This window comes from Rhodococcus sp. MurmanLake-1 (assembly GCF_056945715.1).
Genome location: NZ_JBWZNF010000014.1, coordinates 1 through 113,640 on the forward strand (window position 1 = coordinate 1; position 113,640 = coordinate 113,640).

Annotated in this window: 104 protein-coding genes (1 of these 104 only partly in view); 55 read left to right on the forward strand and 49 right to left on the reverse strand. The window is 62.7% G+C overall.

The genetic code is table 11. The features are described from left to right. Window positions 1-1,380: DUF7927 domain-containing protein (locus tag AC2ETI_RS27310; RefSeq protein ID WP_483634673.1), on the forward strand; the 1,380-nt coding region annotated here is incomplete at its 5' end. Between the two features lie 79 nt (window positions 1,381-1,459). Here the strand turns inward: AC2ETI_RS27310 and AC2ETI_RS27315 are convergent. Further along, entirely contained in the window at window positions 1,460-3,541 is a 2,082-nt protein-coding gene (locus AC2ETI_RS27315; RefSeq protein ID WP_092765776.1) for a PhoX family protein, read from the reverse strand. A 234-nt stretch (window positions 3,542-3,775) separates the two neighbouring features. Between AC2ETI_RS27315 and AC2ETI_RS27320 the strand changes: the two genes are divergently transcribed. The 7 genes from AC2ETI_RS27320 to AC2ETI_RS27350 all read left to right on the forward strand — a co-directional run bounded on the left by AC2ETI_RS27320 (window position 3,776) and on the right by AC2ETI_RS27350 (window position 9,261). Beyond that, window positions 3,776-4,012, forward strand: a complete 237-nt coding sequence (locus tag AC2ETI_RS27320; protein WP_019746144.1) for a hypothetical protein — start codon at window positions 3,776-3,778, stop codon at window positions 4,010-4,012. Further along, window positions 4,009-4,947: an ABC transporter ATP-binding protein gene (locus AC2ETI_RS27325; protein ID WP_019746143.1), complete on the forward strand. Its 939-nt coding sequence runs from the start codon at window positions 4,009-4,011 to the stop codon at window positions 4,945-4,947. The genes AC2ETI_RS27320 and AC2ETI_RS27325 overlap by 4 nt, the downstream gene beginning before the upstream one ends. After that, the gene (locus AC2ETI_RS27330; RefSeq protein WP_070797551.1) at window positions 4,944-5,735 is read left to right on the forward strand and encodes an ABC transporter permease; all 792 of its coding nucleotides are present in this window, start codon (window positions 4,944-4,946) and stop codon (window positions 5,733-5,735) included. Before AC2ETI_RS27325 ends, AC2ETI_RS27330 begins: the two co-directional genes overlap by 4 nt. Window positions 5,736-5,756: 21 nt before the next feature. Next, window positions 5,757-6,899: a sensor histidine kinase gene (locus AC2ETI_RS27335; RefSeq protein ID WP_483634674.1), complete on the forward strand. Its 1,143-nt coding sequence runs from the start codon at window positions 5,757-5,759 to the stop codon at window positions 6,897-6,899. Next, the gene (locus tag AC2ETI_RS27340; RefSeq protein ID WP_019746140.1) at window positions 6,896-7,510 is read left to right on the forward strand and encodes a response regulator transcription factor; all 615 of its coding nucleotides are present in this window, start codon (window positions 6,896-6,898) and stop codon (window positions 7,508-7,510) included. Before AC2ETI_RS27335 ends, AC2ETI_RS27340 begins: the two co-directional genes overlap by 4 nt. 153 nt (window positions 7,511-7,663) lie before the next feature. Beyond that, window positions 7,664-8,071 (forward strand): YciI family protein, encoded by a 408-nt coding sequence (locus AC2ETI_RS27345; RefSeq protein WP_021346141.1) that lies wholly within the window; start codon window positions 7,664-7,666, stop codon window positions 8,069-8,071. A gap of 8 nt (window positions 8,072-8,079) precedes the next feature. After that, complete coding sequence (locus tag AC2ETI_RS27350) at window positions 8,080-9,261, forward strand: RNA polymerase sigma factor (protein WP_477847756.1); 1,182 nt, start codon at window positions 8,080-8,082, stop codon at window positions 9,259-9,261. Here AC2ETI_RS27350 and AC2ETI_RS27355 read toward each other — a convergent pair. The 11 genes from AC2ETI_RS27355 to AC2ETI_RS27405 all read right to left on the reverse strand — a co-directional run bounded on the left by AC2ETI_RS27355 (window position 9,247) and on the right by AC2ETI_RS27405 (window position 21,462). Beyond that, window positions 9,247-9,993, reverse strand: a complete 747-nt coding sequence (locus AC2ETI_RS27355; RefSeq protein ID WP_046379686.1) for an amino acid ABC transporter ATP-binding protein — start codon at window positions 9,991-9,993, stop codon at window positions 9,247-9,249. The two genes, AC2ETI_RS27350 and AC2ETI_RS27355, sit on opposite strands and share 15 nt — an antisense overlap. A 4-nt stretch (window positions 9,994-9,997) precedes the next feature. After that, a complete protein-coding gene (locus tag AC2ETI_RS27360) occupies window positions 9,998-11,815 on the reverse strand; it encodes an ABC transporter substrate-binding protein/permease (RefSeq protein ID WP_021346139.1) in 1,818 nt (605 codons plus the stop codon). A 151-nt stretch (window positions 11,816-11,966) separates the two neighbouring features. After that, window positions 11,967-12,908: an SMP-30/gluconolactonase/LRE family protein gene (locus tag AC2ETI_RS27365; protein WP_317559038.1), complete on the reverse strand. Its 942-nt coding sequence runs from the start codon at window positions 12,906-12,908 to the stop codon at window positions 11,967-11,969. A 31-nt stretch (window positions 12,909-12,939) separates the two neighbouring features. After that, window positions 12,940-14,139, reverse strand: coding sequence for a zinc metallochaperone GTPase ZigA (gene zigA / locus AC2ETI_RS27370; protein WP_279163304.1), 1,200 nt, complete (start codon window positions 14,137-14,139; stop codon window positions 12,940-12,942). 98 nt (window positions 14,140-14,237) lie between these two features. Further along, window positions 14,238-14,876 carry a nitrile hydratase subunit beta gene (gene nthB, locus AC2ETI_RS27375; RefSeq protein WP_019746133.1) on the reverse strand — a complete coding sequence of 213 codons (639 nt, stop codon included), beginning with the start codon at window positions 14,874-14,876 and terminating at the stop codon, window positions 14,238-14,240. A 26-nt stretch (window positions 14,877-14,902) separates the two neighbouring features. Then, complete coding sequence (gene nthA / locus AC2ETI_RS27380) at window positions 14,903-15,526, reverse strand: nitrile hydratase subunit alpha (protein ID WP_042953455.1); 624 nt, start codon at window positions 15,524-15,526, stop codon at window positions 14,903-14,905. A 73-nt stretch (window positions 15,527-15,599) separates the two neighbouring features. Continuing rightward, window positions 15,600-17,165 carry an amidase gene (locus tag AC2ETI_RS27385; protein ID WP_483634675.1) on the reverse strand — a complete coding sequence of 522 codons (1,566 nt, stop codon included), beginning with the start codon at window positions 17,163-17,165 and terminating at the stop codon, window positions 15,600-15,602. A 114-nt stretch (window positions 17,166-17,279) separates the two neighbouring features. After that, window positions 17,280-18,686: a substrate-binding protein gene (locus AC2ETI_RS27390; protein WP_047889983.1), complete on the reverse strand. Its 1,407-nt coding sequence runs from the start codon at window positions 18,684-18,686 to the stop codon at window positions 17,280-17,282. A 45-nt stretch (window positions 18,687-18,731) separates the two neighbouring features. Further along, a complete protein-coding gene (locus tag AC2ETI_RS27395) occupies window positions 18,732-19,100 on the reverse strand; it encodes an ArsR/SmtB family transcription factor (protein ID WP_020909773.1) in 369 nt (122 codons plus the stop codon). Window positions 19,101-19,215: 115 nt separating this feature from the next. Then, the gene (gene oxdA / locus AC2ETI_RS27400; RefSeq protein ID WP_047889984.1) at window positions 19,216-20,277 is read right to left on the reverse strand and encodes an aliphatic aldoxime dehydratase; all 1,062 of its coding nucleotides are present in this window, start codon (window positions 20,275-20,277) and stop codon (window positions 19,216-19,218) included. A gap of 204 nt (window positions 20,278-20,481) precedes the next feature. Beyond that, complete coding sequence (locus tag AC2ETI_RS27405) at window positions 20,482-21,462, reverse strand: helix-turn-helix domain-containing protein (protein WP_020909771.1); 981 nt, start codon at window positions 21,460-21,462, stop codon at window positions 20,482-20,484. Between the two features lie 175 nt (window positions 21,463-21,637). On the opposite strand from AC2ETI_RS27405, the gene AC2ETI_RS27410 reads away from it, so the two are divergent. The 3 genes from AC2ETI_RS27410 to AC2ETI_RS27420 are packed head-to-tail and all read left to right on the forward strand — an operon-like array spanning window position 21,638 to window position 25,517. Beyond that, window positions 21,638-22,273: a TetR/AcrR family transcriptional regulator C-terminal domain-containing protein gene (locus AC2ETI_RS27410; RefSeq protein ID WP_315873369.1), complete on the forward strand. Its 636-nt coding sequence runs from the start codon at window positions 21,638-21,640 to the stop codon at window positions 22,271-22,273. A 36-nt stretch (window positions 22,274-22,309) separates the two neighbouring features. Then, a complete protein-coding gene (locus tag AC2ETI_RS27415) occupies window positions 22,310-23,815 on the forward strand; it encodes a class I adenylate-forming enzyme family protein (protein WP_020971425.1) in 1,506 nt (501 codons plus the stop codon). Between the two features lie 10 nt (window positions 23,816-23,825). After that, complete coding sequence (locus AC2ETI_RS27420; protein ID WP_084325707.1) at window positions 23,826-25,517, forward strand: acyl-CoA dehydrogenase family protein; 1,692 nt, start codon at window positions 23,826-23,828, stop codon at window positions 25,515-25,517. Here AC2ETI_RS27420 and AC2ETI_RS27425 read toward each other — a convergent pair. Continuing rightward, a complete protein-coding gene (locus tag AC2ETI_RS27425) occupies window positions 25,514-26,392 on the reverse strand; it encodes a LysR family transcriptional regulator (RefSeq protein WP_134998701.1) in 879 nt (292 codons plus the stop codon). The two genes, AC2ETI_RS27420 and AC2ETI_RS27425, sit on opposite strands and share 4 nt — an antisense overlap. Window positions 26,393-26,538: 146 nt before the next feature. Here AC2ETI_RS27425 and AC2ETI_RS27430 point away from each other — a divergent pair, with 146 nt between their 5' ends. Genes AC2ETI_RS27430 through AC2ETI_RS27440 form a run of 3 tightly spaced genes read left to right on the forward strand, consistent with a single transcriptional unit; the run spans window position 26,539 to window position 30,850 of the window. Further along, a complete protein-coding gene (locus tag AC2ETI_RS27430) occupies window positions 26,539-27,909 on the forward strand; it encodes an MFS transporter (protein WP_483634676.1) in 1,371 nt (456 codons plus the stop codon). Continuing rightward, window positions 27,909-29,624, forward strand: a complete 1,716-nt coding sequence (locus tag AC2ETI_RS27435) for an acyl-CoA dehydrogenase family protein (protein WP_483634677.1) — start codon at window positions 27,909-27,911, stop codon at window positions 29,622-29,624. The genes AC2ETI_RS27430 and AC2ETI_RS27435 overlap by 1 nt, the downstream gene beginning before the upstream one ends. Then, window positions 29,621-30,850: a CaiB/BaiF CoA transferase family protein gene (locus AC2ETI_RS27440; RefSeq protein ID WP_092765787.1), complete on the forward strand. Its 1,230-nt coding sequence runs from the start codon at window positions 29,621-29,623 to the stop codon at window positions 30,848-30,850. The genes AC2ETI_RS27435 and AC2ETI_RS27440 overlap by 4 nt, the downstream gene beginning before the upstream one ends. Here the strand turns inward: AC2ETI_RS27440 and AC2ETI_RS27445 are convergent. Next, window positions 30,772-31,566, reverse strand: coding sequence for an LLM class F420-dependent oxidoreductase (locus AC2ETI_RS27445; RefSeq protein ID WP_483634678.1), 795 nt, complete (start codon window positions 31,564-31,566; stop codon window positions 30,772-30,774). The genes AC2ETI_RS27440 and AC2ETI_RS27445 overlap by 79 nt on opposite strands. A gap of 325 nt (window positions 31,567-31,891) precedes the next feature. On the opposite strand from AC2ETI_RS27445, the gene AC2ETI_RS27450 reads away from it, so the two are divergent. Beyond that, complete coding sequence (locus AC2ETI_RS27450; RefSeq protein WP_020909763.1) at window positions 31,892-32,500, forward strand: ClpP family protease; 609 nt, start codon at window positions 31,892-31,894, stop codon at window positions 32,498-32,500. Window positions 32,501-32,504: 4 nt separating this feature from the next. Beyond that, on the forward strand, window positions 32,505-33,092 hold the full coding sequence (locus AC2ETI_RS27455; protein WP_003945993.1) for an ATP-dependent Clp protease proteolytic subunit: 588 nt from the start codon (window positions 32,505-32,507) through the stop codon (window positions 33,090-33,092). On the opposite strand, the gene AC2ETI_RS27460 is transcribed toward AC2ETI_RS27455, so the two are convergent. Genes AC2ETI_RS27460 through AC2ETI_RS27470 form a run of 3 tightly spaced genes read right to left on the reverse strand, consistent with a single transcriptional unit; the run spans window position 33,093 to window position 34,838 of the window. Then, window positions 33,093-33,461: a helix-turn-helix domain-containing protein gene (locus AC2ETI_RS27460; RefSeq protein ID WP_003946041.1), complete on the reverse strand. Its 369-nt coding sequence runs from the start codon at window positions 33,459-33,461 to the stop codon at window positions 33,093-33,095. Window positions 33,462-33,519: 58 nt separating this feature from the next. Then, window positions 33,520-34,017, reverse strand: a complete 498-nt coding sequence (locus AC2ETI_RS27465; RefSeq protein WP_047889992.1) for a TIGR04338 family metallohydrolase — start codon at window positions 34,015-34,017, stop codon at window positions 33,520-33,522. Then, on the reverse strand, window positions 34,014-34,838 hold the full coding sequence (locus tag AC2ETI_RS27470; protein WP_021346121.1) for a DUF2786 domain-containing protein: 825 nt from the start codon (window positions 34,836-34,838) through the stop codon (window positions 34,014-34,016). Before AC2ETI_RS27470 ends, AC2ETI_RS27465 begins: the two co-directional genes overlap by 4 nt. A 114-nt stretch (window positions 34,839-34,952) precedes the next feature. On the opposite strand from AC2ETI_RS27470, the gene AC2ETI_RS27475 reads away from it, so the two are divergent. The 6 genes from AC2ETI_RS27475 (at window position 34,953) to AC2ETI_RS27500 (ending at window position 42,052) form a co-directional block, all read left to right on the forward strand. Then, window positions 34,953-36,026 carry an ABC transporter ATP-binding protein gene (locus tag AC2ETI_RS27475; protein WP_019746115.1) on the forward strand — a complete coding sequence of 358 codons (1,074 nt, stop codon included), beginning with the start codon at window positions 34,953-34,955 and terminating at the stop codon, window positions 36,024-36,026. A 170-nt stretch (window positions 36,027-36,196) separates the two neighbouring features. Continuing rightward, complete coding sequence (locus AC2ETI_RS27480; RefSeq protein WP_003946022.1) at window positions 36,197-37,486, forward strand: ABC transporter substrate-binding protein; 1,290 nt, start codon at window positions 36,197-36,199, stop codon at window positions 37,484-37,486. A 20-nt stretch (window positions 37,487-37,506) separates the two neighbouring features. After that, window positions 37,507-38,682 (forward strand): carbohydrate ABC transporter permease, encoded by a 1,176-nt coding sequence (locus tag AC2ETI_RS27485; protein ID WP_078377577.1) that lies wholly within the window; start codon window positions 37,507-37,509, stop codon window positions 38,680-38,682. Beyond that, a complete protein-coding gene (locus AC2ETI_RS27490; protein WP_019746113.1) occupies window positions 38,679-39,515 on the forward strand; it encodes a carbohydrate ABC transporter permease in 837 nt (278 codons plus the stop codon). Before AC2ETI_RS27485 ends, AC2ETI_RS27490 begins: the two co-directional genes overlap by 4 nt. Window positions 39,516-39,540: 25 nt before the next feature. Continuing rightward, on the forward strand, window positions 39,541-39,750 hold the full coding sequence (locus AC2ETI_RS27495; protein ID WP_019746112.1) for a hypothetical protein: 210 nt from the start codon (window positions 39,541-39,543) through the stop codon (window positions 39,748-39,750). 112 nt (window positions 39,751-39,862) lie between these two features. Further along, window positions 39,863-42,052, forward strand: coding sequence for a transglycosylase domain-containing protein (locus tag AC2ETI_RS27500; RefSeq protein ID WP_041815441.1), 2,190 nt, complete (start codon window positions 39,863-39,865; stop codon window positions 42,050-42,052). Between the two features lie 24 nt (window positions 42,053-42,076). Here the strand turns inward: AC2ETI_RS27500 and AC2ETI_RS27505 are convergent, their stop codons facing one another. Together AC2ETI_RS27505 and AC2ETI_RS27510 are read right to left on the reverse strand one after the other, a co-directional pair. After that, entirely contained in the window at window positions 42,077-43,375 is a 1,299-nt protein-coding gene (locus tag AC2ETI_RS27505) for a T3SS (YopN, CesT) and YbjN peptide-binding chaperone 1 (RefSeq protein ID WP_414210198.1), read from the reverse strand. A gap of 142 nt (window positions 43,376-43,517) precedes the next feature. After that, on the reverse strand, window positions 43,518-44,576 hold the full coding sequence (locus AC2ETI_RS27510) for an SDR family oxidoreductase (RefSeq protein WP_019746109.1): 1,059 nt from the start codon (window positions 44,574-44,576) through the stop codon (window positions 43,518-43,520). A 91-nt stretch (window positions 44,577-44,667) separates the two neighbouring features. Between AC2ETI_RS27510 and AC2ETI_RS27515 the strand changes: the two genes are divergently transcribed. After that, on the forward strand, window positions 44,668-44,979 hold the full coding sequence (locus tag AC2ETI_RS27515; protein ID WP_007735219.1) for an ArsR/SmtB family transcription factor: 312 nt from the start codon (window positions 44,668-44,670) through the stop codon (window positions 44,977-44,979). Between the two features lie 150 nt (window positions 44,980-45,129). After that, window positions 45,130-46,521, forward strand: a complete 1,392-nt coding sequence (locus AC2ETI_RS27520) for an amidase (protein WP_483634679.1) — start codon at window positions 45,130-45,132, stop codon at window positions 46,519-46,521. Here AC2ETI_RS27520 and AC2ETI_RS27525 read toward each other — a convergent pair. After that, complete coding sequence (locus AC2ETI_RS27525; RefSeq protein WP_020909757.1) at window positions 46,513-47,244, reverse strand: oxygen-binding di-iron domain-containing protein; 732 nt, start codon at window positions 47,242-47,244, stop codon at window positions 46,513-46,515. The two genes, AC2ETI_RS27520 and AC2ETI_RS27525, sit on opposite strands and share 9 nt — an antisense overlap. A gap of 97 nt (window positions 47,245-47,341) precedes the next feature. On the opposite strand from AC2ETI_RS27525, the gene AC2ETI_RS27530 reads away from it, so the two are divergent. Further along, window positions 47,342-47,887, forward strand: a complete 546-nt coding sequence (locus AC2ETI_RS27530; protein ID WP_230091044.1) for an ATP-binding protein — start codon at window positions 47,342-47,344, stop codon at window positions 47,885-47,887. Here the strand turns inward: AC2ETI_RS27530 and AC2ETI_RS27535 are convergent. The 3 genes from AC2ETI_RS27535 to AC2ETI_RS27545 are packed head-to-tail and all read right to left on the reverse strand — an operon-like array spanning window position 47,855 to window position 50,401. Beyond that, window positions 47,855-48,514 carry an enoyl-CoA hydratase-related protein gene (locus AC2ETI_RS27535; protein WP_020971410.1) on the reverse strand — a complete coding sequence of 220 codons (660 nt, stop codon included), beginning with the start codon at window positions 48,512-48,514 and terminating at the stop codon, window positions 47,855-47,857. The two genes, AC2ETI_RS27530 and AC2ETI_RS27535, sit on opposite strands and share 33 nt — an antisense overlap. After that, window positions 48,511-49,170 (reverse strand): TetR/AcrR family transcriptional regulator, encoded by a 660-nt coding sequence (locus AC2ETI_RS27540; RefSeq protein ID WP_483634680.1) that lies wholly within the window; start codon window positions 49,168-49,170, stop codon window positions 48,511-48,513. Before AC2ETI_RS27540 ends, AC2ETI_RS27535 begins: the two co-directional genes overlap by 4 nt. 43 nt (window positions 49,171-49,213) lie before the next feature. Then, window positions 49,214-50,401, reverse strand: a complete 1,188-nt coding sequence (locus AC2ETI_RS27545; protein ID WP_483634681.1) for a CaiB/BaiF CoA transferase family protein — start codon at window positions 50,399-50,401, stop codon at window positions 49,214-49,216. A 282-nt stretch (window positions 50,402-50,683) separates the two neighbouring features. Here AC2ETI_RS27545 and AC2ETI_RS27550 point away from each other — a divergent pair, with 282 nt between their 5' ends. From AC2ETI_RS27550 to AC2ETI_RS27560, 3 genes are all read left to right on the forward strand, one after another. Then, on the forward strand, window positions 50,684-51,799 hold the full coding sequence (locus tag AC2ETI_RS27550) for an XdhC family protein (RefSeq protein ID WP_264613653.1): 1,116 nt from the start codon (window positions 50,684-50,686) through the stop codon (window positions 51,797-51,799). A gap of 102 nt (window positions 51,800-51,901) precedes the next feature. Then, on the forward strand, window positions 51,902-53,545 hold the full coding sequence (locus AC2ETI_RS27555) for a PucR family transcriptional regulator (RefSeq protein WP_483634682.1): 1,644 nt from the start codon (window positions 51,902-51,904) through the stop codon (window positions 53,543-53,545). Window positions 53,546-53,693: 148 nt separating this feature from the next. Beyond that, window positions 53,694-55,127, forward strand: coding sequence for a uracil-xanthine permease family protein (locus AC2ETI_RS27560; protein WP_264613652.1), 1,434 nt, complete (start codon window positions 53,694-53,696; stop codon window positions 55,125-55,127). A gap of 96 nt (window positions 55,128-55,223) precedes the next feature. On the opposite strand, the gene AC2ETI_RS27565 is transcribed toward AC2ETI_RS27560, so the two are convergent. The 4 genes from AC2ETI_RS27565 to upp form a co-directional block, all read right to left on the reverse strand. After that, entirely contained in the window at window positions 55,224-56,735 is a 1,512-nt protein-coding gene (locus AC2ETI_RS27565) for a carboxyl transferase domain-containing protein (RefSeq protein WP_269576617.1), read from the reverse strand. Continuing rightward, window positions 56,732-57,958: a CaiB/BaiF CoA transferase family protein gene (locus tag AC2ETI_RS27570; RefSeq protein WP_020909750.1), complete on the reverse strand. Its 1,227-nt coding sequence runs from the start codon at window positions 57,956-57,958 to the stop codon at window positions 56,732-56,734. The genes AC2ETI_RS27565 and AC2ETI_RS27570 overlap by 4 nt, the downstream gene beginning before the upstream one ends. A 289-nt stretch (window positions 57,959-58,247) precedes the next feature. Further along, window positions 58,248-59,945 (reverse strand): PucR family transcriptional regulator, encoded by a 1,698-nt coding sequence (locus AC2ETI_RS27575; protein ID WP_003946020.1) that lies wholly within the window; start codon window positions 59,943-59,945, stop codon window positions 58,248-58,250. 92 nt (window positions 59,946-60,037) lie between these two features. Further along, window positions 60,038-60,661, reverse strand: a complete 624-nt coding sequence (gene upp, locus AC2ETI_RS27580; protein ID WP_182261712.1) for a uracil phosphoribosyltransferase — start codon at window positions 60,659-60,661, stop codon at window positions 60,038-60,040. Between the two features lie 223 nt (window positions 60,662-60,884). Here upp and bar point away from each other — a divergent pair, with 223 nt between their 5' ends. The 11 genes from bar (at window position 60,885) to AC2ETI_RS27635 (ending at window position 76,601) form a co-directional block, all read left to right on the forward strand. Then, window positions 60,885-61,994, forward strand: coding sequence for a barbiturase (gene bar, locus AC2ETI_RS27585; RefSeq protein WP_003946033.1), 1,110 nt, complete (start codon window positions 60,885-60,887; stop codon window positions 61,992-61,994). Between the two features lie 137 nt (window positions 61,995-62,131). After that, entirely contained in the window at window positions 62,132-63,610 is a 1,479-nt protein-coding gene (locus tag AC2ETI_RS27590; protein WP_019746094.1) for an amidase, read from the forward strand. Window positions 63,611-63,651: 41 nt separating this feature from the next. Then, complete coding sequence (locus tag AC2ETI_RS27595; protein WP_031333307.1) at window positions 63,652-64,875, forward strand: aminotransferase family protein; 1,224 nt, start codon at window positions 63,652-63,654, stop codon at window positions 64,873-64,875. Between the two features lie 291 nt (window positions 64,876-65,166). Continuing rightward, window positions 65,167-66,606, forward strand: coding sequence for a uracil-xanthine permease family protein (locus AC2ETI_RS27600; protein WP_020909747.1), 1,440 nt, complete (start codon window positions 65,167-65,169; stop codon window positions 66,604-66,606). Window positions 66,607-66,695: 89 nt separating this feature from the next. Then, window positions 66,696-67,598 carry an FAD binding domain-containing protein gene (locus tag AC2ETI_RS27605; protein ID WP_019746091.1) on the forward strand — a complete coding sequence of 301 codons (903 nt, stop codon included), beginning with the start codon at window positions 66,696-66,698 and terminating at the stop codon, window positions 67,596-67,598. Window positions 67,599-67,600: 2 nt separating this feature from the next. Then, on the forward strand, window positions 67,601-68,245 hold the full coding sequence (locus AC2ETI_RS27610; protein ID WP_029256750.1) for a (2Fe-2S)-binding protein: 645 nt from the start codon (window positions 67,601-67,603) through the stop codon (window positions 68,243-68,245). After that, the gene (gene cutA, locus AC2ETI_RS27615; RefSeq protein ID WP_060939376.1) at window positions 68,242-70,764 is read left to right on the forward strand and encodes an aerobic carbon-monoxide dehydrogenase large subunit; all 2,523 of its coding nucleotides are present in this window, start codon (window positions 68,242-68,244) and stop codon (window positions 70,762-70,764) included. The genes AC2ETI_RS27610 and cutA overlap by 4 nt, the downstream gene beginning before the upstream one ends. Then, a complete protein-coding gene (locus tag AC2ETI_RS27620) occupies window positions 70,761-71,432 on the forward strand; it encodes an SRPBCC family protein (RefSeq protein WP_020971403.1) in 672 nt (223 codons plus the stop codon). The genes cutA and AC2ETI_RS27620 overlap by 4 nt, the downstream gene beginning before the upstream one ends. A 281-nt stretch (window positions 71,433-71,713) precedes the next feature. Next, window positions 71,714-73,813, forward strand: a complete 2,100-nt coding sequence (locus tag AC2ETI_RS27625) for a hydantoinase/oxoprolinase family protein (RefSeq protein WP_019746087.1) — start codon at window positions 71,714-71,716, stop codon at window positions 73,811-73,813. Further along, window positions 73,813-75,753 carry a hydantoinase B/oxoprolinase family protein gene (locus tag AC2ETI_RS27630; protein WP_134999329.1) on the forward strand — a complete coding sequence of 647 codons (1,941 nt, stop codon included), beginning with the start codon at window positions 73,813-73,815 and terminating at the stop codon, window positions 75,751-75,753. Before AC2ETI_RS27625 ends, AC2ETI_RS27630 begins: the two co-directional genes overlap by 1 nt. A 14-nt stretch (window positions 75,754-75,767) precedes the next feature. Next, a complete protein-coding gene (locus tag AC2ETI_RS27635; RefSeq protein ID WP_483634683.1) occupies window positions 75,768-76,601 on the forward strand; it encodes an NmrA family NAD(P)-binding protein in 834 nt (277 codons plus the stop codon). Between the two features lie 6 nt (window positions 76,602-76,607). On the opposite strand, the gene AC2ETI_RS27640 is transcribed toward AC2ETI_RS27635, so the two are convergent. Genes AC2ETI_RS27640 through AC2ETI_RS27660 form a run of 5 tightly spaced genes read right to left on the reverse strand, consistent with a single transcriptional unit; the run spans window position 76,608 to window position 81,032 of the window. Continuing rightward, the gene (locus tag AC2ETI_RS27640) at window positions 76,608-77,618 is read right to left on the reverse strand and encodes a YdcF family protein (protein ID WP_019746084.1); all 1,011 of its coding nucleotides are present in this window, start codon (window positions 77,616-77,618) and stop codon (window positions 76,608-76,610) included. 25 nt (window positions 77,619-77,643) lie between these two features. Beyond that, window positions 77,644-78,450: an ABC transporter ATP-binding protein gene (locus AC2ETI_RS27645; RefSeq protein WP_021334430.1), complete on the reverse strand. Its 807-nt coding sequence runs from the start codon at window positions 78,448-78,450 to the stop codon at window positions 77,644-77,646. Continuing rightward, the gene (locus tag AC2ETI_RS27650) at window positions 78,450-79,232 is read right to left on the reverse strand and encodes an ABC transporter permease (RefSeq protein WP_259349381.1); all 783 of its coding nucleotides are present in this window, start codon (window positions 79,230-79,232) and stop codon (window positions 78,450-78,452) included. Before AC2ETI_RS27650 ends, AC2ETI_RS27645 begins: the two co-directional genes overlap by 1 nt. 2 nt (window positions 79,233-79,234) lie before the next feature. Then, window positions 79,235-80,017 (reverse strand): ABC transporter permease, encoded by a 783-nt coding sequence (locus tag AC2ETI_RS27655; RefSeq protein ID WP_483634684.1) that lies wholly within the window; start codon window positions 80,015-80,017, stop codon window positions 79,235-79,237. 10 nt (window positions 80,018-80,027) lie between these two features. Further along, window positions 80,028-81,032 (reverse strand): ABC transporter substrate-binding protein, encoded by a 1,005-nt coding sequence (locus tag AC2ETI_RS27660; protein ID WP_029256745.1) that lies wholly within the window; start codon window positions 81,030-81,032, stop codon window positions 80,028-80,030. A gap of 195 nt (window positions 81,033-81,227) precedes the next feature. Between AC2ETI_RS27660 and AC2ETI_RS27665 the strand changes: the two genes are divergently transcribed. Genes AC2ETI_RS27665 through AC2ETI_RS27675 form a run of 3 tightly spaced genes read left to right on the forward strand, consistent with a single transcriptional unit; the run spans window position 81,228 to window position 83,248 of the window. Further along, window positions 81,228-82,010: an IclR family transcriptional regulator gene (locus AC2ETI_RS27665; RefSeq protein ID WP_019746079.1), complete on the forward strand. Its 783-nt coding sequence runs from the start codon at window positions 81,228-81,230 to the stop codon at window positions 82,008-82,010. Further along, window positions 82,007-82,819, forward strand: a complete 813-nt coding sequence (locus AC2ETI_RS27670) for an alpha/beta fold hydrolase (RefSeq protein ID WP_483634685.1) — start codon at window positions 82,007-82,009, stop codon at window positions 82,817-82,819. The genes AC2ETI_RS27665 and AC2ETI_RS27670 overlap by 4 nt, the downstream gene beginning before the upstream one ends. Before the next feature lie 42 nt (window positions 82,820-82,861). Continuing rightward, the gene (locus AC2ETI_RS27675; protein ID WP_003946047.1) at window positions 82,862-83,248 is read left to right on the forward strand and encodes a RidA family protein; all 387 of its coding nucleotides are present in this window, start codon (window positions 82,862-82,864) and stop codon (window positions 83,246-83,248) included. A gap of 13 nt (window positions 83,249-83,261) precedes the next feature. Here the strand turns inward: AC2ETI_RS27675 and AC2ETI_RS27680 are convergent, their stop codons facing one another. The 9 genes from AC2ETI_RS27680 to AC2ETI_RS27720 form a co-directional block, all read right to left on the reverse strand. Further along, window positions 83,262-84,512 (reverse strand): reverse transcriptase family protein, encoded by a 1,251-nt coding sequence (locus tag AC2ETI_RS27680; RefSeq protein WP_483634686.1) that lies wholly within the window; start codon window positions 84,510-84,512, stop codon window positions 83,262-83,264. Between the two features lie 240 nt (window positions 84,513-84,752). Then, a complete protein-coding gene (locus AC2ETI_RS27685; RefSeq protein WP_020971394.1) occupies window positions 84,753-85,694 on the reverse strand; it encodes an ABC transporter substrate-binding protein in 942 nt (313 codons plus the stop codon). 41 nt (window positions 85,695-85,735) lie between these two features. Then, the gene (locus AC2ETI_RS27690) at window positions 85,736-86,443 is read right to left on the reverse strand and encodes a class II aldolase/adducin family protein (protein WP_483634687.1); all 708 of its coding nucleotides are present in this window, start codon (window positions 86,441-86,443) and stop codon (window positions 85,736-85,738) included. After that, window positions 86,440-87,594, reverse strand: coding sequence for an LLM class flavin-dependent oxidoreductase (locus tag AC2ETI_RS27695; protein WP_483634688.1), 1,155 nt, complete (start codon window positions 87,592-87,594; stop codon window positions 86,440-86,442). Before AC2ETI_RS27695 ends, AC2ETI_RS27690 begins: the two co-directional genes overlap by 4 nt. Then, on the reverse strand, window positions 87,591-88,700 hold the full coding sequence (locus AC2ETI_RS27700; protein ID WP_211918906.1) for an LLM class flavin-dependent oxidoreductase: 1,110 nt from the start codon (window positions 88,698-88,700) through the stop codon (window positions 87,591-87,593). Before AC2ETI_RS27700 ends, AC2ETI_RS27695 begins: the two co-directional genes overlap by 4 nt. After that, window positions 88,697-89,740 carry an ABC transporter substrate-binding protein gene (locus AC2ETI_RS27705; protein ID WP_483634689.1) on the reverse strand — a complete coding sequence of 348 codons (1,044 nt, stop codon included), beginning with the start codon at window positions 89,738-89,740 and terminating at the stop codon, window positions 88,697-88,699. The genes AC2ETI_RS27700 and AC2ETI_RS27705 overlap by 4 nt, the downstream gene beginning before the upstream one ends. Then, window positions 89,724-90,566 (reverse strand): ABC transporter ATP-binding protein, encoded by an 843-nt coding sequence (locus tag AC2ETI_RS27710; protein WP_317559058.1) that lies wholly within the window; start codon window positions 90,564-90,566, stop codon window positions 89,724-89,726. Before AC2ETI_RS27710 ends, AC2ETI_RS27705 begins: the two co-directional genes overlap by 17 nt. Continuing rightward, the gene (locus AC2ETI_RS27715) at window positions 90,563-91,420 is read right to left on the reverse strand and encodes an ABC transporter permease (RefSeq protein ID WP_003946011.1); all 858 of its coding nucleotides are present in this window, start codon (window positions 91,418-91,420) and stop codon (window positions 90,563-90,565) included. Before AC2ETI_RS27715 ends, AC2ETI_RS27710 begins: the two co-directional genes overlap by 4 nt. A 4-nt stretch (window positions 91,421-91,424) precedes the next feature. Then, window positions 91,425-92,477 (reverse strand): NrtA/SsuA/CpmA family ABC transporter substrate-binding protein, encoded by a 1,053-nt coding sequence (locus AC2ETI_RS27720; RefSeq protein WP_019746070.1) that lies wholly within the window; start codon window positions 92,475-92,477, stop codon window positions 91,425-91,427. 247 nt (window positions 92,478-92,724) lie between these two features. Here AC2ETI_RS27720 and AC2ETI_RS27725 point away from each other — a divergent pair, with 247 nt between their 5' ends. The 4 genes from AC2ETI_RS27725 to AC2ETI_RS27740 all read left to right on the forward strand — a co-directional run bounded on the left by AC2ETI_RS27725 (window position 92,725) and on the right by AC2ETI_RS27740 (window position 96,173). Further along, window positions 92,725-93,474: an IclR family transcriptional regulator gene (locus AC2ETI_RS27725; protein WP_020971387.1), complete on the forward strand. Its 750-nt coding sequence runs from the start codon at window positions 92,725-92,727 to the stop codon at window positions 93,472-93,474. 117 nt (window positions 93,475-93,591) lie between these two features. Further along, the gene (locus AC2ETI_RS27730) at window positions 93,592-94,062 is read left to right on the forward strand and encodes an NfeD family protein (protein ID WP_336503955.1); all 471 of its coding nucleotides are present in this window, start codon (window positions 93,592-93,594) and stop codon (window positions 94,060-94,062) included. Further along, window positions 94,059-94,874 (forward strand): slipin family protein, encoded by an 816-nt coding sequence (locus AC2ETI_RS27735; protein ID WP_283307768.1) that lies wholly within the window; start codon window positions 94,059-94,061, stop codon window positions 94,872-94,874. Before AC2ETI_RS27730 ends, AC2ETI_RS27735 begins: the two co-directional genes overlap by 4 nt. 60 nt (window positions 94,875-94,934) lie before the next feature. After that, window positions 94,935-96,173: an HNH endonuclease signature motif containing protein gene (locus AC2ETI_RS27740; protein ID WP_483634690.1), complete on the forward strand. Its 1,239-nt coding sequence runs from the start codon at window positions 94,935-94,937 to the stop codon at window positions 96,171-96,173. 63 nt (window positions 96,174-96,236) lie between these two features. Here AC2ETI_RS27740 and AC2ETI_RS27745 read toward each other — a convergent pair whose 3' ends face one another. Next, entirely contained in the window at window positions 96,237-96,944 is a 708-nt protein-coding gene (locus tag AC2ETI_RS27745; RefSeq protein ID WP_259117986.1) for a pyridoxamine 5'-phosphate oxidase family protein, read from the reverse strand. A gap of 96 nt (window positions 96,945-97,040) precedes the next feature. On the opposite strand from AC2ETI_RS27745, the gene pdxR reads away from it, so the two are divergent. Both pdxR and AC2ETI_RS27755 read left to right on the forward strand, forming a co-directional pair. Next, window positions 97,041-98,426, forward strand: a complete 1,386-nt coding sequence (pdxR, locus tag AC2ETI_RS27750) for a MocR-like pyridoxine biosynthesis transcription factor PdxR (RefSeq protein WP_483634691.1) — start codon at window positions 97,041-97,043, stop codon at window positions 98,424-98,426. A gap of 59 nt (window positions 98,427-98,485) precedes the next feature. Next, entirely contained in the window at window positions 98,486-100,603 is a 2,118-nt protein-coding gene (locus AC2ETI_RS27755; protein WP_483634692.1) for an oxidoreductase, read from the forward strand. Between the two features lie 8 nt (window positions 100,604-100,611). Here the strand turns inward: AC2ETI_RS27755 and AC2ETI_RS27760 are convergent, their stop codons facing one another. The 4 genes from AC2ETI_RS27760 to AC2ETI_RS27775 form a co-directional block, all read right to left on the reverse strand. Then, window positions 100,612-101,670 carry an isopenicillin N synthase family dioxygenase gene (locus AC2ETI_RS27760; protein WP_483634693.1) on the reverse strand — a complete coding sequence of 353 codons (1,059 nt, stop codon included), beginning with the start codon at window positions 101,668-101,670 and terminating at the stop codon, window positions 100,612-100,614. Window positions 101,671-101,814: 144 nt separating this feature from the next. Beyond that, on the reverse strand, window positions 101,815-102,918 hold the full coding sequence (locus AC2ETI_RS27765) for an inositol-3-phosphate synthase (protein WP_003945979.1): 1,104 nt from the start codon (window positions 102,916-102,918) through the stop codon (window positions 101,815-101,817). Then, window positions 102,911-103,474 carry a PadR family transcriptional regulator gene (locus tag AC2ETI_RS27770; protein WP_003946014.1) on the reverse strand — a complete coding sequence of 188 codons (564 nt, stop codon included), beginning with the start codon at window positions 103,472-103,474 and terminating at the stop codon, window positions 102,911-102,913. Before AC2ETI_RS27770 ends, AC2ETI_RS27765 begins: the two co-directional genes overlap by 8 nt. A gap of 149 nt (window positions 103,475-103,623) precedes the next feature. Continuing rightward, entirely contained in the window at window positions 103,624-105,015 is a 1,392-nt protein-coding gene (locus AC2ETI_RS27775) for an L-serine ammonia-lyase (protein ID WP_483634694.1), read from the reverse strand. Window positions 105,016-105,188: 173 nt separating this feature from the next. Here AC2ETI_RS27775 and AC2ETI_RS27780 point away from each other — a divergent pair, with 173 nt between their 5' ends. From AC2ETI_RS27780 to AC2ETI_RS27800, 5 genes are read left to right on the forward strand one after another with little or no spacing between them, the layout of a single operon-like run. Then, window positions 105,189-106,583: a purine-cytosine permease family protein gene (locus AC2ETI_RS27780; protein WP_020971379.1), complete on the forward strand. Its 1,395-nt coding sequence runs from the start codon at window positions 105,189-105,191 to the stop codon at window positions 106,581-106,583. 25 nt (window positions 106,584-106,608) lie between these two features. After that, a complete protein-coding gene (locus AC2ETI_RS27785; RefSeq protein ID WP_020971378.1) occupies window positions 106,609-107,061 on the forward strand; it encodes a RidA family protein in 453 nt (150 codons plus the stop codon). A 17-nt stretch (window positions 107,062-107,078) separates the two neighbouring features. Next, window positions 107,079-108,569 carry a 4-hydroxyphenylacetate 3-hydroxylase N-terminal domain-containing protein gene (locus AC2ETI_RS27790; protein WP_279219176.1) on the forward strand — a complete coding sequence of 497 codons (1,491 nt, stop codon included), beginning with the start codon at window positions 107,079-107,081 and terminating at the stop codon, window positions 108,567-108,569. Continuing rightward, complete coding sequence (locus tag AC2ETI_RS27795) at window positions 108,569-109,150, forward strand: flavin reductase family protein (RefSeq protein ID WP_020971376.1); 582 nt, start codon at window positions 108,569-108,571, stop codon at window positions 109,148-109,150. Before AC2ETI_RS27790 ends, AC2ETI_RS27795 begins: the two co-directional genes overlap by 1 nt. Beyond that, on the forward strand, window positions 109,147-109,956 hold the full coding sequence (locus AC2ETI_RS27800; protein WP_081377613.1) for a cyclase family protein: 810 nt from the start codon (window positions 109,147-109,149) through the stop codon (window positions 109,954-109,956). The genes AC2ETI_RS27795 and AC2ETI_RS27800 overlap by 4 nt, the downstream gene beginning before the upstream one ends. A gap of 21 nt (window positions 109,957-109,977) precedes the next feature. On the opposite strand, the gene AC2ETI_RS27805 is transcribed toward AC2ETI_RS27800, so the two are convergent. Further along, window positions 109,978-110,832, reverse strand: a complete 855-nt coding sequence (locus AC2ETI_RS27805) for a MerR family transcriptional regulator (RefSeq protein ID WP_020971374.1) — start codon at window positions 110,830-110,832, stop codon at window positions 109,978-109,980. A gap of 41 nt (window positions 110,833-110,873) precedes the next feature. On the opposite strand from AC2ETI_RS27805, the gene AC2ETI_RS27810 reads away from it, so the two are divergent. After that, complete coding sequence (locus tag AC2ETI_RS27810; protein ID WP_178377362.1) at window positions 110,874-111,455, forward strand: VOC family protein; 582 nt, start codon at window positions 110,874-110,876, stop codon at window positions 111,453-111,455. After that, entirely contained in the window at window positions 111,452-112,636 is a 1,185-nt protein-coding gene (locus AC2ETI_RS27815) for a M20 metallopeptidase family protein (protein ID WP_020971372.1), read from the forward strand. Before AC2ETI_RS27810 ends, AC2ETI_RS27815 begins: the two co-directional genes overlap by 4 nt. Here the strand turns inward: AC2ETI_RS27815 and AC2ETI_RS27820 are convergent. Together AC2ETI_RS27820 and AC2ETI_RS27825 are read right to left on the reverse strand one after the other, a co-directional pair. Beyond that, window positions 112,618-113,418, reverse strand: coding sequence for a DUF1707 SHOCT-like domain-containing protein (locus AC2ETI_RS27820; RefSeq protein ID WP_020971371.1), 801 nt, complete (start codon window positions 113,416-113,418; stop codon window positions 112,618-112,620). The two genes, AC2ETI_RS27815 and AC2ETI_RS27820, sit on opposite strands and share 19 nt — an antisense overlap. Window positions 113,419-113,428: 10 nt before the next feature. Continuing rightward, window positions 113,429-113,640, reverse strand: the 3' portion of a protein-coding gene (locus AC2ETI_RS27825) for a DUF1707 SHOCT-like domain-containing protein (protein WP_483634695.1). Its footprint extends 601 nt past the window's final position; 212 of the gene's 813 nt are visible here — the last part of the coding sequence; the start codon falls outside the window, past its right edge; the stop codon is at window positions 113,429-113,431.

The following is a 113,640-nucleotide window of genomic DNA, read 5'->3' on the forward strand; positions in this document are numbered from 1 at the left end:
CTTGATCCGGTGGTGTTGACCGATGATCTGTCGAAGGTTCTCGACAACGCGGCGTTGGTGGACGGTTCGCTCAAGGCAACGGTCGACGGTGTCGACGCGACTGCTCCGACCCTCGAGGGCACCACGCTCTCGTGGACGGGTGCACTCGAGGCCGGTAAGTCGGTTGTTCTGACCTACCAGGTGAAGATCAACGACGGTGTTGCCGGCGGGGTTCTGATCAACAACAAGGTCACCGGTACTGCGAAGCCGCCGACCGGTCCGGAGATCACTCCTCCGCCGGTCACGACCGAACACCCGGTTGATGGCACTCCCGCAATCGAGGTACTGAAGTCCTCTGACCCGTCCACCACGAACCGTGTGGTTGGCGGCCAGGAGATCACGTACACGCTCACGTTCAAGAATGTGGGCACCGCGGATGGTGAGATCACCTTCTACGACGATCTGACCGATGTTCTCGACGATGCAGTAATGACGAAGAATCCGGCTACTACTTCCACGCTGGTTGTTTCGGGTGTCGACGACAACGTCTTCACGGTCACCGGAAAGCTGGCCAAGGGTGAGAGCGCGACGGTGACGTACACCGTCAAGGTCAATCCTGAGATCGGAACGTTGTCAGGTCCCGGATTCACTCCGGGCGTCCTGAACAACTACTTGGTGGTTGGTGGCGAGAACCCGCCGGTGGACTGTGTCCCGGGCGACGCTCTCTGCACCGAACACCCGGTGGACCCGCCGGAGACCACCACCACGGTGCCTCCGACGACCACCACGACGCCGCCGGTCACGACGGAGCCCTGTGTTCCTCCGACGACGACCACGCGGATGGTTCCGACCACAACGGTTGCGACGACGACGGCTAGCGCGACCACTGCCGGTTACGCTGATGTGACCGGTACGGAGGAATCCACCACCACGGAGGAGACCACCACAGAGGAGACCACGACAGAAGAAGTTGTCGCGGAGGAGATTGTGGATCCGTGTGGCGTGACGACAACGACGCCGCCGACGACAACGCCGCCGGTCACGACAGTTCCGCCGACCACGACGGTTCCGAACACGACGGTGCCGGTTACACCGACGATCATCATTCCCCCGATCGTCGTTGTGCCTCCGATCGTCGTACCGCCGACGGTTCCGGGTCAGCCGGTTCCGAGCACGGTTCCGGGACAGCCGAAGCCGCCGACAGCAAACCCGGGTCAGCCGGGTCAGCCGAAGCCGCCGACGTCTGCTCCTCAGGGTGGAACGATCAACTCGGGTGGTGGCGCTGGTGAGAGTGGCGTGAACACCGGGTTGCTCGCGGCAGGCGGTTTGGTTCTGCTGCTGGCGCTGGGAACGGGTGTTGTTCTCCTGACGCGTAAGCGTCGCGAGGATGGTGACAACTGATTCTCTTGAGAATCTGAGGTAAACGACGTGGGGCAGATCGCAGAGTATGCGATCTGCCCCACAGTCGTTTTCGTGTGTGTTACGAGCCGAGCCGAGATCCGTCCTTCTTCCAGGCTGCAACTACCGACGGGCGAGGCTGGGCGGAACCACCGTCGGGCCAATGGGATGCGGGGCTTTCGATGCTGGCGTCGTCGGTCTCGCCGGGGTGCTGGACGCAGACGATGACGCGCTTCTCGTCCACGATGGGGCCGCAGGTTTCGGCGCCGACGGGAACGGTGAGGAACTGCTTTGTCTCACCGCGGTTTTCGCCTTCGAGGACAACGCTGAACAGTCCGTCGTTGGACTTGAGTGCGTTGCCGTCGGTGGAGATCCACAGATTGCCGTGCGGGTCGAAGGCAAGGTTGTCCGGGCATGAGATGGGGCTGACCTTGCTCTTGTCGAACCCGCCGAAGTAAGTATCGGCTGTGGCCGGATCTCCGCAGACGAGAAGAAGATTCCAGCCGAAGGTGGTGCCGGCGTGGTCATCGGTGATTTCGAGGACCTGGCCGTTCTTGTTGTTGTTCCTAGGGTTCGCCTCGTCGGCCACGGCGCCACCGTCGACTCCGCGCTTGGTGTTGTTGGTCAGTGCGACGTAAACCTTGCCGCTCTTCGGGTTTGCCTCGAAGTCCTCGGGGCGGTCCATCTTCGTTGCCCCGACCTTGTCACCGGCCTGGCGGGTGAAGACGGCGACCTCTTCGGCGCTCATACCGTCTACCAGCGATTCGCCCTTGCCGTCTTCGCCGGTGCGCAGGATGGCTACCCACTCGCCGGTTCCGTCGAACTTGCCGTCCGACGGGAGTTTGCCGGTTCCGTCGATCTCGCCGGCGGAGTTTCCGCTGAGCTTTGCAACGTACAGTGTTCCGGCGTCGAGCAGAGTCATGTTGTGGCGCATGGCTGCCTGACTCTTGCCGTCCTGCATCTTTCGGCTCGAGACGAACTTGTACATGTAGTCGAAGCGCTCGTCGTCACCGCTGTATGCAACGACGGTGCCGTCCGACGTGATGTAAATGGTGGCGGCTTCGTGCTTGAAACGTCCGAGCGCTGTGTGCTTGATCGGAGTCGACGACGGATCCCAGGGATCGATCTCGACGACGTATCCGAATCGGTTGACCTCGTTGGGTTCTGCGACCAGATCGAACCGCTTGTCGAAGCGTTCCCACTTTCGCTCGGAAGCGGCTCCGGCCAGACCGTAGCGCTTCAGCCGGGCTGCCACCGTGGGATCGGTGACACCCTCGGCGTTCGCGAAGTACTGGTTGAAGTTCTCTTCGCCGGAAAGCACTGTGCCCCAAGGTGTGACGCCGCCAGCGCAATTGTTGAGGGTGCCGAGCACTTTGGTTCCCGTGGGATCGGCACTCGTCTTGAGGAAGTCGCTACCTGCAGCGGGGCCGGTCACGACAAACTCCGTGGTTCCGGTGATGCGGCGGTTGTTCGATCCGATCTCCGGTACCAGCTTGCCGTTGTCGGATTCGCCCTTGACCTGGACGACCGACAGTCCGTGGCTGGCCAGGCCGATCTTGAACTGCTCCTCGGTCGGGTTCTCCGCATCGTAGCCGCGGAACATCGCCGGCTCGGTGGAGTATTCGTGATTGACCACGAGGAGGTAGGTGTTGGGCTGCCCGTCGACCGGGAGCAATCCGGCGAAGTCGTTGTTGAATCCGAACTGCAGTTCCTGTGCAGCCGCAGTCTGCTTGTCGAAGTCGAATGCCGGGGCTCCGGCGAGAACGGCGTCACCCCAACGGATGACGACGGCCTGATCGTATCCGTCAGGGACGGTGACCTTGTCTTCCTTGTTGGGCGCGACGGCGTCGAAGTTCGTCCCCGCTGGTGTGGTTCCGCCGCTGCTGCCGCTCGTCGAACCGGTTCCCGGTTCGGCACTTGCGGATTCGTCCGAACATGCGACGAGGGCGCTGCCCGCTCCCACCGCGAGCACTGCCATGCCGCTGCCCCGGAGCATGCCGCGACGAGTCAGTGCCGTGCGTGCGATATCGCGGAAGTATTCGCCGCCCGAGGTGTTGGGGACCTCATGAGAGCACGCGTTTCCGCACTTGTACTGGCAGGTGATCGACGCGCGTGCAGACACGCCGTCGTGTTTGACGAACAAGGCCAAAGGCTTGATAGCCACCGTGAACTCCCGAGATTCGATGTACGGACTTCGGGAACCGTAGAAGCTCTAAGCGAGGGTAAAGGAACGTAAAAATGAACGGCAAAACAACGAGGCGACCCTTACCTGCAATTTACGACGCGTCCCCGCGGGGACGTCGCATGACATTTGTCATCGCCGATCCATGACGGTGTCACCGCAGGTGATGACGCGGTGCACTGTTTTCGTCGCGGACTTCCCGCGAGGCTTGGAGGCATGAGAGAACCACATGAGGGAAGCCTCCTGACGGACCTGATGGACATCGGACCCGCACCCACGATGGGCCGCGAACTTGTTGTGATCGTGGTGAACATCGCGATCATCGGAGGGGTATTCGCGATCATCGGCTCCAATCCGGTGTCCTGGATTCTTGTTGCCGCTCTCGCGGTCTACGCGGGCATTCGATTCACGATCGGACTGCGCAGCTGGAACCGAGAGGAGGCGCAGCGATGAAGGGCGATCCCGTGATCGACGTAGTCGGAATGTCGCGGCGCTATGGCTCCGGCAAGGAGGCGTTCGATGCTGTTCGCAATCTGGATCTGAGTGTTCAGGAAGGCGAGCTGTTCGGCCTCCTCGGAACAAACGGTGCCGGCAAGACATCCACTCTCGAAGTGATTCAGGGCCTTTCACGAGCCAGCGCCGGTACGGTGCGCGTTCTGGGAATGGATCCGGTGCGCAACCGCAAGCAGATTCGACCGTCGCTTGGCATCATGCTCCAGAAGGGTGGGCTTCCCCAAGACCTGACTGCTCGTGAGAGTTTGGCGATGTGGGCCGGAACGTGCTCGAATCCGCTTCCCGTCGACGAGGTGCTCGAGCGCGTGGACATGCGTGACCGTGGCGATACCCGCGTGAAGTTCCTCTCGGGCGGTGAAGCGCGCCGACTGGATCTGGCGTGCGCGATCATCGGCCGGCCACTCGTACTGTTCCTCGACGAACCGACTACTGGTTTGGATCCCGAAAGTCGTCGTAACACTTGGCAATTGATCGCTGACTTGAAAGCGTCGGGCGTCACCATCATGTTGACGACGCACTATCTCGACGAAGCTGAATCCTTGTGCGACCAATTGGCGATCATGCACCGTGGATCGGTCGTGCGCAGCGGAACCGTGGCGGACGTCGTCGCAGATCATCCCGCCCAGATCAAACTGCACCGCCCAGGCCTTCCGCTCCCAGCGCTGGCCGGCGCCGAGGTGCGCGTCGAAAACGATCTGGTGCTGATCACCACTCGCACCGTCCAGGAGACGCTGACGGAACTGCTGCTGTGGGCGCAGCACAATGATGTCTTGCTGACCGGCTTGGATGCCCGAGCGGCGTCCCTGGAGACAGTATTCCTCTCCATTGCAGACCAATTCGATCATCACGCAACTCTCGAAGGAGCGTCGGCATGAACCGCATCGCAACCCTGTCTCGTTCGGAGTTCACGCTCCTGGGACGAAATCGACTGTTGCTCTTCAATGCAATCGTCCTCCCGCTGATCTTTCCCGTGGGAATGCTGTACCTGTCGCGAGACGGCGGGCTGTCGGACAAGTCGGTGTCGGCAGGCCTCGAGGTATTTGCGCTGTTCCTTCTCGTCTTCGTGGTCTTCTACAACTTGCTGTCGGTGTACGCGACGCGTCGTGACGAGTTGGTTCTCAAGCGACTACGGACCGGGGAATGCAGCGACGCCGAGATCCTGGCGGGCCCGGCAGTGCCGTCGTGGGTTCTCACCGCGCTGTTGACGGTGGTCATCGGAATCGCTGTGATGGTTCTGGGCGGCAGTGCCCCGGTCAATCCGGTGCTGGTGCTGGTCGCGGTGATCGGCGGCGCCGCGCTCTTCACGGCGCTGGCGTTGATCACTTCGGCTGTCACGCGAAATGCAGAGGCGGCGCAGATCACCTGCATGCCGATTCTGATTCTGGCGACGGCAGGTATGTCTTCGATCAGGAATGTCGTGCCGGACAACATTGCTCGCATTCTCGATTTCACTCCGCTGGCCGCAGTAGTCGACCTTCTCAATCTCGGATGGCTGGGGCGGACCACTGGCGAACTGGCTGATCTGGGCGATGCGCCCGGTGCGGCGGCCGGATTTGTCGACACCTTCGGTTCGGCTGGGCAACCGCTGTTGGTCATGCTGGCGTGGATCGTCGGTTCGGTTCTGATCGCGAACGTCCACTTCCGCTGGGAACCGCGTTCGTAGAACTCTGAGAAGGTAGTGGGCATGATCGCGCAGAACTTCGGACGCTGGAATCCGAGACGGACGTGGCGAACCGCGTCGAACGTCGACAAGGTTCGCCTCTACACGCGGCAATCGTTCATCATGGTCGCAGTGGTTTTCGGTGGCTTCGGTGCGGTCACCGAGATCGTTGCGGATCGGTACCTGTCGGGTGTCTTCCTCGGGATCAGTGCCGTTGCGTGCGCCATCGCCGTGTCTCGGATGCCAGATCTGGGTGGAGTCGTGGCCAAGCCCGTCCAGATTCCTCTTGCCGTGATGACGTTGTCGGCGTTCTGCTCGGCGGGAATCGCCTTGGGAAGCAATGGCGAGAACGGTCCGTACTTCTGGCTGGCGGCAATCCTTGTCGTGCCCCTTGCCGGGTTGACGTCGTTGCGCTGGCTGATCGTGGGCTCGGTGGCCGCCGGGGTTGTACTGGGACTGCTTGCGGGTCCGGAAAGCGGCGTGTCCGTCGGAATCGTCGCCGCCTTCATGGGGCTGACCGTCTACATGTCGGTGTGGCTGCTTCGCATGGTCACCGAATTGGACGAGGCTCGCGGAGCTGCCGCTGCCCTGTCCGTCGCCGAGGAGCGATTGCGATTTTCGCGCGATCTCCATGACGTCGTCGGGCGGGCACTGTCTGCAATTGCGGTGAAAAGCGAACTAGCAGCGACACTTTCACGACGCGGCGACGATCGTGCAGCCGCGCAGATGGACGAAGTACGCGAACTTGCGCAAGATTCTCTCGACGAAGCGCGCGAGTTGGTTCGGGGATACCGGTCCATCGCCTTGGCGTCCGAGTTGGCTGGTGCGCAGTCTCTGCTCGAGGCCGCCGGAATCTCCACCGCGATACGTGGATCGGCAGATCAACTGCCGGTGGAACTGGCCGAGGCCGCCGCGTGGGTCGTCCGTGAAGGCGTGACCAACATTCTCCGGCACTCCAGTGCCGAGAATTGCAGCATCGAGGTGTCCGCGGACGGCGTCGTGATTGCCAACGACGGCGCACGGATCGCAGAGCCGAACAACGGAACCGGCCTGAACGGATTGCGCGAGCGCGTCGGCGCCGTCGGAGGAACTGTCGAAATCGTGCAGGACGAAGATCGCTTCACCCTCACCGCCCACTTTCCGTCCCGAACGAAGGAGTCTCGGTGACCGAGCCGATCAAGGTACTGCTGGCCGACGACGAGAACCTGATCCGCTCGGCTCTGGCCATGATGTTGTCGCTCGAGGACGACATCGTTGTCGTGGCAGAAGCCGAATCCGGCGAGGATGCCGTGATCGCTGCTGCAAAGCATCAACCTCACGTAGCCGTGCTCGACCTTCAGATGGCGGGTATCGACGGCATCGAGACAGCGCAGCAGATTGCGCAGACGGTCTCGGGGTGCGTCTCGATCATCGTGACGAGCCACGGGCGTCCTGGGTACCTGAAGAAGGCACTGTCAGCAGGTGTCCGCGGGTTTCTACCGAAGACGACGCCTGCGGCGACGCTCGCCGAGGTGGTCCGCAGCGTCCATGCCGGCGGGAGGTACGTCGACCCGTCGTTGGCTGCCGAGGCGATCGGCGCCGGCGACTCACCGCTTACTCCGCGCGAGGCGGACGTACTCGAATACGCGGCCGACGGGGCATCCATCGAGCAGATCGCTTCCCGGGCACATCTGTCTGCGGGTACCACCCGAAACTATTTGTCGTCAGCTGTCACCAAACTCGGTGCGGCCAATCGGCACGAAGCTGCAGTGATCGCCCGCCGGCAGGGGTGGATTTAGGGCCTCCGGCCCCCGTGCGCCTTTCTGGTTGCGGGCACTACCAAAAAGGCGCACAGGGCCGAAGGCCCTGCGATGTCGAGAATCCCCGACTTGCTTCGTCCCTGTAGTGACGTGCGACCAGAATGGGTGGCACCGACACAGAGGAGATTCACGATGGCCAAGTACTTGCTGCTCAAGCACTACCGCGGCGCTCCGGCTGCAGTCAACGACGTGCCGATGGACCAGTGGACACCGGAAGAGATCACGGCCCACGTGAAGTACATGCAGGACTTCGCGGATCGGCTCGAGAAGGCGGGCGAGTTCGTCGACGGTCAGGCTCTCGCTCCTGAGGGCACCTTTGTCCGGTACGACGGTGAGGGTCGCCCGCCGGTCACCGACGGTCCGTTCGCGGAAACCAAGGACCTCATTGCCGGCTGGATGGTGATCGACGTCGACAACTACGACCGAGCCGTCGAATTGGCCGGGGAGCTCTCGGCCGCGCCCGGCGCAGGCGGGAAGCCGATTCACGAATGGCTCGAACTGCGCCCGTTCCTGACCGAGCCGCCGACCATCACGGACTGACGACTCTCATGGACGACACGCTGCTTCGAAGTCTGACTCCGAGCGTGCTCGGCATCCTCGTTCGCCGCGGAGCAGATTTCGCGTCGGCCGAGGATGCCGTGCAGGATGCTCTGCTCGAGGCGGTCAGGACCTGGCCGGACAACCCGCCGCGGGACCCGAAGGGCTGGCTGGTCACAGTGGCCTGGCGGCGGTTCCTCGACGGGATCCGGTCGGATGCGGCTCGTCGCAAGCGGGAGTTTCTGGTTGACGAGCAGCCAGGCGAGCGGCCGGTCAGCGGGTCGGTGCCGGGCGTGGACGACACACTCCAGCTCTACTTTCTGTGCGCTCACCCGTCGTTGACGCCGTCGTCCGCCGTTGCACTTACGCTGCGCGCTGTCGGCGGGCTGACCACTCGCCAGATTGCGCAGGCTTACCTGGTGCCCGAAGCGACGATGGCTCAGCGCATCAGCCGAGCCAAGCGCACGGTCTCCGGCGTGCGGTTCGAGCAACCCGGCGATGTCGCCACCGTTCTACGTGTCCTTTATCTGGTCTTCAACGAGGGGTACTCCGGCGACGTCGACCTGGCTGCCGAGGCCATCAGGCTCACCCGGCAGCTCGCCGCTGCGATCGATCATCCCGAGGTGGCGGGGTTGCTCGCTCTGATGCTGCTTCATCACGCTCGCCGCGCCGCGCGCACTGCCGCAGACGGCAGCCTGGTTCCGCTTGCCGAGCAGGACCGCGGACGGTGGGACACCGAGACGATCGCGGAAGGGGTCGTGATCCTTCAGGGAGCCCTCGCTCGCGACCGACTGGGTGAGTTCCAAGCCCAGGCCGCGATTGCCGCACTTCATGCCGACGCTCTCACAGCAGACGAGACCGATTGGGTGCAGATCGTGGAGTGGTACGACGAACTCGCAGCCCTGACCGACAGCCCGATCGTCCGGCTCAACCGAGCGGTGGCGGTCGGCGAGGCGGACGGGCCACGCGCCGGCTTGGCAGCTCTTGCAGCGCTGGACGATTCACTTCCGCGCCATGCCGCAGTCGAGGCCTATCTCCGTGAACGCGACGGAGACCTGGAGACGGCGGCGAGGTTGTATGCCGATGCAGCGCACAAGGCATCCAACCTCGCCGAACGTGACCATCTGATGCTTCAGGCGTCGAGGATCAACGCCCGTCGATCTCTGAAGCGTCCTGGGTCAGAGAACCTGTGACAGGAACGCCTGCAGTCGATCGGTCTCGGGATCGTCGAAAAGCTGTTCCGGAGTACCGGTTTCGACAACGGCGCCGCGGTCCATGAAGAGCACCTTGTCGGAAACGGAACGCGCGAAGCCCATTTCGTGCGTCACGACGACCATGGTCATACCGGACTTCGCGAGATCGGCCATCAACGCCAGAACACCCTTGACCAGTTCGGGGTCGAGAGCTGACGTCGCCTCGTCGAAGAACATGACCTCGGGCTTCATCGCCAAGGCGCGGGCAATGGCGACGCGCTGCTGCTGACCACCGGAAAGGTTGCCGGGCCGCGAGTCCGCCTTCTCCTTGAGCCCCACCAGATCCAGCTGCTCGAGCGCGAGCGCCCGAGCTTGTTCCTTGGACAACCCCTTGAGCTTGTTCGGCCCGAGCGCGATGTTCTCGGCGACGGTCTTGTGTGGGAACAGGTTGAAGTGCTGGAACACCATGCCGATTCGCTGGCGAAGCTCGTCGGGGTTGTCCTTCAAGACGGACTTCCCGTCGAGCAGCACGTCACCCTGCTCAGGCTCGTGCAGACGGTTCAGCACGCGCAGGAGCGTCGACTTGCCCGAACCGGAGGGCCCGATCACGGTGACGGTGTTTCCGGCGTCGACGTGCAGGTTGACGCCGCGAAGCACCTTGTTTGTGCCGAAGGACAGATGCAGGTCCTTGCCGGTGAGCGATACGGACTTCAGTTGAGAGCTGGTGGTCATGTCCTCAGCCCCTTTCCACGACGATGGCCTGCTCGAGCGGATCCAACGTGCCTGAGGTGTCGGCGCGTCCGGTCCGGAGTCGGTTGTCGATGTAGTTGACGAGGTGCGTCAGCGGGATGGTCAGAGCAAGGTAGAACAAGCCTGCCGCAACGAGCGGGGACAGGCTGCCGGTCTGGGCGTTGAGATCACGTCCGACGGCAAAGAGTTCCCGCTGGGTGACGAGGAGACCGAGGAAGTAGATCAGCGACGAGTCCTTGATCAGCGAGATGAACTGGTTCATCAACGCCGGCAGAACGCGTCGTACACCCTGCGGGATGACGACCAGCGACATGGACTTGCGGTAGCTGAAGCCGAGGGCGCGTGAAGCCTCGAGCTGCCCGGACTCGACGCTCTGGATACCGGATCTGAAGATCTCACCGATGTACGCCGACGCGAGCAGTGACAGCGCCGCGACGCCCAGCCAGTACGGATTGCTGCCGGTGATTCCCTTGACGATCGGTCCGACGCCGAGCCCGATGATCAAGATGATGACGACGGCGGGCAGGCCACGGAAGATATCGGTGTAGACGCGGGCTGGCCAGCGCAGCCAACGGGTGCGCGAGATGCCGGCGACAGCGAGCAGCATGCCGAGGACCGTGCCGATGATGCCAGACGCGAGCGCAAGGATCAGGGTGTTGGGAAGACCGGTCTTGAGGAGATCGGGGAATGCCTTCTTGTACAGATCCCAGTCGAAGAACGTGTCCTTGAGCTGTTCGAGCGTCGACTTCGGTTGGTACGACGCGGTATCGCCACCGTCACCGTTTGCTGCGTTTTCTGCCGCAATGGCTGCGAAGTCGGGCAGTTCCGGAGTGGCCGCGGCCTTGGATCCGGGCTTCCAGCCTTCAGGGAGTTGGCGCGGTACCCAGTCGGCGTACAGCTGAGACCAGGTTCCGTCGTCGATGACTGCGTCGAGGCCGGAGTTGAGGGCGTCGATCAGCGGCTGGTTTTCCTTGTTCACCGCCCAGCCGACGAAGTTGTTGACCGAGAAGGTGTTCTGGATGATCGAGGTCGGGTCACCGGGAGCGATTGCGCCTTCGGCCTGCTGAGACGGAGCTACCCAGGCGTCGATCTGTCCGGATTTGAGGTTCGCGTACGCCGTGGCGTAGTCGGGAAACTTCACGGGATCGAGCTTGAGCGTGTTCACGACGTAGTCGTCCTGCACGGTTCCCTGTACGACTCCGATGCGCTTTGATGCGTCCAGGTCTCCGAAGCCGGTGATCGGGCTGCCGTTAGGCACGACGAGGGAGAAGTATCCGAAGTCGTAACCGTTGGTGAAGCCGACGGTGTTGCGACGGTCGTCTGTGGTGGTGATGGACGACGAGCCGACGTCGAAGCGTCGACCGGCAACCTGGGCGAGGAGCCCGGCGAACTCGGTGCCGACGAACTCGACCTTCAGGCCCAGCTTGTCCGCGACGGCCTTCAGCAGCTCGTTGTCGTATCCGGTGTACTGATTCTCGGAGTTGACGCAGATGCTCGGGGGCGCGTCACCGAGCGTGCCGACCGTGATGACCCCGGGTTTGATCAAGTTCAGCTTCGAGGTGTCGATCCGATCGACCGGGGTGACGGTGGCCGTGGTGTAGCGGTCTTCGGCGCCCGCACCCGCTGCCGCATCCAGATTGGTGGGGGCCGCGGTTGCGGCTCCCACTCCCGGAGGTGCACACAGGTCTGTGGGGGCTGCCGACGAATCCGAACCACTCGAGCACGATGACAGAGTCAGCGCCAGGAGGGCAGTGAGGAGCAGTGCCACCACCAGGCGGATCTTCGCTGCGACGGAAGAAAACATGCGAGCAGCGTAAACCTAAGGGTAGCCATTTCTCCGTGTAGAACTGTTGACAGTTTTCGGACAAGCGGCCGCTGCGCTGCGGGCATGCCTTCAAATCAGCGTGATTTTAAGTATCGCCAGGTCGGAGAATCCCGTCTCGAAGAGAACGGAGTTACCGAACGGGTGCGAGTTCGACGCCCGCCGGAGGTACCAGGCGGCGCAGTGTCCCGTCGAAGCCGGTGACGTAGAGCGCCCAGCCGTCGCCGTCCCGGCCGATACGCACTGAACTCGGCCCGGTCCACCCACCCGACAGACCCGAAGCGACGACGCAGGACTGCCCGGTCTCGGGATCTACACGATAGATCGCGCCCTCGAGGTGAGCAGCGACGTAGAGCATCCCATCCCGCGACACGGTCAGATCGTCGAGACCGGGTACCGGGCTCGGGACGGTTGCGACAACGGCCCACGCATCAGGGGTATCCACAGGGACTCGAATGATCTGACCTGTGAACAGATCATCGGTGTACACGGCTCGATGATCCGGACTGAGCGCGAGCCCCTCCGAACGTGGCACTGCGGCCCAATTGGGTACGACGGTTCGGGAGTCATGTTGATAGCGCGACACGCCCTTCGACGGGCCGCCCTCCGTTCCGACCCACGTGGTCAGCAGATCGCCGTCGGGAAGTCGGAGCAAGCCGTTGCCCGCGAAGTCGGCGGGTGCGGACAGCTGATCCGTCGTGGTGTCCAGTTGCCACAGCTTGCCGTCCTGTCTGGTGAGGAAGGACAGCCTCGAACCGTCGAGCTGCAAACCGCCAGGAGCAGCCATGCCGTCGAGGACGGTTCGTATCTGTCCTTCGGCGTCGACGTGATAGATCTTCGACTCGCCGGAGAGGTAGAACCCGCCGTTGTCATCGGTCTCGAGGTTTTCGAGCTGTTCCAACCCTTGGGCTACGGTCTCGACCTGCCAATCGCCGCACATCGGCGGTGTTGTCCAGGTGGCCTCCGCCGGCGTCGCCGCGGCAGCGGTCCCGGCTGCGATTGCCGCGGCAGCGGTCCCGGCTGCGATTGCCGCGACGATCAACAACGCCCGAGTTCGGTTGCGTGATAGCCCCATTGCGCACAACTTACGGCAAATCGGACCAATATCAAACGGTCTGGTCGGTATAGCCGACGCCCAGGGGGTCGCTCCAGGTGGTCCACACGTCTGGCCCGAGTTCGATCTCGGCTGTGGTGAGTAGACACGCGTCGAGTTCTCGGTGCAGTCGAGACGGGTCGATGGATTGGCCGATGAAGACGAGTTCTTGTCGGCAGTCACCGACAGGTTCTTCCCACTTGTCGAGGATTCCGTCGCGACGGTAGTCGTCGGCCGGCCACTCGTCACGGGGTAGAAACTTCCACCAACGGCCGACGTATCCGTGGCGAATGAGATGACCGGCCTGAGAAATACTCCCGATCTCGGTGAACCGGCCGGCATTCCAGTAGTAGCCCTTGGCCCGAAGTAACTTTCCGTTGGTCCACTCGCTGCTCAGGAAATCATGCAGGCGTTGTGGGTGGAAGGGCGCGCGCTCGCGGTACACCACCGAACCGATTCCGTACTCCTCGGTTTCGGGGGTGTGTTCACCTTGGAGTTCTTGTAGCCATCCAGGGGCCTGAGCAGCTTTCTCGAGCGAGAACAAGCCGGTATCGAGAATCGTGTCGAGTGGGATACGGCCGAGAGTCATCGGAACTATCGCAGCAGTTGCGTTCAAAGATCGTAGGACCGCGGTCAATTCGACCAGGTGCTGTTGCGAGACGAGATCGGCCTTGCTCACCAGGATGACATCGGCAAATTCGATCTGATCGACAAGCAGATCCGCGATGTCTCGTTCATCTTCCGGGGCATCGGCTTCGACGCGACCCCCAGCCGTGTAGTCGCGCAGAAAACTGTTGCCGTCGACGACTGTGACCATGGTGTCGAGTCGGGCGACGTCGGCCAGGGCATGGCCGTCGGTATCGATGAAGGTGAACGTCTCCGCGACGGGCAGCGGTTCGGAGATGCCCGAAGATTCGATGAGAAGGTAGTCGAATCGGCCATCGGCGGCCAAGGCGCTTATCTCGGAAAGAAGATCCTCTCGCAGAGTGCAGCAGATGCAGCCGTTGGTCATCTCGACCAGTTTCTCCTCGGAGCGACTGAGCGAGATCTCACGCTCGACTTCTGCACTGTCGATGTTGATTTCGCTCATGTCGTTGACGATCACCGCAACCCGGCGGCCCTCCCGATTGCGCAGGATCTCGTTGAGTAGCGTCGTCTTCCCGGCGCCCAGGAAACCTGACAGCACCGTGACCGGAAGTCGTGTGTCGACCATGATTTCCAGTGTCCTTCCGAATGAGTGAATCGTTGTGATCAGGCGGCGGTCACGCGAACCGCTGCGATCGCGTGACCGCCGCCTGGAATGCTGGAAGATCAGGCCGCAGGCTCGAGGTAACCCTCGAAGAGGTCGACAACGACGCTGCCGCCGTCGGTGTCGCTGCCGAACAATTCCTCCGCAGCGAACGTCACGTGGTAGGTGGGTTCTTCGCCGGCGTCGTTGCGGCCGTGACCGATTGCGTCGGGGAACGGCCACTTCTCGGTGGTCCGGTGAGCGATGGTCCCCACGCGTCCTCGGCAGTACGCAGGCATTCGAATATGCCCGGGAACGTATTCGTCTCGCACACGTACTCGCTGACCGACCTCGAAGGTGGTTGTGTCGATGCGAGCCGGTCGGCCTTCGGATTCGCTGGGCCGGGAGAGTGGGAACGGTCCTCCCGCAAGGCTTTCGAGCTCTTCCTGCGTCAGGATTCCCTTTTCGACCATCAGCGCCGCGACGCCGATGACGTACCGCTCGTAGTACGGGGTCATCATGTAGTGGCGGGGCTCCATCCGCTCGACGACGTATCGAACTTCGTCGACGCTGAAGGCCCCGAGTTCGGCGACACCGGCGAACATCAGGCTGTACGGCAGGTGTTCCCACTCGGCGTGGAAGGTGGGGCCGATGTCGGCGTTGACGGTATGCGGGACTTTGCCGAAGCCTTGAACTCCGGCAAGATCGTGTACTCCATCCATGGTGTGCTTCTTTCTTGTCGGGGTGGTCAGACGGTGGGGACCTGCGGGACTGCGACGCCGATCAGGCAGTCCTTGGTGACGATTTCCTGCAGTTGTTCCCGGCTCCAGCCTTCGGTTCCTGCGGGACGTTGCGGTAGGACCATGTACCGAGTTTCGGCGGTGGTGTCGTAGACGCGGATCTCGACGTCCGACGCGATCTCGGTTCCCATCTCGGAGAGAACCTTCCGTGGCTCGCGGACCACGCGTGCACGGTATTCGAAACTCTTGTACCAGGTCGGCGGCAGACCGAGGATGGGCCACGCGGTGCATGAACACAGCGAGCACACGATCACGTTCTTGAGGGTCGGGGTGTCTTCGACTGCCACGATGTATTCGCCCTGGGGGCCCAGATATCCGTACTGGGCAACCGCGGCGGTACCGTCGGTGAGAAGCAGTTGCCGGAAATCGGGGTCGGTCCAAGCCCGCGCGACCAATTCCGCTCCGCGCCTTGGACTGAAGTCCTCCTCGAAGGTCTTCTTCCATCCCTCGACGTAACCGTCGGGTACCAATCCCTTACCGTCGAGTGCGCGGAACAGGGCCCACGCGCGATCGGAGACCGGCGCCTGGGCCGGTGCGGCGTTCTCCGTTGTGTGGTCGATCGTTACTGACATCTGGTTCACCTTTTCTATGCGGGCTGATCATGTGTGAATCGGTGGAATTTTTTGTGCAAGTGCGGATACAGGACTAGGTGAGGCTGAGTTGTGGTGCAGAGTCGGAGATGTGGTCGGCAGGCGTCGGAAACGCGCCGCGAAGCTTTTCGAATGCGCGCCCGACTCGGAGGACCGTCGCATCGTCGAAGGTCTTGCCGGTGATCATCATTCCGACCGGAAGCCCGTTTACCAGGCCGGCCGGAACGGACAGGGACGGATGTCCGGTCACGTCGAATGGTGCCGTGTTGGCGATCATCCCGAGAGCCTTCGTGATGAAGGTTGCACGATCCACGTCCTTCGCCGGCAATTCGGATGCGACGTAGGGCAGTGTGGGCATCACCAGGACGTCGAATTGTCTCAAGGCAGTGTCGTAGGCGGCGCGGGCGAGCGGTACGAGGTTCCGGGCTTTGCCGTAGCTCGCGCCGCCGAGGGTGGTGATGCCGTGGTGGCCGGTCAGGGCCACTAGTTTGACGGTTTCGGACAGAGCGTCGGCGTGCTGAATGCGTCGAGAAGCAAAGTGTGCCATCAGTTCCGGATCGTACAAACCTTCGGCGTTCATGCCGTATCCGTTGCCGTCCAACATCTGGTAGGCACCACCGTCCGTGGCGATCACGTTCCAGATGTGGAAAGCATGCAGGTGCCACGGGATGTTTACTTCCTCTACCGTGCAACCGATTTCGGTCAGACTGTGTGCCGCTGCGCGGACTGCGTCGTCGACCTCGGGCTGTGAGACCGCGTGCCCGAAACCTTCTCGAACGATCCCGATTCGCAGACCATCCACATCGGAGTCGAGGGTGGACAGATAGTCACCTGCTTCGACGCAGTCGGCTTGGCGTGGGTCGTTACCGTCGCGACCGGCGATGACCGAGAGCATCAGTGCGGCATCGTGGACCGTGCGTGTGATCGGGCCGAGATGGTCGATTGTCCGCTCGATGGGAAATGCGCCGGTATACGGGACGAGCCCGAACGTCGGCTTGTGTCCGACGACGCCGCAGAATGCCGCCGGGATCCGGATCGATCCGCCTTGATCTCCGCCGATGGCAAAATCGACGTCACCGTTTGCAACGAGAGCTGCACTGCCACCGGATGATCCACCTGCTTCACGCTGTGGGTCCCATGGATTGCGGACCGGTCCGCTTGCCGGTGTGAAGCTCGAACCGGAGAAACACAGGTCCTCACACACAGCTTTGCCTGCGACGGTTGCACCGGCCGCCAGTAGTCGAGTGACCACAGTTGCGTCGCGAGACGGAGTGAATCCCTCTACCGTCCGAGATCCGTTCATCATCGGAACTCCGGCCACGGTCACGTTGTCCTTGATCGCCACGCGTCGGCCGGTCAGGACGCCGTCCGACGTCGGCGGGATGCTTGTGGTCACATACCAAGCGCTCAAGGGGTTTTCGTTCGCAGTTGGCACCACATGCTCGCGTGACGTGGTCGGCGGGGTTGCCTCGTCGGCGTACAACTGGTCGACGACGTCGTAGGAGCCCAGTGCTCCGTCGATCAGTGCCGGCCACTCGAGCCGGGCTGATTGGTCGAGAGTGATGCCGTAATGCCTTGCAGCGGTGTCTATTGCATTATCGTCAGGTCGGATTGTCGCCATGAGAAGTGTGCTCCTGATGTGATCGGCTTCACTTGTCTTTCAGACTAGGGCCGGATCAGTAATTGCGTCAATAGGTATCGACATATTGACTCGTTAAGTTCGGGTTACGCGCGCTCAGAGAGAGCGGGGGTACAGACGCCCATGGCGTGATTCAGCGATCAGGATCGGGCGATGCAGTGGAACGCCGGTGTCCGTCGAGCTTTTCGACGTTGTGACAAGCTGCCGAAGTACTGTTTCCGGATCGCCCGCCGACGTTCGTTCGACTGCGCGTGCGTAAGCGACGATCGCTTCGTACGTTGTCTCCGACAGGGAACTGAGCGGAGGCAGGAGTTCGTTCGAGCTTGCGCTGTATCGCTTTTCGAGGTCGTGCTCGCCGGCTGCGGATTGAAAGTAGCCGAATGCCGCCCAGACTCCGTCGGCATCGGAATTGCCGATGAGCTGCTGAGTGGCCTCGTCGAGGACCAGCGCGAACGTCCGCGTGGTGGCCCGCAGTCCGTGCTGGGCGCATTGCCGTTCGAAGAAGACCTCGTCATGGCCCACCAGGGTGGAAAGAATCAGTTCCGCCCCGGAGTCGACTATCGACTCGATGATCCGTGAGAAGTCGGTTGTTCCCAACGGTACGTAGACTTCGCCGGCCACCGAACCTGTGGATTCGGCGATCACACGCCGAGCCGCCCAATGTGCTCCGAACGACCACGAATACTGCTGACCGACCAGGAACCAAGTGCGAGAACCGGTATCGGACATCATTGCGGGTATGCCCGCTCGCGTCTGGTCGAGTGGCCGCTCACCCAATCGAAGGATCCCCGGACGCGATCGACCTCCTTCGTTGAGAACTGTGTGTACCAACAACACACCGGTGTTTTGCAACGCAGATGCGGCGGCGTTGAAGGTCGACGACGTCACGCACGCAAAAATGGCGCGACATCCGCTTTTCACCAATCGCAGTGCGGTCGCCGCTCCGGCCGCCGAGTCGGAAGCGTCATCGCCGATCACCAAGTCGACGAGAACGCCGCCGACACCGCCGTCTGCATTGATCTCTTCCACCGCCAGGGCAGCGAGTGTTTCTGTGGCCTGGGCGAATACAGCCGCCGAGCCGGATTTGCTGACCAGCAGTCCGATCCGATGTCGGTCGGAGCGCGGAGGTTCGGGTGGAGCGAATCCGCGCTTGTTGGCAAGCCAGGAAATGCCGTCCTGATCGAGGCTGGACTCGAGAACGAGTCGGGTGCCGGTGCCGTCGGGAAAGAACCGGATCGTCAGACGGCCGCGCCACGGTTGGTGGTGCACGATCACGACCGAGCGGCCCCGCTTCACGCCGGCGACGTACCCCAACAGAGTGATCGGCATTCCGGCTACATCTGCGCGTGCGCCGTCGCCGACGGGAAGGGAGATGGCGACGGCGGCCCCGACCGTCAGTTGCTCACATTCGAGTTCGAGCAGTTGCCCCGTTTCGAAGCGCTCGAAGGCTGACCCTGGTGGGTCCGTCGTCACGATCTGTGCCGTTACGGAGAGACCTGGCACGTTCTACTTCCTGCCTGAAATAGATGCTGGGGCTCAAACAGGGCCTCAAGCCCGGCGACGCACCGAAGCCGCGTCGGAATCCTCAGTCGCCGTGGTCGGCAACTCGGAGGCGTTCGAACCTGCTTCCAGCGCTCGCCCGAGGACGTCGCGCAGGAACTGGAGTGCATCGTTGGCGGGCCCAGACGGATCGATCGAAAACAAGCGATGACGTCCTTGACGGCGTTCGACGATAACTCCGGACAGCCGCAGCGCCTTGAGATGTGTGGATACCGTGGTGCGACCGACCGTCGAAATTTGATCGCTGATGAAGCCTGCGTTGCATTCGCCGTGGGTAGCCAGAGTGTCGAGAATCTGTCGGCGCACCTGGTCGGCCAGCACAGCAAACGCCAACTCTTCGTTTCTTTGAGTAGTCACTGTGTGCTGTCCGCGCTTCCTCGATGGCCTCTACTGAGATATGTCGACACTCGTCAACATATCTCGAGTTGCCTCCGAGGGAAAGAACGTGGCCGAAGATTTCCGGCGGCTTCGGTCAGTGCGCGGCGATGGCCACCGCGTCGCGCAGCATCCCGGTCCCGGGATGGCAGTTGATGTACTCGTACAGCTGATCGGCGGCATCGAATACCGAGACCTCATGGTAGAGACGTAATTTCGACAGGCCCTCGGCCACCCGGAAGAACGTCGTGAAGATCCGCAGATGGGTCGGGTGGGATTCCGACCACCGCTCGAGTTGGTCGAGTGAGGCCCAGTGACCGATGTTGTAGCTCAGGTCGAGGAAGTTTCCGTCGATGTCGATATTGCGTACGAAACGGTTGCTGTAGCACCCGACGGCCGGGCCGTTGTCGCGGAGGAAGTCCATGCCCGATTGAAGAGTGGGCAGGATTTCGTCGAGGTAGAGGCTGCGCTCGTCTGCTTCCGCGTCGGCCCAGTCCTGCCCGGATCTGATCAGTGCGATATTGTCGTGTCCCCGCACTACTACGCGTCCACCTGCGGCGGGGTCACCGGCGACGACCCGTAGTTCGCCCGAGGCCTGCATCCAGTCGGTCTGAGAGATCGGAAAGCGCTCGCGCATCGAACCCCAGTAGCCATGCTCGTTGATCTCGCCGCTGACACCGTCCATGACGGCTCCCACTCCGGGGAGATCGTCCTGGAACGCGTAGAGCGTCTCGAATTGTTCGGCTCTCGGTGCCACGATCTCCCGGAAGAACCCCAATCCGTCGGACAAGCGGTCCTCGGACTCCCACCAGGAGGCCACCGGAGCTGATGTGCTCCAACGATGTTGGGAAGAAACATCTTTCCAGTACCCGACCACGATCAGATTCTCGTAGCCCTGGTTGTCGACATGGTGAGTGAGATCGTGGTGTGCCGGTCCGTCCGGCAAGTCGAAGCCGGCGACGATATCCCGCATTGACTGCAGTGCTGCCGAGCGCTGATCCTCGCCGCGGAACTGCACGCCGAGATAGCCCATCACGACCTGGTGCAATGTGTCGTCCGCACGCCCGACCCACATGGGAAATGGTGGCGAATAGGTATCCGGAACGCGCCTGGTCAGCGTGCGCGGGCATTGAAGATGTTCACCGATTGCAGATTCCATGAGTGCTCCCTGTGATGTAGGTGGTCGGATCGGGTGCCTGGCACTTGGCAACGCCGTGCCGAAAATCTACGCCCGCGAGGCCGAGCAAACTTGGCCGTCAGCGCCCGATACTTGGCCTACCGCGCCGAGAATTGTGGATAGGCGTCGGCGACAGAACGTTTTGAACATCATGTTGAATGGGTAAGTGTCCGAGGATGTTACAGATCAGCGGGCAGTGCTTGTGGGGGCCACTGCTTGCGACCGGTATTGCCGCGGGCTGATCCCGAACTCCGCCTTGAATGCGCGACTGAAGGCGGCCAGGTCGGTGAATCCCCAGCGGTGAGAAATCTGGGTCAGCGACCGCTCTACGCCGTGGCGTTGCACGATCTCACGACGGCAACCGTCGAGTCGACGGCTGCGAATCGAACGCGACACCGTTGTGCCGTGTTCGGCGAAGGCTCGGTGCAACTGGCGAATGGAGACTTTGACTGATCCCGCGATGTCCACCGGTGACAGGGCCGGGTCAGCGAGGCGGGCGTCTATGGCCGACAGAGCGGATTCGTACAGGCCAGTTCGCCGGGAGACGATCGGACGCGCGGTTGCGTGAAGAACCGACTTGACCAGGCTGCCGATCTCGTTGACGACTTCCTCCTCGTCTCCGCTCGCGTCGGACGTCATGCGGACGGAGGCAAGATCGTGAAGAAAGCGACCCAGCAGGCCACTCAGGCCCGCGTGTCCGTCGAAGGCAATGGCGGTCAAGCTCGTGACCTCCGCGTCGCTGAGTGACAGGTATGACCGTGGCCAGGTGAACACCTCGAGTCCCCAGATGCCGTCGTGTGCGTGTCCCTCGATCTGCCAATCGAAGGGGCGCGTGGTGTCGTACAGGACGTAGTCGCCACGTCGCAGGACGCATTCGCGGTCGTCTTGCCGCACTACCGCGCTACCGCGGCGGATCATCCCGATTTGCAGATAGTCCGCACCGTCGCTCTTGATCAGGCTGCTGCTACGGACTATTCGTTGTTCCATCGATTGAACTGCGGACACCCGAACGTGTGCGAGTTGGGCCGAGTGCACGGCCCCGCTGAATCCATCGCCGTCTTCGATATCGGATACGTCGAGCGCGACAAAATGCTCACGCAACAAATCTGCCCAGTCGCCCGTGAGAGTCGTGCGTGTGGGCAGGGAGAAGCCGGATCGCGCGAGCATTGCAGGGCGCCTCCTCGCAGAAAAGCCGAAGTTCTCGGGTGCTCGATGTTCAGAGAGTAATCCCGCACATCGGACATGTCGATAGGAGTCGACATGTCATCACGTCGGGAGAAATTGTTTGCCATACAAACAACGCCGAGTTATTGTTTGTCATACAAACAAGTAGGAGTTCGTGATGGTCACCGAGTCAGTTCCCGCAGCGCGCGCGACGCGTGAGTCGGGCAAGCAGACGCGCATGGCACTGTTCAACGCTGCAACCGAGCTCTTCCTCGAACATGGCGACAGCGTGTCCATCGCGCATATCTGCACCGCCGCCGGCGCCCATCCCAACCAGGTGACCTACTACTACGGCTCAAAAGAGAAGCTCTTCGTCGAGGTGGCGTGTGCAGCCGTTCTGCGCGCAGGCAAGCGTGCCGAGGTCGATGCCGCCGACGCCGACACCGTGGGCGACTACACCGAGAAGCTGGTCGGATCACTCCTCGGCTCGGGCGCTCCCAGTGTCGAACTGTTCGTGGAAGCGATGATGATGACGGGTCGCCGTGGTGAACTCCGCGATCTGATCTCCGAGACGCTTCGCACTCTGCATTCCTCGGGTGAAACAGCCCTACTCCGTACCTTGATCCGCACCGGCTGGCAGCTGCGCGCGGGCATCGACGTCGAATCCAAGGCCTTCTGGTCTGCGATCTTCGGCCTCGTCATTCAGAAAACTGCCACCGGCGAGAGCTTCGGTTACTCCCTCGAGGAGGCGGTCGCCGTCATCTTCGCCACTCTCCAGATACCCGACGCCGTACTCAACAGCTCGATGGAATGAACTCTCTTCGAGCGTGATTCTCCGACAAGGACTTCGATGAACATCGTTCGCGTATTCGACAGCAACGTCACCAAGACCCCGGACAAACCCTTCCTGATATTCGACGGTCACGATCACACGTACTCCCAGGTTCAGGACGGAAGTCGACGCGCCGCAGGCTATTTGCAGTCGCTGGGCGTGCAGCCGGGCGACCGCGTCGCGCTGATGTGTTACAACACTCCGGGATTCGTGTACGCGATGCTCGGTGCCTGGCGCTTGGGCGCCGTCGTGGTCCCCATCAACCACAAGATGCAGACTCCGGAAGTTGCCTACGTGCTGGGACACGCGAAGGTGTCGGTGTGCGTCTTCGACGGTGAGTTGGCGCCGGTTGTCGGTCGACTGGAGACAACGGCCAAGCTGATCAGCACGGACTCTGTCGCAGACGGTTTCGACTTCTTCGACGACGCCATCACCCGCCAAGAGGGCGTTGACGGTATCGACATCGACGAGAACGATCCGGCTGAAATCCTCTACACCTCGGGGACTACCGGCTCGCCCAAGGGCTGCGTCCACAGCCACCGCAACGTCGTCGGTGTTGCCGTCACCGCGGCCCTCGCCGTGTCGACGACTCGGGACGAGCGCCTGCTCATGGCCGTCCCGATCTGGCACGCTTCCCCGCTCAACAACTGGTTCATGTCCACGCTCTACATGGGCGGAACCGTCGTGCTGCTGCGCGAGTACCATCCCGTCAAATTCCTGGAAACTGTTCAGGAACAACGTATTACCCTCTGCTTCGGCCCGCCGGTCATCTACACCACTGCACTCAACCTCGTGCCGAACTTTGCCGACTACAACCTCGGTAGCGTTCGTGCGTGGTTGTACGGCGGCGGACCGATCGGCGCGGATGTCGCTCGGCGACTGGTGGAGTCGTACGGCACCACCGAATTCCGGCAGGTCTACGGCATGACCGAGACCGGGCCGGTGGGCACTGTGCTGTACCCCGAGGAGCAGTTGAGCAAGGCGGGCTCGATCGGCCGCGTCGCGCTGGCCGGCGTCGACCTGCGCCTGGTTGCCGATGACGGCACCGACGCGGAGCCCGATCAGATCGGTGAGATCTGGCTGCGCGCCGACACCGTCATGCAGGGGTACCTCGACGACCCCGCTGCCACGAAGGCTGCTTTTGCCGACGGAGGTTGGTATCGCACCGGCGATCTGGCGCGCAAGGATGCGGACGGTTACCTCTTCATCGTCGACCGCGCGAAGGACATGATCATCACGGGCGGTGAGAACGTCTACTCCAAGGAGGTCGAGGACGTGATCTCCGGCCACCCGGACGTCGTCGACGTCGCCGTTGTCGGAAAACCCAACGAAGAATGGGGCGAGACCGTCGTCGCACACGTCGTCTGGCGTGAACCGGATGTCATCAGCGCCGACGACATCAAGGACTACCTCTCGGACAAGTTGGCGCGCTACAAGATTCCGCGTGAAGTGGTGTTCGCGACCATTCTTCCGCGTACACCGACCGGCAAGATCCAGAAGCACCTCATCCGCGCAGCGAGCTGAAAGGCCTGTCATGACTGATATTTCCGAGAAGACCGTCACCCACCCGGCTCCGCATCGCACCCATGCAGTGCTCAACCAGTCGGTACCGCGCACGGACGTCAACGAGTTCCAGCTCGATACGGTCCTGGTCGAAGGCGTCGCGCGCCACGACGCCGATTGGGCCACAAGCGAACTCACCGATATTGGTGAACTGGTTGGCAGTGCTGGATTCCAGCACGACGCCGAGCTGGCCAACACGGTGATCCCCGAATTGAAGACTTTCGATCGTTGGGGAAACCGCATCGACGAGGTCGAATACCATCCGTCGTATCACCGGATCATCTCTGCCGCCGTTGCGCACGGTGCTCACACCTCTGCCTGGGCTGACCCGAAGCCGGGCGCCAACGTGGCTCGGGCCGCGGCATTCATGCTCTTCTCCCAGGTCGAACCGGGCCACGCGTGCCCGATCTCCATGACGCACGCTGTGATCCCCTCGCTCGAGCTGCAACCCGACGTGGCCGCCATCTGGACCCCGCGTGCCCTTTCTCGGAGCTACACCCCCGAGTTGGATGCTCCCGGAAAGGCATCCGCGATATTCGGAATGTCGATGACGGAAAAGCAGGGCGGCTCCGACGTGCGAGCCAACACGACCATCGCCAAGCCGGCCGGACGTGGCGGCCCGGGTGCGGACTACCTGCTCACCGGACACAAGTGGTTCTGCTCCGCGCCGATGTCCGACGCCTTCCTGGTTCTCGCTCAGGCCGAAGGGGCTGCCGGCGAGGGACTTTCCTGCTTCCTTCTCCCCCGCATCCTGCCCGACGGCACACGCAACGTCTTCCGTATCCAGCGTCTGAAGAACAAGCTGGGCAACAAGTCCAACGCGTCGTCCGAGATCGAACTCGACGGCACCGTCGGCACCATGATCGGCGAACCGGGTCGTGGCGTGCGGACCATCATCGAAATGGTGTCCCAGACGCGACTCGACTGCATCCTCGGCAGCACGGCAGGTATGCGTCAGTCGGTCGCCGAAGCGGTGTGGCATGCACGGCACCGCAGCGCTTTCGGTGCCGTCCTGGCAGATCAGCCGGCGATGACGTCGGTGCTTGCCGATCTGGCTCTCGAATCCGAAGCCGCGACCATCACCGCACTGCGATTGGCTCGCGCGCAGGACGAGGACGCGGACGAGCAGGAAAAGGCGTTCCGCCGACTCGCGACGGCTGTTGCGAAGTACTGGATCTGCAAGCGCGGCCCGCACCACTCCTACGAGGCACTCGAGTGCCTGGGCGGTAACGGTTACACCGAGGACTTCCCGCTTGCCCGTCGCTACCGTGAGCAGCCCGTCATGGCCGTGTGGGAGGGGTCGGGCAACGTCATCGCACTCGATGTCCTGCGCGCGATGACCCGTGAACCCGATTCCGTTGCCGCCTTCGACCACGAGGTCAACCTCGCTCGCGGCAACAACCCGGTCCTCGATCAGCACCTCGATCGGGTACGACGCCAACTCGGTGAGCTCGCCACGATGGCACCCGCCGACGCCCAGCTCCGCGCTCGGACCGTCGTCGAGGCAATGGCGTTGGCGCTGCAGGCTTCGCTCATGGTGCGCCACTCCCCGGCCGCCTCGTCCGATGCGTTCATTGCCGCTCGCCTCGGCGCCGACCGTGGTCACGAGTACGGAACTCTGCCTGTGGGAACAGATTTCGCCGGAATTCTCGCGAGAGCCTAAGGCTGCTCCCTCAGTACCCTGGTGACGGTGTGTACTGCCGGCGTCGGATTGTTCGGTCGCCATGCCATCGCGATTTTCAGCGTGGGCGTGGCCCCGGCGATCGGCAGGTACACGACCCCGTCCATGGACAGATGCGCCGTCGACTCCACGACGACGGCGATCCCGACCCCCGCTCCGACCATGGCCAACAGGCTGTACGGATCGGGGGCTTCGTGCGCGACGGTGGGCGTGAAACCTGCTGTGGCGCAGACGGACAACGTCGCATCGCGCACCACCGAGCCGTGCTCGGCGGGATACATCACGAATCGCTCGGTTGCCAGGTCTTCCGGTGACACCGAGTCCCTGGTACTGAGGTGATGCCTGGCCGGGACCGCGACCATCAAGGTTTCCTCGCGCACAGTGTGAGTCTCGAATCCGCGCGGAATGGGCAGGCCGACTATGCCCATGTCGAGTGTTCCGCGTCGGAGAGCGTCGAGCACCTCACCCGAGTACATCTGCGGCCGTAGGTCCAGTTCGATTCCCGGATGGGAGTCGGCCACCGATCGTGTGAGGGCCGACAGCACCGTGTAGCCGCCCGTTCCGCCGAAACCCACCGTGACACGGCCTGTTTCCCCGGTCGACGCCGCTGATGCGATATCCCGTACCACGGCGATCTGCGCTTCGATGATTCGTGCGGGCGTGACCAAGGCTTCGCCGGCTGCGGTCAATTGCACTGATCTGGTGGTCCGGACAAACAGGTCGGTGCCGAGTTCGCGCTCGAGCGCCCGAATGGTCTGGCTGAGCGGCGACTGCCCGATGTGGAGTCGCTCGGCGGCCCGGCCGAAATGAAGTTCGTCGGCGACTGCGAGAAACGCGCGCAGCTGACGCAATTCCATGTCGCTCCTCCCGGGTTTCATTATGTGGTTCTCTCACATAAATGAGTCGAACTAAGTCTTGGACTCTACATGGATTTCGGACGATAGTGATTCACGCCTCACATTGCATCCCTTGGTGATGCCCGACGCGAGAATCAGGGAGAACCGTGGATCAACACCCAGGTCAAGACACCAATCCGCCTGAATACAACACCAAACAGGCGCGCAAGGCCGGAATCACGGCGTTTGTCGGAACGACTATCGAGTGGTTCGACTTCTACATCTACGGAACCGCATCCGCCTTGGTGCTCGGCCCGCTGTTCTTCCCGGATGCGTCGCCGGCGGTGGGAACACTCGCCGCCTTCGCGACTTTTGCCGTGGGATTCGTGGCTCGTCCGGTCGGCGGAGTGGTGTTCGGTCATTTCGGAGACAAGTTCGGTCGCAAGAACGCCGTGATCATCACCCTCGCGCTCATGGGGTTGGGAACTGTCGGTGTCGGCCTCCTCCCTACGTACTCCCAGATCGGGATCTGGGCACCGATACTGCTTGTGGCACTGCGTGTTCTCCAGGGCATTGCCATGGGCGGCGAATGGGGTGGCGCCGTATTGATCGCCACCGAGTTCGCTCCCCCGAAGAAAAAGGTGCTCTACGGTGCGTTTGCGCAGCAGGGTTCACCGGTCGGCAACCTGCTCGCGACGCTGGCCTTCCTCGGCCTGACGTTGATGTCGGATTCCGTGTTCGAGTCGTGGGGTTGGCGTCTGCCGTTCCTCGGATCCGCAGCTTTGGTGATCGTCGCTCTCTACATCCGACTGCACATCTCCGAGACACCCGAGATGAAGAAGGCTGTTGCGGCACAGGAACGTACACGGATGCCGCTGGTCGAAGTGTTGCGTTCGCATCCCGTCGAACTTGCTCTCGGCGTCGGCGCTGTGGTTGCCGGTGTTGCCATCACGTACGTCAAGACAACCTTTGCGCTCTCTTGGGCGACAACGGATCTCGGCTTCGAGCGCAGTGACTTCCTCCTCGTGATCACCGTGGCACTGGTAGCCCAGGCGCTCGTACAGCCTTTCGGCGCTGTGCTGGCCACGCGGATCGATCCGTCGAAAGCGGTCCGTTGGATGCTGCTTCCGGAGATCGTGCTCCTACCACTGATGTTCGTGCTGGTTCAGACGGGCTCCGTGCCCTTGGCGATTCTGGGTATGGTCCTCGCGACGGCGCCTCACGCAATGTATTACGCCGCGTTGGCCGGCATCCCGGCGCAGGTTTTCCCCACCAATGTTCGGTATACCGGCATCTCTCTGTCGTACCAATTGTCGACCGCCGTATTTGCCGGAACGGCCCCGATGGTCAGCCAGTATCTGCTGACGCGAACCAACTCGATCTGGCCGGTCGTCGCTCTTGGGCTCGTGTATGTCGTTCTCTCCCTTGTCTGTATGACGGCATTGTTGCGCAGGAGTGCGCTGCACGCGCAAGGGCTGGAGTCGACGAGCTCCTCGAACATGACCGATGTTTCCACCCTGAAAGGCGTTGACCACTGATGAACTTTGCACACACCGACCCCGCTCTGACAGCGGTAGTGGACAGATGGACCGCCGGGGCGGACCGAGAGACGTTGAACGGATTGCTCGACCGACTGGGCCGAGATGCCGCCGGCCGTTTGTCCGAGCTTGCCGACATTGCAGACAAGAACCCGCCGGTGCTGCAGCAATTCGACAAGGCCGGTGACCGCGTCGACCGGATTTCCTATCACCCGGCCTACCTGGAACTGTGCCGGGCGGCGTACAACGAGTACGGCCTGTCCGCCATGTCGCACCGAAAAGGGTTGCACGGATGGGACTCCGTGCATCCGCCACTCGCGAAGTACCTCGCGTCGTACATCTTCGTGCAGGCAGAGTTCGGGCTGGCCTGTCCGGTGTCGATGACAGATGCTGCTGCGCGGACCCTGCGTATGTTCGGTGATCCGGCCGTGTTCGCGCCCTGGATCGACGCGTTGACGTCGACGGACCCCGAGCAGGCGAAGACGGGTGCGATGTTCATGACCGAGATTCAGGCAGGAACCGACATCGCCTGCACCGAAACACGCGCCGAGCCCGACGGTGACGGATGGGTTCTGACGGGCAAGAAGTGGTTCGCCTCCAACCCGGATGCCGATGTGATCATCACCCTCGCGAGATTCCCGGGCGGACAGGATGGTTCGACGCGTGGAGTTGGAATGTTCATGGTGCCCAAGACCTTGGGATCCGGCGAGCGCAACAACCTCACGATCGATCGTCTCAAGGACAAGCTGGGTACGCGTTCCATGCCGAGCGGCGAGGTGACGCTGAACCGCGCGCACGCACTCCAGGTCGGTGAACTCGATCGAGGGTTCCGCCAGATGGCGGAGATGGTCAACACGTCTCGCCTCTCCAATGCGATGCGTTCGAGCGCTCTCATGCGCCGAGCAGTCCGCGAAGCCGTAGAACATTCGAAGAGCCGAGTCGTGTTCGGTAAGAAGCTATTCGACCAGCCTCTGATGCGGGCGACGCTTCTTCCCCTTGCTCTCGATGCCGAGGCTTCGCTGGCCCTGGTCGCGTACAGCGCACAGTGTCTTCAGGCAGCAGACGGCGGCGACGAACAGGCGCACGCACTGATCAGGGTACTGACGCCGATCGCCAAACACTTTGTCTGCAAACGCGCGCGGGTGGTCACCGGCGAGGCCATGGAGGTGCGCGGAGGAAACGGCTACATCGAGGAATGGGCCAACGCGCGACTAGTGCGGGATGCCCACTTGGGCTCGATCTGGGAGGGCTCGAGCAATGTCATTGCGCTGGACGTACTTCGGTGCCTACGCAAGTTCAACTCGCACCGCACGGTCGCGGAAGCGATGACGGACATCTTGTCCACCGTCGGACCGGATTGCGAAGCCGGGGCCGGAGTTCTGTTGCGGCGCTGGGAGGAACTGGTAGAGGAAGGAGATCGTTTGATCTCCGGATCTGACGATGCCGCCCAGGCCGCCAGCGCAAAGTATGCCGACGAGCTCGCTCGTGCCGTCATGGCGACCCTGCTTTTCGATCTTGCGGATCACGGCATCCGACACGGTAATGGGTACCGGTCACTGCTGGTGGCTAATTCCTACCTGGCCGGTCTTGCCGGGAAGGTGCCGTCGGCTGCGCTCGGCAATCTCGACGTGATAACCGACGGCGGCGACGTCGAGCTGGATGATGCACGTGACGTCGTAGCCGAGTTCCTCTCTGTAGCAGGTGGTCATCGGTGAACTCTCCAACAGGCCCCACACCCCTCGCCGGTGTCCGTGTTCTGGATCTGTCGAAGATCCTTGCCGGGCCGTACGCAACCATGTCGCTTGCCGATCTCGGTGCCGACGTCACCAAGATCGAACACCCTGAAGGCGGCGACCCCACGCGTTCGTGGGGGCCTCCCTTCGTCGGGGTAGATGCCGCCTACTACCTCGCGATCAACCGCGGTAAGAAGTCGGTCACGATCGACCTCAAGTCCACCGAAGGACAGGAGATCATCCACCGCATGCTCGAAGAGACCGATGTAGTCGTGGAGAACTTCAAGCCGGGCAGCGGATTACAGAAGATCTTCGACTACCAGGCGCTGTCCGAGCGATACCCGCATCTGATCACCCTGCACATCTCTGCCTTCGGTGAAGAAGGACCGCTGCGCGACGAACCGGGGTACGACATGATCGCGCAGGCCGCGGGTGGGCTCATGTCGCTCACCGGTGAACCGGGTGGTGCTCCGATGAAATCCGGGTTTGCGTTGGGAGACTTGGGCGCAGCGCTCTTCGGACTGGTCGGTGTCCTGGCCGCATTGGTCGAGCGAGGCCGGACCGGGCGGGGACAGTACGTGACCACGTCGCTGTACGAGTGCCAACTCGCGATGCACGTGAACTGGGCGACCAGTTACTTCGCCACCGGTGAGCGCCCGACTGCGTTGGGCTCCGGTCATCCGAATCTTGCTCCGTATCAAGCATTTCCTGCCAGCGACGGGTACTTCGTCATCGCTGTCGGTAACGACGGGATGTGGGCGTCGCTGTGCGAGGCCATCGGAAGGAGTGAACTGGTCACCGATCCGCGTTTCGTCCACAACCGCGACAGGGTGGAGAACCGCGAGAGTCTGGAACGAGAACTCACCAGCGCCTTCACATCGGAAACCGTCGAACACTGGTGCGCTCTTCTCGCCGAACGCGCCGTGCCGGTGTCACCGATCCGCCATCTCGACGAGATCTACTCCGATCCCCACACCGCCGCGCTCGGAATGGTCGGAACCGTCGACCATCCGACGCTCGGACCGTTGAAGCAAGTGGCCTTTCCGGTCAACTTCTCCGGCCAGAGGCCACGTCTGACGTCGGCGCCGCCCGTTCTCGGCGCCGACAACGACGAAGTCCTTGGTACCGCTCAGGCCAGCCCGCTCAACGCAGGCGGTGTGTTGTCGTCGCGCCAACCGATGGCCTCGACAAGCGTCGTGAGGTCGTAGTCCGGTCCGCTGACGCCGACGGTGAAGAGCGAGACGCCGTCGGCGACCAGGTCAGCAGCATTCTCGAGCCCAGGCCACGGAACCGAGTGCTCTACTTCCAGCGGGTTCCGGCCTACGTCGGCGCAGTGGTCGGAGAGGATGTCTGACTTGCGCAGGTGTGTCTCACGGTCACCGAAGCTGTGCCAGACGTCGGCGTATTCGGCGACCAGGCGCAGGGTCTTCTTTTCGCCGCCACCGCCGATGAGGACCGGGATGTTGCGCGTCGGCGGCGGGTTGCCCTTCGCCAGGCGCCCCGTGATGCGGGGGAGGTATTCGCCCAGCAGTTTCAGCCGTGAACCGGGAGTGCCGAAGTCGTATCCGAACTGGTCGTAGTCCTTCTCGAACCAGCCGGCACCGATGCCGAGGATCAGGCGTCCGCCGCTGATGTGGTCGACGGTTCGCGCCATGTCGGCGAGCAGATCCGGATTGCGGTAGCCACCACCGGTGACCAGGGCGCCGATTTCGACGCGTTCGGTCTGCTCGGCCCAGGCGCCGAGCATGGTCCAGCATTCGAAGTGGGCGCCGTCGGGATCGCCGGTCAACGGGTAGAAGTGGTCCCAGTTGAAGACGATGTCCACCCCGGCGTCCTCGGACCGCAAGACGGCGTCGCGTATCAACCCGTAATCGGGTGCGTGCTGGGGTTGGAGTTGAACACCGATGCGTACCGGACGAGTCATGCCACGCTCCTGACGAGAGGAATGGTTGTCTTCTCCCATCATGGCCGGGTGTGCGCGGTACCGCTACCGCCGCCGTCGGTGACGGGTTTGCCCGCACTTGTACCCACCCCTTTTCGAGCGAACGGTACTTTCGGCGCCTTAGATCGACTGAACGTGCCGTTCGCTCAAACAGGGGGGGCGGGCAAAAACAGGGGGGGGCGGGCAGAAACAGGGGGCGGGCAAAAACAGGGGGCGGGTAAAAACAGGGGGCGGGTAAAAACAGGGGTGGTCTGCCCACAGCAGACAGGCGGGGCCGCGGCACTGCCGCGCCGGTAGGAATGGATTCATGACTACTGAAGCGCCCACCGATACCGGCTACCGTGACCTGTTGACAGACAGGCTCTTCCGACAGCGAACCATTCTGCTCACCGGCGAGGTCAACGACGCCATGGCCGAACGTGTGTGTTCGGAACTGGTGCTCCTCGCCACCACCGACCCCAAGCGCGACATAGTGCTTTACATCAATTCACCCGGCGGATCGGTGTTTGCCGGGCTGGCCATCTACGACACGATGAAGCTCATCCCCAACGACGTCGTGACGGTCGCGATGGGCTTCGCCGCCAGCATGGGCCAGGTGCTTCTCTGCTCCGGCACCCACGGCAAGCGAATCAGCCTGGCGCACAGCCGCATCATGATGCACCAACCTTCGGCAGGTATCGGTGGCACTGCGGTGGACATTGCGATCCAGGCCGAGAGCCTCGAGCTGATGAAGCGTCAATCGCAGGAAATCCTCGCCGCCGAAACGGGCCGGACCGTCGAAGAGATCGAGACCGACAGCGATCGGGATCGCTGGTTCACCGCCGAGCAGGCGCGTGAGTACGGAATCGTCGACCGCGTCGTGACGTCCTTCGCCGAGATCGCACCGCAAGCCACCTTCCCCAAGATCGGATTGTGACGTCATGTCCCAGTACACGATTCCCAGTGTCATCGAGCGAACACCAACGGGTGAGCGATCTTTCGACATCTTCAGCAGGCTGCTCAACGAACGCATCGTCTTTCTCGGCACAGAGATCGACGACGGCGTCGCCAACGTCGTGATGGCTCAGATGCTGCATCTGCAAGCCGACAACCCGGATCGCGAAATCGGTTTGTACATCAACTCTCCCGGCGGTTCCACCACGGCGATGCTCGCGATCTACGACACCATGCAGTTCTTGAAACCGACGATTTCCACGTACTGCATGGGTCAAGCGGCTTCGGCTGCTGCAGTGCTTCTCGCCGCAGGCACTCCGGGCCATCGGCATGTTCTTGCCCATTCGCGGGTGCTGCTGCACCAACCGTCGACGCAAGGTAGCGGCACCATCTCGGACCTCGCGCTTCAAGCAGCCGAGATCCTGAGAATCCGGGAGCAGACCGAGGCGATTCTGAGTAAGCACACCGGTCAGAGCGTCGAGCGGCTCCGCAAGGACACCGATCGCGACAGGATCTTCACTGCCGACGACGCTATCTCCTACGGACTGGCTGACACCCTCATCGAAGGGAACTGATCAGGCTGCCATCAGGACGGGACCGGAGATCGGTGCGGGAGAATGTCCGAAGGTGAGGGAGTTGAGCGCAACGATCCTGTTGCCCGCTCGGAACAGCAGGTGCTCGAGCGGCATCCCGAGCGCTTCGCAGATGGCGCGCAGAATTTCCGACGACGGTTCCTTCTTGCCCCGTTCGATCTCTGAGAGGTACTGCTTCGACATCCCGACCTTTGCGGCTACGTCGTCGAGAGTTCGGTCCTGATCGCGTCTGACCTCCCGCAGCACTCGTCCGTAGGCTTCACGAATCAGCGGGGGTTTGCGCACGGCGACAGCCGGATCGGGGAGTTCCGACTCACCCTTGACCAGGACCAGTCTGCGCGGCGCATCCATAGGCCGAGTATTCCAGCCGACCGGTTCGCACACCACCCGGTTCACCGAGGGCTGACATCTAGTCCGTTCGAACACCACCAGCAAGAAACATCGCTCGAAGAACGAAGGTCGCCTCGGGTCCGATGATCTCACCGACCAGGCTCGTATAGCGGTCGACGAACTCGGGCCCGTGGGAGGCCTCGTCGGAAGTGGGGTCGCCGAGGTGGTGCGCAAGTTCGTGCAAGACAACGAATTCGCGTAGCGCCCACCGGCCGTCACGGTCGTCCGGGACGGCGATGACGTCGTTCGAGTAGTGAGCGGCGGCATTGCCGGCGCGGGAGCGTACGGACACCGGAACGGTTGCGCGAGGCCAGGTCGCGAGTACCCAGTTCAGCCCGAGTAGCTGATCGCAGTACGCCTGGACCGACTCCACGGAACCGAATTTGCGCTCGACCGGCAACGTGATGGTGGAACCCATGACCTCGACGCTCCGAAGTCCGCGCTCGTCGGCGCGATCGAACATGGTGCGCACCAACGTCTCTGCCTCGTAGACGGCGCTCCGCTGCGTATCCCTCACGAGTCGAGCTGCCCGCGCACCCCGCCGATCTCCGGCAGGTTTCCCAGACGTGCGGAGCGCGCCGCCCGATCACCCGCTCGTCGAGCATGCGAGGAGTGCCCGGCACTCGCGCGACCACCGCCCCGCCACGTCCCACGTGCCTGGGAGTTGGACGAGTAGTAGTCCTTGAGCTCGATTTCCTTGTTGCGCAGCACGAGTGCGGTTTCCGAAGACGACGTGGCAGATTCTGCGATCGCCGCCTTCTCCGTCTCCTGCTTCGTCTCGGCCAACCGAGCGCCGATGCGGGACGCGTACGCCATCTGGAAGTTCAGGCGCGCCGTCACTCCGGCCACCGGCTTGCGGACCTGCGTGTTGACGCGTCGTCGTCCACGAGTTTCGACGACGGTCCGCACGGATGTTTCGCCGCGGTACGCCCCGGAGCGCACGTACGCGTCGGAGTCACGGACCATCTGGAAGAGCAGGCTCGAGTACAGCGCTTCGCACACGTCGATGTCACCGGCGAAGCCGTAGGCGTAGATGACGGCCGACGTCTGCGCGATGTCGCACTGTACGTCGTTGGCAGCGGCGATCGCGATGAACAACTGGGCGTACGTTCGCAGCCCACGCTTGCCCGGTTCGCCGATGGTGATGAGCCGCTGAGTGGGTGTCGCACGTTTTTCCGAGGACGCGGTGTGCGCCCGCGCGACCGCCAGGTCGATCGCGGAACCGGTGGCCAACCGCTGCGCGGCGGCCATGAAGGCTTCACCTTCGTGTGGATTGTCGGTGGACTCCGCTTGGCGAAGCAGCGCACCGATGCGGGTCAGCATCTTCTCCGAACTCACCGTGAAAGACTACGCTCGCGCGCCGACACGGACGTTTATGCTGCTAGCGCACACGCTCACCCTCAACTTGGATCGTCCGGCACGTTCCTGCCGGTAGAAGGGATCAACCCCGTCATGGCTTCAGTGACTTTCGAGAGCACCACCTGCCTGTTCCCCGGATCGAACACCCCGGCAGTGGACAAGCTCGACCTCGAGATCGAGGACGGCGAGTTCCTCGTCCTCGTCGGACCATCCGGCTGCGGAAAGTCGACCACCCTGCGCATGCTCGCCGGGCTCGAAGACGTCCACAGCGGGCGCATCCTCATCGGCGACCGCGACGTCACCGGTCAGGAACCGAAAGAGCGCGACATCGCGATGGTCTTCCAGAACTACGCGCTGTACCCGCACATGTCGGTGGCCGAGAACATGGGTTTTGCGCTCAAGCTCTCCGGAACCAACAAGACGGAGATCCGCGCCCGCGTCGAAGAGGTCGCGAAGATGCTCGATCTCGAGCCGTACCTCGACCGCAAGCCCAAGGCGCTGTCCGGTGGTCAGCGTCAGCGAGTTGCGATGGGCCGCGCCATCGTCCGCCAGCCGCAGGTCTTCCTCATGGACGAGCCCCTCTCGAACCTCGACGCGAAACTCCGTGTGCAGACGCGTACGCAGATCGCTCAGCTGCAACGACGCCTCGCGACGACGATGGTCTACGTGACCCACGACCAGGTCGAGGCCATGACGATGGGTGACCGCGTCGCCGTCCTCGAAAAGGGAATCCTGCAGCAGTGCGCCTCGCCGCGCGAGCTCTACAACAAGCCGAAGAACGTCTTCGTCGCCGGCTTCATGGGTTCACCCGCGATGAACCTGTTCACCCTCCCCGTCGTCGACGGCGGCGTCGCATTCGGTGACGGGATCGTTCCGGTTCCGCGCGAGACGATGAACGGTGTCGTCGAAACCGAGGTTGTTCTGGGTATTCGCCCCGAGCACCTCGAGATCGCCGCCGAAGGCCTGCCGATGGAGGTCGACGTCGTCGAGGAACTCGGTTCCGACGCCTACGTCTACGGACGCACCACGATCGGCGGGCGGTTGCAGCAGATCGTTTCGCGTGGTGACTGGCGCAACCCGCCGCAGAAGGGCGAGCGAGTCAACCTGCGCGTCGACCCTGAGAAGGTGCACATTTTTGCCACCACCGACGGGCGTCGCCTGGGTTAGGCGGACCTGTCAAACGACACATGACCGATTCAGGTTCGGCGTAATACCCACAAGTAGGGGTGTCTCGTGCCACAGTAGGGGCCGATGCCGGGAGCCGGCACCCATGGCGCATGCCGTGAGCCGGCTCTCGGTGACCGTCTATTTGTCATACACATACGGGGAGCGAATCCATGGTTCTGAACTCGAAGGCGATGCGCCGCGCTGCAATTGCAGCCACGGCAGCGTCCATGCTGGTACTGGCAGGCTGCTCGTCCGATTCGGACAAGGACAGCGGAACCAGCACCACGGCCGCATCCGGGGGATCGTCCTCGAGCGAAGGCCGCGGACCCATCACGATCGTCGAGGGGCAGGATGCCCTGAACGAGGCGCTCGAAAACATCATCACCGACTGGAATGCGGAGCATCCGGACGAGAAGGTCACGCTCAAGCCGCTGGCCAAGGAAGCCAACGCGCAGGTCGACGACATCACCCAGCGCATGCAGGCCAAGAGCGACGAGTACGACCTCATCGGCGTCGACGTCGTCAACACCGCTCAGTTCGCCGCAAACGGCTGGCTGCTGCCGCTCGAGGGTGACCTCGCGATCGACGAGTCCGGCCTCCTGCCGTCGACCGTCGCTTCGGGCACCTACAACGGCAAGCTCTACGCAGCGCCGAAGAACACCAACGCCGCGTTCCTGTACTACCGCAAGGACCTCGTCGAGAAGGCTCCCACCACGTGGGCCGAGCTCAAGGAAAACTGCCCGAAGGCTGTCGAAGCCGGCATCTCCTGCTACATCGGTCAGTTCAAGAACTACGAGGGCCTGACGGTCAACACCACCGAGATCACCAACGCTTTCGACGGCCCGTGGGTCGGCCCGGACGGACTCACCCCGGCCATCGACGACAAGACGAAGGCAGGCGTTCAGTCGATCGTCGACAACTTCGCCGACAACACCATCCCGCAGGAAGCACTGACCTACTCCGAGGGCGAGTCGCAGACCGCGTTCGGTGACGGCAAGGCACTCTTCATGCGCACGTGGTCCGGCTTCTCGGTCGACGGTGAGAAGACCTCGGTTGCCGGCAAGTACGGCTACACCGTTCTTCCGGGTGTCGACGGACCGGGCGCTTCGACCGTCGGCGGCTACAACGTCGGCATCAGCGCGTACTCCGACGCGCCGGCAACGGCTCGTGACTTCCTCGAGTTCATGCAGACCAAGAAGTCGCAGACGTACTTCACCGAGGTCGGCGGCGCACCCGTCCTCTCGGCTGTCTACGACGACCCGGCAGTGCTCGCCCAGTTCCCGTACTTCGCGACCCTGAAGGAAGCACTCGCTACCGCTCAGCCGCGCCCCGTCACGCCGTACTACACGCAGGTGTCGAAGTCGATCTCCGACAACACCTACGCTGCTATTCGCGGCGAGAAGACCGTCGAGCAGGCTTTGGCGGACACCAAGGCCGGCATCGAAACCGCCGGTAACTGATCTACCAGGAGCAATAAGCAATGGCAGAACCGCAGGATCCTTCCGCGGCTGTGCCTACCAACCCCACGGTCGGGGCCGGTTCAACCGGTCCCGACCGTTCGGGCGTTGGTGGGAGACACCGTGCACCGGAACCGCTAGAAGAGCCGTCGGCATCCGAGGCAGCAGGGACATCCCTGACCAAGGTTCTGCCTGACCTTGCAGCTACTCCACCCCCACCGACCTCGCCCCCGCCTGCGTCGGCCGACAAGCCGAAGAAGCGTCGACGAGTTCCGGTGTGGGCGTTCGTCGCACCGTCGCTGATCGTTCTCGCCGTCATCATTCTGTATCCGCTCGGACGAGCGATCTGGATGTCGATGCACAGCGACGGCAAGAAGCTCGACCCCGAGACCGGCATGTTCGTCACCGGTCAGTTCACGTGGTTCGAGAACTACAAAAACTGGATCACCGAGTCCTGCAACACCGCCAACGGCTCGATTCCATGCCCGCCCGGCACGCTCGGATCGCAGTTCTGGCAGTCGATCGGAAATACGTTCGGCTTCACCGTCGTCACCGTTCTGCTCGAGACGGTGATCGGTCTGTCGATGGCGCTGATCATGGCCAAGACGTTCCGCGGCCGCGGTTTGCTCCGCGCTTCCGTGCTGATTCCCTGGGCCATCCCCACCGCCGTCACCGCGAAGCTCTGGTTCTTCATCTTCGCCAACGACGGCATTGCCAACAAGATCCTCGGCACCAACATCCTGTGGACGGCGGATCCCTGGCCGGCACGATTCGCGATCGTCGTCGCCGACGTCTGGAAGACCGCGCCGTTCATGGCGTTGCTGATTCTCGCGGGTCTGCAGATGATTCCCGCCGACGTCTACGAGGCCGCCAAGGTCGACGGTGCGACGGCGTGGCAGCGGTTCCGCATGATCACGCTTCCGCTGGTCAAGCCCGCACTCATGGTGGCGGTGCTCTTCCGCACGATGGACGCGCTGCGCATGTACGACCTGCCCGCGATCATGATGGGATCCAATCCCGCCACCTCCACCATCTCGGTTCTGGTGGTCGATCAGATGCGCGTCGGCGCCAATTCGGCGTCGGCCCTGTCCACCATCACGTTCCTCATCATCTTCGCTGTGGCCTTCATCCTGGTCCGATTCCTCGGAGCCAATGCGGTCAGCACGCAGGAAAAGCAGCGGAAGGGGGAGCCGGTATGAACAAGGCACTACGCGGCAAGATCGGCACCTACATCGGCGTCGTACTGATCATCGTGTGGGGACTCGCTCCCTGCTACTGGATGATCGTGACGGCGTTGCGCGACCCGGCTGACACGTTCTCGACGTCGCTGTGGCCCACCAATCTCACGCTGTCGAACTTCACCGCGGCGCTCGATCCCGACGCGAAGGTGAACTTCACCCGGGCACTGATGAACAGCCTCATCATCGCGGGTGCGACCACGCTGATCGCCTTGGTCATCGGCGTGTTCACGGCGTACGCGCTCTCGCGATTCGATTTTCGTGGCAAATACTTCGTCACCGGAATCATCCTCGGCGCGTCCATGTTTCCGGTCGTCGCCCTCGTGACCCCGCTGTTCCAGTTGTTCACCGACATCGGCTGGATCGGCAGCTACAAAGCGCTGATCATCCCGAACATCTCGTTCGTGCTGCCGCTGACGGTCTACACGCTGACGTCGTTCTTCTCCGAACTTCCGTGGGAGCTCGAAGAAGCGGCGCGTATCGACGGCGCCACCCGTGGCCAGGCCTTCCGTCTGATCATGCTGCCGCTCGCCGCGCCGGCCCTGTTCACCACCGCGATTTTGGCTTTCATCGCAACGGTCAACGAGTACCTGCTCTCGCTGCAACTCTCTAGTGACAAAACCGCGCCCGTCACGGTGGCGATGGCCAAATTCTCCGGAACCGACCCATTCGTCACGCCGTACACCTCGATCATGGCCGGCGGAACCCTTGTGATGATCCCGCTGGTCATCATGGTTCTCATCTTCCAGCGACGCATCATCGCCGGTCTGACCGCAGGCGGCGTCAAGTCGTGATGCGGGCTTCGGGCGCGCGGTATCGATGAGGCGGGCTTCGCGCGCCCAGCGCATGGAGCTGATCGCCGGCTTCATCTCGGTCTTCGCCCTCATGGCGTTGATCGGCGCTGTGGTCGCGATCGTCAAGGGCGACCCCGGCGTGATGCCGTCTTTGGTGCTGCTCGGTTGCGTCGTCGCTCTCGGGCTGGCGTTCCGCGGATATCGGAACGCGGTCCGAGCAGAACGTCGCGAGTAGCCAGCCCGGTAGGGTGACATTTCGGTATCGCAGTTGCCGGGAGTTATCTGATCGAGATATCACCCTGGTGGAATGGTGCCGGTAAGTCCGGATCCACGACCGGGAGTGTTGAGTGAGTCCATCGAACAGATCGAGTGCGACGGGTGGCGATCAGTCGTCGGCTCGATCGGGCAAGTCGGCTAATTCCCCACGGTCGAGCAAGTCGGCCAAGCCGGAGAAGAAGCAGCGCTCCAAGTGGCGGTACGTCCGGCGGACCATCTACGTTCTCGTGCTCCTGATGATCATCGTGCCTGCGTCGGTTTTTGCTGTCGCGTACAGCCGGACCGATGTCCCGCGCCCCTCGGACATGCAGACCAATCAGGTGTCCACCATCTACATGGCCGACGGCACGACCGTGCTCGGCAAGGTGGTGCCGGCGGAGGGAAACCGCACCGAGGTCGCGTTGTCGGCCATCCCGATTCACGTCCGCGATTCGGTGCTCTCGGCGGAGGATCGCAACTTCTACACCAACCCCGGCTTCTCGATCTCCGGATTTGCTCGCGCTGCCCGAGACAACGTGATGGGCAAGGAAAGCGCCGGCGGTGGCTCGACGATCACTCAGCAATACGTGAAGAACGTCTTGGTCGGTGACAAGCGCAGTATCGACAGGAAGCTGCGTGAGCTTGTCATCTCCGCCAAGATGGCGCGCGAATGGTCCAAGGACGACATTCTTGCCGCGTATCTCAACACCATCTACTTCGGTCGCGGTGCCTACGGCATCGCCGCCGCGTCGAACGCGTACTTCGACAAGCCGGTCAGTGAGCTGAGCGTCGAGGAAGGCGCAGTTCTCGCTTCCGTCATCCAGAGCCCGTCGTTCCTGGACCCCGAGACCAATCTGTCCGCGCTGCAAGCGCGCTGGGACTACGTTCTCAACGGCATGGTGGAACTGGGCAGCCTGACCAAGACGGATCGCGACGCGATGCAGTTCCCGGCTGTCGCCCCCGCCAATCGGCCGACCGATCTGAACCAGGCGCCCGGACCCGAAGGCCACATCAAGACTCAGGTACTCAAGGAACTGGCCGAGGCCGGTATCAGCGACCAGACGCTGAACACCGCTGGTCTGCAAATCACGACAACCATCGACCCGGTTGCGCAGGAAGCTGCGCTGGGCGCCGTCAAGCGGAATCTCGACGGTGAACCGGAAGACCTGCGGACCGCAGTAGTGTCCATCGACCCCAAGACCGGTGGCGTCGACGCCTATTACGGCGGTGACGACGGAGCGGGATTCGACTACGCCCAGGCGCCGCTGCAGACCGGTTCAGCGTTCAAGGTCTTCGGCCTGGTCGCAGCATTGATGGAAGACATTCCGCTGTCCGCACGGTTCGACAGTTCACCGCTCACGATCAACGGTGTGACCATCGGAAACGTCGGCGGCGAATCCTGTGGTCGATGCACCATCGCCGAGGCACTCAAGCGTTCGCTGAACACCAGCTTCTACCGGTTGATGCTCTCGATGGAGAACGGTGCCCAGAAGATCGCCGACGCCGCCCATCTGGCCGGCATCCCCGAACAGATTCCCGGACTCGACTACCCGACGCTCACACAGGAGGGTGGCCCGCCGGAGAACGGAATCGTGCTCGGCCAGTATCAGTCTCGTGTTATCGACATGGCATCCGCGTACGCGACGCTCGCCAACTCCGGTGTGTACCAGCAGCCGCACTTCATCCAGAAGGTCGTGACGGCCGAAGGTGAAGTCCTGCTCGATCGCCCGGTCTCTCCCGGTGAGCGTCGTCTCGATGCTGCCGTTGCCGACAACATCACGCAGGCAATGCTGCCGATCGCGTCGTACTCGAACGGTCACGCGCTCGCCGGTGGACGCCCGTCTGCTGCCAAGACCGGCACCGCGCAGTTGGGTGACACGGGGCAGAACAAGGATGCGTGGATGGTCGGTTACACGCCGTCGCTGTCCACCGCGGTGTGGATCGGAACTTCCGACGCTCAGGCCATCACCAACTCCTACGGCGGCTTGATCTACGGCTCCGGAGTGCCTGCGGACATTTGGAAGAGCACGATGGACGGCGCCCTGAAGGGATCCGACTGGGAGAGCTTCCCGTGGCCCGACCCCATCGGCGGGCAGGCCGGCGTTCCCGCCAACTCCGGTGTGACCTCGGGTGACGGGACGGGCACGCCCACGACGGGCGCGGCCGCTCCCCCAGCACCCATCGAGGTGCCCGGCCTGCCGCCGATCGAAGTGCCGCAGCTTCCCCAGTTGCCGCGTCAGATCGAGATCTTGCCTGGCATCGTCATCCCGCTACCGGGCTGAGCCGTAGCGCTCGATTTCCGGCTCTCAGGCCTGATCGTCGAAGAGGCCGAGCTGGGTCGGCGCTGCATCCTTGGCGGGAAGCACGACGACGCGCAGTCCGCGCCTGAGGTTGCGGATCGCGTGCGTCCACGCGCGCTTCTCGCCCGCACACAGGTCGGTGTCGTCGTCCTTGCGCCGGATGGACTCGGTCAACGCCTCGTGCCAGGCCGTCTCCTGCTCCTGGCTGATCCTCAGGTAGTCGAGAATGGTGTCGCGGTCGTGCTCACAGATCACGGCAACCTCTTCGGCGCTGAGCTCGCCCGTTCCGTCCGCGTCGAGTTCGAGGAGCGCCATGAGCGCCGGAGGAAATTCGTGGCACTCGTGTGATTCGTATTCGGCACCGGGATCTTCGTGCTCGGAGGCCATCCCGTCGTTGAAGGCGGTGTCTCCGGTAGCGCGAATGGGTTGCCCGCCCAGTTCTTCGGCGAGTTCGTCCGATGCTTCGGCCAATTCGGCGAACGAGCGCAGAGCCCGCAGGAGGTGCTCGGCGACGAAGGGTGCGCCGTCTACGCGGACCACGCCCAGCACACTCTGCTCGACGAGAATGAGTTTGATGGTCGGCCACTGCCGATTGAGCTGGGCGAGAACAACAGCAGCGTTATCGACGTTCTCCACCGAATGCACGACCCGCGAGAACACCTCCACGTACTCGTCGTCCTCGAGGACACGAACATAGGTGACCTGCTCACCGCGGACCAGCGGGATGTCGCCGTCGTCGTCACGTTTGGGCGGATGACCGAGAAGGCGTTCGACGGCTCCGTCGACCAGGATCCGCAGCATGTCACCCGAACCCGAGGGAGCGTGCGACGGCGTCGTGGCGAACGCCGGCGTCGACTCGCGTCCACTGGTGCTGGCACGCAGGAACGACGGGTGCGCAATGCTCCACATCTCGCGGAAGACGCGGAGCACCTTTGTCACCAGTTCCTCGGGACGAGCGCGGTCGACGTCGATGTAGAAGGACATGGACCCGTTGCCCTCGGGCTCGTGCTCGCACAGATCGGGAGCGCTGAACCCCATGTCGAGCAGCGCTGAATGGTCTTCCGGTTCGAGCATCCGCAGTGGATGCAGAAACCTGTTGGAAGGGACTTCACAGCGCACGGAGGTCTGGTTCCACGCGAAGAACTGGATGCACGCGGGTGCGTCTGCCAGTTCGTCCATGCTGTCGTAATGCGACTCCACCACGAGAGTGTCGTCGTCCTCCATCACGGAGATGTAGCGAGCGAGATGAGTCTCGAAAGTAGTCCAGGCACTCAGGATTTCCAGATCGAAAGTATTGTCCGACATCGTCGCTCCTCTGGTCCGGGGGGCGCATGGGGCCCTACCGACGACTCGCCGAAACCCCTGCTTTTCAAACCCCGCCTACGACGGTAGTCCCGGGGTCCGACAGTGACAGCGTTCGTAGGATCCGAAGTGACGATGTTCGTAGTCAGGGGATTATCTTCCGAGCCTGCAGATTGGCGAAGATGTCGAGGAACATCGCTTCGGTGTCGACGTGGCGGTGAAATCCGAACCGCCGAGCTTTCGATCCGTCAGCGAAAAAGTCGTAGTCCCATCCGAATACGAAGTCACCGAACCCCCAGGACGAGACATCGGAATACGGGGTCCGAGCAAGTTGGTGTTCCTCGACGAGTTCATCCCACACCGACTCCTTGTCCGCCATTGCGACATCGAGGGACATCGGGAGCGGAGGTGCGACGTCCATGTCGAAGAAGGCTGCGATCTTCGGCCACATTTCCTGCCAGCGAAACAGGTCGCCGTTGTTGATGTTGAACGCCTGATTTGCGCACTCGGGATTGGTCGCGGCCCAGACCGTTGCTTCGGCCAGGAGTCCGGCGTCGGTCATCTCGATCAAGCTGGTGTACGCGCCGGGCTTGCCGGGGAATCGGAGTGGGACACCCAGTTTCTTCGAGATGGTCGCGTAGACGGCGATGACCATCGCGAGGTTCATCGGGTTGCCCAACGCGAATCCGGAGACGACCGAGGGTCTGATCGCCGACCACGTCCACGACTTGCCGAGCTGCCTGCGTTCGAGGAACTGCTGTTGGTCGACGTTGAACTCGGGTGGCATGTGCGGTGGATCGCTCTCGCGGGCCGGAGTTTTGAACGGTCCGAGATGTGCCCCGTAAACCTTGTAGCCCTGCATCAGGCTGACGTGCTCGAGTCCGCCGGCAACGGGTTCGATGGCGTCGAGAGTGTTGACCAGCATCGCCAAGTTGGGCGGAACCAGCTCGGCCCATGTCGGGCGGTCTTGATAGGCGGCGTAGAAGACGTGGGTGACGTCGTCCAGTCCGCTCAGTGCCGCTGCAGTCCGGGAAGGATCGAGCAGGTCGACTGCGATGTGTTCGACCCGGTCGGTGTTCGTGCCGCCTCGGCGCGAGAGTCCGATGATCTTCCATTCGCCGGTTGATTCGAGGTGATCGATCAAGTTCCCACCGATCACACCTCGGGCTCCGACCACGAGTGCGACTTTATTGTGATGCACCATTTCAGCCTCCCATTGGAATATCGCGATGTTGCGATATAGGGAGTGAACCATATATATCGGCATTTCGCGATCTAGCGGTATGATCTCGAGCATGGAAGACGCAACAACCGAGTGGGAAACGGCGTTCAAGGCGCTGGCCAACCCGATGCGTGTACAAATCCTGCAGTGGTTGAAAGACCCCGGGAGCTTTCCCCCTCAGCTCGAGCCTGCCGAGGAGGTCGGAGTGTGCCTCAAGCACATACAAGCGAGGGCGAAGGTGTCGCAATCGACTGCGTCTCAGTACATGGCCGCACTCCAGGCTGCGGATCTGGTCACCACCACACGAATCGGCCAGTGGAGGCATTACAAACGAAACGAGCAACAGATCGAGAAGCTTGCTGCATTCATCAGGCAGGGCTTGTAGGTACCAGCACCTGACCGATCCCTCCGGAACCGCGGACGTTGTGGCAAAACCTCACATCGCCGGAGCCGTCGGTATGTGCATTGTGGTCGTTTCTCGGGTTGCTCGCTGTCCTTACGCTCGGCAGAGGAGTCCGGCGAGGAGAGGCGTGCGATGAGTCGTGAGAGCTGGGTGGGCCGTGATGCCCGATCCATCGCCGAAGCCGTGCGGTCGGGTCAGGCGTCGGCGCGGACCGTCGTCGAAGAACATCTCGCACGGATCGACGAACGCAACGGCGAACTCAACGCACTGGTCACCGTGTGCGCCGAGGACGCGCGTGCGGCCGCAGACAACCTGGATGAACGTCGCCTTCTCGGCGAGACACTCGGTCCCCTTGCCGGGGTTCCGTTCACGGTCAAGGACTTGATCGCTACTGCCGGCGTGCGTACCACCGCCGGTTCTCGCACTCTGGCGGACAACATACCGGCCGTCGACGCCCCGGCCGTTGCAGCGTTCAAGGCTGCCGACGCAATCCTGATCGGCAAGACCAACACGCCGGAATTCGGCGCGTGCGGCCTGACGCGCAACGAATTGTTCGGAACCACGGCCAGCCCGGTGCGACCGGACGGCGTCGTCCGGTCCCCCGGCGGATCGAGTGGCGGCGAGTCCGCGTCGGTCGCTGCCGGAATGAGCGTGCTCGGACTCGGTACGGATTTTGGTGGCTCGGTGCGTTGGCCCGCCCACTGCACCGGCCTCATTTCGGTTCGCCCGACGCTCGGCCGTATCGACCCGGAAGGGCAATACCCCGGCGTGCTTTCGGATGGACGGGTACTCGCCAATCCTGCGACGATGCACGGCACGATCCAGACCATCGGCCCACTGGCCCGCAACCTCGGTGATGCGACGCTTGCGCTGCGCGTCCTGTCGAAGCCGCATTTCTCGTGGACCGAGCCGGAGTCGGTCGACGTCGAACACCTCGACATCCGCTGGGCACCCGGCGAAGGGACCATGCCTGTCGACGAAGAAATCCTGGCGGCGGTTCGCTCGGCGGCGAACAGTCTGGATGCGAGCGAGTACGACGGTCTGGCTCTGCCGCGGGCTAACGTACTGTTCGGCGCGTTGCGATCGGTCGAGACTCACGCGGACATCCACTCTCTCGCAGCAGGTTCAGTGCACTCTTTCGACGCGGACATCGCCGCCATGCTTGCGGCAGGCCATGATCGGAGTTCCGCCGAGGTGGAAGCGCTGTGGGCGGATCGCGCGGTGTTGATCACCGACTTCCTCGGCGAGGTGGGCGACGTCCTGATTCTGCCGGTTGCGTCGGTGCTCGCTCCGCCGCTCGGTGTGGAGAGCTTCGAGGTGGGCGGTCGCAAACTCACGTGGATGGACGCGCTCGCGAGTTGCCGGGCGATCAGTGTGCTCGGCCTTCCGTCGGTCGTGGTTCCGGTAGGACTCTCCCGCGACGGTTTACCGATCGGAGTGCAGGTGGTGGCGCGACCGTTCCACGAGCATGTTGCGCTGTCCGTGGCGGCGCGAATCACGTCGAATGCGCAAGCTCTAGTCTGACTTCCATCTTTCGGTTTCGGCTGCGAAACGTGTTGCGTACGAGTCGGCCAGGTCGTGAAGCGTGGTGACGCAGTCGCCGTAGTACGTCGGTGCATGCATGGTAGCCAGAATCCGCGGCTCGAGGTCGGCCAGGGCGCGGATCGTGGGTTCGAGATCCGGGGTGAGGCAGGTGGCGTGGCCCAAGTCCTCGGCTTCCAAAGCGGGACCGACGATTTCGTGCTCGGTAGTCGCGGGGTGGTGCCCGAACGCAGTGAAGAGATCTCCGCAGAACAGCGTGGACGTCGTCTCCTCGAACATCAGGCCCGCGTCCCAACCGTGCGGGACGTGCGGGGTGTCGATGTGCCGAACGCGGCGCCTGCCGGTTTCGAGTACGTCGCCGTCCTGCAAGGGAAGTGGCGCCCGATCGGCCAGATCGTTGACCTGAACGAAGCACCCCATCGCGCCGTGCGCCACTTGTGCTTCGGGGGCCGCCGCAAGCCAGGAGTTCATGGACCCGCACTCGTCGGCCTCGACGTGACCGAACGTGATCCATTTCAGACGGTCGATGTCGATCAGCGTGGAGAGTGCGTCGGAAGCTGAGGTGAACAACGCTCGCTGCCCGGTGTGGAAGAGCAAAGGTTCCTCGCCGTCGACGAGAAACTGGTTCATCGTGAGGTTCGCTTCGTCCACGAAGGTCGACAGTCGGTAGATGTCCGGCGCGATTTCGGTGATCGTGGTGGTCATCGCTGTGCTCCGATCAGGGCTGTTGTGCACGTCAATCTGTCTTCTCCAGCCTTCTCGCCGCCCCGCGCCTGCACAAGGCTCTGGAATAGTGGAGGACGTGTTCGTACTACTGCTGACAGGCCCGCCGGGCGCGGGGAAGAGTTCCGTGCTGACCGCGCTTCACGATCGACTCGGCGAGGCCGGGGTGAGCAACGCGATGATCGAGGTGGACGAACTCGAGCGGTGCTACCCGCCGCTGGGAACCGAGCGGGCAATCGCACACGTCGGGATGTTGTGCGCGTCGTACCGGGAAGCGGGGTACGAACTCCTGTTCCTCACGGCGACCGTCGAAGACGACGACTACGGGCATGCCTTGCTGGCCGCGACCGGCGCCGAGGGGTACCTGCTGGCGCGCCTCGAGGCCGATCCGGATACGTTGCTCGCCAGAATCGTCGAACGTGAACCGGCCGGCTGGGCCGGGCTGGACGATCTGGTGGAAGCGTCACAACTGCTGGCCGGTTCGATGCCGACGCTCAGTGGGGTCGACGTGGTTCTGAGCACAGAAGGCCGCGATCCCGAAAGTGTTGCCGATGATCTGGAAGCGGCTCTGCGAGAACGCAGTCCAGCGCTCTTAGCCGTCGGTGTTCAGAGCGGTGACCACTGAAGCGAACATCGTCGATTTGATTGCCCCAAGTGTGCCCGCATTCTTCGGGCCGATCGGCGCAACCATTTCGATGGCCTTCGCGGTCAAAGCATCGACGGAAGCTGTGAAGTCCACCAAACCGGCTGCAAATGCGTCACTTCCGCCGTATCGCCGCCCCGTGGTCATGGCGACGATTGCCGACGCCGGGCTGAGCTTGGCCTGGATGAGAGCTGCCATTCCTTCGGTGAAGGGGATGTTGATGTCCACCTCCGGGAAGCAGTAGTAGCCGCGATCATCGCGCATGACGCGGTAATCGTGCGCGATGCCGAGCATGGCGCCGGCTCCGAAGGCGTGGCCGTTGATCGCCGCGACGGTGGGCATGGGGAACGTCAGCATCCGGGCGAACAGCGACTGGACTTGCTGCACATACCACTTCGCCTTGTCGCCGTTCGCGCCCAGCCAGTCGAGGTCGAGTCCGTTGGAGTAGAACTTGCCCGTCGCCGTGGTGACCAGGGCATGTGCGCCTTCGCTTAAAGCCTGGTCGAGTAGCTTGTCGACGGAATCGAGCCAATCCGGCGAGAATCGATTCTCGTCCTCGCCGAGATCGAGAACGGCGATCTTGTCTTCGAAGCGCAGAGTTGCGGTCATGATTGGCCTTTCCTGTTGCGGGGCTTGGGCAGTGGTGGGTCGAGATGCAGAACCGCTCGAACGGCGGCATCCAACCGCGCGCGTGCTGCGGCGTCGGGGACTCGCCAACCGTCGGCGCGTTTGGCGGGATGAATGAGCAGCCCGGTAGGCAGGCCGACAACACAGGCTTCGATTGCTTCGACGGCTCGGCCGTCCTTGCGGCCCCAGAGCGCGGTCGACAACCGGATGAACAAGTCGACCAGAGACCGGTCGAGTTGTGTGAGTTTCTCGGCGATGTCGGCAGCGACGTCGGTGCCGAGCAGTTCGTCGCGCTGAATCGTCAGCAGCAGCAACGCGGATTGTGGGTAGTCGAGCGCGAAGACGGCCGGAACTTCGGCGGCTGCGACGACGGCGGAAACCGCGGAGGTCGGCGCGGGGTCCGCGAGAGCGTCGTCCACTCTCGATTGCTGAAGCGCGAGAAATCGTTGCGCGGCACGCAGCCACGCGCTACCGACCAGTCCACTGCGAGAGCCGAATGCGTGATAGATCGCCCCGTTGGATACACCGGTGGCGTCGGAGACCGCCCTGACCGTGACAGCGCTCGGCCCGGCAGTGGCGGCAAGTTTTTCGGCAGCGTCGAGCAGCGTGTCGAGATCGTGGACGCGTGGCCGAGGCATGAACGCACAGTAACAGAGCGTCTGCTCTGTTACTAGTGTGCGGTCAGATCACCGAATTTGCGCGAAGATCCTCGATCTCCTCCGGGCGCAGGCCGAAGTCGGTGAGTACGCCGTCGACGTCACCGCCGAGAGTCATGGGTGGCGCATTCCTGACGGGAAGGGTCTTGCCGTCCACCCAGAACGGTCCGCGGACAACGGGAATCGATGTTCCGTCGGCGCTCTGGGTCTGCTCGACCATCTGCAATGCCTCGACCTGCGGGTCGGAGAACACCTGATCGATCGAATGAATCGGGCCGCAGGGGATTCCGGCACCGCGGATCTCGGCGATCCACTGTGCCGCGCCCTTCGTGGTCAGTAGGTCCTCGAGTTCTTTGGTCAGTTGGTCTCGGTGCGCCAAACGTTCTTTACCCGTGGCATATTCGGCACGGAAGGCGAGATCGGGGTCGCCGATAACCGAGCACAGCGCGATCCAGTGCTTGTCCGAGCCGGTGGCAATGTTGATCGGGAAGTCGGCAGTGTCGAAAGCGCCGTACGGCGTGATCGTCGGGTGCGTATTGCCGTTCGGCGTCGACACCCGCCCGGTGCTCAGGTAGTCCTGCGCCTGGAAGGTCATGATCGAGATCGCGGATTCCAGCAACGAGGTCTGCACGCGGTGCCCACGACCGTCGCGTCCGCGCGAAGCCAACGCCGCCGTGATACCCAGCGCCGCGTAGATGCCCGAGACCGTGTCGATGATGGGGATACCGACCCGCATCGGGGTCTGTTCCCCGGCGCCGGTGACCGACATCAACCCGGACATGCCCTGGGCCACCTGATCGAGTCCGGGCGCGAACTGGTCCGGGCCCACCGGGCCGAAACCACTGATGCTCATCACGACGAGACCCGGATTCTCCTGCTCGAGCGAATCGGGATCGAGCCCCATGTCGGCCAGCACTCCCGGACGGAAGTTCTCGACCAGCACATCCGCGTCGAGGGCCAGGCTGCGAAGCAGTTTCCGCCCGCGGTCACTGCGCATGTCGATGGCGATCGACCTCTTGCCGCGGTTCACGGAAGCGAAGTAGAGGCTTCGATCGCCGTCGAACGGCGGCCACTGACGCGAACTGTCGCCGGAGCCACGGGTTTCGACCTTGACCACGTCGGCGCCGAAGTCCGAGAGCAGCGACGTGCACAGAGGGCCCGCGAGAGCGCGGGTGAGGTCGAGAACTTTGATACCGCTGAGCAATTGGTCCATGGGAGAAACCTCGGTTCTGTGGTGTGCAACGTCGCCCACTCGATCCGTCGCACCATCTGCGTGAATTACCGCTGCAGTGATCGTCGGAGAGGGGAAGAATGAAGGTCAGGCCTGCTTTCGGCTGGGCTCGGTGACAACACTGGTCGAGAGCGCACGGTGATGCGACGGCGACATTGCACAACTGCAGGGCCCGGATTTAGGCGCATTGTGTGACAGGCAGGATTGCGGTGGGCCGATACCGTGAACTCTCTACGGACGGCGATGCAAGCGGGAGGCGAGGCGATGCGCGACATTTCCACTCAGCTGGCGCAGTGGCACGCCCGCGGCGAGGATTTTGCACTGGCGACGGTTGTCCGTACCTGGCGATCCTCACCGCGCATGCCCGGTGCTTCGATGGCCGTCTCACGCTCCGGCGAGGTGGTCGGCAGCGTCTCGGGCGGGTGTATCGAGAGTGCACTGTACGAGATCGCCCAGGAGGTTCTCGCCGACGGCACCAGCCGCGTCGAGGTCTTCAGCGTCTCCGACGACGACGCCATCGGAGTAGGGCTGACCTGCGGCGGAACCATCGAAGTGTTTGTCCAGGCCGTCGGAGCCGATTTCGCCGAGTTCGGTCAGGTCTGTGAACGAATCGAGGCCGATACGCCCGTCGTCGTGGTCACCGAAGTGCGTCCGGGAGCGCCGGCGCGGCACCTCGTCGTCGAGCACGGCCGACGCAGCGGGGATCTGGATGCCACGGAGGACGAGGTCTCCATCCTGTTGCGCACGATGGACACCGGTGAGTCCGTAGCGTTTGTCGCGCCGGCGGGAACCCTCATCGATTCGCAGCACGACTTGCTGGTCGAGATCTTCGCGCCACTACCGAGGATGTACGTGTTCGGGGCCATCGACTTCGCCGCCTCGATGTGTACGTTGGGCGCCTTTGCGGGCTACCGAGTGACCGTCGTGGACGCACGGCCGGTCTTCGCGACACGGGCGCGCTTCCCCGACGCCCACGATCTGGTCGTGATGTGGCCACACAAGTTCCTCGAAACCGCACCGATCGACAACAAAACCGTCCTGGCCGTGCTCACCCACGACGAGAAGTTCGACATCCCCTTGCTCGAGATCGCGCTGCGTTCGCCGGCTGCGTACGTCGGCGCGATGGGAAGTCGTGCGACGCATGAGCGTCGGGTGGCGCTGTTGAAGGAGCGAGGCGTTACCGACGCCGAGTTGGGGCGTCTGCACTCACCGATCGGGTTGGATCTCGGCGCCAGGACGCCGGAGGAGACTGCATTGTCGATCCTCGCCGAGATGACCAAGACCCTGCGCAATGCCTCCGGTTTGGAACTGCGGGATCTGCAGGGGCCGATCCACCCGCCACCTCAGGAGAATCCGACCGCCCTGCATCGAACGGCCTGAGTCGACTGCGCTGAATTCGGACATCTTGTGTTCGGTGGGGATAGGATCGTTTCTTTCGTGAACCATCTTCCGTGATCCGAATGAAATCGAGGTGCCTGCCAAGTGGCAAACCCGGCCGTACCGGCATCCGAGGTGAATGCTGTTCTCTCCGAACTTCTTCGAACCCCGCTCCTTCCTGGTGTTCGAAAGGTCGCCGGCGGCTGCGAAGACCCGACGGTAGCCCGGGTGGGATTCATGGCGGTTCCGGACATCGGACCGTGGCTGCGACACGGACAGTTGCTGATCACCACGCCGGAAACCCTCGCCCGGGTCACCGAAACCTTCAAAGCATTTGTCGGACGGTTGTCGACGCGCGGAGTTGCAGCCCTCGCCGTCCAATTCGGCGCAGACGGGGACACTCTCGCGCCGGAACTGGTCGACGCGGCCGAAAGCGCCGGCTTCCCGCTCCTGGTTTTTCACGGTGCGTGCGATCACCCTGCGGCGAGAGACCGTGAGCAGACGGAGTCGGCCCAGATCGACGCCATGTTCGGGGCCGAGCGCCTGCGACGGCTGCTGGTCGACGTCGTGATGGGCGGCGGCGGCCTCCCACAATTGACCGAGGTCATCGCACGGGAGATGAAGGGCGCCGCCCTGATCACCACCTCGGACGGACGCGAGATCTGCCGCGCCGGGGATGCCGCGGAGCGCAAGCATCTGTCTGCCTGTCCCGCCGTCGATTCCACCGGTCGTCTGCGGACCGATACCGTCGAGGGCGGGTTGGGTCTGCACGAGTTCGACGGTCAATTCATCGCAGTGTCCGCGATTTCCGCCAATCACATCGACCACGGGCGTCTCGCGTTGTTCACCGGTGAGCGCGTGATGACGAGTTACGACCAGTACCTGGTCGAGCGAGCGGCGTCGGTGTGCGCGTTGGTCATCACCCGTGAGCAGGCCGTGGCGTCGGTGGAAGAACGCCATCGCGCCAACTTCGTTCACGACCTGCTCCTCGGCCGGGCCGGGGACCACGATCACGTTGTCTCCCACGCCAAGACGTTCGGTTGGGACTTCGATCGCCCGCTGGTGATCGTCTCGATCGAGCCGGACCCGATCGACGAACCGGCCTCTGCGGCGCCCGCTCGGCTGCCCGTCGTCGATCGCCAGGCGATGGCGTTCTCCGGGGCGATCGCCCACCGCGATCCCGGTGCGGCGGTGACCGCGCTGACGGGCGAGACGGTGATCGTCATGGGCGTCGGCACCGACACGATGGCATTGGTGCGGGACCTCGTCACGGTCGTTCGCGGTGAAGGTGGCGGCGGGAGAAGGCCGTTCAGTGTCGGGGTGTCCCGGCCGACAGCGGCGATCGACGCCGTCCCCGCGCTCTACAGTCAGGCGCGCACCGCACTGACCGTCGGACGCCGGATCTCCGGTCCGTGGACGGTGACTCAGTTCGACGATCTCGGTGTGTACAGACTGCTCAGTCTGGTCGAGGACGAAAACGAGCTGGAGACGTTCGCGCGGGAGACATTGCGGGAACTGACGGAGGAAACTGCCGAAGCGCAGGACATGCGCAAGACATTGGAAGTCTTGCTCGCGACCAACATCAACATCGCCGAGACAGCGCGCAAGCTCCACTTCCATTACAACACACTGCGTTACAGGGTCGTTAAGCTGGAGAAAATGCTTGGACCCTTCACGGCGCGACCCGAGCTACGGCTGGATCTGTCTCTAGCACTGAAGATAACCGCGATGCGCGGCATCAATCACTAATATTGCCAATCCGAGTCCGTGGGTTCTGGCAGATTGTCATCACGTCGATACCCCTGCGCTGTAATAGCGTTTCACTCCAGTCACGGTGTTTTGTGAGCTGGAGCACACTCAGCGTTCGGACGCCTTCCTCTGCACGAAAGGTCCCATCATGCCGATTTGGACGTTGCACGGAGATGGAAAGAACATCAGACCGGGTGAAGTGGTCGCTCCCGGCGAGCGGCTCAGCTGGGGAAGAACCATCGGGCTGGGCAGCCAGCACGTGGTGTCGATGTTCGGCGCGACGTTCGTCTTCCCGATCATCATGGGGCTCAATCCTCAACTTGCCGTGATGATGTCGGGCTTTTGTACGCTCTTCTTCCTGCTGGTGGTCAAGGGACGCATTCCCAGCTACCTCGGTACGTCGGCGGCCTTTGTCGGCGGTATCGCCGCCATTCGTGCCCAAGGCGGAACGTCCGCAGAGGTGACCGGCGCGATCCTGGTGTCCGGACTGGTCCTGGCAGCCATCGGTATCGCGATCCACTTCCTCGGTGGCCGGGTCGTATTCAAGGTTCTTCCCCCGGTGGTGACCGGCGCAGTGGTGATGCTGATCGGATTCAACCTGGCACCCGTCGTCGCAGGGCTGTACTGGCCGCAGGACCAGTGGGTGGCTCTGATCGTCATGGTGGCCCTGATCGTCATGAGTATCGCGCTACGTGGCTTCATGGCGCGCATCGCCATCTTCCTGGCGCTGATCTTCGGCTACGTCCTCTCCTGGCTCCTCGACCGGGTCTCGGGCACGATCACCTCCTACGACGCAGGCACCGGTCAGATCACCGAGCACTTCCGCGTCAACTGGGATTCGGTGCAGTCGGCGTCGTGGTTCGGCCTGCCCCCGTTCTCGGACGAGGCCAACGGAATCGTCGGCATCCATGCCCCGTCGTTCAGCCTGACATTCATCATCCTGGTTCTTCCCGGTGTCATCGCGTTGATCGCGGAGAATGCCGGCCACGTCAAGGCAGTCGCAGAGATGACCGGCGACGATCTCGACCCGTACATGGGACGCGCGCTCGCCGGTGACGGTTTCGCCACCGCTATCGCCAGCAGCGTCGGCGGTTCGCCCACCACGACGTACGCCGAGAACATCGGTGTCATGGCAGCGACCCGTGTGTACTCCACCGCCGCTTACGCAGTTGCCGGCATCGTCGCGATGATGCTCGGCTTCTCCCCCAAGTTCGGTGCCGTCATCTCGGCGACGCCCGGCGGTGTTCTCGGCGGAATCACCGTGGTGCTCTACGGCATGATCGGTCTGCTCGGCGCCAAGATCTGGAAGGAGAACGGCGTCGACTTCGGCAATCCGCTCAACCTCATGCCGATCGCGGCCGGCCTCATCATCGGTATCGGCGACACGGCTCTGAAGTTCAGTGACACGTTCTCGCTCAGCGGCATCGCGCTCGGCACCATCGTCGTGATCGGGATGTACCACCTGTGCCAGTTCATCGGTTCGAAGAACCCGGAGCTGAATACGAAGAATCCGGAACCGAACAAGCCGGATTCGAAGGCTCCCGGCGGCGAACGGGAAGAACCCGCCCCGCAGCTCACGTGACACTTGGCTGAGTGTGCTCGATTGTCGAAGGCCGGACATCCTCCTTGGAGGATGTCCGGCCTTTCGCGGTGTGTGCGTGTTCTGTGTACTGATCGATCAGACGGCAGTGCTGGCTTCGACCAGGCCGATACGGTCGATGCGTTCGGTGCGGGTGACGAGCCGTTCGGTCGGATCGGTAGCACTGAGCACGCTCAGCTCGTAGTGCAATACCGCTCCGACGCGAGTGCAGAAGGCGGCGGATTCGTCCGCGGCATCGGGAAATTCGGGGATGACCCGATCGACGATGCCGCCCGTGAGCAGATCGAAGGACCGTATCCCTTGACCGGCCGCCATCTCCGGAGCGTGCGTGATGTCGTGGAACATGATCGCGCTCGCCCCCTCGGGAGGTAAGGGCGAGAGCCAACCGTGGCGGGCCGCCAGCACTCGATCGGCCGGAATCAGTGCCAGGGCGCCGCCGCCGGTGCCCTGCCCGAGCAGGAGGGAAATGGTGGGGACCTCGAGTGAAATCATGTCGGCTATGCACCGAGCGATCTCGCCGGCCAGTCCACCTTCTTCGGCTTCCTTCGACAGTGCCGCGCCTGCCGTGTCGATGATCGTCACCAACGGCAGGTCGAGCTCTGCGGCAAGCCGCATCCCTCGCCGAGCTTCCCGCAGAGCGCCGGGGCCGAGTGGGGAGTGAGCAGTCTGCCCGCGTCGGTCCTGTCCGAGAAGGACGCAGGGCATGTCGCCGAAGCGAACGAGCGCGAGCATGATGCCGGGATCGTTCTCTCCTTGGCCGGTTCCGTTGAGCGGGAGCATGTCCGAGGCAGAATTGAGCAGCACTTCCCGGATCCCCGGTCGATCTTCGCGTCGGGATGCGACGACGGATTCCCAGGCTGACGTATCGGGCGGGCAGTCGTACGAGCACGGGTCACTCGGCAACGAGTACCCACGACGTCTCGAGGTGATGATGCGCAATGCGCGGTCGACGATTTCGGCGAGCTGGTCTGGCGGCCTCACCGCATCGATGAGTCCGTGCTCGTGAAGGTTCTCCGCTGTCTGGACACCGACGGGGAAAGGTGAGTTGTACAAAGCCTCGAACACCCGGGGGCCGAGGAATCCCACGAGGGCTCCTGGCTCCGCGATCGTCACGTGACCGAGTGACCCCCAGGACGCGAATACGCCTCCGGTGGTGGGGTTTCGGAGGTAGACGATGTAGGGCAGGTGCGCTTCTTTGTGCTTGATGAGCGCCGCGGTGATCTTGACCATCTGCAGAAATGCCGTTGTCCCCTCCTGCATACGCGTTCCTCCGGAGGTGGGAAGCGCAAGAAGGGGCAGCTGCTCTTGCGACGCTCGACGGATGGCGACGACGAGGCGTTCGCCCGCCGCCACGCCGATCGATCCGCCGAGAAAACCGAACTCGCAGATGATGATTGCCACACGGCGGCCTCGGACGGAGGCGCTTCCGGTCAGGACGGACTCGTCGAGTCCGGTCTTCTCCTGGGCCCGCAGAAGTGCTTCGGCGTAATCGGAGTCGGTCGCGACGGGGATCGGAGGGGTATCCCACGACTCCCAGGTGCCGGCATCGATCACCAGGTCGAGCAAGTCGCGAGCCGTCAGGCGGTTCATCGGGTGAATCCTTGTAGCCACGACATGACTTCGTCAGTGTCTTCACCGAGTACCGGCGGTGCGGTGTGCCGGGTCTCCGTCACTTCTGTTCCGTCCGGATCGAAGAATCGCAACGGCGGCCCGGGCAGAGTGATGTTGCCGAGCGTGCTGTGGTCGACGTCGACGAGCAATCCCTGTGATCGGGTCTGCTCCCATTCGTACACTTCGGAGATCGTCCGAACCCGTCCTGCCGGTATTCCGATGCGGTCGAGTTCGGTCAGAAGCTCGTCACGCGAATACGGTTTGAAGGTACGTTCGATCAATTCGACGACCTGGAAATGATTTTCGACGCGTTCGGCGTTTGTTGCCATACCGGGGGCATCGGGATCGAGTTCGAACCCTTCGCAGAATCTTCTCCACAGGCTTTCGCTGCCGACCGAGATCTGCACTGCGCCATCGCCGGTACGAAAGAGCCCGTACGGTGCGATCGAGGGATGGTGGTTGCCTTGCGCTGTGCCTACCTCGCCGGCGACGGTCCACTTCGTTCCTTGAAACGCGTGAACGCCGACCACGCTGGCCAAGAGAGACGTTCGAACGACACGGCCTCTGCCCGTCTGTTCGCGTTCCTTCAAAGCCGCGACGACACCGAACGCCCCGTACATCCCGGCGAGAAGATCGGCGATCGGAACTCCGACTCGTTGAACGTCGTCCGGGCTCGAGCCGGTCAGCGACATGAGTCCGGCTTCCCCCTGGGCGATCTGGTCGTAACCGGCGCGGCCACCTTCCGGGCCGTCGTGGCCGAAACCGCTGATGGACAGGACGATCAGTCGAGGATTGAGTTCGGCCAGCCGCTCGGTGGAGAATCCGAGTCGATCGAGAACTCCGGTGCGGAAGTTCTCCATGAGAACGTCGGCGCGGCAGACAAGATCTTCGAGGGTTGCGCGCCCGCTGTCGGATTTGAGGTCGAGCGTGATCGACTTCTTGTTCCGGTTCGTGGAGAGGAAGTACGTCGATTCCCGTTGCGTGTTCGGTGGTTCCAGCGGTGGCTCCACAAAAGGCGGCCCCCACCCACGGGTGTCGTCGCCACCGTGAGGTGATTCGACCTTGATCACGTCGGCACCCAGATCGCCGAGCATCATTGCCGCGTGAGGACCCGCGAGTGCGCGCGTGAGGTCGACGACAATCACGTCGTGTAACGGACCACTACGAGCACTTGTGTTGTGAGGCTTCGAAGTCGAGTTCATGTCGCACCGCCGTGTTCTGGTGTAATTGGCTGAGCCAGTTGGTGGTTGAGGCCTCCGTAGTTCGGTCGACTCCGGTCCGCTGGACCGAGAAATCGGCCAGGGCCACTGAAGGAGGTATGTGCGGCCCGTCTTTCGAACCGTAAGCGCGCACCGGTCAACGGCACATGGGTAACCTTGCCGATGACGGGTATCAGTGGTGGGTAAGAAGTGACGAACGCTCAACGCATGGCGCGATTGCGGTTGTATCGAACCGTAATCGGGGCGCTCTGTCAGCCTATTTGGTGCATCTTCATGACATTTCGTGCATCTTCATGACCTGCAGGGCGAGTGAGACGTTCAATCGAAGGACGGGGTCGTCGGTGAACGATCCGACGACGCTCTCCAGCTTTCCGATTCTGTATCGCAAAGTGTTGTAGTGCATATGCAGTGCCCGGGACGCCTCGGCGACATTGCAATTGCAGTCGAGCAACGTCTGGAGAGTCAGACGCAAATCTGCGGCTTCGGCGTTGTCCGCCGACAGTGACTTCAGAACGTCATCGGTGAACGAACGCAGTTCGCTCTTGTCCGTCTGGAGCGAGAGGAGTCGGTGTACGCCGAGTTCGTCGAAGTGCGCGATCTGGCCCGGCCCGTTGATACGTCGGCCGACGACCACGGCCGTACAGGCTTGGTCGTAGGCAGCAGGTAGATCGGCCAGGGAGTAGATCACCCGGCTCACTCCCGTGCTGAAGGAGCGGCGGCCGCTGGTGCGATCTCCGGCAACCTTGCGCACCAACCCTTCGATGTCCCGAACTGCACGGTCGGTGCTGGTCGGGAAAAGCGTGACCACCTCGTGTCGAAACCCGACGGAGGGTGCCGTCCGCTCGTGGGTGCGTACCACTTGTTGCCAGCCGTCGCTGAGTCGATCTTGGTCCGTGCGCGTGGAATTCGCGTGCTGGGATTCCGGGTGATCGACGTCGAGTTCTGCAACCACTACGGCAAGTGGACGAGTGACATCCCACCCCAACTGGGTGAAGTGCGCGCTCACTTCCGCCGGCGAGCCGGCTTCACCTATCAGTGCGTCGCGGAGGAAGTCGCCGCGGAATTTGGATTCTACTGCCGCAACTGCCAGCTGCTTGGTGACGGCCAGCGCAGCAACGGTGGCCGCTCGCTCCAGCGCTTGGACGACAACTGCGCCGAGTTCGTGGGTGCCGGCGTACGCGACCATTCGGCCGTGGTCGGTGCCGCCGGCCACCACCCGGGTGAGCGCCAACTGACCAGGAAATCCTTTGGGCGCGTTCTGTAAACCGACAGCGACCCGTTCGGTCAGGAACCGACCGGTGCTTTCGAACAACGGAAGCGCGTTCAGCGCGGCTGAATCTCCGGCCTCCGTCAACACTCTTCCGTCCGGCGAGCAGATGAGAACGCTGACGTCGAAAAGCGCGGCGAATTCCGCGGCAATCTGGGGTAGATCGCCACCTTCCAAGACGATCGACGTCAACGAGCGGTGAAGACGATCGGCAATGTCGAGTGCCGCAGACTGCTTCGCCACCAACTTGGTGAAGACCTCCGAGATCACCTCGTCGAATCCCGCGGTGACGGGAAGAACCAACAACGGCAGCCCTCGCTGCTCTGCCATGTGCAGCATGGCTTCCGGCAGTTCGTCGAGATAGCGGCCCGTTTTAACGGCAAGTGCCGCGACTCCTCGGCGTGCGAGACCGTCGACGAGGTCGCTGAGATCTGTATCGTCGAGAAGCTCTCCGGTTCGCCCGTAACGCAGCGGGAACCCGGTTGTCACCAACAGTTCGTTCGGCTTCACCCAAGCGAGGATGTCCGGTACTTCCATCACGTTCACCGATTGAACGAGGTGGCGCAAGCCCCCGTGCCCGGCAAGGACTTCGGCTCCACGCAGACTGGGTAGCTCGAGGACATCCCGAACCGTCAGTCTGTAGTCGCCACCTTCTGGCAAATGTTGAAGCTCTTCGCTCGAATATTTGGCAGATCTATCCATGTCGCGAGACTACGCTCGATCACGCGACGAACATTGTCAACAGTTGACGAAAATAGCCTCTCGAAATGAGTGGTTCTCCGTATGTCTGCCAACTACCGTGGTCCGAATTGGCGATCGCCCGCGTCTCCGAGTCCAGGTATCAGGAAAGCATTTTCGTTCAGGCCGTCGTCGATGCTCGCAGTGAGGAGCCTGACTGGATGTCCGGAGTTCCTCAGTGCTTCGATCCCCTCCGGAGCCACGACGACACATATTGCAGTCACATCGGTGGCTCCGCGTGCAATGAGCAGATCGATTGTGCGGATGATGGATCCACCGGTCGCCAACATCGGATCGAGGACGTAGACGGGGGTGCCCGACAGATCAGCGGGCAGGGACTCCAGATAGGGAACCGGTTGGTGTGTCTTCTCGTCTCGTGCCATTCCCACGAAACCGACACCTGCCTGCGGAATGAGGGCGCTCGCCTGTTCGACCATGCCGAGGCCCGCTCGCAAGACCGGTACCAGGAGCGGCGGATTTGCCAGTCGCACTCCCAGCGTCGGAGCAACTGGCGTCTCGATGTCGAACTGTTCAACTTCTGCGCCGCGCATGGCCTCGTAGACCAACATATGGGTCAGTCTGCGCAAGGCGGACCGGAAAGTTGCGTTGTCGCTGCGAGCGTCGCGCATGGTCGTGAGCAGCGATGCCGCCAGCGGATGGTCGACAACAGTGGTGTCCATGGTCGAATCGTAAGTGAGAACCGATGGGGCGGCGCACAACCGGTGAATTGGAGTCGAAATAACCAATCGCGGTTTTCGTTTGGGCAACTATTGACGATGCCGAAGGGTTCGAGTCGTCATAGCGTGGTCGGCATGGCAGTTCCGAACCGCTCGGCTGGGCTGGGCGCCAGGAGCTGTCAAGGCCCAATTTTGCCTCCACGATTCCCTATACAAGGAGATGCCAATGCCCGAAGCAATCGAGGTCCGTAAGGTTCCGCTACACAGCGTCTCCGACGCCAGTGAGCTCGCCAAGCTGATCGACGACGGTGTCCTCGAGGCCGACCGCGTCATTGCAGTCATCGGCAAAACCGAGGGTAACGGCGGCGTCAACGACTACACGCGAATCATCGCGGACCGAGCGTTTCGAGAGGTTCTCTCCGCCAAGGGTAATCGCAGCCCCGAAGAGGTGGCGGAGGTGCCGATCGTCTGGTCAGGCGGCACGGACGGTGTGATCAGCCCGCACGCGACGATCTTCGCGACGGTACCGGCAGACAAGGTCACCAAGACCGACGAGCCGCGACTGACCGTGGGTGTCGCCATGAGTGAGCAGCTGCTGCCCGAGGACATCGGTCGTACCGCAATGATCACCAAAGTAGCTGCGGCAGTGAAAGATGCGATGGCCGATGCCGGAATCACCGATCCCGCCGACGTGCACTACGTACAGACCAAGACTCCGTTGCTGACAATCCACACCATCCGTGACGCCAAGAGTCGCGGCAAGACCGTGTGGACCGAACAGACTCATGAGTCGATGGACCTGTCCAACGGCGGTACGGCGCTCGGAATCGCGGTTGCACTCGGCGAAATCGACATGCCGACCGACGAGGATGTCATGCACAGCCGCGAGCTCTTCTCCTCTGTTGCATCCTGCTCGTCCGGCGTCGAGTTGGACCGTGCTCAGATCGTTGTCGTCGGTAACGCACGTGGCGTCGGCGGACGCTACCGGATCGGCCACAGCGTGATGAAGGATCCGCTCGACCAGGACGGCATCTGGGCGGCGATCCGTGACGCCGGACTCGAACTTCCGGAGCGGCCGCACTCGAGCGACCTGGACGGTCAACTCGTCAACGTGTTCTTGAAGTGCGAGGCCAGCCAGGACGGAACGGTCCGCGGCCGTCGTAATGCGATGCTCGACGACTCCGATGTGCACTGGCACCGCCAGATCAAGTCGTGCGTAGGTGGAGTCACGGCAGCTGTCACCGGTGATCCGGCAGTGTTCGTCTCGGTCTCGGCAGCGCATCAGGGCCCCGAGGGTGGCGGCCCTGTCGCCGCCATCGTCGATCTCGGTCAGTAGCCGGTAAGAACCTCGCTGGAAACTTCGACAGTCGCGCGCCGCCACCGGTAATTCGTCCTCGAATCAGTTGCCGGTGGCGGCGAATCCGACCGAGATTCTGCCGGCGCAACCCACTTCACTGCTTGAAAGGATTCACGATGGTTCATGCTGCTGACCCTGTCGACGAGAGCGTTTCCGGTGCGCCCGAGAATCGCGAGCTCGTCATGGCCGATGCGGTCACGCTCAGTGGTCTGATACGCAGGCGTGAAGTGTCGTGTGTCGAGGTGATGGACAGCTACCTCGACCAGATCGAAGTTCATAACCCGGCGGTGAACGCGATCGTCGCATTGCGGGATCGGGAAGCATTGACGGCGGAGGCGCGCGAGCGTGATTCGCAGTTGGCGAGTGGGCAATATCTCGGTTGGATGCACGGGTTTCCGCATGCGGTGAAGGATCTTTCGGCAGCCAAGGGTCTGCCGTTCACGTCCGGGTCGCCGATGTTCGCGGATCGAATCGCCGAAGAGGACGACCTGTTCGTCAAGCGGATCAAGTCTGCCGGTGCCATCGTGATCGGCAAGACGAACACACCGGAGTTCGGGCTCGGATCCCAGACGTACAACCCGGTGTGGGGTACGACGGTGTCGCCGTACGACAATTCGCGCACTGCCGGCGGTAGCAGCGGAGGCGCCGCAGCCTCGTTGGCGCTTCGCATGCTGCCGGTGGCTGATGGAAGTGATTACATGGGTTCGCTCCGAAACCCGTCGGCGTTCAACAACGTTGTGGGGTTTCGACCTTCCTGGGGTCGGATACCGGAGACGGGATTCATCGCTCAGGGCGCTGTTGTGGGTCCGATGGGCCGAACCGTCACCGACGTGGCTCACCTTCTCTCTACGATGGCGGGGCCGGATGCCTATGCACCGTTGGGGATTCGTGAGAATCCCGCTGTGTTCACCGAAAGCCTCGCACGGGATCTGAAGGGCTCTCGGATCGCATGGGTCGGTGACTGGAACGGGTACCTGGCAACCGAACCTGGAGTTCTCGAGTTGTGCGAATCCTCGTTCGAGGTCTTCGAACAGTTGGGGTGCCGCGTCGAGGCTGCGCTTCCTGACTTCAAACCCGAGGACATCTGGCAACTGTTCCTGCGATGGCGTTGGTGGGCGCAGCTCGGTTTGATCGATCAGTACAACGATCCGAGTTTGCGTGAGTTGATGAAGCCCGAACTGTTGTGGGAACTCGGGCATGCGGTCACCCTCTCGGCACTCGACGTGACCAAGGCTGCGGAGGCCCGCAACGGCTGGCTGTCGGCCATTACCAAGATGTTCGAAACCTACGACTACATTCTCGCGCCGAGTGCTCAGGTGTTTCCTTTCGACAAGAACACTCACTGGCCCGAGACCGTCGACGGGCGGTCGATGGACACGTATCACCGGTGGATGGAGACGGTTGTTCCCTGGACGATGGCCGGGGTTCCGGTTGCGGGGATGCCGGTCGGCTTCGACGATCGTTCGCTTCCCATGGGTATCCAGATCATCGGTCGGCACGGAGCCGACTTGGACGTACTCCAACTCGCCTACGCATTCGAGCAGGCAACCCAGTGGGTCGAGCGGGTTCTTCCTCCCGCACTCCGCGTGAACTGACCTAATCTATTTCGAACGTATCCAGTTGGGAGAGAACGACGATGGCTTCGGCATTGTGGCACGGGTTCGCGGACATGGGCGCTGTGGAGAAGAACGGCGCGTTTGTCGTCTCTCGCGGTGAGGGCGCGTACATCTGGGACCGCGAGGGCACTCGGTATCTGGATGCGACGGCGGGCCTGTGGTTCACCAATGTCGGGCACGGGCGCACGGAGATCGCGGATGCGGTGGCGGCTCAGTTGTCGAAGATCGCTCATTTCTCGAATTTCGGTGATTTTGTTCCCGAGACCACGCAGGTGTTGGCGGAGCGGTTGGCGAAGATCGCGCCGGTTGCCGGGAGCAAGATCTTTTTCACTTCGGGTGGTTCGGATTCGGTGGACACTGCGGCGAAGCTCGCTCGCCGGTACTGGCATGAGGTGGGGCAGCCGGAGAAGGCGATCATCGTCGGTCGTCAGAAGGCGTACCACGGAATGCATGTTGCGGGAACGGCTCTGGCGGGTATTGCGGTGAACCGTGAGGGTTACGGCGAGCTGATGGCGGATGCGGCCACGGTCGGCTGGGATGATGCGAAGAGTCTGCTCGAGTTGATCGAGAGGATCGGTGCGAACAAGATCGCCGCGTTCTTCGCGGAGCCGATCATCGGTGCGGGTGGGGTCTATCTTCCGCCGGAGGGGTATTTGGCGGAGGTGCGCGACATCTGCCGCGAGCACGACATTCTGTTTGTCGTCGACGAGGTGGTGACCGGTTTCGGTCGTATCGGCGGCGAGTGGTTCGCGTCTACTCGTTTCGATTTGCAGCCCGACATGATGACCACGGCAAAGGGTTTGACGTCCGGTTACGTTCCGATGGGTGCGGTGTTCATCGCGCCGCGGGTGGCGGAGCCGTTCTATGCGGGTTCGTGGTGGCGTCATGGTTACACGTACGGTGGGCATGCCGGTGCTGCTGCGGCGGCGATGGCGAACCTCGACATTCTCGAGCGTGAGAATTTGCTTGGGGAGTCGAAGCGTCTGGAGGCGTCGTTGCATACGCATCTGCAGCCGTTGGCCGAGCATCCGCGGGTGGCGGAGGTTCGTAGTGGACTGGGTGCGGTCGCTGCGGTGCAGTTGGCTGATCCGGCGGAGGCTTTGCCGTTCGTGAAGACGTTGCGTGAGCACGGTATTTCGGGTCGCGCGGCGGGTCAGGGTGCGATGCAGATTTCGCCGACGTTCGTCATGACCGACGATCAGGTCGCGGAGATGGCAGCAGGAATCCTCGCAGCCCTCGGCTAGGTACCTCGTTTCCGTTGACAGACATCGTGTTACGGAATCATTAAGCCGAAGAAAATGTTTGGGCCCTTCGCGGAGCGGTCCTCATTTGGGTCGAAACTGTCTCCAGCACTGACGATGACCCCTGCCCGCGTCATCTGCCACCATTGTTGCCAATCTCGGTGAGTGGGTTCTGGCAGATTGTCATCACGTCCAAATCTGATTGCTGCATTAGCGTTTCACTCCAGACACGGTGTTTGTGAGCTGGGGCACAAAGCATTTCGAACACCTTCCTCCTTCGCGAAAGGTCTCGTCATGCCGATCTGGACGTTGCACGGAGACGGAAAGAACATCGGACCCGGTGAAGTGGTCGCTCCCGGCGAGCGACTCAGTTGGGGAAGAACCATCGGGTTGGGTGGCCAGCATGTCGTGTCGATGTTCGGCGCGACGTTCGTCTTCCCGATCATCATGGGTCTCAATCCCCAACTTGCCGTGATGATGTCGGGCTTTTGTACGCTCTTTTTCCTCCTGGTGGTCAAAGGACGCGTCCCCAGTTACCTCGGTACGTCGGCGGCCTTTGTCGGCGGCGTTGCCGCTATTCGTGCTCAGGGTGGAACGACGGCGGAAGTGACCGGTGCGATTCTGGTGTCGGGGTTGGTTCTGGGATTCGTCGGCATCGCCATCCACTTTCTCGGCGGTGGCGTCATCAGTAAAGCGCTACCGCCGGTGGTCACCGGCGCTGTGGTGATGCTGATCGGTTTCAACCTGGCGCCCGTTGTCGCGGGGTTGTACTGGCCGCAGGACCAATGGGTGGCGCTGATCGTGATGGTTGCCCTGATCGTGATGAGCGTTGCGCTACGCGGCTTCCTGGGACGTATCGCCATTCTCGTCGCGCTGGTTTTCGGCTACATCTTCTCGTGGGTCCTCGACCGGGTCTCCGGTCCGATCACGTCCGCCGGCGGTAGTGGAGCACCCACCGAGCACTTTCGTGTCAACTGGGATTCGGTGCACTCGGCGTCGTGGTTCGGGTTGCCGCCGTTCTCGGACGAAGCCAACGGAATCGTCGGTATCCACGCTCCCTCGTTCAGCCTCACGTTCATCGTTCTGGTCCTTCCCGGTGTCATCGCACTGGTCGCGGAAAATGCCGGTCACGTCAAGGCCGTCGCCGAGATCACGGGCGACGATCTCGACCCGTACATCGGACGCGCAATTGCCGGTGACGGTTTTGCCACCGCCATCGCCAGCGCAGTAGGCGGCTCTCCCACGACGACACACGCCGAGAACATCGGTGTCATGGCGGCCACTCGGGTGTACTCGACCGCCGCGTACGTGATCGCGGGTGTCATCGCGATCCTGCTCGGCTTCTCCCCCAAGTTCGGGGCGGTCATGGCGGCGACTCCCGGCGGCGTTCTCGGCGGAATTCTTGTGGTTCTGTTCGGCATGATCGGTCTGCTCGGCGCCAAGATCTGGAAAGAGAACGGTGTCGACTTCGGGAATCCGCTGAATCTGATGCCGATCGCCGCCGGTCTGATCATCGGTATCGGCGACACGGCTCTGAAGTTCAGTGACACGTTCTCACTCGGAGGCATCGCGCTCGGCACCATCGTCTTGATCGTGATGTACCACTTCTGCCAGTTCGTCGGGTCCAGGAACCCCGAACTGAACAGGCCGGAGCCCGGCAGGCGACCGGGCTCCACGACGGGTCCGGATACGTCAGATGACGAACGGGAAGAGCCCGTGGCGCAGCTCACGTGATGCCAAGTTGAATGTATGCCAGGTATGACCCGTGACCGTTGTCACATCTGCACAAAACGTGAAGTGACTCATAGAGGCAGGATTGAGTAATGAAACCGTCGCCGCTGACTTATCACCGACCGTCCTCGGTCGAGGACGCGTGCCGAATCCTCTCCGAGGTCTCTCACGAGGGGAAGGTGCTCGCCGGTGGGCAATCGCTTGTGCCGCTGCTGTCCATGCGCCTCGCCGCGCCCGCCCACATCGTCGACATCGGATCGATCCCGAACCTCGCTTCGGTGACCTCGTCCGAAGACGAAGGAGTGCGGTTCCAGGCCCTGGCCACGCACTCGGTGCTGGCGGCCGACGAAGGTGCTCGTCGAGTTCAGCCTCTACTGAACCGTGCTCTGCAGTTGGTAGCGCACCCCACGATCCGTAACCGCGGGACGAGCGTCGGTTCCATCGTCCATGCCGACCCGTCGGCGGAGATGCCGGCAGTCCTGACACTGCTCGGCGGCAGCGTGACCGTCCAGTCGGTGCGTGGCACCCGCGAGATCGCGTCGACGGATCTCTTTGCCGGTCCTCTCGAATCGAGCCTGGAATCGGACGAGATCGCGGTGTCGGTGTCGGTGCCCGGCGCCGAACCCGGAGTGGGGACCGCCATCGACGAGATCGCGCGTCGTCACGGTGACTACGCACTGGTCGGCGTCGTCGCCCGGATTCGCGTGGTCGACGGTCTGGTGGCCGAAGCGCACATGACGTACGTGTCCGCCGGAGAGCTGGGGCAGGTCGTGGACTACACGGACGTGCTGGCGGGGGCGTCCGCGACGGATCAGCGAGACCCGCGATGGCGCACTCTCGGAGAATGCGCCCGCGCGCAGATAGATACCGAGGCAGACATTCACGGGACGGCGGCGTACCGCTCGCAGTTGGTGTCCGCGCTCACGGCGCGGGTCGGCTTCGCGGCGGCAACGGATGCTCTCAGTGAGAACGCAGTACTGGCAGGAAAGTGGTGACAATGTCCAAAAACGATCGCTCCATCGATGATCAACTTGCCGAGTTGGCAGCAGACACCGGTGAGCACCATGTGGCCGTGACGTTCACGCTCAACGAGGTGACGAGCACCGTCGTTCTTCCCTCCCGCACTTTGGCTTCGGATGCCATTCGTCACCACCTCCGTAAGACGGGCACGCACGTCGGTTGTGAACACGGCGTGTGTGGTGCGTGCACCGTGCTGCTCGACGGAAAGCCGGTTCGGTCCTGCCTCGTCCTCGCTGCCAGCCTCGAAGGTCGATCGATCACGACCGTCGAAGGCCTCGTCGAGCCGGACGGTACTTTGCATCCGGTTCAGCAGGCGTTCAAGGATTGTCACGGTTTGCAGTGCGGATTCTGCACTCCGGGATTCGTGACGACCATCGCGGCGTTTCTCGAGGAGAACCCCAATCCCACACGTGAGGAAGCAACCGACGCGATCGCGGGAAACCTCTGCCGTTGTACGGGATACCAGAACATCAGGGCGTCGGTTCTGCGCGCAGCCGAGATCAAGCGTGAACGGGCCGGGCAGTTCCCGCTCGGAATCGACGACGCGTCCACTCGGGAGGCGTTGGATCGCAAGGTGCGGGGAACGACGAATCCCGTCGGAGGACGGGCGGGTAAGGCATGAGTACTCCGGTCAAACCAGCAAAGCGCAACGGGGCGAAGCACCCCGCTTCCGATCATTCGACGGCCGATCATTCGGTTGCCGACGACGGCAAGTTCTTCGGTAAACCGATTCCGCGCGAGGAAGATACGCGTCTGCTCAGCGGTCAGGGGCGATACCTCGACGATCTGGGCCACAACGCGCTGATCGCGGCATTCGTCAGGTCGCCGCACGCTCATGCGCGAATCATCGACATCGACATCGACCAGGCGCTGGAAGTGCCTGGTGTGCATGCCATCTACACCTACGAAGATCTCCTGGCCGACACGCCGGAAATGGCGGAGAACCTGCCACTGCTCATTCCGCATCCGGGAATCATCGCTCCGCGCAACGGGTATCCCCTCGCGAAGGACGAGGTGAAGCATGTCGGCGAAGCCATCGCCATGGTGGTCGCCGACAACCGGTACATCGCCGAGGACGCTTGCGCGAAGATCGACGTCACCTACGAGGCGCTGAAGCCTGTAGTGGGGATCGACGTCGCTCGCACTGCCGCCAACGCCGTCCACGCCGACGTTCCGGACAACGTCGCCGCTCACCTGCAGCACGGGTTCGGAGATCTGGATGCCGAACTGGCCGCCGCGCCGCACCGACTGACGCTGGATCTCGAAATCGAGCGTTCGGCTTCCATGCCGATGGAGGGCAAGGGTGTCTACGCGCGCTGGGACGGCGACGAGAACACCCTCACGTTCTGGACCTCCACCCAGACCTCCACGTCCGCCCGCGCCGCAATCGCCGCGCGATTGGGGATGGCGCTGAACAAGGTTCACTGCATCGCTCCTGACGTCGGCGGTGGATTCGGCGTCAAGATCGTTCACCCGTGGCCCGAAGAAGTGATGATCACGTGGGCCGCTCGACGCCTCGGCCAGGCCGGCATCTCCTGTGAGGTGAAGTGGGTCGAGGATCGCCGTGAGCACTTCATCTCGAGCGCGCACGAGCGTGGGCAGATCCAGAAGGTCGACATCGGATTCGACGACGAGGGTCGCCTGTTGGCGTTCGACTTCACGTTCTGGCACGACAACGGTGCCTACCTGCCGTACGGGATCATCGTCATGATCAACACCGCGACGCAGGTTCTCGGGCCGTACAAGCCGAAGTCGTTCCGGGTCAACGCCTATTCGCTGTACACCAACACGGTCATCGTGACCCCGTACCGCGGCGCCGGACGTCCGCAGGCAGTGTTCGCTATGGAGCGATCCATGGACGCCATCGCCAAGTACCTGAACAAGGACAAGATCGCGGTGCGGGAGGCGAACTTCATTCGCCCTGAGGACATGCCGTACGACTTCGGCCTGATGTTCCAGGACGGACGCCCGTTGATCTACGACACGGGCGACTACCAGGCAGGCATCGACAAGCTCAAGAAGCTCATCGACTGGGACGGATTTCCCGAGTACCAGAGGAAGGCTCGCGCCGAAGGGCGGTCGGTCGGCATCGGTATCGGTGCGTACGTCGAGGGAACCGGCCCGGGACCTTACGAGGGTGCACACGTCGTGGTCGAGACGTCCGGAAAGGTCAAGGCGGCAACAGGCTTGACGACGCAAGGCCAAGGACATCAGACCGCCTTCGCCCAGATCGTCGCGGACGATCTCGGAGTCAAGGTCTCCGACGTCGAGATCGTCACGGGTGATACCCGCCGGTTCGGTTATGCCGTCGGCACTTTCGCCTCGCGTGGTGCGGTCATGTCGGGTTCGGCCTTCCATGTCGCGGCGCAGATGGTCGCGGAGAAGGCGAAGAAGATCGCCTCCGGAATCTTGGATCTGCCGGAAACCGAACTGGAACTCCGGGAAGGCCACGTGTGCAAGATCGGCACCGAAGCCGGTGTGGAAGGTACGTCCGTACCGCTGAGTGTTGTTGCCGTGCTGTCGAACCCGCTACGATATGCGTTCGACCGTGAGTCGAAGCTGGCCACCGGTTTCGCCAAGACCGACACGGACATGTCGAAGCCGCCGATTCCCGAGGGTGAGCAGCCCGGTCTGGAAGCAACAGGCTACTACTCGCCGCCCAGTTCCACCTTCGCTTCGGGAGTGCACGCGGCGATCGTCGAAACTGATCCCGTGACAGCCGAGATCACGGTCCGTCGTTACGTTGTCATCCACGACTGCGGGAACGTGATCAACCCCCGCATCGTAGAAGGTCAGGTCATGGGCGCAGTTGCGCAAGGTATCGGCGGCGCACTCTACGAGCGGATCGTCTACGACGAGCACGGGCAGATGCTCAACGCGTCGTACATGGACTTCTTGATGCCGTTCGTCACCGAGATGCCGGATTCGCTCGAGATGGATCACACCGTCACGCCGTCAGGGCTCAACCCACTCGGAATGAAGGGTGCCGGTGAGGCCGGTGTGATCCCCACCAGTGCCGTCATCGCGGCCGCCATCGAGGACGCCGAAGGAATCTCGATCACGTCCATGCCCATTTCACCGTCCGAACTGTTCGAACTTCGACTCGCACATGCGGGTTCGTCATCAGAGGAGAATTCATGAGAATCGCCGGCACCGCGCAGTTGACGGCACCTCGCGAAGAGGTCTACGACAAGCTCCAGGACGGTCGTGTACTGGCCGCGACCATTCCCGGTGTGCAGTCGCTCGAGCAGCTCACGGACAATCACTACAAGCTCTCCATCATGGCCGGAGTTGCGTCGATCAAGGGCGTCTACGACGGCGAGGTTGTTCTGTCGCAACAGAATCGGCCCAATTCGTTTGTCATGACGGCTTCGGGGGCTGGTGCTCCCGGCACGGTGAAGGCGGACGTCACGGTCACCTTGACGGAGAACGAGGGTGGCACGCTGCTTTCGTATGACGCCGATGCCGTGGTCGGCGGGATGGTCGGCGGCGTCGGGCAGCGCATGATCACCGGTGTAGCCAAAAAGATGGCCGGGGTGTTCTTCAAGAGCATCGACGGCGTCATTGCCAACGGCATCCCCGAGAAGGTCACTGCCGCCGTGGCGGCGGCAATACCGGCAGTGGCGGTCGAAGGCGCGCCGGTGATTTCCGGAGCTGTTGCGGCACCGGCGGTTCTTCCGGTCGCTGCACCGACAGCGGGTGGCACAGATGCTCGCACGGTGATGGTCAGCGCCGTCGTCGGCGCAGCCATTGCTTTGTCAGGTGTTGCTATAGGCGGATTCCTGGCGCGTTCTGGTTGTCGCGAGTAGTTCACTCAGGCGTCAACAGCTGATTCACGATGAGGGAAACGCCCCGAACCGACCAGGTTCGGGGCGTTTTTCACGTCCGCGTAACCCACGGGGGCGCCGCCGAAGATCCGCTCGTGATCGTGCGCCGAACCTTGGTCCCCCGATTCGGCGAATTGTGACAAAGAATCCGCCCTTCCGAACCTGTGGAATAGCACTACACGTCAGGTACGAGCCACTCACCGGCTAGGCCACAACCGTCGATCGGTACCAGACGAGACGAGCCAAAGATCTCAGGAGGAAGCGTGGAACCCAGGAAGATTCGGGTCGGTATCGATACCGGCGGAACGTTCACCGACATCGTGGCAGTGGACGACGAAACCGGCGCCATCGTCACCACCAAGACCCCGTCCACCCCGGCGGATCCCGCCGAGGGCTTTCTCGCCGGTATCGAGAAAGTGCTCGCCAAGCTCGGCGAGAGCGGCGACTCGATCGGTGCGGTCAGCCACGGCACGACCGTTGCGACCAACAAGCTGCTCGAAGGCAAGGTCGAGAACCTCGGCTTCATCACCACCGAAGGCTACGAGCACGTTCTCGAAATCGCTCGTCAGTCGGTGCCGGACGGCTACGGCAACTCGTACTTCTGGGTCAAGCCTGAACGCATCGTTCCCGCCGATCGTGTACGCACCGTCGGTGGACGGCTTTCCTTCGACGGCAGCGAGATTCGTCCGCTCGACGAAGAGAGCGTTCGCAGCGCAGCGCAGTTCTTCAAGGACCGCGGCATCCGGACCATCGGCGTCTGCCTCATGCACTCGTACGCCGATCCGACGCACGAGGAGCGCGTTCGCGACATCCTCTTCGAGGTCTTCCCCGATGCGACGGTGAGCATCTCGAGCCAGGTGCTTCGTGAGTACCGCGAATACGAGCGGTCCATCACCACTCTCGTGGACGCCGCGGTCAAGCCGAACATCCGAAACTACGTGAACAACATCGCGAATCGTCTGCGTGAGTTCTCGACCACCGACGGCGAACCCCGCGACATACCGTTCTACGTCATGAAGTCCAACGGCGGTGTCCTGTCAGCCAAAGAGGTTGTTCACCAGCCTATTACGACAGTCCTGTCGGGACCGGCTGCCGGAGCTCTCGGTGCTGCGCTGATCGCCGATGCGGCCGGCGTCGAGCAGGTGTTGACCTGTGACGGCGGCGGAACATCGACGGACGTCACCGTCGTGGTTCGCGGCGAACCCGCGCTGACCACCGAAGGGCGAGTAGGCAACTACCCCTCGAAGATCCCGATGATCGACGTCGTGACCGTCGGCGCCGGCGGTGGCTCGATCGCGTGGATGACGCCGGAACGCACCCTCCGAGTCGGCCCTCAGTCGGCGGGCGCCGATCCCGGACCGTTGTGCTACGGCAAGGGCGGCAGCGAACCGACCATCACCGACGCGCACGTCCTGCTCGGGCGCATCCCACCCCATCTGCTCGGCGGCGAAATTCCCCTCGACACAGAACTGGCACGCAAGGGCCTCGAAGAGCTTGCAACACAGCTCAGTCTGGGCTTCGAGGAGTGTGCGGTCGGCGTCCTCGAGGTTTCGGCGTGGAACCAGGCCAACGCCCTGCGTCAGATCACGGTCAAGCGTGGCCTCGACGTTCGCGACTTCACCCTCGTGACGTTCGGCGGCTCCGGCTCCCTGCTCGCCTGCCGTCTCGTCGACATCCTGGGTCTGAAAGACGTTCTTGTCCCGCTCAATCCGGGTAACGTCTCCGCGTTCGGTCTGCTGACGGTCGATGTCCGCAACGACTACGTCCAGACGCATGTCAGTCGTCACGACCGGTTGAAGGCTGAAGACCTGCAGAGCCAGTTCGACGCGTTGGCCGGCGAGGCCGAGATCGCGCTTGCCGAAGAAGGATTCGACGAGACGCAGCGCAAGTACTCCCGTACTGCGGATCTGCGTTACCTCGGTCAGGCCTTCGAGGTACGCGTCCCGGTGGCGGAAGGTACCGTCACGGCGCAGATCATGGACGACGCGGCCGAGGCGTTCCACCAGGCGCACCGCGAACTGTACGGCTACGACTTCCGGGGAGACCCGTCGCAGCACGTGGAATGGGTCAACCTGCGCGTGAGCGGCATCGGCCCGATCAAGCGGCCGACGCTCAAGGAGATCCCCGCCGGCACTGGCGCCGACACCGCCCGAACCGGTTCGCGGCAATCGTATTTCGACAGCTGGGTCGAAACTGCTACCTACGACCGCACGCTGCTCGGTGCGGGTGACGTCATCGAAGGACCGGCCGTGATCGAGGAGTTCAGCTCGACTGTCCCGATCCACCCCGGATTCTCGGCACGTATCGACACCTTCGGGAACATTCGTATCTCGAAGTCTTCCGACTCGAACGGAGTGAAGTGATGACCGCCATTCTCGATGCTGCTGCTGCCACCGCGGCCAAGCCGTACCGACTCACCGCTACCGACGGCGCGTCACCTGATCCGATTCTGGTCGAGATCGTCGCCGGTTACCTCGCCAGCGTGGAAATGGAGGTCGAGACCTCCATTTCGCGCACCTCGCGTTCGCCGATGATCCGTGACGCTCACGATTTTCGCGCCGGTATTCACGACCGGAACCTCCGCAAGCTCACGGGCCGTTCGTATTCCGCGCTGGTGCATCCGATCGCCCGGGACTTCCCACTCGAGACGATGAAGCCGGGAGACGTGTACTTCCACAACGACGTCTACCTGTCCGAAGGTGGCATCGGCCATCTCCCCGACCTCTGCGTCACGGTGCCTGTCTTCGCCCGCGTCACTCCCGATGCCGAGCCGAAGGTTGTTGCGTTCGTTCAGGCGTTCGGTCACCACGACGACATCGGCGGTTGCTGCCCCGGCTCCATGCCGTCCGGCGCCACCACGGTGTACGAAGAGGGTTTGATGGTTCCGCCGATCAAACTGTGGGACCAGGGAGTTCCCAACGAGGCGGCGCTGCGCATCATGACGCGTAACTCCCGCATGCCGGACGCTCTCGCAGCTGACCTCGACGCCGAGTGCTCGGCGTGCCTGATGGGTGCGCGTCGACTCACCGAATTGTTCGAGCGCTACGGCGTCGACACCGTCGAGTCGTGCTTCGACGCGATGATGGACGCGACCACCGAGACGTACCGCCGCGAGATCCTGAGCAAGATCCCGGTCGGTGAGTACACGTGGGAGGACTACGCCGAGCACGACGGCGTCGACGAGCCGATGCTCCACATCCAGCGCATCACGCTCACGAAGACGCGACCGGAGGACGAGGGCGGCGAGCGACTCATCTTGGACTTCAACGGAACCGGACCGCAGGCAAAGGGCCCGATCAACCACTGCGGTGACTACGCGGACGGAAACTTCCTCATCAAGTGGTTGGCCCCGATTCTGCGTAACCTCGCGGACACCCCGGAGCGCATGGCCGAACTGGATGTCAACGAGGGCGTCGTACCGCTGATCGAGATGAAGTTCCCCGAAAAGGGAACATTGATCACCCCGATCTTCCCTGCCCCCACCAACGCTCGCACGTTTGTCATCCTCCGTCTGCTCGGAGTGCTGGCCGGCGTTGTCGCCAAGGCTGTGGACGGCAACATGCCCGCCGATCAGGAGACCATCAGGTACACCGGCGTTTACGGTGAGGACTTCGAGGGTCACTCGTACCTCATGCGTGAGGTGCTCGGCGGCGGTTCGGGCGGACGCTATTACGCCGACGGTGAGGACACGATTCACGTCGTTCCCGATTCACGGAACCTGCCGACCGAATTCACCGAGAGCCGTTTCCCCTTCATCGTCGAGAAGCTCGGTCTGGCCATGGATTCCGGCGGAGCCGGACGCTACCGCGGCGGCCTGGGATACGAGAAGCACATCCGGATGCTCAAGGATGCACACTTCATGTCCATTGCGGATCGTTCGATCCTCGCCTGCTGGGGCGTCAAGGGCGGCAAGGCCGGTCGGCCGTTCTCGGTGGTGCTGGATCCGGGTGGACCGAACGAGCGTGAGTTCGACGCTCTGACCGATGCCGAGCCGATCAAGGCCGGCGAGGTCGTACGGATTCGCACCACCGGTGGTGGCGGTTGGGGAGATCCACTGGAGCGCCCGATCGAAGAGGTCTTGCGAGACATTCAGTGGCGCAAGGTTTCCGTCGAGGGTGCACGCGACGACTACGGTGTTGTCGTGATCGAGGGTGACGAGCCGTCCGTCGACGAGGGTGCTACCACGGAGCTACGGGATCAGTTGCGCTCGGAGCGCGGTGAGAACGAACCCTTCTTCGATCGGGGTCCGGGCTACGCGCAGCTTTCCGGTGGCGCCACCTCAGCGGTCTACGACTACGTCTAGGACGGAAAACTCTCATGGAGAACGGAATTGCTCGCGGCGCCGACATCGCGGTGATCGGCGGCGCGGGTAAGACCGGTGAAGCAGTCGTCGCTGCACTGCCGCCGAGCGTGACAGTTCGGCGACTGGTGCGAAAGGCGCGTGTCGACGGGGACTTCGAGGTAGAACTCGAAACGGGAAGAGGGCTGCGCAAGGCGCTCGCCGGGTGCCGAGGGGTGTACTTCATTGCTCCGAACGTCCATCCCGACGAGCCGGCACTGCTTCGCAATGCGCTGACGGCAGCGGCTTCGGCGGGGGTGGAACACTTTGTCTATCACTCCGTGGCGTGGCCGTTCAGCCCGTCAATGCCGCATCACCTGGACAAAGCCAGGTGTGAGGACGAACTGCATCGTTCTCCCTTGAAATGGACTGTGCTGCAACCATGTGCGTACGCGCAGAATTTCGAAGCGGTACTCACGGGTCGGTCAGAGACCATCGTCGTGCCGTACAGCGCGGACACGAGGTTTTCGTTCGTGAGTCTGGCGGACGTGGCAGCTGTTGCCGCGGTCGTCCTGAGCGAGGGCCCGGGCGAGCATCACGGAGCGACGTACGAGGTGGGGGGCCCTGAAGCTCTGAGCGTCATGGAGGTGGCACAGATGGTGGAGAAGCAGACGTCACGTACCGTCGCGATAGCACAGATCAGCGTGGATCAATGGCGTGAACAGATCGGCAGCGGCCTGGACGTCAACGCCAGCTCACGATTGGCGGCGATGTTCGAGTTCTACAACCACCACGACTTCCTTGCGGGCAGTGCTGCCGTGGAACTGCTTCTGGGTCGCCGACCGATGGGCGTCGAGAGCCTGATTCGGTGAGGCTTGCTACGCAATGCCTCCTGCCGCCCAGACAACCAGTGGGGGCAGGGCGGCGAGGATCAGGCAGACCGTTCCGTTGAGCCACTTGTGTTCCACCGTGACGGCGGCGAACTCGCGCAGAATAGCGCTCGGCAGGTAGTACCGGGCGGTGTGGGAACCGATGACTTCTGCATCCAGATCGAGGCTTCGGGCAAACGTTGCGGTTCGGAGTATGTGGAAGTTGCTGGTGACCAGAACCATTCGAGGCTTCGTGGTGTCGGCGCGGAGAAGGTCCCTGGTGTACTCGAGATTCTCGAGCGTGGTGGTCGAACGGTCCTCTAGCATCACGTTCTCGCGCGGGATCCCGTGATCGACGAGGTAGACGCACATTGCCTCAGCCTCGCTGACCACCTCGTCCGATCCCTTCCCGCCGCTGACGACCAACAGCGGGGAACGTCCTTCGCGGACCTCGGCGCGGAAGACGTCCGCGGCCTTGTCCAGACGGCTGGCCAGCAGGGGCGTCACGTCGGCACCCGAAAGCCCGGCGCCGTGCACCACTATCGCGTCCATCCCGGGCTGGTACTTCTGGCGTCCGTACACGTAGGAGTAGAGCAGAAAGCTCGTGAACAGAAACCCCAGGTACGACGCGACCAGGCTGAACGATCCGAGAACGACTGCGAGCCAATATCTCTGCGTCAGCAACGCTGATGCGAGCAGAACGTAGGGAACGAGCAGTCCGAGTCCGGCGACGAGGGAGAGCAGGTTCGCCACGCTGAATCCCTCGCGCCGCAGCATCGTGACCCCGTTGACGATCAGGAATCCTGCAAGCAGGAGCACCAGCAACGGCGAGAGCAGAGCGATCGTCGCGATGACGAACGACGGGATCTCGGTCCCCGGTGCACCCGACTGCAGCATCCACAGACCGGTGAAGATCACTCCGAGAAGTAGATAGACGCCGTTGCTCAGCCTCCGCCGATCCTGCCTGAACCGGTAGCCGCAGAATCCGAGCAGCGCGAGGCCGATGAGGAGAAGGATCACGGAGCCAGACTAGGCGAGGTGCCCACTACACGGGCGCCACCGTTTTGGACTGCTGGATTGCGGACAGCACCCTGGTACGGCACTCGATGAACAGTGGGTCCGCCTTGGTGGTCAGCTGATCTCGAGCTCCGGTCAACGGGACGTCGACGATGTCCTGCATCAATGCCGGCGTTCCGCCGAGTACGACCACTCGATCGGACAGGTACACCGATTCGTCGACGTCGTGGGTGACCAGGAGGACGGTGATACCAAGATCACGTTGAAGCGTCAGCAGCAGGTCTTCGAGTTCCGCGCGGGTCTGCGCATCGACCGACGCGAAGGGTTCGTCCATGAGGAGTACCTGCGGCCGATAGGCGAGAGCGCGAGCTATCGCTACTCTCTGCTGCATTCCGCCGGACAACTGCCAGGGGTAGGAACGCGCAGCACCGCCTAGACCGACAACGGCGAGTGCATCGGTAACCCTCTCGTTCTGAACCTTCCGCGCCAGACCGTTGCCCCGCAGCGGCAGGCGAACGTTCTCGCCCACTCGAAGCCACGGCATCAGTGTGCGTCCGTAGTCCTGTGACACGAGAGCCAGAGTGGCGGGCGGTGCATCGATCGCGATCCCGGCGATGCGGACCTCACCGGTGGTCGGCTTCTGCAGACCGGCGATGCAACGAATCAGCGTGCTTTTGCCGATGCCGGAATGGCCGACGATGCAGACGATTTCTCCCGGTGCGACCGTAAGGTCGATCCCGCGGAGCACTTCGCGGCCGGTGGGGCCGCCGTAGGTCACCCCGAGGCCGTTCAGTTCGACTGCGGGTATCGATGCCGCAGATTCTGTGGATGACATCAGTTTCCTTTCACTGCGAGAGCGTCGTGGGTCCGCGGCTGCCATCTGAGCAACCATCGTTCGATCACGCCGTATCCGAGGTTGAGCACGTATCCGATGATTCCCAGCAGGAGAATTCCGGACCACATGTCCGCGATGGCGAATGTCTGTTGCGCGACGATCACGAAGTGACCGATTCCTGCAGTGGAGACATACATTTCGCTGCCGACCATGATGACGACACCGATCGCGAGACTGGTACGGATACCGACTGTTATCTGCGGCATCGCTCCGGGGAGGAGTACCTGCGTCACCAGGAGGGGTGTACGGATCCGGTAGCTGCGCGCCACCAATCGGATACTCGGGTCGATGGAGCGAATGCCGTCGAGGGTGTTGAGGAGTATCGGCCAGACCGCGCCGAAGGCGATGGCGGCAACGTTACCCGTCGAACCGGTTCCGAAAACGATGAAGAGGGCGGGCAATACGGCCAGCGCCGGAATGGCGCGGAAGAACTGGAGAAACGGATCGGCAATATCGGCAGCCAGCGGGAACAGGGCCAGCAGGAGACCGGCGCCGATGCCGACCACCAGTGCCACGGTGAGACCGAAGGCAAGGTTGGTCAAGCTCGGTACGACGTCGTGGGCGAATCCCGGACCGAACCAGTTGTCCACAAACGCTTTCCAGATACGCGACAGTGGCGGGAAGTAGGGTGACTTGCTCGACTCCGAACCGAAGTACCATACGACGACGATCAAGATCGGCAGCCACAACTCCCACGCGAGGAGTCGAAGTCCTGACATCATCTTCACGTCGTCATCCTCCTCGGGATGTAATGCCAAGCAAGTAAACGATTCTCGATCGCCATCACGGCGAAGGCGAGCAGCATTCCGAGTAGTCCGGCGACGATGATCAGTGCGAACATTCGATCGGGGACGGATTGGCTCAGCAGGATCTCCTTACCGAGTCCCGGCACGCCGGCGATCAATTCTGCACCGATGGTCAGCAGCAAGCTCAGTGTTGCCGAGATGCGAATTCCGGTGAAGATGTAGGGCATCGACGCCGGTGCGACGACGAGAGCGAGGCTGCGCCACAGCGGAAGTCGGAAGGAGCGTGCGGTCGCCAGCAGTTCCGGGTCGACGTTGCGCACACCGTGAATCGTCTGGAGCAGAATCGGCCACACACTTACTGCCACGATCAGCGCCACCGCCATCCGTTGGGTCGGGCCCATGATCAGCAGAAAGAGCGGAATGATTGCGAGCGGCGGAACGGTTCGGCAGAAGTCGATGACGAAACGGGAGGAGACCGTCAGGAACGGGTGCGCGGCGAGCAGCAGTCCTGCCGGGATCCCGATGACCAGGCACAGCGCCAATCCGATCGCTGTGGTGGTCACCGTTTGTCCCAGTGATGTCCACAACGAGGATGTGCCGAGTTCGTTCACAAGGGCCACTGCCACGTCGCTGAACTTCGGAATACCTTTGACGTCCTCGTCGCCGAGCATTCCGAAGATCTGCCAGGCGGCTGCCAACGCGAAGAGCGTCAGCAGCCGACCGAGCAGAACCTGCCTGCGGCGAGTCTGCAGGGTTGTCAAGGCGGACAACTCAGTTGGCCGGGGTCAGCAAGGAATCGGCCTCGACCGAATCCGTCAGTACCCCGTACTTGACCAGCAGTTCGATCTCCGTGCCGAGAGCACCCGGTTCCACTACTGCGACGAACTGAGGATTCTTGCTGTTGGCCAGCATTTCGAGCGGAATCTTGGCTTGTGTCGAGAGTGCAGCCTTGACGGCGCCCGGATTCTGATTGGCGTAGTCGACGGATTTGGCAAGCGCCGTGCGGAATTTGGCGAGTGAGTCCGGGTTCGCGTCGACAAACGATTCCGAAGCGACCAGCGAGGTCCCTGGCACACCGGGCGCGGCCAAGGGGAAGGGGTGGCCGAGGATCTTCAGCCCCGAGTCGGTTGCTTTGCTCAGGAACGGATCGATGAGGAATGCCGCATCGGCTCCGCCAGTGGAAACAAGGTCGCCGAGGTTGGGCATGGGCGCCTGAATGAACGAGATCTTGTCCGCTGCTCCACCGGACTTCTCCACCGCAGCAGAGATGACTGCCTCGCTGACGGACTTCAATCCGCTGATCGCAACGGTTTTGCCTTCGAGGTCACGGAAGCCGCTGATGGAACTGTCTTTGGCGACGACGAGGCCGGACTGGTCGACGCCGTCACTCGCGGCAAAATTCGTGAGTCCTCCGACGATGGTGACGGGCATGTTCTGGCTGCGTGCCTGAATTGCGGCGGCGGCGGTCGTGGCTGCCATATCTGCATTTCCGCTGAGCAGCAACGGAATTTGAGCCGAGGAACTGGCGCCGCCCTCGACGAGTTGGATGTCGAGTCCTTCGTCGGTGAAGTATCCCTGCTCCATTCCGAGCCAGATCGGTGCGAAGTCTGCGATCGGCTGAGGTGCGATTCGAATCGTGGTGGTCTGGGTGCCCCCGTCGTCGGAGGCCGTGGCGTCGCTCGAGCAGCCGGTCAGTGCCAATGCTGCGGTCGCGACCGCAGCTAGGGCAACAACTCTGAACCGTGGTGTCGACCGAAGGGTATGTCCAACCGTCATGTCCGAAAGCCTCTCGCTGGGAAAGATATGACTTCCTTGCCGGTAATCCGGTGGGAAGGTGAAGACGCTCAAAGAATTCCGTACGCCGGAACGATTGTTGTGACTATAGTAATTTCCAAGACGAATGCCAAGGGTTTTCCAAGAACACGAGATTTCGGATCGCCGGGTACATCCACGGCACCGGGAGGGGATCGGATGACGAAGGGTTCTGCGTCCGCCGTCGACAAAGCGCTGGATCTACTCGAGGCCATCGCGCGCTCGACCACGCCGATGAAGCTCAGCGAACTGGCAGAAGAAGTCGGGATGCTCCGCCCGACTGCGCACCGAGTGCTCGGAGAACTCGCGAACCGTGGTTGGGTCTTCCGCTACGACGGTCGCTATCTCCCCGGCCCGGCTGCACTGCAGGTTTCCCACGAAGCGGCAGCGCACTCGTTGGCGGCCTTGTGCGATCCGACCATGCGGGTGCTGTCCGAGAGCACCGACATGATGGTGAATCTGCAGGTTCTCGAGAGCGGCGGAACGCGGATCATCGCGGCGCTGCGTCCCGAGAGACTCAAGATGATCACTCGGATGCTCGGGGATCTGCTTCCGCCGCACCGGTTCGCGGGTCCGCTCGCGTTGGTCGCGGCACTCGAGGACAACACCCGGGCGCCCTACCTGGCGATGGTGGAGAAGAGCGGCTATCCACTGGAAGGCCCCACCGGCTTTCTCGCCGACATAGCCGAGACGCAGAAAACCGGATTCGCCGTTGTACACAAACGATCTCAGGACATCATCGGTTCGGTCTCGCGTGCAGTGTCTTCCCGCAAGGGATCTCCGCTCTGCGCGTTGACGGTGATCGGGTTCGATACCGACTTCGATGCGAAAACGACGCGAATGGTCGAAGAACACCTGCTGCGGGCCACCGATGAAGTGCAGCAACTCCTCACTGACCACACTTCGGGCAAGCGCCCGTCCGACACAGGAGAAGAAGGATGATTTCACGGACCGAGGGCTTCATCACCGTCGCAGACGGCGAACGGGTCTGGTACGAGACTGCCGGCGAAGGCCCGGATCTGATTCTCACGCACGGTCTCGGCGGCAACGCCGCGGTCTGGTACCAACAGGTACCGTACTTCGCTCAGCATTATCGGGTAATCAGCTGGGATCAGCGAGGATTCGGCCGGTCCACCAACGAAAAGGGCAACCACGGCCCGGTAGCGGCAATCTCGGATCTGATCGAAATCATGAACCTGTTGGAGGTCGATCGAGCGCACGTGGTCGGCCAGTCGATGGGCGGTTGGGCCGCATTGGGGACCGCGATCGCTGTTCCGGAGCGGGTGGAGTCGGTAGTCCTGGCCTGCACGACCGGCGGCATTCCCGTCGGATTCGGTCCGGACGGCGCACCTCCCCTCACCGCGGCGCCCGTCACGGCGCGGCCACTGGGGGAACACCCCGCTGTGGGCGGACGGTTGCCGAGCTTGGACATGGCGAGGGCATACCTGTACCAAGCTCTCGGCACCTTCGGTCATCGCCCACCTGACACCGAGTTCTTCCGAATTCTCAAGGCCCACAACTACTCGCCGAGCGATCTTGCCGCGGTGACGGCGCCGGTTCTGCTGATCGCGGGTGAGCTGGACGATTTGATGACACCCGAGCGGATTCGCAGCGCCGCCGAGTTCCTGCCCCACGCCGAAGTGGTCGAACTTGCCGACCGCGGCCACTCCCCCTACTTCGAGGACCCACACGCGTGGAACGAGTTGGTGGCGCACTTCCTGGCCGATGTTCGTGCCCGCCCAGTGCGCTGAAACACCAACTCGTCACGCATATTCCAACTCCGAGGAGATCTAATGGATTCATCTCAGACCGTCGAGTTCATCCCACCCGCTTTCGATACGCCGTTCTCCACCGGAGTGCGCGTCGGAGACGTTCTGTATCTGTCGGGTCAGATCGGCATGCTCCCGGACGGGACTTTGGCCGACGGCTTCGAAGCGCAGGCTCGACAGACCATGGAGAACATCGTGGCTTCGCTGATCGCTTACGGTTCCGGCGTCGAAGCAATCTTCAAATGCACTGTCATGCTTGACGACATGTCTCGTTGGCAGGAGTTCAACAAGGTCTACCTCGAGTACTTCCCGGCGTCGAGACTGCCGGCCCGCAGTGCGTTCGGAACAGACGGACTGGCGCTGGGTGCGCACATGGAAGTCGAATGCATGGCCTACACACCGCGGGTCTGACTGCTCGCGGGCACTAACCGTCCCAATCCACACGTTCAGCCAGGCGCAGCAATGTGCGTCGGCGCGTAGTGCTGGTTTCGCCGATGTGCGCGATCCGGCCGTAGATGTGGGCGCGGAAGTTCTCGATACCGTCCCGATTCTGTTCCTGCGCAGAAGTACTGGCGGCATTGTGCAGCAGGGCACGCAAGCGATCGTAGTCGTCACGCGGATACGACGGTTGGTCGTTGATCACCAGTCCGGTGAGGTGTTGGCGTCGATGAGGGCGCATCACCTTGGTCTTTCGTGGATGGATGGCAAACCCTTCGTCCCTGGCGATCTGCTCGACGCTCCAGAGGAGGGTTCCGACGTCGGCTACTTCGATTCCGGAGAAGGCGAGGTCGTCGGCGTATCGGGTGTAGGTGAGCCAGTTTGCTTGTGCGAGTCCACTCAAGCGGATATCGAGTTTGCGCGCGACGAGATTCGCCAGTGCAGGCGAAGTTGGCGCGCCTTGCGGAAGATGCGCGGTGCGTAGCTGTGATGCCTGTGCATACGGTAGGCCGCGCAGGGCATCGGCAGGTGTTGCAACAGTGCACAATCCGGTGAGAACTCCTGCCAATGCGGGTGGATAGCCGAGGGCGGTGAAGACGGCGTGGACGCGGCTGCCGCTGATCGAGGGGAAGAACTGCGCGAGGTCCACACCGATCACGATTTCCGACTGTGCGTGCGGCGCTGCAAAAGTCAGAGGGCTTCGACCACGGACGAATCCGTGTGCCGCGTCGTGCGGGGGCACCAGGTCGAGTATGCGGCGCAGAATCTTGCGCTGAATTTCGCGCAATCGAGGTTTCGGTACCTCGAGGAGGCGAGCGCCGGTCTTCTTGCTGATCTGCATGGGCCGGTAGTGGCGTAGCGGTAGGGGTTTCGTGCGGAGCCATTCCCCTCGGTCGGCAAACCACTCGAGTTCGGAGATCGTCAGATCCAGTGAACGAGCCAGGTCCACACTGGTGTTGTAGCGAGGAACGTCGAACCGCCACACCGAGGATTCATTGGTGTCCAGTGAGAGAGGAACAGGCCGCAGGCGAGGTAGTTCGCGTAGCAATCGGTACAGAGTCTGCGGTTCGAACGGTGGGGCGGGCATGAGGTCGAGAACGCGCACGGCCAGGAGCGTCGGGGAAACGCCGAAGACGGTTCCGAATGCCTCCTCGAGGCCGCTGAGGGTCCACGGAGCGTCAGCAGCCGCAACGGCCAGACGACGCGCCAACTCGGGATCGAGCTCGAAGTCACGCATGATTCGACTCCGGGATGCGACGGGGCGGGGTGACCAAATCCTTTGTCCGGTGCGGCGGCAAGCACGCGGAGCGTGCCGAACGCCGGTGGACGCAGTATCCAATTCTTCTGGCCGACCCAGGGGTTACCCCTGAGACTGGTCGCGTGGACCAACTCTCACCCACGCGCCGCCGCATCCCTTCACAATGGCAGACCGTCCGGTATCTGTCACGTGTGAAGCGGATCTGTCAGGTGTGGGTTCTCAGATCGACGAACGATCCGAACCGACGAACTCGCTGATCCACGGCACGACTGCTTCGCGGACGGTGACCGCCTTCGGCAGTAGCCCGTTGCTCAGCAGGAGATCGGCCGCTCGCTGCTGCTCGTCGAGGAACTCGTCGGTGACCGGGTTGACACCGAAAGGACGCCCGCGCAGCGCAGCTTCCCAGGCATCGATGCTCGCGGACCCGCCACGCTTCTCGATGTCGTCGACGAAGATCTGCGCGGCTTCGCGGGGGTTGGCTTCGATCCAGGCGTCGGATTCCTGCAGGGCCTCGATGATCGCCTGGAGGGCCTCCGGGTTGGTATCCGCGAAATCGCGCCGGGTGAACCACAGTGAGGGGTGGCTGAAGAGTCCGTCGGTGGCGATCAGCGTGCGCAGTTCGTGGTTCGCTTCGATGTCGGTCAGCCCCGGGTACGCCCCTACCCAGGCATCGATGGTGCCGTCGACGAGGTCCGCTCCACCACCGCGCACGTCGGTATCGACGGGGACGATGTCGGACCAGGTCAGCCCCGCCTGATCCAAGGCGAACAACAACAGTGTGGTCTGCCACGATCCGTGCGCGATGCCGACGCGCTTGCCGCGCAGGTCCTCTACCGTGTTGATCTCGGACTCTGCCTTGACTACCAGGCGCCCGTTCTCCACGCGGGGGCCGGAGATTCCGATGTAGACGAGATCGCGGCCCTGGGCCAATCCGGTGACGGGCGGCGTGAAGCCGGTTCCGATCACGTCGTATCCGCCCTCCTCGAACAGCCAGTCCGAGTGCAGGGTCGGCAAGGCGTTTTCCGGGTTCACTGCAGGCTTGGCGGGAAGCTCACGCAGGTCCACCCACTCGACATCGGGGAGACGGCGTTCGAGGATTCCGGTGTGGCGCAGTACGAACAGCGAATTGTTGTGTGGGAAGTATCCGACGCGAACGGTCATGAGATCTACGGTTTCCTGTTCTGAATCAGTGATGGGGGTGGCTAGATGAGGCCGCGTCGACGCGCCTCGTCGGCGAGTCCGCTACGGCCCCACTGGACCGTGAGGTTGGACGGATCGAATTCGACCGAACCGCCGAGGGTTTCGGCGATCGCCTGGAACTGCGCGCCTTCCTCGAGGAGGACGACGAACTTCGCGAGGTCGAGCAACCCGCTGCGGCCGATGACGTTGACCCCGCCGTTGGCTTCGAAGATCGCCACCAGATCGGGATCGTGTTCGAGACGCTCGAGAATGAACTCGCCTGCAGAACGGGATCGATCGATGTGCGGCGGAATCTCTCGGGAGAGCGTCAGCCTCTGCGAAGCCGCATAGCGGATGGGTAGCGTCCGATGGGTCTGTGCCCAACCGCCGAGCCACGGAGTGTGGATGTGGACGACGCTGGTGATTTCCGGATGCTGACGGAAGACGGACGCGTAGCCGGTGACAAAACCAGCCGATCCGTTGCCGGAGAGCACCTCTCCATCGAACGTAGCGACAACCGGTGACACCGATGGGTCATCCGCCCACGGTCCCGGGTCGTTCAGGGCGACCGCGATTTCGGTGCCGGGTACGCGTTCGACGAAGTTCACGGTCCCGTTGGCTGCAACCGTTCCGGTCTTGCGGAAGACGTCGAATGCCTTGTCTGCTGCTTTGCGCGCTTCTTCGACGAATGCTGCGGTATCGGCGTCGAGTCGAGTTTCGGTGGTGGTCATCGAGTCTCCAGTCCAGAAGGTGTGATCGGGGTGCGCTGCAGGAGGGGAAGAACTTCTTCGCCGACGCGGTATGCCTCTTCGAGATGCGGGTTACCCGCGAGGATGAAGGCGTCGACGCCCAGTTCGCGCAGCTCGTCGAGTCTTTCGGCGACCTGTTCGTAGCTGCCGACCAGTCCGAACGCCGGTCCGCCGCGGATGAGGCTGAAGCCACACCACACGTTGGGCTGCACTTCCAGATCTCGGTAACCGGTGATGTGTTCGGGCACCCACCCCTTGATGCGGGCGGCGCCCACCGAATCACCCTGCGCTGCGCGGTCGGCGGCCCCCTTGTCGACGAAAGCCCAGCCTTTCTCGATCTCGGCCCACGCGGCTTCTTCGGTGTGCCGGGCAACGACGTCGATGCGTACGGCGAACTTCGGGGTGCGTCCCAGCTTGGCCGAGTTCTCCCGCACGCCGTCGATCTTGGCTCTCAGATCGGCGTACGGCTCCAGCCAGGAAAGGTAGTAATCGGAGTGCAGTCCGGCGGCGGCGACGGCTGCTGCCGAAGACCCGGAGAAGTACACCTCGGGAAACGGCTGGCCGGCAAGTCCGGGTGGAAGTGCAGCGCCGTGGGTTTGGAAGAAGCGACCGTCGAAGTCGAAAGGTTCGCCGTCCCACACACCCTTGAGGACCTCGAGGAACTCGGACGTCCTGGTGTAGCGATCGTCATGGTCGACCTTGTCGCCCCACCACAGCTGAGGCGCTCCGCCTCCGCCACTGATGATGTTGTAAACCAGACGTCCGCCAGTTGCTCGCTGCAGACTGGCCGACATCCGCGCGGCCTGTACCGGGTGAAGGAAACCCGGTTGGAACGCGACCATGAAACGGTACGTGGTGGTCTCGGCGGCCAACGCTGCTGCGGTCGCCCACGGATCCTCGGTCATCGGGAAGGACGGCAGCAGTCCACCGAGGAAGCCGGCAGACTCGGAAGCCTTTGCCACCGCGGCCATGTGGTCGATGTAGCTGTATCCGTCCAACTCGCCGCCGCGGATCGCGGGAGCGATGTTGCCCGGCCCGTATCCACCGGCATCGCCGCGGTTGTAGCGACGCGGAGTACGCAGCGACGCGTGGTCGCCTTCCATCCCGATCCGCCAATAGAAATCGATGCTCATGCGGTGGCCTTCTCTTCTGTGGTGGCCTTCTCTTCCTTGCGGATCCGACCCTCGGGATCGACCAGGTGCAGGAGATGCTCGCCCGCCCGGTGCAGCTCTTCGATGTGTGGCCGGCCGGACAGGACGAAACCGTCCACGCCGAGATCGCGATACGACGACAATCGCTGCGCCACTTCCTCGTAGCTTCCGACGAGGCCGATACTGTGCTCGTAGCCGATGCGGTCGAATCCGGACCACAGGATGCCGCCCCGATCGATCTCGAGTGCAGCGGAATCGGTTTCTCTCAGTTGCCGTTCGACGCGAGCCCAGGCTTCGTCGGCTGTTTCCCTCGCGATGATCGGGATGCGCAGGACCTTCTCGACGTTCCTGCCGAGTTCGGATGCTCGGTCGTCGAGGGTGGTGATCCGTGTCGACAACTCGTCACCGGCAAGGGTGAACTGATGGACATCGGCATGGTGGGCCGAGAGTTCCAGAGCTTCCGGTGAGTCTCCGGTCAGATGTACTCGGGGAAAGCGGAGTCCCGACAAGATGCCTCGGAATCCGCCGCCGAGTACGTCGTAGTACTCGCCGTCGAAGTCGTAACCCGTGCCGCCGAATCCGCCGGGGAGAATCTGTTCCTCGTTCCACACACCGCGTGCGACGGTCAGGAACTCCGCGGCGCGCGCGTAGCGGTCGGCACCTCGAACCACGTCTCCGCGAGCAGCGGCGTCTTCGGGGTCCGTCTCTACCTTCACTCGCCATTCGAGACGACCTGCCGACAGGCGCTGAAGTGTCGCCGACATTTTGGCGGCGTAGACGGGGGTGCCGAAAGTGGGGTGAAACTCCACGACCACTCGCGAATGACGCGTCTGACGTAGGGCGGCGGCAGCAACGATCCAGGATTCTTCGCCATTCGGATCGTACGGTGCGACAACGCCGTCGACGCCCGACAGTTCGGCTGCGAGAACGATCTGTGCCAATTCGTCGAAGGGCCCGAAGTTTCCGGGGCGAACATCGGTCGCGACGGTAGTCGGTCGCTGTGGCCCGAAGCCGCCGCGACTGTTCAGCGCGGCCACGGCCCGGCGTCCGTCACCGCGCGAGGGCAGCTCCCAGTAGACGTCCGTCATTCTTCTGTGCCCTTCTGCGCGGCGACAAGTGCGCGTGCCTGTTCCAGTGGTTCGTGCGCCACCCAGGACTGCAGGTCGAAGTCGGCGGCAAGGAAGCCGTGCGCATACAGGAATTGTTTCTGCACGCCGAGCAGGTCCACACGCTCGTCCGACAGGCTCAAATGCAGTCCGGTGTGGAAGTTCTCGCCGTAGGCTGCCACCACACCTTCGGGCCCGGACTGTGTTTCGGTCTGCAGCACGGCTCGGACCTCGTCGATGTTGGCTGCGGCCCAGTCCGCTGCTCTCAGGCTCTCGGCGAGGAAACCGACGACGATGTCCGGGCGCTGTTCGAGTAGGTCGGCATGAACCGTGATCGGTCGTGGGGTGCCGTTGTTCACGCGATCACGGAGGGATGCAGTGGAATCGAGATCGACGGCCACGGCGAGGCCGTGTTCGCGGGCAACTTCCTGGGCGCGGGCGCCCTTGACGTAGATGGCATCGACGTCGCCGCGGAGCAGGGATTCGACACCCCACGTCGTGTTGCGGGTGGACGAGGCGGTGCGGACCTCGGGGGCTGTGGTCGTCGCAACCTCGACGAGGGTGACGTCGGCAAAACTCAACTCGCCCAGTCGAAGTGCGGAGGCGAAGCCGTGCAGGGCCATGGCGCGAGGAAAGCTCCTGGCCTGATCCGCAGCCCAGGCCGGGATTCCGATCCGAGCGCCGGCCAGAAGACCTGCTTCTCGGATGTCGGAGTCTCCGCGCACCAGGATCGCCTGGGCCTCGTCGATCCAGGTGAGCCCGATGAGCCGCGTCGGAGAACCACTGGCACGCGCGGCCAGTGCGGGGACGTTGCCGCCCTCGCGAATGAGTCCGGAGAGGTGGTGATCGAAATGGCGCACTGCCAATTCCGGTCCGGCATCTTGCAGTACGCCGAAACGCACTCCGGATTCGTTTGCCGTCCGGTCGAGCCAACCGAGACTGTTGGCGAGACCGCTGGCGGTGGGAACGGGGCAGCGGGTGTACCAGAGTGTGTCGATTGCGGAATCAGCGATCAATGTCATGACTGTCCTGTCCGTCGGGGAAGGTGCGGCCGACACCGAGTTCCTTCAGGAAACTCGCTCGGTAGCGCAAAGATTCGGGATCGTTCCGATCGCGGGGGCGTGGCAGGTCGATGTCGACGTCCACGGCAAACCCGCCCTTGTCGAGGATGAGCACGCGGTCGGCAAGTCGTACGGCTTCGTCGACGTCGTGCGTGACGAGTAGTACAGCCGGACGGTGGCGGGCGACCAGATCGCCCACCAAGTCTTGCATTTGGAGCCTGGTCAAAGCGTCGAGGGCCGCGAACGGTTCGTCGAGCAGTAATAGTTCAGGTTCGCGAACGAGAGCGCGCGCCAATGCGACGCGTTGGGCCTCGCCGCCGGAGAGGGTGGCCGGCCAGGCACGGTGCTTGTCCGCGAGGTTGACCTCGGAGAGTGCGTTGCGTGCATTGTCGGTCACCTGACGTGACCGTTTCTGTCCGACTGTGACATTGGCCAGAACTCGCTTCGACGGTATCAATCGCGGTTCCTGGTAGACGACCGTGCGGTCGCGTGGGACCAGCACATCACCGCTGTCCGGTGCTTCCAAACCGGAAAGCACTCGCAGCAGGGTCGTCTTGCCGGTACCGCTGGGGCCGAGGAGAACGACGAACTCGCCGCGCGTGATCTCGAGGTCGATACCACCTAGAACAGTCTTGTCACCGAACGACTTACGCACTCCGGTGAGCGAGACCGCTACCGGTGATCCGGCACGTCGCTCGGCCGCGGTGGTGCCGGTCCGCTCACGGGCTGCCAACGGCGGCAGAGGTGCTTCGGTGGATGGCAGCGAGCCGATGGTTGTATTTGTCATCGCGCCACCGACAATCTCCGCCACGGCATGGAGTACCGCTCGATCAGTCTGACGATTGCGTCGAAGATGAGTCCCAGTGCCGCGTACATGACGATGCACAGAACCATGTAGTCGGTGCGGTTGTATTCCTGCGCCAGGGTGACCAGATATCCGATGCCCTCACGTGTGCCGACCTGCTCGGCGGCGATCAATCCGGTGATGCTGAGCGACAGGCAGATTCGAAGCCCCATCAGAACACCGGGGAGGGCGGTCGGAAGAATCGCTCCGAACACCAGTCGCCAACCCGTCAGGCCGAAACCTTGTGCCGCTTCCACCATCTTGCGATCGACTCCGCGCACTCCCAGGTAGGTGTACGCGTACATGGGGGCGACGGTCGCGACCGCGATCAGGACCACCTTGAAAGTTTCGTCGATACCGAACCAGGCGATGAACAGCGGAACGAGCGCGAGGAACGGAACCGCGCGATTGATCTGCATGGTCGAGTCGATCAGTTCTTCGCCGAGCGAGGAGAGACCGGACAGAACCCCGAGCACCAATCCGACGATCACACCGACCGAAACACCGAGTGCAGCACGTTGAAGCGACGCGAGACCGAAGTCGACCAACTGACCCGACTGGTACAGCTCGGCGAATGCCGTCCACACCGCCGGAGGTCCGGCCAGGATCTCTTCGCGGATCAGTCCGGTAGCGGATCCGATCCACCATCCGGCAACCAGCAGCGCGGGCACGAGGAAGCGGAGGGGGATCGAGACCCACTTGGGCCTGCTGCGATTGCGCCGGTAGCGGGGCGTTTCGAGTTGCGGATGCTCCACTGACGGCGACGCAGTTCGTGCGGGCCGGGTCAGCGTCACCATCGGGTCACTTCCCCTCGGTGGTGGGCGCTGCCGCTGCCGAACCTGCCACAGCACCCTGGAGGTCGAAGATCACATCGCTGCCCTTGAGCGGCTGCTGGATCACCTTGTTCTCGGCGAACAGTGTGGAGATCGATTCGAGGTCGGTGGCATCCGCTGCGGTCGGATAGCGGAAGTTGGTGATCTGGCCGCCCAGGGTGATCGCGTCGTCGAGCCGCTGTCCGGAGAGTGCACGCGGACCGGTCTGTTCGAAGACGTTCTCGAAGGCTGCTGGGTCGGCCTGCTGCTTCGCGGTGAGTTCCTGGGTGACCTCGAGGAACTTCTGGACCACCTCGGGATGCGCTTCGAGTACTGCGGTGCGGCCGGCGATGATGGTGCTGTCCACGGAGTCGATGCTCGCCTCGGTTGCGATCTCGACCGCGCCCTTGGCCTTGGCCTCCTGATACGGAATCAGGAACGATGCCCACGCGTCGACCTGCCCGGTGGAGAACGCCGACGCCGCGTCAGCCTGTTGCAGCGGAACACGTTCGACGGAATCGATCGGCACTCCGGCCTGCGTCAAGGCCTTGAGCGTGATGTACTCGCCCTTACCTGCAGGGTTGACGGCGATGCGCTTGCCGGCCAGATCTGCGACGGTCTTGATTCCGGATTCCGGAGTGGCGATGATGCCGGCCTGGTCCTTGTTGTACGGGTCGGACGTGGCGAAGATGCGGACACCCACGTCCTTGGACAGTGCGCCGACGACGGGACTGTATGCGCCGGTTTGGATGTCGAGCTCACCGCTGTTGAACAGTTTGAGGTTGGAGCTGAATCCCGGTGTGGTCTTGACCCATTCGATCTTTGCGCCCAGCGGTGCCAGCGCCTCGTCGTAGGTTCCGTCACGCTTGCCGACGGCGATGGCACCGGAGTTTCCGGGATCGAAGACTTTGAGCGTGAAGTCGGCGCTGGAATTGCCTGCGGCGCTGTCGGAATCGGAAGACCCACACGCCACCGCCAACCCGGCCAGCGGGATCATGGCGAGCGCAGCGGCAGCTCGTGGCAGTCGGCGGAAGCGGGACATGTATGTGGCTCCTTCAGGCGTTGATTCGTCAGAACTGACGACGATGACGCTATTGGGTGCCTGTCCGTTTTACCCCCGTTTGTTTTCTGGAGATTGGAAATCTTGACAACATCGGAAGTCTGTTCATCTGGGCTTTTATGGACCGTCGTCTGGTTCCTTTCCACCTGATGGAAAGGATGGCCGGACTGCTGGGTCCGTGTTAGCGTCCGATTCTCAGGTCGATCAGGCCACAGCGAAAGGATCGTTCGTGACGGACGCACGCGGCGCGGGAGTTCAGACGGTAACCCGTGCCCTGACCATGCTCACATGTTTTCGCAGTGGCGAAGAACTGGGAGTCTCGGAAGTTGCGCGGCGACAAGAGCTTGCGGTCAGCACCACGCATCGATTGCTGCAGTCGCTCGTCGACGCGGGGTTCCTCGAGAAGGACGACGCAACCAGTCGGTATCGCATCGGCGCGGCGCTGGCGGCATACGGACAGGTCTCCTACCGGCAGCATCGGATCTATCTGTCCGAGCCCTATTTGGAGCAATTGGCCGCGACGACAGGAGCATCCGCCTCCCTGGCAGTGCGAAGCGGAAGTGAGGTGGTGTTGCTCGGATTCAGCCGATGGCGCGAGGCCGACGGGCACGTGCTCCAGGGTGTCCGCCTTCCCTTGCATGCGAGCGCACTGGGGAAAGCCTTTCTGGCTTGGTCCGATGTCGACGATTCCGAGCTCGCTGCGCTGCCACGTGAAGCGACCACTCAGCGTGCGATCACCGATGTTGCCGGTATCCGCCGGGAATTGGAACTGACTCGTGAGCGAGGATACGGATTCAACGACGAGGAGTTGACCCCGGATTACCGAACGATCGGAATTCCGATCATCGATGGATCCGGCACTGTGCGTTACGCTCTCGGGCTTCGTGGTCCGGTCGAGCTGATGATCGACGAACGGATTCCGTTCCTCGCGGATCTTGCCAAGGTAACTGCGCGACAGATCGGTGAAGTGCTTCTCTGAACTGGCGTGAAGCGCTTGTGGCAGATCCGGCCGAACGTGATTACCGTTGAAGTCGAGGGCGCGATCGCACAATGGCTACGCGACGTGACCGCGTCCTCGCGAGCGTGGAGACGAGTGATGACGACGATCGGTGTCGTTGCCCTGCTGCTGGGCGTCCTGTTGATCGTGGTCGAGGCGCATGCCCCAACCGCGGGGGTGCTCGGTGTGCTTGGAGCACTCATGATCGGGGCCGGCGTCTGGATGCTTTTCACATCCGACGGTATCGGGCAATTGATCGCGATCCCGGTGACGGCGGGGGTCGCGGTAGTCGGCCTGGGCGTGGTGGCGGTAGCGAGTCGAAAAGCGCTTACCGCGCGCCGCGCTCCCGTGCGTACCGGGACGGAATCTCTTGTCGGTTCCGACGCGACCGTTCGCAGTTGGACGGGCGTGCAGGGGCAGGTCGAGCTTGACGGCGGATTATGGAGTGCTCGAATGGAATTCGGGTACGACGACTCTGTGCCTGCCGTGGGCGAATCCGTCGTCGTAGAGCAGGTACGAGGCCTGACTCTGAGAGTGCGCCGTCGTGAACCGTGGGAGCTGCCGCTATGACCACCGTGCTTGTCGTGTTGTCCGTGTTTGTCGTGCTGATTGCAGTCCTTGTGGGAATGTCGGTGAGAGTTCTGCGCGAGTACGAGCGCGCGGTGGTGTTCCGCCTCGGCCGATTGATCACCTTGAAAGGCCCAGGCCTGGTGATTCTGGTGCCGGCGATCGATCGTATGGAACGGGTCAGTCTGCGAACCGTCACGCTGAAAATACCGGTCCAAGAAGTGATTACCCGCGACAATGTTCCTGTGAAGGTCACCGCCGTCACGTACTTTCGGGTCGTCGACGCTGACCGTTCGATAGTCGAAGTCGAGGACTTTCTGGCCGCCACCTCACAGATCGCCCAGACCACACTGCGCTCCATCCTCGGTAAAGCTGAGCTGGACTCGCTGCTATCCGAACGTGAACGCCTCAACGAGGATCTGCAGAAAGTCATCGACCAGCAGACCGAACCGTGGGGCGTCAAGGTCACGACCGTCGAGATCAAGGACGTCGAGATTCCAGCCAACATGCAGCGCGCCATCGCCAGGCAAGCAGAGGCCGAACGTGAACGTCGAGCCAAGATCATCAACGCCGACGCAGAGTTTCAGGCTTCGGCCAAGCTCGCCGAGGCGGCCGAGGTGATCAGCCGCAATCCGACCACCCTGCAATTGCGATATCTGCAGACACTTCACGAGATCGGTAGCGAGAACAACTCCACCGTTGTCTTCCCCTTGCCGCTGGATCTTGTCCGGCCCTTCATGGGCGGCCAAGCGGAGGTTTCCACAGTCACCCAAGAACATGCCCGTTCTGTCTGGAATGCGAAAGTTGTTGATTAGCAGCTAGTTTCATCTCGAAATTCTCTTGTATTCGAAACTGTGTTCGAATACGATTGCTGCATGGACAGTCGGGATGCGTGGCAACTGGATGGCGAGGACCTCAAGAGTGAGGTTCTCGATCTGGTGCACGCTCGGCACGAGTTGCAGTCGCGGTTGGTGTTGTTGATCGTGGAGATGTTTTCCCGTGAGGTTCTCGGTGGGAAGGGTTTTCGGGCGATCGCGCAGTGGTTGCATGGTTCGACGAATTTGGAGATCGGTGAGTGCAGTCTGCTGGTCGGGTTGGCGCGGTTGTTGATGCTCGAACCTGTTGTGGCGGATGCGTTTCACCGGGGTGATGTTGATGCGTTGAAGGCGCGGCAGGTGGCGTCGTTTTGTCAGCATCCACCGAAGAACATGACCCTGGCGGATGTCGGCAAGGCTCGCGGGATCTTGTTGGGGTTGGCGTCGAAGAACATCGCGGATTGTGATGCGGTGCGGGCGGCGATTCGGCGGATCGAGAAGCAGTACGGCAAGCGTGAGGACGGTGTTCCGGTCGGCGAGGATTCGGAGCGGAACGAGTTTTACGCCTCGAAAGGCCTGTACGGGCGGGTCACTGTGAAGGGTGATTTGGATGCGATCAACGGGGCACGGTTGATCACGTTGCTGTCGAGTTTGTCGGCTCCGACGCCGGAGAAGGATGGCGTGAAGGACACGCGCACGCCTGCATTACGACGGGCGGACGGGTTCTGCGAATTGTTGCGCCGGTACGAGCGGGCGGGGTTGGGTCCGATCGAAGGCGGCGTGAAACCACACATCACGGTCACCGCGTCGGCAAAAGATATGACAGATCTGCAAGCGTTGAAAGACCTCCTGCCGTCGACGGAGGAACTGGGGTTCGCGTGGACGGATTGGGTAGGTCCGATCAGTATCGATACTGCCCGGATGCTGGCGTGCGACTGCACCGTGACGCGGATCTTGTTGGATGAGAACGGTGTTCCGCTCGACTGCGGTAAGGAAGCGAGAACGGCGACTGTTCCGCAGCGCCGGGCTCTTGCGGTTCGGGATGGCGGGTGTGCGTTTCCGGGGTGTGGGACGCCGTCGGGGTGGTGCGATGCTCATCATATTGTTCACTGGGGTGATGGTGGCCCAACGGATCTCGACAATCTGATCTTGTTATGTGGTCATCATCATCGGACGATGCACCACACGGAATGGCGGGTGGAGATCGGCCCGGATCGGAAGACGGTGTTCTACCCACCGATGTCGGTTGATCCGCACCAGCATCCGATCGGCGGGAACAGCCCGCCCACAGCAGCCTGAACGGGCGCAACTGAATACGCACACACCGGGGCATAGCCATGCCCCGGTGTACGGCGTGTGCGGTCAGAGCATCGTCGAGATATGGTCCGGAAGCGCGACACCTGAGTCGAGATCCTCGGACGGGATCGGTTCACCGAAGTGCGTAGCTGCGGGAACTACTCCAGCCCAAACGGTTTCGACACCAATGTCGGCGGCATCGTCGCCGGGGCCGCCGGTGCGGGCCTTGACGGAAGCCTCGTACAACGGCAGTGCAAGAACGATGGTTGCCGCCATTTCCTTGCGCGTGTGATCCCGAAGGTGTTGGGAACGTCCGGGAACCACCTGGTCGACGATCAGATTCAAAGCCTTCACTCGCTCGTCGCCGTCGGTCACGACTCGAGGTGATCCGACGATGACGCCGCTGCGGTAGTTCATCGAGTGGTGGAAGCCCGACCGAGCCAACACGAGCCCGTCGAGGATCGTGATGGTGATGCAGATTTCGCTGTCCGGAGCCAAGCTTCGCGAGGCCACCGAGCCGTGAACATAAATAGACCCGCCGCGGTCAGGGCCGTCGAGGTCGAACCCGTACGCGGTGGGAAACACCATGGGAACTCCGCCGACGTTCACGCCCATGTGGCACAGCTTCGCGGACTGCAAGACGTCGACGAGTGCCGCGCGTTCTGCGACGCCGTGGTGGCGGGCGCGCTTGTGCGTCGTACGTGCTGTCGGAGACAGCGGAATAGGTGCAGTGGGGGCAGGAGCAGGGGCAGCAAAGACAACGGAATCTGTCATGCAGACAATGCTGGTGGCAAAGTGGCTTCAAGTCATGGTCCAATCAGTGGAGACTTCGATAGGCCACTTCGATTTCCACTTCCGAGAGGGTTCTGAATGTTTCTTCCTTCGGCGGTAGCCGTCGTCCTCGACCGGACAGATCGGCGGGCGCTCCCGATCCAGATTGCCGACCACCTCAGAGCTGATATCCGCAGTGGTAAGGCGGCAGTGGGACTGAGGTTACCCAGTTCCCGGAAGCTGGCGGCGGAGCTCGAGGTGGCGCGGGGCGTCGTGGAACGGGCGTATGAGCAGTTGATCGCCGAGGGTTGGCTTGTCGCTGTGCACGGCTCGGGCACCTTCGTTGCCGAGGCGCCCTCTCCCGTGGTCACTCCCACGACTACACCGAAGAAGACCGCCGACAAGATGTCGCCCAGGGTGCAGCTCCGGCCAGGCGTGCCGTGGACGCCGCCGCGTGCATCGGCAGCGTGGCGGCGGGCGTGGCGTGACGTCGGGTCCAAACCGCCACCATTCGAGGATCCCGATCCTGCGGGTGACTACGAATTGCGTTCGGCACTATCGGAATTGCTGGCAAGAGCCCGCGGAATGTCGGTTGAACCCGAGAGAATCCTGATCACCTCAGGTGCCACGCATGGTCTCGGCCTCGCCCTGTCGGCTCTGCGTACCCGTGATGCTGTCTTGGCGATGGAAGATCCCGGATACCGGTATGCGTCCTCGGCCGCAACAGCCTGTGGATGGTCGCTGCTCGACGTGCCCGTCGACGCTCATGGTCTCTGTGTCGACCAACTCGAAACGGCGTCGGAGAGCGTCCGCGGTGTGTATGTGACACCGTCCCATCAGTATCCGACGGGTGGGCTGCTTCCGGTAGGTCGGCGCAACCAGTTGATCGAGTTCGCACGCGCCCGCGACGTCGTCCTGTTCGAGGACGATTACGACTCCGAATTCCGTTACGACGTAGCGCCTTTACCTGCGCTTGCCCAGTTGGCTCCTGATCGGGTGGTGTATCTCGGAACGGTTGCCAAGACGCTCGGCGCCGGAATTCGGTTGGGCTGGTTGGTAGCTCCCCTCGACCTGGTCGACCGCATAGCATTACACCGCAAGCGAATCGGCGACTTCCCGTCGGTTCCGCTGCAGCAAGCACTCCTGTCCCTGCTCCGTGACGGCGAATGGGATCGAGCGGTACGTACCGCCCGGCGCAGGTACCGCGAGCGCGATCGGGCGGTCGAGGAAGCACTGTCATCGTTCGGTGAACTGCGCGGACTCGGCGCCGGCATGCACACGACGCTCATGCTCGACGCGGATCTGGCAGCCACCGTCGCTCGCGAGGCACTTGAACACGGCGTCGAAGTGCCCACCCTGGTCGAGTCCACCCGAACGCACGGAGACCCCGGCGGATTGGTCATCGGCTACGGGCGAGTGGAATCCGCGGACCTAGAATATGTGCTCGAGGTGATAGCCGAGTGCCTCGCACGTCACAGCGCGTGAAGTCTCGTTGATCGGGAGTGCGGCAACGGATGGGCGTGGTCCAGTTCTAGCGTCTGCTCGTGACGATCCGAAGCCAGACCTTTCCGCACCTGCTCGCACCAGGCACCATCGGCCCGATGACCGTGCCCAATCGCGTGGTTCTCCCTGCGATGGACATGAACCTGTGTGAAGACGGGGAAATCGAAAAGGGCGACATCGACCACTTCGTGGCTCGTGCGGCCGGTGGAACGGGTCTGATCATCACCGGTTGCTGCGCTGTTGCGTACCCGCTGGGCTGCACCAGCCGCAAGGAACCGGGGCTCTCCGAAGACCGGTTCATCCCCGGACTCAAAGCGCTGGCCGACGCGGTGCACGACGCAGGCAGCAAGCTCTGTGTGCAGATGACACACCACGGCAAGGTGGCGCGCATCGATACCCTCGACGGCCGACCCCAGTTGGTCCCGTCCACACCGAAGCCGCCGGGTGACATGAGTGCGATGGCCGATTGCACGCCCGAAGAACTGGGCAAGATGGCTGCCATCAACGAGGGCAAGAGGGCGACCTACCACGAGGCCACCAAGGAAGATCTTGATTGGCTCGTCCGCATGTTCGCCGAGGCTGCCGGACGGGTGAAAGCGGCGGGCGGCGACGCCGTCGAGATTCACTGTGCCCACAACTACGTCCTCGGAGCGTTCCTGAGTCGGTACACGAATCAGCGCAGCGATGAGTACGGAGGTTCCATGGAGAACCGTGCTCGCCTGGCTTGTGAGGTTATTCGGGCGGTCAAGGAGGAGGTCGGTGGTGCGCTTGCCGTCATCGTGCGTCTGGCCGGTCAAGAGTACGGCGAAACCGACGGGCTGACCGTCGACGAGGCTGCTGCGGCCGCCAAGATGTTCGAAGAGGCCGGCGCTGACGCCATTCACGTCACCGGTACCGCGCTGAATGCTTTTGCCAACTTCACCGACGGCCCCCTGCCCGACAAGGTCGGCTACTACATGGACAATGCAACGCGAATCAAGCAGGCGATATCGATCCCCGTGATCACGGTCGGACGTATGCTCCCCGAGGTCGGCGAGAAGATGATCGCGGAAGGTCGCACGGACTTCGCCGCGATGGGCCGCCAGCTCCTGGCCGATCCACAGCTGGTGAACAAACTCAAAGACGGTGTACCCGAGCGGGTTCGGCCTTGCATCAATTGCTACGTCTGCGTGCAGGAGAACTTCTGGGACGAGACCCCGCTGTGCGCGGTGAACCCTGCCCTGGGCAACGAAGCGCTGCTCCCCTTCGTTCGGACCAGCACCCCGAAACACGTTGTTGTGGTCGGAGCGGGCCCCGGTGGTCTCGAAACGGCTCGCGTGGCCGCTGAACGTGGGCACCGAGTCACGGTGTTGGACAAATCCGATCGTCTCGGCGGCACCCTGTGGTTCTCGAGCCTCACTACCCCGGACAACGGGCGTCTGCTCAGCTGGTTGAAAGTGGAAATCGAGCGTCTCGGTGTCGATGTTCGACTGAAGACCGAAGCCTCGGTTGCTTCGATCCGGGCATTGAACCCCGACGCCGTAGTCGTGGCCACCGGTGCAGTCCGTGAGCGGCCTAGTGTTCCGGGCGGCGATTTGCCGCACGTGCACACCGGTGATTCGTTGCGCGCGTTGATGACCGGAGCGGGAGACGTCTCACAGGTGCCGCCGGTCCTGCGGACGATGGCCAAGTTGGGCAAGCTGTCCGGTATCACCAAGAGCCCCGCGGCGATCCGAGCTGTGACCCGCAAGTTCCTGCCCATGGGTAAGGACGTTGTCGTGATCGGTGGTTCGCTTGTCGGACTCGAGCTTGCGGAGTTCCTGGCCGAGCGAGGTCGCAATGTGACGCTGATCGAAGAAGGCCAGCAGTTGGGTATTCCGATGGCGATGCCGCGCCGCTGGACGGCTGTGCGCCACGCCAAGCATGTCGGTGTGGACATTCACCGCAATTCAACGGTGCAGCGAATCACCAAGGAGCACGTCGAATTCCGTTCCGGTGACAAGACACTGACCGCTCCAGCCGACATGGTTGTCGTCGCATCGGGGGTGTCAGCGCAAGCGCCGCTGGCCGACGCTCTGATCGGCGTCGTCTCCGACGTGCACGTGGTCGGTGACGCGGTGAACGTCGACTACATCGAAGGTGCGATGCACACGGCGTGGAAAGTTGCGATGGATCTTTGACCCATCCTCTAGGTAGCGCTTTGTGCCGCAACGATGTCCGGCCACCATCGGGCCGCGACATCGGGGTGCGCGCGTAGTCGACTCTTGAGGGCGTTCGCCCCGTAGGAATCGTGGATCGGGTTGTTCGCGTCCACGGTGACGCCGGTGGCGCGCGCCGCCAGCTCGGGTGGTAGGTCGAACTCCGGGATCTGCGCTGCGTAGTTCGGGTTGAAGAAGAACGGCACCGAGATACGTTCGCCGTCGCCCTCGGGTGAAACTACCCGGTGCACAGTCGCTTTCAAGTAGCCGCCGGTAGCGACCTCGAGAAGTTCGCCGATGTTGACCACCAGCGCCCCGTCGATCGGCGGTGCGTCGATCCAATCGCCGTCGTGCTCGACCTGCAGACCGCCCTTGCCCGGTTCGACATAGAGCAGTGTCAGTACACCCGCGTCCTTGTGCCCGCCGACGCCCTGGGAGCCGGCACCTTTCGGGCGGCCCGGGTAACGCACCACCTTGATGAGGATCGACGGATCGTGAGCGAACGCGTCGTCGAAGATGTTCGCATCCTGGCCCAGGGCTACCGCCCATTCGCGTAAGAGGCTCAGTGCGATCGAGGTGAGTGTGTCGTTCCACTCGGTGATGACGTCGCGGAGTTCGGGAAGGGCGTCGGGCCACTGGTTGGGGCCCTGCAGGATCTCCCAGGCCGGTGAGGTGTCGGTGCGCTCGGCCGCGGGCTGTTCGGCGCCGATGTCGATCTGCTCGCGCCAGTCCTGCTTGCCTTCGGTCAGTTCGCCGCCGAGCCTGGTGTACCCACGGAAGTGCGGGCTGCGGACGTTCTCGATCGCGAGCTTCTCGGCAGTCGGTAGCGCGAAGAACTCGCGGGCGACGGCGAGGAGGCGGCGCTGCAGTTCGTCGGGAATTCCGTGGCCGACCAGGTAGAAGAATCCGACCTCGTGGGTGGCCTCGCGGAGCTGAGTGCGGAACTGCTCGGCGGTGTCGGGGTTGTGCGCCAGCGACAGATCGAGCACTGGCAGCGACGTAATCGACATGGGGTCCTCGATCCGTGTGATGGTTCTGATGTCCATCATTCCACGCTGATCGGCACCCGGACCCGCGCGGCGATTCGGCAGCCGCAGGCGTGATTACCCGCGCGGATGCGGAAACACCCTGCGGATAACAGAATCGGGGCCTTGCGCCGTTGGCGCAAGACCCCGAATCAGCGTGAACCTAAATCAGGCCTCGTCGGCTCCGATGATGAACGCTTCGAGCTCGATGCGAGCCTTGTCGTCGGCCATCTGGACCGGCGGGGACTTCATCAGGTAAGCGGAAGCCGGGTAAACCGGTCCACCGATGCCGCGGTCCTTGGCGATCTTGGCGGCGCGCACGGCGTCGATGATGATGCCGGCAGAGTTGGGCGAATCCCAGACCTCGAGCTTGTACTCCAGGTTCAGGGGAGCGTCACCGAAGGCGCGGCCTTCGAGGCGGACGTATGCCCACTTGCGGTCGTCGAGCCACTCCACGTAGTCCGAGGGACCGATGTGGACGTTGCGGTCGTGAACCTTGCCGGCAAGTGCGCCGGTCAGGTTGGACGTCACGGCCTGGGTCTTGGAAACCTTCTTGGACTCCAGGCGATCACGCTCGAGCATGTTCTTGAAGTCCATGTTTCCACCGACGTTGAGCTGGTAGGTGCGGTCCAGCACGACGCCGCGGTCTTCGAACAGTTTCGCCATCACGCGGTGGGTGATGGTGGCGCCGACCTGGCTCTTGATGTCGTCGCCGACGATCGGGACGCCGGCGTCCTTGAACTTGGCAGCCCACTCCGGGTCGGAAGCGATGAAGACGGGCAGGGCGTTGACGAATGCCACGCCTGCGTCGATCGCGCACTGTGCGTAGAACTTGTCAGCGTCGTCGGAACCGACGGGCAGGTAGGAGACGAGGACGTCGACCTGAGCGTCCTTGAGTGCCTTGACGACGTCGACGGGCTCGGCGTCGGACAGCTCGATGGTCTCGGCGTAGTACTTGCCGATGCCGTCGAGGGTCGGGCCACGCTGAACGGGAACGTCCAGGGGCGGGACGTCGGCGATCTTGATGGTGTTGTTCTCGCTCGCGAGGATCGCCTCGGAGAGGTCGAAGCCGACCTTCTTGGCGTCGACGTCGAACGCAGCGACGAACTGCACGTCGCGGACGTGGTACTTACCGAACTTGACGTGCATGAGGCCGGGGACCGTCTGGGTCTCGTCGGCATCCTTGTAGTAGTGGACGCCCTGAACCAGGGACGAGGCGCAGTTACCCACGCCCACAATGGCTACGCGCACCGCGGTGCTGTTCTCACCCATGGTCGGGTTCTCCTTCTTTCCGGGATGTTCCTGTTGTCGATTGCTCGGCTGCGATCAATTCGTTGAGCCAACGCACTTCGCGTTCACTCGATTCGAGTCCGAGCTGATGGAGCTGACGGGTATAGCGGTCCAGCGATCCGCTGGCCCGACCGACGGCCTCGCGGAGCCCCTCACGGCGCTCCTCGACCTGGCGTCGCCTGCCTTCGAGGATCCGCATCCGCGCTTCTGCGGGGGTGCGGCTGAAGAAGGCGAGGTGAACGCCGAAACCGTCGTCGGTGTAGTTCTGCGGCCCGGTGTCGGCGACCAGTTCGGTGAAACGTTGCCGACCTTCCGGAGTGAGCTGGTAGACGCGACGCGCCCGACGCTTGAGCGTGCCGGTGGCAGTGTCGACGTCTTCCGAGATCAATCCGTCGGCTTGCATGCGCCGCAGTGCCGGGTACAGCGATCCGTACGAGAACGCGCGGAATGCGCCGAGCAGACCAGTGAGCCGCTTACGCAGCTCGTATCCGTGCATCGGTGACTCGAGGAGCAGCCCGAGGATTGCGAGTTCGAGCAACTGACAAACCTCCCGAGTCGTTGAACCTAACCGCTTGATGCGATAACCAACTATATCGCGCCGATATATAAAACCACACTGCGGCCCGATACGTGTACCAAGGTGTCACGGATAGACGGCCTCGATTGGCCGCGGGCTGGGTGGACAACTCAGCACTCGACGACATTGACTGCAAGCCCGCCGCGTGAAGTTTCCTTGTACTTGTCGTGCATGTCGGCGCCAACGTCGCGTAAGGTGCGGATGGCGGTGTCCAGTGAGACGTGGTGTGGCTGATCCTCCTCGTTCAGGGTGAGTGTCGCCGCCTGAACCGCGGTGACGGCAGCTATCGCATTGCGTTCGATGCACGGGATCTGTACCAGTCCGGCCACCGGATCACAGGTCAGGCCCAGGTGATGTTCCAGACCCATCTCCGCTGCCTTTCCCACCTGTGCCGGCGTTCCGCCGAGGGCCGCGCACAAGGCTCCGGCCGCCATCGCGCACGCCGAACCCACTTCGCCCTGGCAGCCGACCTCTGCCCCGGAGATGGAAGCGCCCGCCTTCACGACGCTGCCGATGGCAGTCGCGGTCAGGAGCATGTCGACGACGCCATTCATGTCGGCACCTGGCGTCCGAAGGTAATGCTCCACAACTGCGGGCAAGATTCCCGCTGCCCCGTTCGTCGGCGCGGTGACCACCCGGAATCCCGATGCGTTCTCCTCGTTGACGGCCAATGCTGCGAGTTGGATCCGAGAAATTGCGGTCAGTTCGTGCGTGGGTTGGCTGTCCAGAGTCCTGGCGAGTCCGGGGGCACGTCTGCGAACGGCAAGACCTCCCGGGAGTGTGCCATCTGCCCGCGTGCGACCGGCGCCGATGCACGCCCGCATGGCTTCCCAGATCTCGACCGCGTCGGCTTGGGGGTCTCGGCCGAGCGCCCACTCGTTTGCCGCGGCAATCTCTGCGACGGTCACTTCCCGTGATGCGCTGAGTGTAAGAAGGTCGTCGAACGTGCGGTAGGGGTACGGAATCTGTGGTGGCGATGGTTGCGTCTGGCCCACCGTCACTACGAAACCGCCGCCGACGGATAGGAAAGTGCGGTCCTCGATAACTGTGCCGTCGTTCGCTATCGCAGTGAACTCCAACGCATTCGGGTGATCTGGGTGGGGGTCGAACGGGGCAAGAGTGATGTCCTCGTAAGCGACGGTGACCGAGTGGTCGTCGACTGATATTTCGTGCAGCGAACGCGAATGTTCCCATAATCCGTGGACGGCAGCGGGATCGCAGTCGTGCGGTGACCATCCGCGTAAGCCCGCGAGGACTGCGTCGGGAGATCCGTGGCCGACTCCGGTGGCCCCGAGGGAGCCGCGAAGCCGTACCTGAATGCGCGAAGTCCGTGCAAGCAGGTGTGCGTTGCGTAGTCCCGCCACGAACGACGCGGCAGCACGCATGGGCCCGACGGTATGTGAACTCGACGGACCTATGCCTATCGAAAACAATTCGGACATGGACGTGTGTGCGCCCACAGATCCATCAGCACAATATGAGGTATTTAGCACAGATTTCATCGATCTTCTCCGTCTGAAGTGAGTTAAACAGGGAAATTGCCCTGTTTCGAGGATGTTTCGGCAAAGAAAATTCTCCACGGTTCCGTAGATATTTCTTACTGCACAGTTGTAGATTATCCGTACATCACTCGATCGGTTCCGATTCTCACTACTCACGCACTGCAGAGGTGCCAATGAAGACCACTGATTCCTCACTCATCGAGGACCTCACGATCCAACCTGTGCCGGAAGAGCGCCGCACCGGTACTGCCCGCCATCTGTTCTCGGTCTGGTTCGGCGTCCAGATCATGCCCCTTACCCTCGTGATGGGTGTGCTGGGTCCGACTGTGTACGGACTCGACATCGCCTCGACAATTGCCGCGATCGTCCTCGGTAACCTGATCGGTGCGGTCTTCATGGCATTGCACTCGGTGCAGGGATCAAAACTTGGTGTGCCGCAGATGATTCAGGCACGTGGACAATTCGGTATGTACGGCTCGCTGCTCGTGTTGGTCGTCGTCATCCTGATGTACCTGGGTTTTCTCGCGTCTATCATCGTGCTTGCCCGAGACACACTTGTTGCGTTGGTACCCGCATTGAACCCCTCGCTTGCGTTGGTGCTGACTACTGGTCTCACGCTGGTGGCAGTCATCTTCGGTTACGAGTTCATTCACCGACTCAACCGCGCCTTGCTCGTTCTCTTCGGAATTGCCGTCATCTTGATCGCCGTGTTCACCTTCCAAGCCGCCGGTGGAGGGCCCGCGACATCGGCGGATACGAGCTTTAGCGTGATAGGTTTCCTCGGGATGACGTCGATCGCCGCGACATGGCAGATCGCCTACGCGCCTTACGTTTCCGACTATTCTCGCTACCTGCCCGCGGCGACTCCTTCGCGCGAGGCGTTCTGGTACACCTATCTCGGCGCCGTTGTCGGCGCGATTCCGGTGATGACCCTCGGTGCGCTCCTCGTGACCGCGGCAGGCGGCGACGGAAGCGTCGCTCAACTGCTCGACATCATGCCAGGTCCGATTGGCGTCTTCGTTCTCGTCATGCTTTTCCTCGGCGCCATCGACGCGGCGGTGATCAACCTTTACGGCCCGTCCCTGTGCACGCTGACGTTGATGCAAACATTCCGAACAGGCTGGAAACCAGGAGCTTTCGCGCGTAACCTCGTCGCCACCTGCACCGCCGTCATCGCATTCATGGTGGCCCTGCTGTTCGCTGACAACTTTCTCGTCAACTACTCCAACTTCATCCACTTCCTGATGTGCTTGCTCATCCCCTGGAGCATCGTCAATCTGGTCGACTATTACATGATCGCCAAGGGACAGTACGATATTGCCGCGTTCAGTGACGTCAATGCCGGCTATGGGGCCTTCAACATACCGGCCCTGGCTACCTACATCCTCGGATTTGTCATCCAAATGCCTTTCATGTCAGGCGATTTCTTTACCGGACCGGTGGCCGCAGCCATGAACGGGGTCGACGTGTCCTGGCTCGTCGGGTCCGTGGCCAGCTTCTTTCTCTATCTCGCGCTCGTTCGACTCTCCGCCAAGCGCACTCCGGCTCTCGCTGCAGCCGCTGCCTGAAACTTGAACACCGAAAGGAATATTCATGACCGGGACCGAACTCGCCGACCTCGTCGGCGACGGCACTGACCGCCAGCGTCTGATGAACAGCACCTGGACTCACCACATCAAGACTCCGTTCTCACAGGGATGGCGGATCGGGAACCTCGTCTTCACCGGCGGCCAACTCTCGGCGGACGAACACGGAAACGTCCTCGGAGAGGGTGACATCGAGGCGCAGACCCGCAATGTATTCGAGTCGCTCACCACAGTACTGGCCGAGGCCGGTGCCACCTGGGGCGACGTCGTCAAACTCAATACCTACTACTGCTTCGACGGCTCGGGAGACCAGGTTCAGGAGAACTGGGAGACCATGACCCGCGTTCGGATGGAATTCCTCCCCGAAGAGGGGCCTGCCGGTACCGGCGTACGCGTCGCCGGACTCATGTACGACGGCTTTCTCATCGAGGCCGAAGCCATCGCGGTCATCCGCGGCTGATCACCGAAAGGAACATCATGACCAACCCCACGCTCGACGCCCGGAGACTGCGCATCGACAAGGTCACCGAACAACTCTCGCAGACCGGAGGGCACCTGCTCACCGGTGATCAGTACAAGGCCTCGTTGCGCGACGGCCGCCGCATCATCTCCTCACAGGGTGAGGATGTCGAGGATGTCACCACCCATCCCGACCTGCGTGCCGTCAACACCCTGGCCGGAATTCAGGATGCCCAGTTCGCGTCGGAGACCCGCGACGTTCTCACCTACGTGGACGACGACGGTGGCCGACGCGCCATCGGATGGCAGATTCCCCGCACTCGCGCTGACCTGATGGCCAAACGTGAAGCGACGCGGCTGATCACGCAGAAGACCATGGGCATGTACGGCCGTCCCAACGACTACGGCGCAATGATGGCACTCGGCTTCCTCTCGACCATCGACAGGATCGAAGCGGAGAACCCTGAATTCGCGCAGAACATACGCGATTTCGTGAAGATATCTGGTGATCACAACCTGCTCAGCACAGATCTGATCGCAGACCCGCAGTCCGACAAGAGTATTCCGCGAAACGAGCGCCCGTCGCAGTTGCGCATTATCGAAGACCGACCCGACGGAATCGTCATCTCAGGTGCGAAGGTAGCCGGTAGCATCGGTTCCCTCGCACACTTTTTCACTCTCTCGACCACTCTCGGCGGTGGAGTCGGGCCGGAAGCGGCCATCTGGGCGGCGATCCCGGTCAACTCCCCCGGTCTCTCGCTCATCCTGCGCGAGCCGACGGCGAAGATGAACACGCCGCGCAATGATCACCCGCTCGATCACGCCGGTGAAGAACTCGATCAGACGATCATCTTCGACAAGGTGTTCATCCCGCGTGAGTACGTCTTCAGCAAGTACAACCTGGGATTGCTCGACCTGTACTACGAATCCTGTGCGTATTCGCTGTGGTCGGTGATGACGCGCCTGGCCTTCCGGGCAGAGATGTTCACCGGTGTGGCGCAGGTGATCACCGAGATCCTCGGCACCGACAAGATTCCCGGTGTGCAGGCTGCCGTCGCCGACATCACGCTCTACGCACAAACCCTCAAGGCGTATTCGCTCGCCACCGTTCACGAGTCAGTGGAATGGTGTGGCCTGCATGTACCGAACCCGGAACTGACAACGGCAGGCCGTCTCTACTCGATCGAGAACTATCCCCGCATCACCTATCTGCTTCGCGATCTGTGCGGGCAGGCGCTCGTCGCCCGCTGGCCCGAAAAAGTTTGGGATCATCCGGAATTCGGCTCCCGGATGGAAGAGTTCTTTCCTGGAACCGGGGTCTCCGCCCGGGACAAGAACACCTTCTTCAACTTCGTCTGGGACCTGGTCGCGGGTGCTCACGCGGGCCGCGTCGGACTGTTCGAGAACGTCAACGCCACTCCGCCAGCCTTCGTCCGTAACCTCGTCTACTCCAAGACCGATCGCACCGCAGCCGCTCGGCGAGTCCGCGACTACGTGGGGATCGCCTGATGGGCGCGCCGGTGATGGACAGACGCACCGCATCACTTCGTGCAGCAGCCGGCGCCACCCACCCATGTGTGCCCGCCGAGGATTTTGCTGCCTCGATGCGCAAGCTGGCGAGCGGTATCGTGGTGGTGACCACCGAGGTCGAGGGGCGACCTTGGGGGCTGACGCTCAGTTCGGTGTCCTCGTTCTCGGCTGATCCGGCCCGGATCTCGTTGTCGGTGAACAAGACCAATGTCACAGCCCGCTACATCGCCGAGCGCGAGCGCTTCGGCGTCGCAATCCTCTCCGACGACAAGATGGCGCTCGCCGCCGATCTCGCTGCGCCTGGTAAGCCGAAATTCATTGCCGAAGAACAACTGTGCAGCCCTGGACCGCGGTTCTCGCTGCCGGCGATCGACGGGGCCCTGTACAACATCGAATGCGCAGTGGTCTTCATGGTGGAAGCTGTCGACCACGTCCTCGTTGTCGCCGACGTGGTCTCGGCGCGTGCAGGCGCTCACGCGGAGACTGCCGGACCGTTGACGTACTTCGACCGCACCTTCGGCTCGTTCGCCGTGGGAGACCCAGAAGGAGGGATCGTATGACCACGACACCGGATACGGCTGCCAGACAGCAGAGCCCACTGCTTGGTGATCGGCTACTCGAGAACCGTCAACCGATAGTCGATCTGACCAGGCCGGTGTACGAAGGGATGCCGATGTGGTTCGGCCATCAGCGCACCTTCACTCCGGTGAACCAGACACACGAGCAGTTCAAGGCGATGTACGGGACCAAGGATGGGTTCTACGCGCGCAATCTCGTGATCAGCGAGCACGCCGGCACCCACGCCGACGCGACCATCGAGTACGACCCCGACGGCGCCACCATCGACAACACCCCGTTGGCGTACTACTACGGTTCGGCCGTCTGTCTCGATCTATCGCACGTGAAATTCGAAGGCCCCGAACCGATGACACATGGATCGGCGGGTATCGAGGACGTCGAGATCGCCGAGCGGGCGCTGGCCGAGGCAGGTGAGGAGATCAGGCCCGGCGATATCGTACTGGCCTGGTTCGACTACGGCGATCGCTGGTTCCCCGAACGCAAGTACATCGACGAGAATCCCGGATTCTCCTGGGAGGGCGCCGAATACCTCGCGAAGAAGGGTGTGGTAAACATCGGCACCGACTGCAATGCGATCGACAACAGTCTCGACAACAGCTTCGCCGGACACATGGTGTGCAAGAAGTACGGGATCGTGAACACCGAGCATTTGCAGAATCTGGGACAGTTGGTGAACACCCGCTTCGACTACTTCGGCCTGCCACTGCACCTCGTCGGCGGCACCGGCTCGCCCATTCGGGCCGTCGCGATCCCCCGTGCGCGGTTAGGGAGTCCGGAGACTCCTTAACCACGCACAGGGCTGGAGGAATTAGAAGGTCGGTGGAGTGTTCACCCACACTACGCGGGCGGTGACGGTGCCATGATTGGCGTAAGTGTGCGGGCGAGTGCTGGGAAACGTCATCGAGTCGCCGGTGGCCAGAGACACGGTTTCGACGCCGTCGAGAACGATCTCCACGCTGCCGGCGACAACGGTGAGGAACTCTTCTCCTGCATGAGTCATCGGTTCACCGCTGCCGAAACCGGGCTCGATGGTGACCATCTGGGACTGCAACACCGTCGACGACTGGTAAAGGTTCTCGATTCGAACGCCTTCGGCTTCGAGGGGAAGGACTTCGCGCTCGTCGGCGCGCACGATCATCCGATCCTCGGAGGCCGGCATACCGAGGAGCTCCGGCGTGGTCGTTCCGAGCGCATGTGCGATCTGTGTGATGCGTCCGATGCTGGGTTTGCTCAGTCCACGCTCGAATGCGCTCAACGCAGAAGGGCTGACCGCGATTTCCTGCGAAAGGTCACGCAGGCTCATCCGATTTCGGCGTCGAAGCTCCTTGACTCGGGCGCCTATGGCGCCGATGTCGTCTTCGGCGGGTGGGGCGTCGTCCTCGACGTCGCCGTCAAGCGCCTGTCGGATACCGACGACGGTCATGGAGCGGGATTCGAGGAGCTTGCGGATCTTCTCGAGCCGTTTGACGTCCTGCATCGAATACATGCGTTGCCCGGACTCGGTGCGAAGAGGGGTGATCAGCCGTTCTTGCTCCCACAACCGAATTCGTGCGGTAGACACGCCGACGATGCTGGCCACGTGGCCGATCTTGAGGATCGCGGCATCGGTTGCAGACTTCGGCACCGGCTCGTCCGGACGATTCGGGGAACTGGTTGAAGACATGGACCTCGACCTCACGAAAGGGGAAACGGATCACGGTGAACGTGCGCGTAGATCATATAGTTCTCGTACATGGCGACTTGAAGAAAGCCGCACAAATTGTGTCGCAGGTGACAGGTCTCGAGGTGCGTGGCGGTGGCCGCCACGACGGAGTCGGCACCAGCAATCTGATCATTCCGATGGGGGAGACGTACCTGGAACTGGCGACTGTGAACGACCCCGTCGCCGCTGCGCAGCACCCCTTCGGACGACTGGTCTCTGCCGCACTTGAACACGACCGGGCCTTGGCGGCGTGGGCAGTGGCAGGCACTGTCGGCGACGACGCCGTGCCGCTTAGTCGCGCCGGCGTCAGCGTCCGCCTCGTCGGCTGCGACCAGGCGATCATTCGCCCTGACCTACCTTTCCGGCTCGAGCGTCCCGGCGGCCAGGCGTTTCCCGGCGCGACATCTGAGCCGCGCCGACTGCGGGAGATCCACCTGCGCGGACCCGAAGAACCGGGCGGTCTGAGCAACGGACCCACTGAACTGGTGACGACCCGCGGACCCGCAGCCCTTCACTCGTTCGCCCTCGACGACGCGGACGGGCACGAGTTGAGCGTCACCAACGACATCTGGAGCACTCTGTGAGCATCGACATCGTCGCGGTACGTCGCGATCTGCACGCCATGCCCGAAGTGGGCCTCGACCTCCCGCTGACCCAGGCCTACCTGCTGGACCGACTCGTCGAATCGGGAATCGAACTGACGCTCGGCACCGCGATGTCGTCGGTAACCGCCGTGGTGCGCGGCGGCAGGGTCGATCGCTCGAACCCGTCTCAGGTTCCCACCGTCCTGGTGCGATCCGACATGGACGCTCTCCCTGTTGCCGAAGACACCGGACTCGACTGGGCGTCGGGCAACGGGGCGATGCACGCGTGCGGTCACGACGCGCACATGGCGATCGTCCTCGCGGCGGCATTGGAAACCCAGGAGAGGCGAGCCGATCTGACCGGCGACGTCATCTTCTTCTTCCAGCCGGGAGAAGAAGGCCACGGCGGTGCGAAACTGGCACTCGAGGAAGGCCTCCTGGGCGTTTCCGGCGCGCGCCCGGTGGCCGCACTGGGGTTGCACGTCCTCGCTCATCTGCTCGGCGCCGGTGAATTCGCGTCACGCGAGGGTGCAGTGCTGTCGGGTTCGACGCTCGTCGATGTGACCATCACCGGCAGTGGCGGCCACGGCTCCTCCCCTCACCTGGCGCGTAGTCCACTCACAGCGGCGGCGGAAGCTGTTGGTGCCGTGGGGATCGCGGCGTCACACGGCGTCTCGATGTTCGAGCCCGCTGCGGTGGTGTTCGGTGCATTACGCGCCGGTGAGGCGCGAAACGTCATACCCGACAACGCTTCTCTGTCCGGGGTGATCCGCAGTTTCTCGGAGGACACGGATGCGCGTCTGCAGTCGATCGTGCGTCGTACCGTCGACGGCGTCGCACACGCGCACGGCGTCGAGGCTGAAGTGGTGCTGACCCAGGACACTGTGCCGACAGTCAGCAACGGCATTGAACTGGACCGACTGGATGCGGTCGCCGCGGGAGTCGGCACGTCGGTCACTCGATTGCAGCAGCCGATCGGAATCTCCGAGGATTTCTCGTGGATCCTCCGCGAAGTGCCCGGTGTCTTCCTGCTCGTCGGGGCCCGTACCAGCGACGAAAGCCACTTACCGTCGAATCACTCTGCGCGGGCGACATTTTCCGATGACGTGCTCGCCCCCACCCGGGATCTGATCGTGGCGTGGGTGCAAGGGCGTCTGGCAGATCAAGGCGCAAATGGGTAGACGCTCAATGGCTCGCCCGACAGTGTGGTCTCCAGGTGGCCGGAGTCGTCGGCCTCGTTTCTCACGTACATAGAGACAGTCGGCTCGTTGGCTCGGCCGATGGTGGGGTATTCGAAACGGATCTGGTCGACCACTCCGCCCGGAACCCGGAGCGTTTCCGGAGCGCCGGCGATCAGCCGCGCCAGAACCTCGAGATCGACCGTCGACAGGTCGATTGTTCGTGTCCCGGTTTTTCGGGGTGAAGGTGTCGACCAGGATTTGAAGTCACCATCGTAGATGTATCTGACGTAGTTGCCGGGCTGATCATGGGCCACTCGTTCTACGGTTGCGTTTTCGGTACTGAGCGAGACGGTATCGGCGATGGTGTCGCCGAATTCGGCCCGGTAATCGTCGATGAACTGCGCCACGCCGTGGCCGGTCATCAGATTCGGGATCGGTGCGTCGGTCCCGAGCGGTGACGTGTCCGGGTTGGTGGCCGAACCGATCAGCGCCCCGACGACACCGGCGACAAGTACGACGGCCGCAGCAGCTTTCACCGATTTCGGTGGCGCAGGCAGGCGGGGCCGGACCACCTCGGTGTCGAGATATCGAGAGGGGATCTGAAGGTCATTCACGAGAACCTGAAGGTCGTGAATTGTTTTGGCGGACATTGCTTTTGATGTTCGAGACTCGTATTCTCCGGCATGTAGCTGCCCGTCTGCGAGGGCGTTGTCCAGCACCCCACAGGTATCGGCTCGGTCGGAATCTCGTGCACGTTTAGACGGGGAGGGACTCGACGGCATGATCTGATTCCTAATCGGTGAAGGCGTAGACGCGGACGAGTTCGCCAGCGGAGGTGGTATTGACGAATCCGCCTTCGCCGAAGCTGTTTTTCGCCGAAATATCCAGCAGCGGTTCTTCTCCGGCAGTGTACGAAATGTAGTAGACCTGGGCGTCGGGCACATTGACGTGCCGCTGGATCGCCTCGATGTTTCGTCGTACGGCTTCGAGATCAATCGCGTCGA

Excerpts from the sequence above, each read along its gene's own strand:
- AC2ETI_RS27320 (WP_019746144.1), top strand. The coding sequence starts at position 3,776 with ATGAGAGAACCACATGAGGGAAGCCTCCTGACGGACCTGATGGACATC.
- AC2ETI_RS27325 (WP_019746143.1), top strand. The coding sequence starts at position 4,009 with ATGAAGGGCGATCCCGTGATCGACGTAGTCGGAATGTCGCGGCGCTAT.
- AC2ETI_RS27330 (WP_070797551.1), top strand. The coding sequence starts at position 4,944 with ATGAACCGCATCGCAACCCTGTCTCGTTCGGAGTTCACGCTCCTGGGA.
- AC2ETI_RS27335 (WP_483634674.1), top strand. The coding sequence starts at position 5,757 with ATGATCGCGCAGAACTTCGGACGCTGGAATCCGAGACGGACGTGGCGA.
- AC2ETI_RS27345 (WP_021346141.1), top strand. The coding sequence starts at position 7,664 with ATGGCCAAGTACTTGCTGCTCAAGCACTACCGCGGCGCTCCGGCTGCA.
- AC2ETI_RS27350 (WP_477847756.1), top strand. The coding sequence starts at position 8,080 with ATGGACGACACGCTGCTTCGAAGTCTGACTCCGAGCGTGCTCGGCATC.
- AC2ETI_RS27355 (WP_046379686.1), bottom strand. The coding sequence starts at position 9,993 with ATGACCACCAGCTCTCAACTGAAGTCCGTATCGCTCACCGGCAAGGAC.
- AC2ETI_RS27360 (WP_021346139.1), bottom strand. The coding sequence starts at position 11,815 with ATGTTTTCTTCCGTCGCAGCGAAGATCCGCCTGGTGGTGGCACTGCTC.
- AC2ETI_RS27365 (WP_317559038.1), bottom strand. The coding sequence starts at position 12,908 with ATGGGGCTATCACGCAACCGAACTCGGGCGTTGTTGATCGTCGCGGCA.
- zigA (WP_279163304.1), bottom strand. The coding sequence starts at position 14,139 with ATGGTCGACACACGACTTCCGGTCACGGTGCTGTCAGGTTTCCTGGGC.
- nthB (WP_019746133.1), bottom strand. The coding sequence starts at position 14,876 with ATGGATGGAGTACACGATCTTGCCGGAGTTCAAGGCTTCGGCAAAGTC.
- nthA (WP_042953455.1), bottom strand. The coding sequence starts at position 15,526 with ATGTCAGTAACGATCGACCACACAACGGAGAACGCCGCACCGGCCCAG.
- AC2ETI_RS27385 (WP_483634675.1), bottom strand. The coding sequence starts at position 17,165 with ATGGCGACAATCCGACCTGACGATAATGCAATAGACACCGCTGCAAGG.
- oxdA (WP_047889984.1), bottom strand. The coding sequence starts at position 20,277 with ATGGAATCTGCAATCGGTGAACATCTTCAATGCCCGCGCACGCTGACC.
- AC2ETI_RS27405 (WP_020909771.1), bottom strand. The coding sequence starts at position 21,462 with ATGCTCGCGCGATCCGGCTTCTCCCTGCCCACACGCACGACTCTCACG.
- AC2ETI_RS27410 (WP_315873369.1), top strand. The coding sequence starts at position 21,638 with ATGGTCACCGAGTCAGTTCCCGCAGCGCGCGCGACGCGTGAGTCGGGC.
- AC2ETI_RS27415 (WP_020971425.1), top strand. The coding sequence starts at position 22,310 with ATGAACATCGTTCGCGTATTCGACAGCAACGTCACCAAGACCCCGGAC.
- AC2ETI_RS27420 (WP_084325707.1), top strand. The coding sequence starts at position 23,826 with ATGACTGATATTTCCGAGAAGACCGTCACCCACCCGGCTCCGCATCGC.
- AC2ETI_RS27425 (WP_134998701.1), bottom strand. The coding sequence starts at position 26,392 with ATGGAATTGCGTCAGCTGCGCGCGTTTCTCGCAGTCGCCGACGAACTT.
- AC2ETI_RS27435 (WP_483634677.1), top strand. The coding sequence starts at position 27,909 with ATGAACTTTGCACACACCGACCCCGCTCTGACAGCGGTAGTGGACAGA.
- AC2ETI_RS27445 (WP_483634678.1), bottom strand. The coding sequence starts at position 31,566 with ATGACTCGTCCGGTACGCATCGGTGTTCAACTCCAACCCCAGCACGCA.
- AC2ETI_RS27450 (WP_020909763.1), top strand. The coding sequence starts at position 31,892 with ATGACTACTGAAGCGCCCACCGATACCGGCTACCGTGACCTGTTGACA.
- AC2ETI_RS27455 (WP_003945993.1), top strand. The coding sequence starts at position 32,505 with ATGTCCCAGTACACGATTCCCAGTGTCATCGAGCGAACACCAACGGGT.
- AC2ETI_RS27460 (WP_003946041.1), bottom strand. The coding sequence starts at position 33,461 with ATGGATGCGCCGCGCAGACTGGTCCTGGTCAAGGGTGAGTCGGAACTC.
- AC2ETI_RS27475 (WP_019746115.1), top strand. The coding sequence starts at position 34,953 with ATGGCTTCAGTGACTTTCGAGAGCACCACCTGCCTGTTCCCCGGATCG.
- AC2ETI_RS27480 (WP_003946022.1), top strand. The coding sequence starts at position 36,197 with ATGGTTCTGAACTCGAAGGCGATGCGCCGCGCTGCAATTGCAGCCACG.
- AC2ETI_RS27485 (WP_078377577.1), top strand. The coding sequence starts at position 37,507 with ATGGCAGAACCGCAGGATCCTTCCGCGGCTGTGCCTACCAACCCCACG.
- AC2ETI_RS27490 (WP_019746113.1), top strand. The coding sequence starts at position 38,679 with ATGAACAAGGCACTACGCGGCAAGATCGGCACCTACATCGGCGTCGTA.
- AC2ETI_RS27495 (WP_019746112.1), top strand. The coding sequence starts at position 39,541 with ATGAGGCGGGCTTCGCGCGCCCAGCGCATGGAGCTGATCGCCGGCTTC.
- AC2ETI_RS27505 (WP_414210198.1), bottom strand. The coding sequence starts at position 43,375 with ATGTCGGACAATACTTTCGATCTGGAAATCCTGAGTGCCTGGACTACT.
- AC2ETI_RS27510 (WP_019746109.1), bottom strand. The coding sequence starts at position 44,576 with ATGGTGCATCACAATAAAGTCGCACTCGTGGTCGGAGCCCGAGGTGTG.
- AC2ETI_RS27515 (WP_007735219.1), top strand. The coding sequence starts at position 44,668 with ATGGAAGACGCAACAACCGAGTGGGAAACGGCGTTCAAGGCGCTGGCC.
- AC2ETI_RS27520 (WP_483634679.1), top strand. The coding sequence starts at position 45,130 with ATGAGTCGTGAGAGCTGGGTGGGCCGTGATGCCCGATCCATCGCCGAA.
- AC2ETI_RS27525 (WP_020909757.1), bottom strand. The coding sequence starts at position 47,244 with ATGACCACCACGATCACCGAAATCGCGCCGGACATCTACCGACTGTCG.
- AC2ETI_RS27535 (WP_020971410.1), bottom strand. The coding sequence starts at position 48,514 with ATGACCGCAACTCTGCGCTTCGAAGACAAGATCGCCGTTCTCGATCTC.
- AC2ETI_RS27540 (WP_483634680.1), bottom strand. The coding sequence starts at position 49,170 with ATGCCTCGGCCACGCGTCCACGATCTCGACACGCTGCTCGACGCTGCC.
- AC2ETI_RS27545 (WP_483634681.1), bottom strand. The coding sequence starts at position 50,401 with ATGGACCAATTGCTCAGCGGTATCAAAGTTCTCGACCTCACCCGCGCT.
- AC2ETI_RS27550 (WP_264613653.1), top strand. The coding sequence starts at position 50,684 with ATGCGCGACATTTCCACTCAGCTGGCGCAGTGGCACGCCCGCGGCGAG.
- AC2ETI_RS27560 (WP_264613652.1), top strand. The coding sequence starts at position 53,694 with ATGCCGATTTGGACGTTGCACGGAGATGGAAAGAACATCAGACCGGGT.
- AC2ETI_RS27565 (WP_269576617.1), bottom strand. The coding sequence starts at position 56,735 with ATGAACCGCCTGACGGCTCGCGACTTGCTCGACCTGGTGATCGATGCC.
- AC2ETI_RS27570 (WP_020909750.1), bottom strand. The coding sequence starts at position 57,958 with ATGAACTCGACTTCGAAGCCTCACAACACAAGTGCTCGTAGTGGTCCG.
- AC2ETI_RS27575 (WP_003946020.1), bottom strand. The coding sequence starts at position 59,945 with ATGGATAGATCTGCCAAATATTCGAGCGAAGAGCTTCAACATTTGCCA.
- upp (WP_182261712.1), bottom strand. The coding sequence starts at position 60,661 with ATGGACACCACTGTTGTCGACCATCCGCTGGCGGCATCGCTGCTCACG.
- bar (WP_003946033.1), top strand. The coding sequence starts at position 60,885 with ATGCCCGAAGCAATCGAGGTCCGTAAGGTTCCGCTACACAGCGTCTCC.
- AC2ETI_RS27590 (WP_019746094.1), top strand. The coding sequence starts at position 62,132 with ATGGTTCATGCTGCTGACCCTGTCGACGAGAGCGTTTCCGGTGCGCCC.
- AC2ETI_RS27595 (WP_031333307.1), top strand. The coding sequence starts at position 63,652 with ATGGCTTCGGCATTGTGGCACGGGTTCGCGGACATGGGCGCTGTGGAG.
- AC2ETI_RS27600 (WP_020909747.1), top strand. The coding sequence starts at position 65,167 with ATGCCGATCTGGACGTTGCACGGAGACGGAAAGAACATCGGACCCGGT.
- AC2ETI_RS27605 (WP_019746091.1), top strand. The coding sequence starts at position 66,696 with ATGAAACCGTCGCCGCTGACTTATCACCGACCGTCCTCGGTCGAGGAC.
- AC2ETI_RS27610 (WP_029256750.1), top strand. The coding sequence starts at position 67,601 with ATGTCCAAAAACGATCGCTCCATCGATGATCAACTTGCCGAGTTGGCA.
- cutA (WP_060939376.1), top strand. The coding sequence starts at position 68,242 with ATGAGTACTCCGGTCAAACCAGCAAAGCGCAACGGGGCGAAGCACCCC.
- AC2ETI_RS27620 (WP_020971403.1), top strand. The coding sequence starts at position 70,761 with ATGAGAATCGCCGGCACCGCGCAGTTGACGGCACCTCGCGAAGAGGTC.
- AC2ETI_RS27630 (WP_134999329.1), top strand. The coding sequence starts at position 73,813 with ATGACCGCCATTCTCGATGCTGCTGCTGCCACCGCGGCCAAGCCGTAC.
- AC2ETI_RS27635 (WP_483634683.1), top strand. The coding sequence starts at position 75,768 with ATGGAGAACGGAATTGCTCGCGGCGCCGACATCGCGGTGATCGGCGGC.
- AC2ETI_RS27645 (WP_021334430.1), bottom strand. The coding sequence starts at position 78,450 with ATGTCATCCACAGAATCTGCGGCATCGATACCCGCAGTCGAACTGAAC.
- AC2ETI_RS27650 (WP_259349381.1), bottom strand. The coding sequence starts at position 79,232 with ATGATGTCAGGACTTCGACTCCTCGCGTGGGAGTTGTGGCTGCCGATC.
- AC2ETI_RS27660 (WP_029256745.1), bottom strand. The coding sequence starts at position 81,032 with ATGACGGTTGGACATACCCTTCGGTCGACACCACGGTTCAGAGTTGTT.
- AC2ETI_RS27665 (WP_019746079.1), top strand. The coding sequence starts at position 81,228 with ATGACGAAGGGTTCTGCGTCCGCCGTCGACAAAGCGCTGGATCTACTC.
- AC2ETI_RS27670 (WP_483634685.1), top strand. The coding sequence starts at position 82,007 with ATGATTTCACGGACCGAGGGCTTCATCACCGTCGCAGACGGCGAACGG.
- AC2ETI_RS27675 (WP_003946047.1), top strand. The coding sequence starts at position 82,862 with ATGGATTCATCTCAGACCGTCGAGTTCATCCCACCCGCTTTCGATACG.
- AC2ETI_RS27680 (WP_483634686.1), bottom strand. The coding sequence starts at position 84,512 with ATGCGTGACTTCGAGCTCGATCCCGAGTTGGCGCGTCGTCTGGCCGTT.
- AC2ETI_RS27685 (WP_020971394.1), bottom strand. The coding sequence starts at position 85,694 with ATGACCGTTCGCGTCGGATACTTCCCACACAACAATTCGCTGTTCGTA.
- AC2ETI_RS27690 (WP_483634687.1), bottom strand. The coding sequence starts at position 86,443 with ATGACCACCACCGAAACTCGACTCGACGCCGATACCGCAGCATTCGTC.
- AC2ETI_RS27695 (WP_483634688.1), bottom strand. The coding sequence starts at position 87,594 with ATGAGCATCGATTTCTATTGGCGGATCGGGATGGAAGGCGACCACGCG.
- AC2ETI_RS27700 (WP_211918906.1), bottom strand. The coding sequence starts at position 88,700 with ATGACGGACGTCTACTGGGAGCTGCCCTCGCGCGGTGACGGACGCCGG.
- AC2ETI_RS27705 (WP_483634689.1), bottom strand. The coding sequence starts at position 89,740 with ATGACATTGATCGCTGATTCCGCAATCGACACACTCTGGTACACCCGC.
- AC2ETI_RS27710 (WP_317559058.1), bottom strand. The coding sequence starts at position 90,566 with ATGACAAATACAACCATCGGCTCGCTGCCATCCACCGAAGCACCTCTG.
- AC2ETI_RS27715 (WP_003946011.1), bottom strand. The coding sequence starts at position 91,420 with ATGGTGACGCTGACCCGGCCCGCACGAACTGCGTCGCCGTCAGTGGAG.
- AC2ETI_RS27720 (WP_019746070.1), bottom strand. The coding sequence starts at position 92,477 with ATGTCCCGCTTCCGCCGACTGCCACGAGCTGCCGCTGCGCTCGCCATG.
- AC2ETI_RS27730 (WP_336503955.1), top strand. The coding sequence starts at position 93,592 with ATGACGACGATCGGTGTCGTTGCCCTGCTGCTGGGCGTCCTGTTGATC.
- AC2ETI_RS27735 (WP_283307768.1), top strand. The coding sequence starts at position 94,059 with ATGACCACCGTGCTTGTCGTGTTGTCCGTGTTTGTCGTGCTGATTGCA.
- AC2ETI_RS27740 (WP_483634690.1), top strand. The coding sequence starts at position 94,935 with ATGGACAGTCGGGATGCGTGGCAACTGGATGGCGAGGACCTCAAGAGT.
- AC2ETI_RS27745 (WP_259117986.1), bottom strand. The coding sequence starts at position 96,944 with ATGACAGATTCCGTTGTCTTTGCTGCCCCTGCTCCTGCCCCCACTGCA.
- pdxR (WP_483634691.1), top strand. The coding sequence starts at position 97,041 with ATGTTTCTTCCTTCGGCGGTAGCCGTCGTCCTCGACCGGACAGATCGG.
- AC2ETI_RS27760 (WP_483634693.1), bottom strand. The coding sequence starts at position 101,670 with ATGATGGACATCAGAACCATCACACGGATCGAGGACCCCATGTCGATT.
- AC2ETI_RS27765 (WP_003945979.1), bottom strand. The coding sequence starts at position 102,918 with ATGGGTGAGAACAGCACCGCGGTGCGCGTAGCCATTGTGGGCGTGGGT.
- AC2ETI_RS27775 (WP_483634694.1), bottom strand. The coding sequence starts at position 105,015 with ATGAAATCTGTGCTAAATACCTCATATTGTGCTGATGGATCTGTGGGC.
- AC2ETI_RS27780 (WP_020971379.1), top strand. The coding sequence starts at position 105,189 with ATGAAGACCACTGATTCCTCACTCATCGAGGACCTCACGATCCAACCT.
- AC2ETI_RS27785 (WP_020971378.1), top strand. The coding sequence starts at position 106,609 with ATGACCGGGACCGAACTCGCCGACCTCGTCGGCGACGGCACTGACCGC.
- AC2ETI_RS27790 (WP_279219176.1), top strand. The coding sequence starts at position 107,079 with ATGACCAACCCCACGCTCGACGCCCGGAGACTGCGCATCGACAAGGTC.
- AC2ETI_RS27795 (WP_020971376.1), top strand. The coding sequence starts at position 108,569 with ATGGGCGCGCCGGTGATGGACAGACGCACCGCATCACTTCGTGCAGCA.
- AC2ETI_RS27800 (WP_081377613.1), top strand. The coding sequence starts at position 109,147 with ATGACCACGACACCGGATACGGCTGCCAGACAGCAGAGCCCACTGCTT.
- AC2ETI_RS27805 (WP_020971374.1), bottom strand. The coding sequence starts at position 110,832 with ATGTCTTCAACCAGTTCCCCGAATCGTCCGGACGAGCCGGTGCCGAAG.
- AC2ETI_RS27820 (WP_020971371.1), bottom strand. The coding sequence starts at position 113,418 with ATGCCGTCGAGTCCCTCCCCGTCTAAACGTGCACGAGATTCCGACCGA.